Raw genomic sequence first — 112,454 nt, forward strand, 5'->3', positions numbered from 1 at the left:
GCCCGGACCGTATCGGTCCGGGCGCCCCTCTCCGCTCTCTACTCTCTCCGCGTCCTTCCCGTTCCCCCCGCTACTGCTGCCCGTCCTCGCGGACCACGCCCTCCGTTCCGCCGATGAGGCCCGGCGGGATGATGCCGCCCGGCGTCCCCGCGTCGGGCAGGGCGGCGTCGGGCTTGTTGCCGGGCTTGGTGTTGCCCGGCTTGGTGTTGCCGCCCGGCTTGTTCGTACCGGGCTTGTTCGTGCCCGGCTTGCGCGGGTTGCGGCCGGGCTTGTCGCCCTTGTTGCCCGATCCCTTGTCGGCACCGGCGACGGGGGAGCCGTCGAAGGACGGCGCCTCGTGGCCTTCGAGCGCACCCGACATGGCGTCACGCCAGATGGGTCCGGGGGTGTCGGCGCCGTAGACCTTGTCGTGGTAGACGCCGCCGATGGTGATGTTCTCCATCTCGACCTTGTCGCCGGGGCCGCCGACCCAGACCGCGCCGGCCAGGTTCGGGGTGTAGCCGACGAACCAGGCGGCACGCCGCTCGTCCGTCGTACCCGTCTTGCCCGCGCTGTCGCGGCCGCTGAGCCCGGCCTCCTTGCCCGTACCGTCCTCGACGACACCCTGCAGCAGGGCGTTGACGGTGTCGGCCGTCTGCTCGGACATCGCCCGCGAGCACTTCGTCTTCGGCACCCGCAGCGCCTTGCCGTCGGGGCCGGTCGCCGACTCGACGATCACCGGGGTGCAGTAGGTGCCGCGGTTGGCGAACGTCGCGTAGGCGGAGGCCATGGTGAGCGGGGACATGCCGTCCGAGCCGCCGAGCGTGAGCGACGGAAGCTGCTTCATCTTGCTGCCGGAGGCCGGGTCCATGCCCATCTTCTCCGCCATCTTGACCACCGGGCAGAGGCCGATGTCCTCGACGAGCTGCACGAAGTAGGTGTTGACCGACTTCGCGGTCGCCTCCCGCATCCCGTACGGGCCGACCTCGCTGCGGTTCTCGTTCTGGACGGTGTTGCCGACGCTGTTCTTCCACGGCTTGCCGCAGGTCTCCACCTCCTCCGGATACGGCATCCGGAAGGGCGAGGAGTAGCTCTTGTACGGCGAGACGCCCTGCTCCAGGGCGGCCGCCGCCACGATCGGCTTGAAGGTCGAACCGACCTGGAAGCCGTAGTTCGAGCCGCCCATCCCCTTGTCGGCGGAGAGGTTGATCTGCGTCTGGTACTGACCGAAGCCGTACGGACGGGACTGGCCCATGCCGAGGATCTTGCCGCTGCCCGGCTGGACGATCGAGATGGCGGTGGCCACCTTGTCGTCCTGGTAGACGTGGTCGCTGATGGACTTCTGGACGGACTTCTGCGTCTGCGGATCGAGGGTGGTGCGGATCGTCATGCCGCCCTCGTTCCAGCGCTTGGCCCGCGCTTCCTTCGTCTTGCCGAAGACCGGGTCGTTGAGGAAGGTCTCGCGGACGTAGTCGCAGAAGAAGCCGGCGCCGTTGACGGCCGTGATGCAGCCGCTCTTGGGCCTGCTGACGTTCAGCTTCAGCGGCTTGGCCTGCTCGGCGGCCGCCTCGGCCGGGGTGATGTGCTTCAGCTCGGCCATGCGCTGCAGCACGGTGTTGCGCCGCTTGGTGGCCTCCTTGGGCGCGTTGACCGGGTCGTAGCGGCTGGGCGACTGGACCAGGCCGGCCATCATCGCGGACTCGCCGAGGGTGAGGTCCTTGGCGTGCTTGCTGAAGTAGCGCTGGGAGGCGGCCTCGATGCCGTACGCCTGCTGCCCGAAGAAAGTGATGTTCAGATAGTTATTGAGAATCCGGTCCTTGCCGAGCTCCTTCTCGACCTGGATGGCGTACTTCAGCTCCTTGACCTTGCGGCCTATGGTCTGCTGAGTGGCCACCGCGACCTTGCCGGGGTCGTCACCCGCCTCCTCGACGAAGACGTTCTTGACGTACTGCTGGGTGAGGGTGGAGGCGCCTTCCGAGACGCCGCCGGACTGGGCGTTCTTGTTGACCGCGCGGAGCACGCCCTTGAGGTCGATCGCGCCGTGTTCGTAGTAGCGCGAGTCCTCGATGTCGACGATCGCCTGACGCATGTACGGGGAGATGTCCTTCAGCGGCACCACCGTGCGGTCGCGGGAGTAGACCTTGGCGATCTCGCCGCCCTCGGAGTCGAGGATGGTGGTGCGCTGGCTGAGCGGTGGTGTCTTGAGGTTGGCGGGGACCTCGTCGAAGCCTTCGACGGTGCCCTTGGCCACCAGGCCGAACGCGCCGATGCCCGGTAGGGCCAGACCCGCCAGGACGACTCCGGAGAGCACGCTGACGCCGAGGAACTTCGCGGCCTGCCGGGTCACGGTGGGACCCTCGCCCGAGCCTTTCATAGCCATGGAGCGAAGCCTACGTTCTCATTCGGCGGACAGACGCAGGTGTGTTCGCCTACGCTGTTTCACGCCAGTCACTGAGGTGCGGTTCCGCATCACTTCTGACTTCACTCTTGTGAGTGATGAGACGTGTCCGTATTGCCGCCTCTGTCATCGGCTGCCCGGAGCGACGCGGGCGAAACGCCCCGATGGGGTGGGGAAAGTCCGTAATGTCGTCAGCTCACTCCGTTGGGTGATCTGCCGCGTACGCATAGTCCGTTCGGGCCATTCAAGATTGGGCCCGAAGGGGGTGTTGCCCCCTGCCTGCCTTCCGTAACGTCCTCAACTGGCAACGGTGAATATGCCGCTGCCGCCGTGGGGGAGCCTCGATTCGGGAGAGGACGGCGCCAGCATGGGCTGGGTAACCGACTGGAGTGCGCAGGCCGCCTGCCGCACTACCGATCCGGATGAACTATTCGTTCAGGGCGCAGCGCAGAACAGGGCGAAGGCGGTCTGCACAGGCTGCCCGGTGCGTACCGAGTGTCTGGCCGATGCGCTGGACAACCGCGTCGAGTTCGGCGTGTGGGGCGGGATGACCGAGCGCGAGCGGCGGGCCCTGCTGCGCCGCAGGCCCACGGTCACCTCATGGCGCAGGCTCCTGGAGACGGCGCGTACGGAATACGAGCGCGGCGCCGGAATCCTGCCGCTGGGCGAGCCGGAGTACGACGACTACGCCGCGGTCGGGTAGAGCGCACCGCCGGCCGACGCCTTCGGCTCCCCGCCGGGGCCGTCCCCCGGGCCGTCTCCCTACGTTGCCGCATGCCGTTGCGAGCCGCCGCGTGCCGTCGCACGCGCCGCTGGATGCCGCCGAGGGCGCGGCTGTGACTTACGGCGCCTCGTAGCGCTCGTACTGCACGCCTTGGTGCCCGTCCTGCTGCCCGCCGTGCTGTCCGTCGTGCTTCTCGTGCCGCTCGTGCTGCCGTGGTACCTCCGCCTGCGGCCCGTCCGGGTTCGTCCGGGTGGCGAGCCGCTCGCCGATGGCCCGCAGTCCCGCCAAGTCGTGCACATCGCCGGGCAGCGCGGCCACTTCCGCCACCGGCACCTCGGGGTGCAGAGCAGTGAAGCGGTCGCGCGTGCGCTGCTCGCGCGCGAGCACCTGCATGCGCTCGGCGTGCAGTCGCAACAGCCCGGCGGCGAGCCGTTCCGGGGATTGTCCCGCCGAGGCGCCCGGGGCGTTCGCTCCTGAGGACGCGGGCTGGGGGAAGCCGCTCTCGGGAGAGGACGTGTCCGTGGGAGTGAGGGTGCCAGGGTCGTCAGCGGTACGTGAGCCAGCCTGCCCGCTGTCACGATCCACAATGCCGTCGCCGTCAAGATTTTCTGCGTATTCGGACGATCCGCCCGCGAGCGCCTCGGCGGCGGCCAGTGCCCGTTCCGCCGAGAGCCGCGCCGCCCCGCTGCCGTGCACCCGGTTCAGTACGAGCCCGGCCAGCGGCATCCGTTCCGCCGCCAGCCGTTCCACGAAGTACGCGGCCTCCCGCAGGGCGTCCCGCTCGGGCGCCGCGACGACCACGAAGGCCGTCCCCGGCGCCTGCAGCAGCCGGTAGGTCGCGTCGGCACGGGTACGGAAGCCGCCGAACATGGTGTCCATCGCGGCGACGAACGTCTGTACGTCGCGCAGGAGCTGCCCGCCCATCAGTTTGTTGAGGGGCCCGCTCATCACGGACATGCCGACGCCCAGGAACTTCATCCCGGCCCGGCCGCCGAGCTTCGCCGGCGCCATCAGCACCTTGATGAACTTTCCGTCGAGGAACGACCCCAGGCGGTTCGGCGCGTCCAGGAAGTCCAGTGCCGAACGGCTCGGCGGGGTGTCCACGACGATGAGGTCCCAGTCGTCGCGGGCGCGGAGCTGGCCGAGCTTCTCCATGGCCATGTACTCCTGCGTGCCGGCGAAACCGGCCGACAAGGACTGGTAGAAGGGGTTCTCCAGGATCGCCCGGGCGCGCTCCTTGTCGGCATGCGCCTCGACTATCTCGTCGAAGGTCCGCTTCATGTCGAGCATCATCGCGTGCAGTTCACCGCCCGCGGAGTCGTCGATGCCCGGGACCCGGCGCGGCACGTTGTCGAGCTCGTCGATCCCCATCGACTGTGCGAGCCGGCGTGCCGGGTCGATGGTCAGGACGACGACCTTCCGGCCGCGCTCGGCGGCCCGCAGGCCCAGGGCGGCCGCGGTCGTGGTCTTCCCGACGCCGCCCGAGCCGCAGCACACCACGATGCGGGTGCGCGGATCGTCCAGGACCGGGTCCATCTCCAGCCGTGCTGCCGAATCCAGGCTCACCCTGCCACTCCTTGCTTCCGCAGTTCGCGCGCCATGCGGTAGAGACCCGCCAGGTCGACGCCGTCGCCGAGCAGCTGAAGTTCGTAGGTGGGCAGGCCGAGCCGCGCCACGTCGGCGCGGCCGCGCTGCTCCAGCGCGAGCCGCTCGGTGTGCTCGCGCGCCTGCTGCAGCAGGGGCTCGACGAGCGGCTCCGCGAAGCCCGTGCGCCCCCTGCTGCCGGAGCCTGTGCGCTCCAGGGTGTGCGAGAGGGCGCGCGCGACCTCCTCGCGCCGCCCGTTCGCGGCCGCCTCCACGGCCGCGTCGTCGAGGACCGGGGGCCGCACCATGTTGATGACGACGCCGCCCACCGGCAGCCCCGCCGCGCGCAGCTCCGCGATGCCGTCGGAGGTCTCCTGGACGGGCATCTCCTCCAGCAGCGTGACGAAGTGCACTGCCGTCTCGGGCGACTTGAGCACCCGCATGACGGCCTGCGCCTGGTTGTGGATGGGCCCGATGCGGGCCAGCCCGGCCACCTCGTCGTTGACGTTGAGGAAGCGCGTGACCCGGCCCGTGGGCGGTGCGTCCATGACGACGTGGTCGTAGACGAAGCGGCCCGTGCGGTCCTTCCTGCGCACCGCCTCGCACGCCTTGCCGGTCAGCAGGACGTCCCGCAGGCCCGGCGCAATGGTCGTCGCGAAGTCGATCGCGCCGATCTTTCTCAGCGCCCGCCCGGCGCTGCCGAGCTTGTAGAACATCTGGAGGTAGTCGAGGAGTGCCTGCTCGGCGTCGATGGCGAGCGCGAACACCTCGCCACCGCCCGGCGCCACCGCGATCTTCCGCTCCTCGTAGGGCAGCGCCTCCGTCTCGAAGAGCTGCGCGATGCCCTGCCGGCCTTCGACCTCGACCAGCAGAGTGCGCTTCCCCTCTGCTGCGAGGGAAAGCGCGAGGGCCGCGGCGACCGTGGTCTTGCCAGTACCGCCCTTGCCGCTGACGACATGGAGCCTGCTCATGCAGCGGAGCCTAACCAGTCGCCGCGCGGGCTACGCACGAGGCTGTCGGTATGAGGCATTACAGTCGGGCCATGACCAAGTGGGAATACGCGACCGTGCCGCTTCTCGTGCACGCGACCAAGCAGATTCTGGACACCTGGGGCGAGGACGGCTGGGAGCTCGTCCAGGTCGTGCCGGGTCCCAACAACCCCGAGCAGCTGGTGGCCTACCTCAAGCGGGAGAAGGCGTGAGCGCGGTCGAGGCCAAGCTCGCCGAGCTGGGGCTGACCCTGCCGGAGGTCGTTCCTCCGCTGGCCGCCTACCAGCCGGCCGTGCGCACCGGCGCGTACGTCTACACCGCCGGCCAGCTGCCGATGGTCAAGGGTGCGGTTCCGGCCACCGGCAAGGTCGGTGCCGAGGTCAGTCCCGAGCAGGCCAAGGAGCTGGCGGCCGTCTGCGCCCTCAACGCCCTGGCCGCGGTGAAGTCCGTCATCGGTGACCTCGACAAGATCGTGCGGGTCGTGAAGGTCGTCGGCTTCGTGGCCTCCGCGCCGGACTTCACCGGCCATCCGGGCGTTCTGAACGGCGCGAGCGAGCTGCTGGGCGAGGTCCTGGGCGAGAAGGGCGTGCACGCCCGCTCGGCCGTGGGCGTGGCCGTGCTGCCGCTGGACGCACCGGTCGAGGTCGAGGTCCTGGTCGAGGTCCGGGACTGACGACCACGGGTCGGTGGCGGGCCTGCGCCGGGGTCTGTGACGGGGCCGGGTAGTGATTCCGGCTCGTGACGGGGCCGCACAGTGGCCGGCTCCGGTGGTTCCGGCTCGTGACGGGGCCGGGGCTCCTGGCCGGCCCGGAGGGCGGGGCTGCGAGCTGCGTCCTCTCGAACATCCGCGCGCGAGCGCATAGCATCCGGCCATGTCGACTTCGAACGGCCAGTGGTATCCGGCGGAGTGGCCGGACCGGATCAGAGCGCTCTCCCGCGGCGAGCTCCGGCCAGTGGCGCCCCGCCGCGCCGCGACCGTTCTGCTGCTGCGCGCCGGCGGCGACGGGCTCGCCGTTCACATGCTGCGCAGACGCGCCTCCATGGCTTTCGCCGGGGGCGCGTACGCGTATCCGGGCGGTTCGGTGGATCCGCGCGACGAGCGCGACGTGCCCTGGTCGGGTCCCTCGCGCGCGGACTGGGCGGCCCGTCTGGGCACCGACGCCGCCACCGCGCAGGCCATCGTCTGCGCGGCCGTCCGCGAGACCTTCGAGGAGGCGGGCGTCCTGCTGGCCGGCCGGACGCCGGACACGGTCGTCGCGGACACCACCGGGGACGAGTGGGAGGCCGACCGGGCCGCGCTCGTCAGCCGCGAGCTGTCCTTCGCGGACTTCCTCGAACGGCGCGGCCTGCTGCTGCGCAGCGACCTCCTGGGCCCGTGGGCGCGCTGGATCACGCCCGAGTTCGAGCCGCGTCGCTACGACACCTGGTTCTTCGTCGCCGCCCTGCCCGAGGGCCAGCGCACCCGCAACGCCTCCACCGAGGCGGACCGTACGGTCTGGACCGCTCCGGCCGAGGCGGCCGCCGGCTACGACCGGGGCGACCTGCTGATGATGCCGCCGACCATCTCCACACTGCGTTCGCTGCTGCCGTACGCCACTCCGGCCGACACCCTGGCGGCCTCGGGTGAGCGGGATCTCACGCCCGTACTGGCTCAGGCGCGGCTCGTCGGGGAAGAGATCGTGCTGAGCTGGCCGGGGCACGAGGAGTTCACCAAGCGCATCGACCAGCAGACCGAGCAGCAGAGCGGTCTGCAGGCCGGCCGGCAGACCGACCCACAGAACGACCCACAGACCGACCGGCACATCGTCTCCGGACGTTCCGGAACCTCAGGACCCGAGGGAGCCGACGCATGACGTACCCCACCGACCTCCCCGGACGGCCGCGGCAGGGTGCTGCCGGCGGCCCGGCGACCGCCCGGGCGACGTGCGTGCTCGCGCCCAACCCGTCCGCGATGACGCTGGAGGGCACCAACACCTGGATCCTGGCCGAGCCGGACTCCGACCTGGCCGTCGTGGTCGACCCGGGGCCGCTGGACGAGGGCCATCTGCGCGAGGTCATCGCCACGGCGGAAGCGGCGGGCAAGCGCGTCGCCCTGACCCTCCTCACCCACGGTCACGCCGACCACAGCGATGGCGCCGCGCGCTTCGCCGAGCTGACGGGTACGCACGTGCGCGCGCTGGACCCGGCGCTGCGGCTGGGCGGCGAAGGGCTCGGCGTGGGGGACGTGATCACCACCGGCGGTCTGGAGCTCCACGTGATCTCCACGCCCGGGCACACCGCCGATTCCCTCTGCTTCCACCTTCCGGCGGACGGTGCGGTGCTCAGCGGCGACACCGTGCTGGGGCGCGGCACCACGATCGTCGCGCACCCCGACGGCCGGCTCGGCGACTACCTCGACTCCCTGCGCCGGCTGCGCGCGCTGACGGTCGAAGAGGGCGTGCAGGTGGTGCTGCCCGGGCACGGGCCGGTGCTGGACGACGCCCGGGGCGCCGTCGAGTTCTACCTCGCCCACCGCGCCAAGCGCCTCGCCCAGGTCGAGACGGCCGTCGAGAACGGCCACCGCACGGCGCCCGAGGTCGTGGCGGCCGTCTACGCGGACGTCGACCGAGCCCTGTGGCCGGCGGCAGAGCTGTCGGTGCGGGCGCAGCTGGACTACCTGGAGGAGCACGGCCTGATCTGAGCCGGGGCCGGTCTCGTCGGGCGCGGGCAACGGCTGATGACCGGAGCCGGATCCGGAGCCGAGATCGGAGCCGGGGTACGGCGTCGGCCACGGTTCGGGGCGGGCATGCGAGAGCCCCGCCGCGCGGGTGCGCGGCGGGGCTCCGGACGCAGGCGGTCCAGCCGGTTCAGCGGGAGCGCTTGGCGAGCCGCTCGACGTCCAGCAGGATCACGGCGCGGGCCTCCAGGCGGAGCCAGCCGCGGCCCGCGAAGTCCGCGAGGGCCTTGTTGACGGTCTCGCGGGAGGCGCCGACCAGCTGGGCGAGCTCCTCCTGCGTGAGGTCGTGCACGACGTGGATGCCCTCTTCGGACTGGACGCCGAAGCGGCGGGACAGGTCCAGCAGGGCCTTGGCGACACGGCCGGGGACGTCGGAGAAGACGAGGTCCGACATCGAGTCGTTGGTGCGGCGCAGCCGGCGTGCGACGGCGCGCAGCAGAGCGGTGGCCACCTCCGGGCGGGCGTTGAGCCAGGGCTGGAGGTCGCCGTGACCGAGGCCGAGCAGCTTGACCTCGGTGAGCGCGGTGGCGGTCGCCGTGCGCGGTCCGGGGTCGAAGAGCGACAGCTCGCCGATGAGCTCACCGGGGCCGAGCACCGCCAGCATGTTCTCGCGGCCGTCGGGGGAGGTGCGGTGGAGCTTCACCTTGCCCTCGGTCACCACGTAGAGGCGGTCGCCCGGGTCGCCTTCGTGGAACAGGGCGTCGCCCCTCGCGAGCGTCACCTCGCCCATGGAGGCGCGCAGCTCAGCGGCCTGCTCGTCATCGAGCGCCGCGAAAAGCGGGGCGCGCCGCAGAACGTCGTCCACGAGTTCTCTCCTTGTCGACATGCACAGGGGACCGTGATCTCCATGATGCCCGTCGGTAAAACTGTGTGATCAAACACAAGTGTGGCGCATCGTCGCCCGGAGCCCTACGGCAGGGGTCCGATTGGGCTGTGGTTTTCCTGCGGCCGGGGCGGATGTCAGTGCTGGGCTTTAGTCTGGCCGGGTGTCCAATACGCCGGTGAGAGCACAGGGCAAGGGGGCCGGGAGGGTGACCGCGGCTCGTAATTCCGCTGTGGGCGAACGCCCCGCGGCGAAGAAGACAAAAGCTGTCAAGGCGAAGAAATCGCCGGAGGGTGCAGCCGTCGGTGCGGCGGAGCCGCCGGCGGGGGAGTCACGGACCGCGCTGGTGCGCCGCGCGCGCCGGATCAACCGTGAGCTCGCCGAGGTCTATCACTACGCCCACCCGGAGCTGGACTTCGAGAATCCCTTCCAGCTCCTGGTCGCCACGGTCCTCTCCGCGCAGACCACCGACCTGAGGGTCAACCAGACCACGCCCGCCGTCTTCGCCGCCTATCCCACCCCCGAGGACATGGCGGCGGCCGACCCCGAGACGCTGGAGCAGCTGATCCGGCCGACGGGTTTCTTCCGGGCCAAGGCCAAGTCCCTCATAGGTCTCTCCATCGCCCTGCGCGACCGCTTCGGCGGCGAGGTGCCCGGGCGCCTGCAGGATCTGGTCACGCTTCCCGGCGTCGGCCGCAAGACGGCCAACGTCGTCCTGGGCAATGCCTTCGGCGTCCCGGGGATCACGGTCGACACCCACTTCGGCCGCCTCGTGCGGCGCTGGAAGTGGACGGACGCGCAGGACGCGGAGAAGGTCGAGGCCGACGTCTGCGCCCTCTTCCCCAAGAGCGAGTGGACGATGCTCTCGCATCGCGTGATCTTCCACGGGCGCCGGGTCTGCCACGCGCGCAGGCCCGCCTGTGGCGCGTGCCCGATCGCTCCGCTCTGCCCGTCCTTCGGTGAGGGCGAGACGGACCCGGAGAAGGCGAAGAAGCTGCTCAAGTACGAGATGGGCGGCCGGCCGGGCCAGCGGCTCAAGCCGCCGCCGGACTACCCGGGCGAGCCCGCGCCCCCGCTGGGAGCCGAGTGACCGACCGCCAGCCCGAAGGCCGCCAGCCCGCAGGCCGTCCGCCCGTAGACCGTCTCCTCGAAGACGGTCTGCTCGACGACGGCCTTCTCGAAGAGCAACCGCCCGCAGACCGCCGCAGTGCCGCCGAAGACGACCGGGGGAAGCGTATGACCAGCACGTACGGCAAGGAGATCGCGGTCAGTACGGAGGGCCTGCCCGAGTGGCTGGAGCCGGTGGTGCGCGCTGCAGGGACGGTCGAGCCGCACCAGCTCAGCCGCTTCCTCCCGCCGGAGACCGGCGGTCGCCAGTCCGCCGTGCTCGTCCTCTTCGGCGAGGGCGAGCAGGGCCCCGAGCTCCTGCTGCTCGAACGGGCCGGCACCCTGCGCTCGCACGCGGGCCAGCCGTCCTTCCCGGGCGGCGCCCTCGATCCGGAGGACGGTGACCCGGAGGGCGACGGACCGGTGCGGGCCGCGCTGCGCGAGGCCGAGGAGGAGACCGGGCTCGACCCCTCCGGCGTCCAGGTCTTCGGCGTGCTGCCCCGGCTCTACATCCCCGTCAGCGGGTTCGTCGTGACGCCCGTGCTCGGCTGGTGGCGCAAGCCGAGCCCCGTCGCTCCCGTCTCGCTGCAGGAGACGGCCCGGGTCTTCACCGTCCCCGTCGCCGAGCTGACCGCTCCCGCCAACCGTGCCATGGCCGTACACCCCAGCGGCCACCGGGGCCCGGCCTTCCGCGTCGGGCCGGCGCTGGTGTGGGGGTTCACCGCCGGAGTGATCGACCGGATCCTGCACTACGCCGGCTGGGAGCGGCCCTGGGACCGCGAGCGTGAGGTCCCGCTGGACGGGCGACCCTGACGGGCATGAGACGGTGGCCCCCGCTGGCCACGACAACTGCAATGCGAGGCATCTTTCGGTGAACGTGCTGGACATCGTGCTGCTGATCGCCGCCGTGTGGTTCGCGGTCGTCGGCTATCGCCAGGGCTTCGTCGTCGGCGTGCTCTCGGTCATCGGCTTTCTCGGCGGCGGCCTCGCCGCGGTCTACGCGCTGCCCGTGATCTGGGACAGCGCCACCGACGACGCCGAGCCGGGCACCGTCGCGGCCATCGCGGCCGTGGCGATCATCATCCTGTGCGCCTCCGTGGGCCAGGCCGCCACCACCCACCTCGGCAACAAACTGCGCCGCCACATTACGTGGTCCCCGGCGCGCGCACTGGACGCCACCGGCGGCGCGCTCGTCAACGTCGTCGCCATGCTGCTGGTCGCCTGGCTGATCGGCTCCGCCCTCGCCGGTACGACCCTGCCGACGCTGGGCAAGGAGGTCCGCAGCTCCAAGGTGCTGCTGGGCGTCGCCCGGGTGGTCCCCTCCCAGGCCAACACCTGGTTCGCCGACTTCAGCACCGTCCTCGCGCAGAACGGCTTCCCGCAGGTCTTCGCGCCGTTCTCCAACGAGCCGATCACCTCCGTCCCCGCCCCCGACCCCGAGCTCGCGGGCAGCCCGGTCGCCGTGGCCGCCCAGCGCAGCATCGTCAAGGTCGTCGGCAACGCGCCCAGCTGCGGCAAGGTCCTGGAGGGCACCGGCTTCGTGTTCGCCCCCCACCGCGTGATGACCAACGCGCACGTAGTCGGCGGCGTGGACGAGCCCACCGTGCAGATCGGCGGCCAGGGCCGGCTCCACGACGCGAAGGTGGTGCTCTACGACTGGAAGCGCGACATCGCCGTCCTCGACGTGCCGTCGCTGGACGCGCCCGTCCTGCGGTTCGCCGGGGACGACGCGGAGAGCGGGAAGAGCGCCATCGTCGCGGGCTTCCCGGAGAACGGCTCGTACGACGTGCGGGCCGCGCGCGTCCGCAGCCGCGTCCAGGCCAACGGCCCGGACATCTACCACCGGGGCAACGTCCGCCGCGACGTCTACTCCCTCTACGCCACCGTGCGGCAGGGCAACTCGGGCGGCCCCCTGCTCACGCCGGACGGCAAGGTCTACGGAGTGGTCTTCGCCAAGTCCCTCGACGACGCGGACACCGGCTACGCCCTCACCGCGGACGAGGTCCGTGAAGACGCCACGTACGGGCGCACGGCGACGGACCGGGCCAATACCCAGGGGTGCGCACTCTGACGGGCCCCAGCGGGCACAGGAGGGCGCGCAGGGGCCTTCTCGGGGTCGTACGGACGTGCGAGCCGCGGTGGGTCAGCGGCTGCGGGGGTGCCGCAGCCGCGCCGACACCCAGCGGGCGCGGCGCCGGATGATCCGTGGAATGCCGATCCGGGGGTCGGGGCCGGCCTCCGGCCGGTGTCGTCCCGGAGCGGGTGCCTCCGTCACCGCCAGTGCGGTATCGGCCTCGGCGCTGCGCTCCGAAGTCACGTCGGTCACATCGCGGTAGTCGTGCGTCCAGCCCATACCTGAAGCTCTGCCCGGGCCCAAAGGTCGGTAATCGCCTCCGGGTCCGGCAATTGGCCTATGCGCCGGGCAATTGGCTGTTCGGTGAACGGACGTTCCCCTCCGCTGAGCGGACGCTCCCCTGCGTCGAGGGGGCGTCCTGCCTGCGCCGACAACCCGCCCTGCCGGCCCTCACCGGTCCGGTTCGGGGTCCTTCAGCCAGCCGATGAGCTCCGCCGAGAACGCGGCCGGGTCCTCCTCGTGCGGGAAGTGCCCGAGCCCGTCGAACAGCCGCCAGCGGTAAGGGGCCTCCACGTACTCGCCTGAGCCTGCGGCACTGCGCGTGCGCATCACCGGATCGAGGGAACCGTGCAGGTGGAGCGTGGGCACTCGCACCGGACGCTTCATGCGGCGGTTGAACTGGATGCCGTCCGGACGCGCCAGCGAGCGCACCATCCAGCGGTAGGGCTCGATCGAGCAGTGCGCCGTGGAGGGGATCGACATGGCCGTCCGGTAGGCGTCGACCGCCTCGTCGTCCGGCAGCCGGGGCCCGGACCAGTCGCGGATCAGCCGGCCGACCAGCGCCGCGTCGTCGGCGACCAGCCGCCGCTCGGGCAGCCACGGCCGCTGGAAGCCCCAGATGTGCGCGCTCGCGGCGCTCTGCTTGGGGTCGGCGAGCATCGCCGAGCGCCAGCGGCGCGGGTGCGGCATCGAGGACACCGCGAGCCGGCGCACCAGCTTGGGCCGCATCACGGCCGCCGTCCACGCCAAGTAGCCGCCCAGGTCGTGGCCGACCAGTGCGGCGTCCGGTTCGCCGAGGGAACGGACGACGCCGGTGATGTCGAGGGCGAGGTTCGCCGGGTCGTAACCCCGGGGTGTACGGTCGCTGCCGCCCACCCCGCGCAGGTCCATCGCCACCGCCCGGAAGCCCGCGTCCGCGAGGGCCGGCAGCTGATGCCGCCACGTCCACCAGAACTGCGGGAAGCCGTGCAACAGCAGCACCAGCGGCCCCTCGCCCATCTCGGCGATGTGGAACCGCGCCCCGTTCGCCGCGACCTCCCGGTGCGTCCACGGGCCGTCCGGCCGGACGACCGCGGCGGGCGAAGGGGCCCCCGGCCCCGGCGAGGCGCCCGCTGCCTCCGGTGGCACGGGCCGGCCGGGCTCGGGGGACGCGGGCGCTGCGGGGGTCTCGGGCACCGTCATACGGACGAGCGTGTCACAGATGCGTCCGTCGGGCCCGTGACGGTCACCGGTCGGGGGTGCGGCTTGACGGTGCCGAGCACGGCCGCCGTCTCCTTCGCCGACGCGATGGACTTCTCAGGCTTCTTGATCTTCTTGAACTTGGCGACCGCCAGCAGCAGGAGCACGGCCGCGATCAGCAGGAACGCACCCCCGGTGATGAGGAACGACCAGGCGAGGCCGAGACCGAGGTTGTGAATGCCGTACGCAGCGGCGAAGCTCAGCACCGGCAGGGAGAACAGCGCCAGGACGCCCGCGGCGGCGACGGCTCCGCCGCCGATGCCCAGCCGTCGCGCGTCCTGCCGCAGCTCGGCCTTGGCCAGTGCGATCTCGTCGTGCACCAGCGCGGACAGCTCCGTGGTGGCCGTCGCCACCAGCTGGCCGAGGCTGCGGTTCGCGCCGTCGTCGGCTGCGCTCATCGGCTGCTCCCTCATCGTCATCAGCTCAGGTGTAAAGACTCTCAGATCATGCCGGACCGTCGCTCCGGGCGGTGCGCTCCGAGGCGACTTGCGCCAATTTGCGGTGTGCGGCGGCCTTCGCTTCGTACCGGGCGGCCATGCGCAGGTGGTATTCGGGGTCGTCCTGCTCGTAGACGTCGGGGATGCCGTCCTCGTCGTCGTCGCGGTCCTCCTCCGCACAGAGCTTCTTGTACTTGTTGTCGCGCAACTTGAGGAGGATGCCGGCGAGGACCGCCGCGATCAGGGAGCCGACGAGCACGGCGGCCTTGATCTCGCCGACGAGCACCGCGTCGTCGGAGAAGGCCAGTTCGCCGATGAGCAGGGAGACCGTGAAGCCGATGCCGGCCAGTGAGGCGACGGCCAGGACGTCGGGCCACTTGAGGTCGGGGTTAAGCTCCGCCCGGGTGAAGCGGGCGGCCGCCCAGGTGCCGCCGAAGACACCGACCGCCTTGCCCACGACCAGGCCGAGCACGACGCCGAGCGTCTCGGGCCGGGTGAAGACCTCCGACAGCGCCCCGCCGGTGACGGCGACTCCGGCCGAGAACAGCGCGAACAGCGGCACCGCCAGCCCCGCCGACAGCGGGCGCACGAGGTGCTCGATGTGCTCGCCGGGCGACTGCTGCTCGTCGTCGCGGCGGGTGCAGCGCAACATCAGGCCCATGGCGACGCCGGCGATGGTGGCGTGGACGCCGCTGTTGTACATCAGCGCCCAGTTGACGACGGCGAGCGGCACGTAGACGTACCAGCCGCGCACGCCCTTGCGGAGCAGCACCCAGAAGACGGCCAGGCCCAGAACGGCGAAGCCGAGCGCGGCGAAGTTCAGCTTCGACGTGAAGAAGATCGCGATGATCAGGATCGCGAAGAGGTCGTCGACGACCGCCAGGGTCAGCAGGAACGCCCGCAGCGCGGAGGGAAGGGCCGTGCCGATGACGGCGAGGACGGCCAGCGCGAAGGCGATGTCGGTGGCGGTGGGCACGGCCCAGCCGGCGAGCGAGCCGTTGCCGCTGTTGGCGACGGTGAAGTACACGAGTGCGGGGGCAGCCATGCCGCAGATCGCGGCGACGACGGGCAGGGCCGCGGCCTTGGGGTCGCGCAGCTCGCCCGCGACGAGCTCGCGCTTGAGCTCGATGCCGGCGACGAAGAAGAAGACGGCGAGCAGGCCGTCGGCCGCCCAGTGCTGCAGGGAGAGGTTCAGGCCGAGGCTGGACGGGCCCATGTGGAAGGTGCGGACGGTCTCGTAACTCTCGCGCACGGGGGTGTTCGCCCACAGCAGCGCGGCGACGGCCGCGACGAGCAGGATCACGCCGCCGACGGTCTCGGTGCGCAGCGCGTCCGCGAGGTAGTTCCGTTCGGGAAGCGGGAGCCTGCCGAGGAAGACGGAACGGTGGTTCTTGGGCGCGGCCACGGTGGTGGACCTCCTGGGCTCGGCTGACTGTCTGCACGGTGTCCGCGTGTGCAGACACGTGTCCTGTGTGCCGACCAGACTTCCCGGCGCGCCCTTGATTCTTGTCGCGATCTTTACGCGACAAGTACTTACTTTAGCCGGAACGGGTGAAGGGCACCTGGTGGGAGACCAGGTGCCCTTCGTGTGCGACTCGTATGCGACGCGGTCGCGGGGGTGCTCGGGGGCGCTGATGGGCGCTGTGCGCCCCCCGCTCAGCTCGTGCTTGCTTCGCCCGGTCCTCTTGTTCAGTCCTCGCCGGGGGCGGCGGGGAGCTTCGCCTGGATGAGGTCCATGACCGAGGAGTCGGTCAGCGTCGTGACGTCGCCGAGGGTGCGGTTCTCGGCCACGTCGCGCAGCAGGCGGCGCATGATCTTGCCGGAGCGGGTCTTGGGCAGCTCGGCGACCGGCAGGATGCGCTTGGGCTTGGCGATCGGGCCGAGCTGCTTGGCGACATGGGCCCGCAGCTCCTCGGTAAGGCCCTCGGCATCGGCGTCCACGCCGCTGCGCAGGATGACGAACGCGCAGATCGCCTGGGTCGTCTGCGGGTCGGTCGCGCCGACGACCGCGGCCTCGGCCACCTTGGGGTGCGAGACGAGCGCGGACTCCACCTCGGTGGTCGAGATGTTGTGGCCGGAGACGAGCATGACGTCGTCGACGCGGCCCAGCAGCCAGATGTCGCCGTCGTCGTCCTTCTTGGCGCCGTCACCGGCGAAGTAGGTGTTCTCGAAGCGGGACCAGTAGGTGTCGATGTAGCGCTGGTCGTCGCCCCAGATCGTGCGGAGCATGGACGGCCACGGCTCGGTCAGGACGAGGTAGCCGCCGGAGCCGTTGGGCACCTCGTGTCCGTCGTCGTCGACGACGGTGGCGGCGATGCCCGGGAGCGGCACCTGCGCGGAACCCGGCTTGGTCTCCGTCACCCCGGGCAGCGGGCTGATCATCATGGCGCCGGTCTCGGTCTGCCACCAGGTGTCGACGACCGGAGTGGTGTCGGCGCCGATGTGCTTGCGGTACCAGACCCAGGCTTCGGGGTTGATGGGCTCGCCGACCGAGCCCAGGATCCGCAGGCTGGACAGGTCGTACTCGGCGGGGATGTCGTCGCCCCACTTCATGCAGGCGCGGATCGCGGTGGGGGCGGTGTAGAGGATCGTGACGCCGTACTTCTGGACGATCTCCCACCAGCGGCCCTGGTGGGGGCTGTCGGGGGTGCCCTCGTAGAGGACTTCGGTGGCGCCGTTGCTCAGCGGGCCGTAGACGATGTAGGAGTGGCCGGTGACCCAGCCGACGTCGGCCGTGCACCAGAAGACGTCCGTCTCGGGCTTGAGGTCGAAGACGGCGTGGTGGGTGTACGAAGCCTGGGTGAGGTAGCCGCCGGTGGTGTGCAGGATGCCCTTCGGCTTACCCGTGGTGCCCGAGGTGTAGAGGATGAACAGCGGGTGCTCGGCGTCGAACGCCTCGGGGGTGTGCTGGTCCGGCTGGCGCTCGACCAGGTCGTGCCACCACACGTCGCGGCCCTCGGTCCAGGCGACGTCCTCCTGGCCGGTGCGGCGGACGACGAGGACGCTGCGGACGTTCTCGGTGCCGGGGCGGGTGAGGGCCTCGTCGACGGCGGGCTTGAGGGCGGAGGGCTTGCCGCGCCGGTAGCCGCCGTCGGCGGTGATCACGACGCGGGCGTCTGCGTCGTTGATGCGGGTGGCGAGGGCGTCCGCGGAGAAGCCGCCGAAGACGAGGGAGTGCGGGGCGCCGATACGGGCGCAGGCCAGCATCGAGACGACCGCTTCGGGGATCATCGGCAGGTAGATGGCGACCCGGTCGCCCGCCTGGACGCCCAGCTCGGTCAGGGCGTTGGCGGCCTTGGAGACCTCGCGCTGCAGCTCGGCGTAGGTGATCGAGCGGGTGTCGCCCGGCTCGCCCTCGAAGTGCAGGGCGACCCGGTCGCCCAGGCCGTTCTCCACGTGGCGGTCGACGCAGTTGTACGCCACGTTGAGCTTGCCGTCGGCGAACCACTTGGCGAACGGCGGGTTCGACCAGTCCAGGGTTTCGGTCGGCTCGGTCTCCCAGCTCAGGCGGCGGGCCTGCGCGGCCCAGAAGCCCAGCCGGTCAGCCTTCGCCTGCTCGTACGCGTCTGCGGTGACGTTGGCCCCCGCGGCCAGGTCGGCAGGCGGTGCGAAGCGGCGCTCCTCCTTCAGAAGGTTGGCCAGGCTTTCGTTGCTCACGACATCTCCCTTTCCCAGGGGCCTCGTTGCGTCCCGGCCATAGCTCATCAGCCCGGGGCACACCCTGACAAGGGGTGTGGGTAAAAACTGGTTTAGACCTGTGGGGAAAGAGGTTGGCCGAGGTCAGAGGGGGTGGTGCGGGCACGGCGACGCGCCGGGGACCCGGCGCAGGCGGCCCGCGCGGGCGGGTTCGGCGGTTCCCGGTCAGACGGCGTCGAGGACCCCTGGGCGGACGGCGGAGAAGGTGCGCGAGCGGCGGTCGAGGACGTATGCCTGGGCCTCGGCGACGTGGAAGTACATCCCCTGGAGGTGGAGCGAGCCCTCGGCCACCCTCCGGGCGACGCAGGCGTGGGCCATCAGGTGGTCGAGCTGCTGCAGCACGTTGACGAGCGCCAGCCGCTCGACGTCGTCCGCCACGGGGCGCTCGGCCAGCGCCACTTCGCCGCGACCCAGCCGTCCGATCCGCTGCATCCGCGCCAGGCTGGGCCGGCCGTGCCGCAGCCACCGGGTGAGCGGGGTCTGGTCGTCGGGGGTGAGACCGTGCCCCGCCGGGGAGGCGGCGAGGTCCAGCAGGGCCTGCATCGCGCCGCACCCGGAATGCCCGCATACGGTGATGCTGGAGACCTTCAGCACCTCCACCGCGTACTCGACGGCGGCCCCCACCGAATCGCAGCCGCTGCCGTGGTCCGGCGGCGGCATCAGATTGCCGACGTTGCGCACGGTGAAGAGATCGCCCGGCCCGCTGGAGGTGATCATGCTGGTGACCAGGCGGGAGTCGGCGCAGGTCAGGAAGAGCTGGCTGGGCCGCTGGCCCTCGCGGGCGAGCCGCGCCAGCTCGTCGCGGACCAGCGGGGCGGTGTTGCGCTGGAACGCGCTGACCCCGCCGAGCAACTGCCGCCCACCGCCGGCGTCGGTACGGGCGTCATCGGTGACGGGCCGGGTGCAGTGGTGATTGCGCCAGGGCGTCCAGGGGCGGCACGCATGGGTGGTGACGGGCTCGGCGAGTGGGCGGCCGTAGCGGCCCCGCAGGGTGACCCAGCCGCCGCGTGCCCGGTGCGCGGCGGACCAGGAGTGCAGTGCGTCGTACGCGGCGTGGTCCATGAACGAGCCGCCCAGCTCCACCACGGCGTTCGCCTCGTCCGGCACCTGGGCGAGGGCCCGGCTGAGGCGGGGCACGGCCAGGAACGTCAGCTGCCCGTTGACCCGCACTCGGTGACAGACCTGCTCCTCGGTGACCGTGATGCGTGTGTGGGTGAGGCGGCGCAGGGAGAGGAGCGCGGCGACCGCCACTCCCACCGCGACGCCTTGCAGCACGCCGAGCAGCACCACGGAGCCCAGCGTGGCGGCGTACATCGGGAACTCCCGGTGCCGCTGGACGTGCTTGATGTGAGCGAAGCTCACCATCCGGACGCCGACCACCATCACCAGTGCCGCCAGGGCGGCCAGCGGAATCACTTCCAGCACGGCCGTGAGCAGTCCCGCGCACACCAGCACCCATACGCCGTGCAGCACGGTCGACGTACGGGATCTGGCCCCCGCCGCGATGTTGGCCGAGCTGCGGATGGCGCCGCCGGCGATCGGCAGCCCGCCCAGCAGCCCGGAGACCACGTTCGCTGCACCCTGTCCGGCCAGCTCGCGGTTCAGCCCGGTGGGGGCGGCCGGCGGCTCGTCGGTCCGCTGGGCGCGCAGCCGCTCCATGGCGACGGCGGACAGCAGCGACTCCATGCTGGCGACGAGCGTGACCGTCAGGACGGCAGCGAAGATCCCGAGCACCGGCCCGTCGGGCAGCGCGGGCAGCGCGGGCAACTCCCAGGCGGGCAAGGAGACGCGGGGCAGCGCCATGCCCAGGCTCGCGGCGGTGGAGATGGCCACCGCTGCGAGGGGCGCCGGGAGCAGCCGGGCCCACTGCCCTGCCCGTCCGGGCAGCCGGGGCCAGCCGACCAGCGCGCCGACCGTGACGGCGCCGATCAGCAGCGCGGCAGGGTGCGGATGCAGGATCTCCGACGGCAGGGCGCCGAGATTCTCCAGCGCGGAGAGGCTCGGGCTGTCACCCAGAACGACGTGCAGCTGCCCCAGCGCGATCGTGACGCCGATGCCGCCGAGCATTCCGTGCACGATCGCGGGGCTGATCGCCAGCGCGGCCCGGGCCACACGGGCGGCGCCCAGGGCGAGTTGGGCCAGGCCCGCGAGCGCGGTGATCGCGCATGTGGCCCGCCAGCCGTAGCGCTGCACCAGCTCGGCGGTCACCACCACCAGGCCGGTGGCGGCCCCGCTGACCTGGAGCGGGGCCCCACCCAGCAGGCCGGCGACGATGCCGCCGACCGCTGCCGCCACCAGACCCGCCTGCAGCGGCGCGCCGGTGGCGAGCGCGATCCCCAGGGAGAGGGGGACGGCGATCAGGAAGACGACGAAGGATGCGGAGAGATCCCGCTGCCAGCCCCGGTGCGCGCGCCCGCCCGGCTCGGGCGGGGCGTCCTTTCCGGGAGCCGTGGGTGGTGGTTCCGTCAGGGGCGGCTGAGTGTGCATGGGCGTTCCCGTCTTCGTGACTGCGACGGCGGGGGCAACGGCAGGGTGAGGCGAGGGAAGGCAGGGCTGGGGAAGGGAAGCGATCGACGGCGAATCTCAACTCTCAGTAAATGAATCGTAATGGAGAGTAAAGGGTTGGCGAAGAGCTGGCCGGGGGCTTCCTTCGATCGAGTGAATATGTATTTTCATGCGCTTGTCGTGATTTGCCCGGCGCCGACTCAGGGGTGCCCCGGGCACGCAAACGGCGGCGCGTACAGACGCGCCGCCGCAGGGCTGGGTGTGCCGGGTGGCTCCCCGGGTGTCAGGCGGGTTGCGGTGTGGCGAGGAGCTGCTCGCCGAGCACGAACGACGGGTCGACCTGGGCCGCCAGGTCGGCGCCCGTCTTCGCGTTGCCCCAGCTTTCCGCGTTCTTGAGGTGGAAGTGCACCATCTGGCGGGTGTAGCGCTGCCAGTCCCGGGCGCCGTACGCGGCGTCCGCCGTCTCGCGCAGGGTGCGCAGCGCCTGGTGGTTGGCCTCCTCCAGCAGTTCGAAGCGGGGCGGTCGGCCCTTCTCCATGGCGCGCACCCAGTCCGAGTGCCCGACCGTGGTGAGCAGGTCGTCCCCCACCTCGGCGCGCAGGAAGTCCAGGTCATCGGCGCCCTGCACCTTGTTGCCCACCACCTTCAGGCCGACGCCGAAGTCCCGGGCGTACTCCTTGTACTGGCGGTAGACGGAGACGCCCTTGCGGGTGGGTTCGGCGATCAGGAAGGTCATGTCGAAGCGGGTGAACATCCCGGAGGCGAAGGAGTCGCTGCCCGCCGTCATGTCGACCACCACGTACTCGCCGGGGCCGTCGACGAGGTGGTTCAGGCACAGCTCCACCGCGCCGACCTTGGAGTGGTAACAGGCGACGCCGAGATCGGAGTCGGTGAACGGGCCCGTCGCCATCAGTCGGATCGTCGCCTCGTCGTCCAGTCGCACGGAGCGGGCGCACGCCTCGTAGACCGGATTGTCCTCACCGATGCGCAGCAACCGGGAGCCCTCGCCCGGCGGAGTCGTCTTGATCATGGTCTCGGCGGAGGCGATGCGGGGGTTCGTCCCCCGCAGGTAGTCCTTGATCAAGGGCAGCTGTGCACCCATCGCGGGCAATCCGGCGCTCTCCGCCTCGTCGAGCCCGAGTGCCGCCCCGAGGTGCTGATTGATGTCCGCGTCCACGGCGACGACGGGAACGGGAGAGGCGGCGAGATGGCGGATGAACAGGGAGGACAGCGTCGTCTTGCCGCTGCCGCCCTTCCCTACGAAAGCGATCTTCATGTTCACCAAGAGTAGGTGCGGGGGTGCGTTGAGTGAGAGCCGTGAGTGAAGAGGACCACTCTTTCGGGGGGTGTAGAGCTGAAGTGCGTAGTGTCGTACCCATGAGTACGACAGCCGATCCGCTTGCCGTTCTGGGTTCGCTCCCGGGCGTGGCCGACTCCGTGGACTCCGTACGCAAGGCGGTGGACCGGGTGTACGGCCACCGGGTCATGCGCCGCCGCAGCAACGAGGTCACTTCCGAGGCCGCGCTGCGCGGCGCCCGCGGCTCGGCCGCGCTCTCCGGCGCCGACTGGGCGCTGGAGGAGGTGCGCCGCCGCTCCGACTTCGGCAGCGAGGGGGAGCCGCGCACGGTGGGTGCGGCGCTGCGGCTGACCGCGGAATCCGGGCAACTGCTCAGCGTGTGGCGGCAGTCGCCCCTGCGGGTGCTGGCCCGGCTGCATCTCGTCGCCGCGGGGCGGGACCGTCCCGACGAGGCGGTGGGCCGGCCGCGGCTGCCGGGCGAGCCGGTGGTGGAGCCGCTGGTCGAGCTGCCGCTTCCGGCGGCGGACGAGGTCTCGGGGCGGCTTGAGGGCCTGGCCGGGCTCCTGATCGCGGGCAGTGACGCGCCGGCTCTGGTGACGGCGGCGGTGGTGCACGGGGAGCTGCTCGCGCTGCGCCCGTTCGGGTCGTACAACGGCCTCGTCGCCCGGGCTGCCGAGCGGATCGTGCTGGTGGGCAGCGGGCTCGACCCCAAGTCGATCTGTCCGGCGGAGGTGGGGCACGCGGAGCTGGGGCGGGCTGCCTACACGGCGGCGCTTGAGGGCTACGTCTCCGGGACACCGGAAGGCGTGGCGGCATGGATCGCGCATTGCGGCCGTGCCGTTGAGCTCGGCGTGCGAGAGAGCACGGCGGTGTGCGAGGCGCTCCAGCGCGGCGCGGCCTGACGACGTCCTGGGCGCATCGGGCGGCACGCCCGAACGGCATTGCCCCGGACAAGGGTTGCGGCGGTACCCGTACTGCTCTGGTACCGCCGCTGGCACGTCCGCCGGGTTACCATGCGTGCACGATATTTGCCCATCAGGTCGGGGACTTCGCCCGTCACCTGGTGCGGCTGGCCCGTAATCGACGGGTCGGCGTCGCGTGGGTGCCCGACTTTCATGCATCGGTCCGTGGGGCCTTGGTGCGTGAAGGGCGTCCTCCCGGATGTCCCTGGTCTCGCGGGCCGTTAAGTCCTTTCTACTCCTGTCGTGGCGGAAGCGGAAGTCCAGCCCGCAGTTCTTTGCTTTTGACTGCAAACTCGGACAATGCGGGAGTGCGGCGGCGGCCGGCGAGCCACATCAAACCGGCCGTGGCCGCTGCTGCGCCGACCGCGGCGGCCACCACCAGTGCCGATCGCGACGGCATGGGCAGCGAGGAAACGCGCTGCTTGAGCCGGACGGGCCGGCTGAAGGAAAGAATCGGCCAGTCACGGGCGACCGCCTCGCGCCGCAGGCCCCGGTCGGGGTTGACGGCGTGCGGGTGGCCGACCGCCTCCAGCATCGGGATGTCGGTGACGGAGTCGCTGTAGGCGTAGCAGCGCGCCAGGTCGTAGCCCTCGGAGGCGGCGAGCTCCCGGATGGCCTCGGCCTTGGTGGGCCCGTAGGCGTAGTACTCGATCTCTCCGGTGAAGACGCCGTCCTCTACGACCATTCGGGTGGCGACGACGCGGTCGGCGCCGAGCAGCTGCCCGATCGGTTCGACGACTTCGGCGCCCGAGGTGCTGACGATCACCACGTCGCGGCCGGCGGCGTGATGCTCCTCGACGAGCGAGGCCGCCTCGTCGTAGATGATCGGGTCGATGAGCTCGTGCAGGGTTTCGGCCACGATCTCGCGGACCTGCTGGACGTTCCAGCCCCGGCAGAGCGCGGAGAGATACTGGCGCATTCGCTCCATCTGATCGTGGTCGGCGCCGCCGGCCAGGAAGACGAACTGCGCATAGGCGGTGCGCAAGACCGCACGCCTGTTGATCAAGCCGCCTTGGTAGAAGGACTTGCTGAAGGTGAGCGTGCTCGACTTCGCAATGACCGTCTTGTCCAGATCAAAGAACGCGGCTGTCCGAGGCAAGGAGTGGTTTTCCACTCCGCCGAGCATAGGGGCACTCCATTCGGCGTAAGCTGAGGCGTGTGGGTTTGCCTGAGAAGGCTCTCGGGTACACCATGGAAGTCACGGATCGTTCGCGACCGTGTCTAACCCGGCCCGACTCCTCCCCCCCCGAGTCGGCCGTGGGGACGACCCCCGCTCTCCCCCCCCGGCGGGGGTCGTCGCATGTCCGGATGCATTTCGGGCATCACCTTCGGGTCCTCCTCCCCCTCGCGCGCCCCGGGCGGGCGCTGCACCTGACCCCTTCATACCTGTTACGCAGGGTAATCAACAGGCTGCTCTCCGGAAGTCACCGGTATAGGTGAGCGGGATATTCACATCCGTTGAGTTGTCCACAGTTTTTGACCAAGATCCACACGATTTCCCAGTTCGCTGCACGGTGATTCCCCGCGAGTTCCGCGACCTTCGCGGATGCGAGAGCGCGTAGTGAGAGGGGAGGAGACCGTGACCGGATCCCGCACATCCGATTGGCCCGCTTCCGCGGACCCACGGCAGGGCGGCCCGCTGATCGTCACGGAGGACGAAGGGCTGCTCGACGATCTGTTGCGGCTGTGTGCCGCCGCCGGAGCCGTTCCCGAAGTCATCCACGGAACACCCGCCCGCAGAGGCGGCTGGGAGAGCGCCCCGCTCGTCCTGGTGGGCGACGACTGCGCCCCGCGCATGGGTGCCGCCGCCCGCCGGGAAGGGGTGGTGCTCGTCGGCAAGGACCTCGACGACCCCGGCGTCTGGAGGCGCGCCGTGGAAATCGGGGCACGGCACGTTGCCCTGCTGCCCGACGGCGAGAGCTGGCTGGTCGACCGCATCGCCGACGCCGTCGAGGGCGTCGGCCGCCCGGCCCTCACCGTCGGCGTGATCGGTGGCCGGGGCGGTGCCGGAGCGAGCACGCTGGCCTGCGCCCTGGCCGTCGGAGCCGCCCGCGCCGGACACCGCACGATGCTCATCGACGGTGACCCGCTGGGTGGCGGACTCGACGTGATGCTGGGTGGGGAACGGGCCGGAGGGCTGCGCTGGCCCGCCTTCGCCGACTCCCGGGGCCGGGTGGCCGGCCGCGCGCTGGAGGAGGCGCTGCCCGAGCTGCACTCGCTGCGCCTGCTGAGCTGGGACAGGAGCGACTGCACGGCCGTTCCGCCCGAAGCGATGCGGGCCGTGCTGGCCGCCGCCCGCAGACGCGGCGGTGTGGTGGTCGTGGACCTGCCGCGCAGGATCGACGAAACGGCCGTCGAAGCCCTCGAACAGCTTGACGCCGGTCTCCTCGTGGTGCCTGCCGAACTGCGCGCGATCGCCGCGGCGCACCGGGTCGCCTCGATGCTCGGGCTGCTGCTGGGAGACCTGCGCGCGGTGGTGCGCGGCCCGTTCGGCCCCGGCCTGGGCGGCGAGGAGATCACCCGCCTTCTGGGGCTGCCGCTGGCCGGTGAACTCCCCCTGGAGCCGGGCCTGTCGGGCGCACTGACCGCCGGCCGGCCGCCCGGATCCGACGAGCGGGGACCGCTGGCGCGCTTCAGCGCGGAGTTCTGGGGCCGGGCCCTCGCCGATGGTGGAGGTATGCCGACATGAGCGCCACCTTGCTGGACGCGGTAAGGCTGCGGCTCGCGGAGAGCGGAGCGGACCCCACCCCTGCACGGGTCGCCGAGGCCCTGCGCCTCGAAGGGCGGCTGCTCGGCGACGCCGAAGTGCTCGGTGTCGCCGCCAGGTTGCGCTCCGAGCTCGTCGGTACCGGCCCCCTGGAGCCGCTGCTGGCGGAGCCCGACGTCACCGACGTGCTGGTCACCGCACCCGATCAGGTGTGGGTGGACCGCGGTGCCGGGCTGCAGCGCACGCGGGTGTCCTTCCCCGACGCGGCGGCCGTGCGCCGGCTCGCCCAGCGGCTCGCCGCCATCGCCGGCCGCAGACTGGACGACGCCCGGCCCTGGGTCGACGCGCGGCTGCCCGACGGCACGCGCCTGCACGCCGTGCTGCCCCCGGTGGCCGTCGGCTCCACATGCCTGTCGCTGCGCGTCGTCCGGCCCCGTGCCTTCGCGCTGGAGGAGCTGGTCGCCGCCGGAACGGTCCCGCCCGGCGGCCAGCGGCTGCTGCGGGCGGTGCTCGATGCACGACTGTCGTTCCTGATCAGTGGCGGGACCGGCTCGGGCAAGACCACCTTGTTGTCGAGCCTGCTGGGTCTCGTCGCACCGGACGAACGCATCGTGCTCGCCGAGGACTCCGCCGAGCTGCGCCCCGACCACCCCCATGTGGTGCGGCTGGAGACGCGGCCCGCCAATCAGGAGGGCACCGGACTCGTCACCCTCCGGGATCTCGTGCGGCAGGCGTTGCGCATGCGCCCGGACCGGCTGGTCGTCGGCGAGGTACGCGGACCGGAGGTCACCGACCTGCTGGCCGCTCTGAACACAGGCCACGAGGGAGGCTCGGGCACTGTGCACGCCAACGCCGCCGCGGACGTGCCGGCCCGGCTGGAAGCCCTGGGTTCCTCGGCGGGTCTCGACCGGGCCGCCTTGCACAGTCAGCTGGCGGCCGCGCTGTCGGTCGTCATCCATCTGGTGCGCGACCACAGCGGACAGCGGCGCATTGCCGAAGTGCACGTCCTGGACCGGGACGCGGCCGGCTTCGTGACGACCGTACCGGCGGCCGTAGGGGGTCCGCAGGGCTTCGAGCACGGCCCTGGATGGACACGACTGGCGGCGCTGTGCGAGCGCGGCGGAGGTCTCTCATGACCGCCCGGCTGTCCGTGCCGCCCCTCCCGCCGGCCATGACCTGGGGCGTGGCCCTGCTGCTCTGTGCCGTGGCAGTGGCCGGACTGCGTGCGCGGCCGGGACCCCAGCTGCGACGGGCTCGGCTTCTGCTGGCCGACGGAGGCCCGGTGGGCCTCGGAGGGCCCGGCGGCCCCTTCCTGCCGGACTGGGCGGGGGAGTGGGCCGAGCGGCTGCGGCGGTGGGGTCGCGCACGGCGCGAACTGATCTGTCTGCCGATCGGTTGCGGGGTGGCGCTGCTCGGGCACTCCCCGGTGCCGTTGATCGGGGCAGCAGTGGCCGTGCCGCTCGTCCGCCGGTGGCTCGCCGCCCGGCGGCGGGAGCGCGACCGGGAACGCCGTGAGACCGCCGTGATCGAGATGTGCGGCAGCGTGGCGGGAGAGTTACGGGCAGGGCGCCAGCCCTGCGAGGCCGTGGCCAGCCTGACGCAGGCGGAGCTGGGCCCGGGCTGGCCGGCCGTGCCCGCTGCCGCGAGATTCGGCGGGGACGTGCCGGCAGCGCTGCGCAAGGCCGCACTCCAGCCCGGCGCCGAGGGCCTGAACGGCGTGGCGGCCTGCTGGCACGTGGCAGTCGACGGCGGGGCGGGCCTGGCCGCAGGACTGGAAAGGGTCGCCGCGGCCCTCTCAGCCGAGCGGGACCAACGCGACGAACTGCGCGCCCAGCTGGCCGGCACGAGATCCACCGCCGTCATGCTCGCCCTGTTGCCCGTACTCGCCCTGCTGATGGGCAGTGCGCTCGGCGCGGACCCCCTGCGGGTGCTGCTGCACACTCCGGCCGGGCTGGGCTGTCTGCTCCTCGGCGGACTGCTGGAGTGCGCGGGCATCGCCTGGACGCAACGGATCGTACGGGCCGCCGAAGGTGCGGGGAGGGGGCAGGCGTGAGCGGGCAACTTGTCCACAGCCTGTGGGCGGCGGGTCTGGTGGTGGCAGCGGTGGCGTGCGTGGCGGCCAGGGGAAGCCGGTCCCGCCGGGCGAGATCGACGCGGCGCCGGATGCACACCCTCGTGGGCGGCCGCACTCCGGCAGCGAACGGCCAGGGGCTGCCGGTACGGCTACGGCGGATGGTGGCTGCCCGCGGTGGTCGCACCACGGTGGCCGTGGCGATCGGCGGCTTGCTGCTCGTCGGGATCGTCGGCGGAGCCATGGGATGCGTCGTGGGCCTCGTTGCCGCGGCTGGCGTGTGGCGATGGCGGCGGAAGGCGGAACCCGCGGGGGAGGGGGTTTCGGCGGAGGAAGTCGGCTGCCGGCTCCCGCTCGCTGCGGATCTGCTGGCTGCCTGTCTGGCTGCCGGCGCGGGCCCGCGCGAGGCGGCGGAAGCCGTCGGTGGCTCGCTCGGAGGGCCGGTGGGCGAGCGGCTGGCCCAGGCCGCGGCGGAGGTACGGCTCGGAGGCGAGCCGGCCGCGGCGTGGGGCCGGCTGGGGGCCCTCCCCGGGGCCGCCGGGACGGCTCGCTGCCTGGAGAGGGCACAGACGACCGGAGTTCCGGCGGTGGAGCCCATGACGCGGCTGGCGGCGCAGTTGCGCGCCGCGCAGGCCAGGGCGGCAGGCATACGGGCCCGGCGCGCGGGCGTCCTGGCGACGGCACCTCTCGGGCTGTGCTTCCTGCCCGCGTTCCTGACGGTGGGAGTGGCGCCGGTGGTGGTCGGCCTCGCGAGCGTTCTCCTACAGGGCAATTGACGACCGGTGCGACGACGCGCGCCCAGCGAAATCGACACAACGAGCACTGACACGGGAATGGAATGGAGGAGCAGTCATGGCAATGACGGCGTGCGCGAGGGCAACGAGGATCTGGGCCCCGGGAGGTCAGAGAGGAACAGCAGAGGCCACCTCGTGGTGGTCACGAGGACGGTCCCGCCGACGACGGGCGCACCGGTGGCCGGGCCTCAGGCATGCGGCAGCAGGCGGCGGCGATGCCGGTATGACCACGGCCGAGTACGCGGTGGGGACACTGGCGGCGTGTGCTCTGGCGGCGGTCCTCTACAAGGTCGTCACCAGCGGGGCGGTCAGCGGCGCACTGCAGCAGCTGATCGTGAGGGCCCTCCATGCGACGTTCTGACGGGGGGTTCGTGACGGCCGAGGCCGCGGTCGTCCTGCCGGTCATGGCGCTGACCAGCATGGCGCTGCTCTGGACGCTGATGGCCGGTGCCGCCCAGATCCAGTGTGTGGACGCGGCCCGGGCGGGGGCGCGCGCGGCCGCCCGGTCGGATCCGCCGGCGGCGGCCGTCGCGGCGGCCAGGTCGGCGGCCCCGCCCGGCGCCCGGGTCGGGGTGGCGCGGGAAGGGGACAGGGTCCGCGTACGCGTCGAGGCACGGGCGGCGGGCCCGGGGGCGTTGGCGGTGCGCCTGAGGGGAGAGGCGGTGGCCCTTGCGGAGGAGACGGTGGGGTGAGGCGGGCTCCGCCACGGTGTGGACGGCGGTGGCGGTCACGGCCTTCTGCGCGGTGCTCGCCGCCGTGCTGGCCATGACCCAGGCGGTGATGGCACGTCACCAAGCCGGTGGCGCGGCCGATCTGGCCGCACTGGCCGCCGCAGATCATGCCCTGCAGGGCGAGGGGCCGGCCTGTGGCCTCGGACGGAAAGTCGCCGAGGCCCAGGGAGCACACGTGGTGGGGTGCGTGGTGCAGGGGGAGATCGCGGAAGTGACAGCGGAAGCGAGGGCGGGACCGTACGCGGTCCGCGTGCGCTCCCGCGCGGGCCCCGCCGCCTACGCCCCGCCCGGCTAGGCCCCGTGCCTCGACCGCCTGCACCTCGCCCGCCCAGGCACCTACGCCCCGCCCGGCTCCCTGCCCGGTGACCCGCCCGGAGGCTCACCCGGCTCGTTGCCCGGTGACCCGCCTGGCTCCCCACCCGGTGCGCCTCCGGGCCCCCTGCCCGGGGGCTCCTCGGGCGGGGCTCCGGTGAGGAGGTGGGTGAGGAGCCGGATGGCGCCTCGCTTGTCCAGGGGGTCGTTGCCGTTGCCGCACTTGGGGGACTGGATGCAGGAAGGGCAGCCCGTGTCGCACTCGCAGGAGGCGATGGCCTCGCGGGTGGCGCCGAGCCAGCGGGCGGCGGTGTTGAAGGCCCGCTCGGCGAAGCCGGCGCCTCCGGGGTGGCCGTCGTAGACGAAGACGGTCGGCAGGAGCGTGTCGGGGTGGAGGGGGACGGAGACGCCTCCGATGTCCCAGCGGTCGCAGGTGGCGAAGAGAGGGAGCATGCCGATGGAGGCGTGTTCGGCGGCGTGCAGGGCGCCGCCGAGGGTGTCGGGATCGATGCGGGCGGCGTCGAGCTGGTCCTCGGTGACGGTCCACCACACGGCCCGGGTGCGCAGGGTGCGGGGCGGCAGCTCCAGTTTGGACTCGCCGAGCACTTCGCCGGTGATGAGTTTGCGACGGAGGAAGGAGACGACCTGGTTGGTGACCTCGACGGAGCCGAAGCACAGGCGTGCGTCCCCCCAGGGGACCTCGGTGGTGGTCTCCAGGATGGAGATCGCGGTGGTGTCCCGGGCCGTCGTGGAGTAGGGCGGATCGGCCTGTTCGACGAGCGCGACGGAGTCCTCCAGGTCGAGGTGGCGCACGAGGTAGCTGCGGCCCTGGTGGAGGTGGACGGCGCCCTCGTGGACGGTGGTGTGGGCGGCGGCCGCGTCCACGGTGCCCAGCAGCCGGCCCGTTCCCTCCTCGACGATCTGGACGGGGCGGCCGCCCCCGCCGCGGATGTCGGTGAGGTCGGCGGCGCGTTCGCGGCGGGTCCAGTGCCAGGCGGAGGCCCGGCGGCGGAGCAGCTTGCGGGCTTCGAGCTGGGAGATCACGCCCCTGGCCTCGGGGCCGAACAGCGACAGGTCGGCCTCGGTGAGCGGTAGTTCCTCGGCGGCGGCGCACAGATGGGGGGCGAGCACGTAGGGGTTGTCGGGATCGAGGACGGTGGATTCCACGGGCTGCCGGAAGAGGGCCTCGGGGTGGTGGACGAGGTAGGTGTCCAGCGGGTCGTCGCGGGCGACGAGCACGGCCAGGGCGCCCCGTCCCGTACGGCCGGCGCGGCCGGCCTGTTGCCAGAGGGAGGCGCGGGTGCCGGGGTAGCCGGAGAGGAGGACGGCGTCGAGGCCGGCGACGTCGACGCCCAGTTCGAGGGCGGAGGTGGCGGAGAGGCCCAGGAGTTCGCCGGTGTGCAGGGAGCGTTCGATGGCGCGGCGCTCCTCGGGGAGGTAGCCGCCGCGGTAGGCGGCGACGCGGGAGGGGAGGGAGCGGTCGACGGCGGCGAGGCGTTCCTGGGCGATCAGGGCGACCAGCTCGGCGCCGCGCCGGGAGCGGACGAACGCGACGGTGCGGACGCCCTGGACGGCGAGGTCGGTGAGGAGGTCGGCGGTCTCGGCGGTGGCGGTGCGGCGGACGGGCGCGCCCCGCTCGCCGTGGAGCTCGGTGAGCGGGGGTTCCCAGAGGGCGAAGACGACGTCGCCGCGCGGTGAGGCGTCCTCGGTGACCTCCGCGACCGGGACGCCCGTGAGGCGGCAGGCGGCGGTGGCCGGGTCGGAGGCGGTGGCGGAGGCGAGGAGGAAGACGGGGTCGGAGCCGTAGCGGGCGCAGACGCGCCGAAGGCGGCGCAGGACCTGGGCGACGTGGGAGCCGAAGACGCCGCGGTAGGTGTGGCACTCGTCGATGACGACGTAGCGCAGGGCGCGCAGGAAGGAGGCCCACTTGGGGTGGCCGGGCAGGATCGACAGGTGAAGCATGTCGGGGTTGGTCAGCGCGTAATTGGCGTACTGGCGCACCCACTCCCGTTCCTCCATCGGGGTGTCCCCGTCGTAGACGGCCGGGCGGATGCCCTTGCCCAGGGGCTCGGCCAGGGCGCGTACGGCGCGGCGCTGGTCGGCGGCCAGTGCCTTGGTGGGGGCGAGGTAGAGGGCGGTGGCGCCGCGGCCGTTGGGGGCCTCGGAGCCGTCCAGCAGGGTGCTCAGGACGGGGGCGAGGTAGGCGAGGGACTTGCCGGAGGCGGTGCCGGTGGCCACCACGGCCGACTCGCCGCGCAGTGCGTGTTCGGCCGTGCGCGCCTGGTGGGCCCAGGGGCGCTCGATTCCGGCGGCCCGGATGGCGTCGATCACCTCCGGGCGGATCTTCTCCGGCCAGGGGGCATGACGTCCGGGACGAGGGGGCAAGTGCTCCGTATGAGTGATGCGTGCAGCCCGGCCCGGCCCGGCGGCGAGTCGGTCGAGGATCGTCCGGGGAGAGGGGTGCACGCCCGCCTCCGGCGGGAGTTGATCGTTGGCCATCGACACCGAGTGTGTCACTGGCGTGACGGACAATGGCGCCAAGGCGTCGTGCGCGCCTGCCGGTAAGTGATTGAATGCCATCGCGGCTGCCGATCCATGGGGGGCGACCGCTCGATGCAAGGTGCTGGAGGATCCGTGGACCTGTCCCTGTCGACCGAGACCGTAGGCGACCGTACGGTTGTCCGGGTCGGTGGCGAGATTGATGTGTACACCGCGCCCAAGCTGCGTGAGCAGCTGGTCGAGCTTGTCAACGACGGCAATTACCACCTCGTCGTGGACATGGAGGGCGTCGACTTCCTCGACTCCACCGGGCTCGGCGTCCTGGTCGGCGGCCTGAAGCGTGTGCGTGCCCACGAGGGCTCGCTGCGGCTGGTCTGCAACCAGGAGCGCATTCTCAAGATTTTCCGTATCACCGGCCTGACCAAGGTGTTCCCGATCCACACCTCGGTCGAGGACGCGGTACAGGCGACCGACTGAGACGGCCGGGCGGCGGCCCGGCGGCCGGACGGAGGTCCGGGCGGCGGCCGCGGCCCGAACGGCACAGCCGGACAGCCGCACAGCCACGCCGGGGGGCCACGGGCTCCAGGGTCCGTCCCCTCTGCGAGTTCGTCCTGTTCCCGATGAGGGAAGGGGGCAGGCAGGTACCACCGAGGGGGATGGCATGGCCACCGTCGAACTGCTCTTCAGTGCCCTTCCCGAGCATGTCCGCACGGCCAGGCTCGTCGCGGCCGCGGTGGCGCGCCGGGCCGGGGTCGACGAGGCAGTGCTCGACGAGGTCCGGCTCGCCGTCGGCGAGGCGTGCTCGCGCGCGGTGGGCCTGCACAACACCCAGGGGATCTCCAGCCCGGTGCGAGTCGTGCTGATCGAGGACGAGAAGAAGTTCTCCATCGAGGTCGCCGACGACGCGCCGCGCCCCGCCGCCGTTGCCGCCGCGCTGGCGAGAGCCGCGTCGGGCGCCGCCAAGCCGTCCGGCCCCGGTGCGGTCGCGGAGGACATCGGCGTCGACAGTGACGACGACATGGGCCTCGCCGTGATCAGCGGGCTCGTCGACGACGTCGAGGTGACGGCCGACGAGAGCGGGGGGCTGATCCGCATGAGCTGGCCTACGGCGTCCACGACCGCCCTGCCGTAGGGCGACCGCCCCCGTCCGCCGTAGTCGGCCGCGCCGCGTGCGCCGTAATCCCGGTGGGCGGGCCGTGGAGGGCCGCGCCGATGCGGTCTGCATCCCTTCCGCCGGAGCCCCGCCAGAGCCCCGTGGGGGCCGTGTGGACGGCGGAATTGTGGTTGATGCTTCCACAAAACCGCCGAATGGCTCATCGATCTTCACTCATCGATCAATTCCCCCGCCGCGCCTCCATGGCTCGCACACGGATCACATTTCCGATCTTCACTTGCGCAGTCTCATTCCGGTTCCCGCGCTCTGTTTTGATCTCGTCATGCTCCCTACAATCCGTGCATCTTGAGCTCAGGACGCCTGAGCGTGGCGGCCGTTCCTGCGGTGGTGCCTCATGTCGCGGGTCCCGGCTACGCGCCCATGTGCCAAACGTCAGGGAGGACGAATGGCGGGGCCCTTTACCCCTCAACAGGTGGACTTCACTCAGAATCTCGCGGTCGAGCTGACCGAGGGCAATCGCACCCTGGTGCTGGTGATCGCGGCCGTGGCAGTCGCCGCACTCGCGGTGGCCGTGGTGCTGGTGCGTCAGGTGCTCGCGGCGAGCGAGGGCACCGACAGCATGAAGAGAATCGCCGCGGCGGTGCAGGAAGGCGCGAACGCCTATCTCGCGCGGCAGTTGCGCACCCTCGGCGTCTTCGCCGTGATCGTGTTCTTCCTGCTCATGCTGCTGCCCGCCGACAACGGGTCGCAGCGCATGGGCCGTTCGCTGTTCTTCCTGGTCGGTGCGCTGTTCTCCGCGGCCACCGGCTATATCGGCATGTGGCTCGCGGTGCGCAGCAATGTGCGCGTGGCGGCCGCGGCGCGTGAGGCGACACCTGCCGAGGGGGAGCCGGAAAAGGATCTGACGGCGGTATCGCACCGGGCCATGAAAATCGCGTTCCGCACGGGCGGCGTCGTCGGCATGTTCACCGTGGGCCTCGGACTGCTGGGCGCCTCCTGCGTCGTGCTGGTCTACGCGGCCGATGCGCCCAAGGTGCTGGAGGGATTCGGCTTCGGTGCGGCGCTGCTGGCGATGTTCATGCGCGTGGGCGGCGGCATCTTCACCAAGGCCGCCGACGTCGGTGCCGACCTGGTCGGAAAGGTCGAGCAGGGCATCCCCGAGGACGACCCGCGCAACGCGGCCACCATCGCCGACAACGTGGGTGACAACGTCGGGGACTGCGCGGGCATGGCGGCCGACCTCTTCGAGTCGTACGCCGTCACGCTCGTCGCCGCACTCATCCTCGGCAAGGCCGCCTTCGGCGACGCCGGACTCGCCTTCCCGCTGCTCGTGCCCGCCATCGGCGTGCTCACGGCCATGATCGGCGTCTTCGCGGTGGCACCGCGCCGCAGCGACCGCAGCGGGATGACCGCCATCAATCGCGGTTTCTTCATCTCCGCCGTCATCTCCCTCGTGCTGGTGGCGGTGGCCGTGTTCGTCTATCTGCCGTCCAGCTACGCCGACTTGAAGGGCATCGGCGACGCGGCCATCAGCTCCCACGACGGCAATCCGCGCGTGCTCGCGCTCGTGGCCGTCGCCATCGGCATCGTCCTCGCCGCGCTCATCCAGCAGCTGACCGGCTACTTCACCGAGACCAGCCGGCGGCCCGTGCGGGACATCGGCAAGACCTCCCTGACCGGCCCCGCGACCGTCATCCTGTCCGGCATCTCCATCGGCCTGGAGTCCGCGGTCTACTCGGCGGTGCTGATCGCGCTCGGCGTGTACGGGGCGTTCCTGCTGGGCGGCACCTCGATCATGCTGGCGCTGTTCGCCGTCGCCCTCGCGGGCACGGGTCTGCTCACGACGGTCGGTGTCATCGTCGCCATGGACACCTTCGGGCCGGTCTCCGACAACGCGCAGGGCATCGCGGAGATGTCCGGCGACGTCGAGGGCGCGGGCGCGCAGGTGCTCACCGACCTCGACGCCGTGGGCAACACCACCAAGGCGATCACCAAGGGCATCGCCATCGCCACGGCCGTCCTGGCGGCGTCGGCGCTGTTCGGTTCGTACCGCGACGCGATCGCGACGGCCGTGGCGGACGTGCGCGCGGACGCCGGGGAGCTCGGACTCAGCCTGGACATCTCGCAGCCCAACAACCTGGTGGGCCTGGTCCTCGGCGCGGCCGTCGTCTTCCTCTTCTCCGGCCTGGCCGTCAACGCGGTGTCGCGGTCGGCGGGCGCGGTGGTCTACGAGGTGCGGCGGCAGTTCCGCGAGCACCCGGGGATCATGGACTACAGCGAGAAGCCGGAGTACGGGCGCGTGGTGGACATCTGCACCAAGGACGCGCTGCGCGAACTGGCCACGCCCGGTCTGCTCGCCGTCATGGCGCCCATCGCCGTCGGCTTCTCGCTCGGCGTCGGCGCGCTCGGTTCGTACCTGGCCGGCGCCATCGGCACCGGCACCCTGATGGCGGTGTTCCTGGCCAACTCCGGTGGTGCCTGGGACAACGCCAAGAAGCTCGTCGAGGACGGCCACCACGGTGGCAAGGGCAGCGAGGCGCACGCGGCGACGGTCATCGGGGACACGGTCGGCGATCCGTTCAAGGACACCGCCGGCCCCGCGATCAACCCGCTGCTGAAGGTGATGAACCTGGTGGCGCTGCTCATCGCCCCGGCCGTCGTGAAGTTCTCGTACGGAGCCGACGCCAACAGGGGCCTGCGGATCGGCGTCGCGGTCCTGGCCATCGTCGTCATCGTGGGTGCGGTCTACGCCTCCAAGCGGCGCGGGATCGCCGTGGACGGCGACGACGGCAACGCCGAGCGGGCGGCCAAGCCCGTGGACCCGGCGGTGGTCTCCTGACGGCATCTCAGCCGTCCGCCGTGGACCACGGCGGGCACCGTATGCCTCCGGCACTCCCGGAGCCCGCGTCAGGTGCGGCGAACGCCACGCCAAGCTTGGTGCAAACGGCTCTAAACGGGGGCATACGGTGTGCTCGGCTCCTGTCCCGTGTCCTCTGGACGTGTAAGTTCCGGGGCCGAGAGCCATTGAAGGGACCGATCCGGTGAACAAGAAGCTTGTGGCTGCACTGTCCGGCGGGGCGGCACTTGTCCTGGCCCTGACGGGCTGCGGCGGGGGCGGCGACGACCAGTCCAAGAAACTCGACGAGTGGGCCAAGAGCGTCTGCGACCAGATGCAGCCTCAGGTCAAGAAGATCACGGACGCCAACTCCGCGATCGTGGGCCTCACGAACGAGGAGGACCCCAAGAAGATCCAGCAGACCGACTCGGCGGCCTTCCAGGCCAGCGCCGACGCCTACAAGGCCCTCGCCACCTCCGTCGACCGGGCGGGTGCCCCGCCGGTCAAGGACGGCGAAACCAGCCAGAAGAACGCCGTCAAGGCGCTCAACGACCTCTCCGGGGCGTACGGGGGTCTGAAGAAGCGCATCGACGAGCTGGACACCGGTGACCAGGCGAAGTTCGGCGAGGGCCTCAAGGGCATCGCCGCCGACATCAGCAAGCTCACCAGCCGCAGCGACGAGGCGCTCAAGAAGCTGCAGTCCGGCGACGTCGGCAAGGCCATGGCCAAGCAGCCGGGTTGCAAGCGGACGTCGGTCTCCCCGTCGGCGACCAAGCAGTAGCCAAGCAGTAGCCGAGCAGTAAGCCGAGCAGCAACGACGACCGGAACCGGGTCGGCCCCGCCCGGCGCCGCGCCGCAGCGGCGGCGCCGGGCTTTCGCCGTTTGCGCGGGGCGCCCCCGACAATGGTTCCGTGAGTACGACGCACCTTCCCACCGCCGACCCGGCGCGCACCGCCCGCCTGCGCGACGCCCTGCTGGCGGCCGCCTTCACGGCCGACGGTCTCCTCGACCTGCTCGGCGCCTCCGCCTACGCCGCGCTCGCCCGCAGCGAGACCGTCCCCGCCCTGCGCGCCACCCGCGGCGACGGCCCCCTGGAGACGCTGGTCCGGCTCTTCCTGCTGCAGCGCCCCATCCCTTATGCGCGGGCCGCCGTGGTCCTGCCCGTCGAGGACTGCCTCGAAGACGGCTGGCTGGTGCGCGACGCCGCGGACGGCGGGCTCGTACGGGCGAGCGTGGACGTCCGCCCGTACGGCGGTCCCGAGGGGCAGGACTGGTGGATCGTCTCCGACCTGGGCTGCGCCGTCGGCGGCGCGGGCGGCATCGCCGGGGGCGGCGCCGGCCCCTCGGGCGTGGACCGTTCGGAGCTCGTCCTCGGGGTGGGCGGCGCGTCCACCACCCTGGCCGGGATCACCGTCCGCACGCCCGTCGCCGACGCCCTCGACCTCGGCACCGGCTCCGGCATTCAGGCGCTGCACGCCGCCCAGCACGCCACCCGGGTCACCGCCACCGACCTCAACCCGCGTGCGCTGCACATCACACGGCTCACGCTCGCACTCTCCGGCGCGCCCGAGGCCGACCTGCGCCAGGGCTCCCTCTTCGAGCCGGTCGCCGACCGGACGTACGACCTGATCGTGTCGAACCCGCCGTTCGTCATCTCGCCCGGCGCGCGGCTGACCTACCGCGACGGCGGCATGGGCGGTGACGACCTGTGCCGCACGCTGGTGCAGCAGTCGGCCGACCGGCTCAACGACGGCGGCTACTGCCAGCTCCTCGCCAACTGGCAGCACGTCGGGGGCGAGGACTGGCGCGAGCGGATCTCGTCGTGGGTGCCGCGCGGCTGCGACGCCTGGATCGTCCAGCGCGAGGTGCAGGACATCGCGCAGTACGCCGAGCTGTGGCTGCGTGACGGCGGCGACCACCGTGCCGGTCCGCAGGAGTACGCGGCCCGCTACGACGCATGGCTGGACGAGTTCGAGGCCCGGGGGACCAAGGGCGTCGGATTTGGCTGGATCACGTTGCGCAAATCCGGCTCGGATACGCCCTCCGTGATCGCCGAGGAGTGGCCGCACCCCGTCGAGCAGCCGCTGGGCGCGACCGTACGGGAGCACTTCGAGCGCCAGGACTTCCTGCGCCGGCACGACGACGCGGCGCTGCTCGCGACGCGTTTCCGGCTGGCCGACCAGGTCGTGCAGGAGCAGGTCGGGCTGCCGGGCGCCGAGGACCCCGAGCACGTCGTGCTGCGGCAGAACCGCGGCATGCGCCGTGCCACCAAGGTGGACACGGTCGGTGCGGGCTTCGCCGGCGTGTGCGACGGCTCACTGCCCGCGGGCCGCATCCTCGACGCCATCGCCCAGCTCGTCGGCGAGGACGCGGTGAGCCTGCGGGACCGCACGCCGGAGGCGATCCGGATGCTCGTCGAGCAGGGCTTCCTCCTGCCGGTGGCCGGCTGACGCGTGACGAGGAGGAATATGGAAGGGGGTCGTCAGACCCACGAGAAGGGAAAAAGGAGGGGTCGTGTTCGCGTCACGTTCCCTCGTCCCCGGGCGTTCTGGGCGTGACCGCACGTGTCAGGGCCGTCACACTCACGGTGTGACGGTCCGGGCGGCAGACAGGACGCTTGTCGGGTTACCGTTCGAGTGGCGTTGCGGGCTTTTTCCGTTTGACACGGGGGCGGGATGTACCGTCACACTCCGCAGCGTCACCAACGCCCAGACCGAAACGCCCACACCGAGTGTCGACCGGAAGAAGAGCGAAGTTGTCCCCGACCAGCGAGACCGCACAGGGCGGCCGCCGACTCGTCATCGTCGAGTCGCCTGCCAAGGCGAAGACGATCAAGGGCTACCTCGGCCCCGGATACGTCGTCGAGGCGAGCGTCGGGCACATCCGTGACCTGCCGAACGGGGCCGCCGAGGTCCCGGCGAAGTACAAGGGCGAGCCCTGGGCCCGGCTCGGCGTGAACGTCGACGCCGACTTCCAGCCGATCTACGTCGTCAACACCGACAAGAAGGATCAGGTCAAGAAGCTCAAGGAGCTGCTGGCCGAATCCGACGAGCTCTTCCTCGCCACCGATGAGGACCGCGAGGGCGAGGCCATCGCCTGGCACCTGCAGGAAGTCCTCAAGCCCAAGGTCCCGGTCCGCCGGATGGTCTTCCACGAGATCACCAAGGACGCGATCCAGGCCGCCGTGGCCAACCCGCGCGAGCTGAACAAGAAGCTCGTCGACGCCCAGGAGACCCGCCGCATCCTCGACCGCCTCTACGGCTACGAGGTCTCGCCGGTCCTGTGGAAGAAGGTCATGCCCCGGCTGTCCGCCGGCCGCGTGCAGTCCGTCGCCACCCGCCTCGTCGTCGAGCGCGAGCGCGAGCGCATCGCCTTCCGCTCCGCCGAGTACTGGGACCTGACCGGCACCTTCGCCACGGGCCGGGCCGGCGACGCCGGCGACCCGGGCAGCTTCACCGCCCGCCTGAGCGCCGTCGACGGCCGCAGGGTGGCCCAGGGCCGTGACTTCGGCTCCACCGGACAGCTCAAGGACGGCGCGCAGGTCCTGCACCTGGACGAGGCCAACGCCCGCGCGCTGGCCGCGGCCCTGGAGCAGTCGTCCTTCTCCGTGCGGTCCGTCGAGTCCAAGCCGTACCGCCGCTCCCCGTACGCGCCGTTCCGCACCACCACGCTGCAGCAGGAAGCCTCGCGCAAGCTGGGCTTCGGTGCGAAGGCGACCATGCAGGTGGCCCAGAAGCTGTACGAGAACGGCTTCATCACCTATATGCGTACGGACTCCACCACCCTGTCCGAAACGGCGGTCGGTGCCGCCCGCGCACAGGTCACGCAGCTGTACGGCGCCGACTACCTGCCGGACAAGCCGCGCACGTATGCCGGGAAGGTCAAGAACGCGCAGGAGGCGCACGAGGCGATCCGTCCTTCGGGTGATCGTTTCCGCACCCCCGCGGAGACCGGTCTGACCGGCGACCAGTTCCGCCTCTACGAGCTCATCTGGAAGCGCACCGTCGCCTCCCAGATGAAGGACGCGACCGGCAACTCCGTCACCGTGAAGATCGCCGGCCGGGCGAGCGACGGCCGGGACGCCGAGTTCAGCGCCTCCGGCAAGACCATCACCTTCCACGGCTTCATGAAGGCGTACGTCGAGGGCGCCGACGACCCCAACGCCGAGCTCGACGACCGCGAGCGCCGGCTGCCGCAGGTCTCCGAGGGCGACGCGCTGACGGCCGACGAGATCACCGCCGACGGCCACGCCACCAAGCCCCCGGCCCGCTACACCGAGGCGTCGCTGGTCAAGGAGCTGGAGGAGCGGGAGATCGGCCGCCCGTCGACGTACGCGTCGATCATCGGCACGATCCTCGACCGCGGCTACGTCTTCAAGAAGGGCACGGCGCTCGTGCCGTCCTTCCTGAGCTTCGCCGTCGTCAACCTGCTGGAGAAGCACTTCGGCCGACTGGTCGACTACGACTTCACCGCCTCCATGGAGGAGGACCTCGACCGCATCGCCCGCGGCGAGGCCCAGGCCGTGCCGTGGCTGCGCCGCTTCTACTTCGGCGAGGGCCCGGAGGGCGGCGCCGCCGACGCCGGCAACGGCGACGGCGACCACCTCGGCGGTCTCAAGGAGCTCGTCACCGACCTGGGCGCGATCGACGCCCGCGAGGTGTCCTCCTTCCCCGTCGGCAACGACATCGTGCTGCGCGTCGGCCGCTACGGCCCGTACGTGGAGCGCGGCGAGAAGGACGCCGAGGGCCACCAGCGCGCCGACGTGCCGGGCGACCTCGCCCCCGACGAGCTGTCCGTGGAGTACGCCGAGGAGCTGCTGGCCAAGCCCAGCGGTGACTTCGAGCTGGGCGCCGACCCGGCCACCGGCCACCAGATCGTCGCCCGCGACGGCCGCTACGGCCCGTACGTCACGGAGGTCCTCCCGGAGGGCACCCCGAAGACGGGCAAGAACGCCGTCAAGCCGCGCACGGCCTCGCTCTTCAAGTCCATGGCCCTCGACACGGTGACGCTGGAGGACGCGCTCAGGCTGATGTCCCTGCCGCGCGTCGTCGGCAAGGACGCCGAGGGCGTGGAGATCACCGCGCAGAACGGCCGCTACGGTCCCTACCTGAAGAAGGGCACGGACTCGCGCTCGCTGGAGAGCGAGGACCAGATCTTCGGCATCACGCTGGAGGAGGCCCTCGCCATCTACGCGCAGCCCAAGCAGCGCGGGCGGGCCGCAGCCAAGCCGCCGCTGAAGGAGCTGGGCACCGACCCGGTCAGCGAGCGTCCGGTCGTGGTCAAGGACGGCCGCTTCGGCCCGTACGTCACCGACGGCGAGACGAACGCGACGCTGCGCCGGGACGACGACGTCGAGACGATCACGCCGGAGCGCGGCTACGAGCTGCTGGCGGAGAAGCGCGCCAAGGGCCCGGCGAAGAAGACCGCGAAGAAGGCGCCGGCGAAGAAGGCGGCGGCCAAGAAGGCGCCGGCGAAGAAGACCGCCGCCAAGAAGACGGCGGCGAAGAAGACGACGGCGACGAAGAAGACCGCCGCGGCGAAGAAGACGACCGCCAAGAAGACGACGGCGAAGACCGCCGCCGCGGCGAAGGCTTCGGCTGCTGCGGACGCCGAGTAGGCGCAGACAGGCCGTCCCGCTTCGCGCTCCCCGTGGCGCGCGAGGTCGGTGTGAGCCCGGTGCTTGAGGTTGACGTACGGAGGGCGGTGGGCCGGATTTCCGGTCCGCCGCCCTCCGGCGTTCCCCGGACTGTCCGCCGCTCGTTCAACCCGCTTCAGTTCGTTCACACGTTCGCGTGAGCGGTCCGGGGAGGCATCACGTATCGGGGCACTCCGGATAGGCTGGCAGGATGACGCGAGCCGAGCAGCCACCAGTGGACACCCCCACATCCGGAGCACTCGCCGCGGACTCCCGCGAGCGTGCCGTACGAGCCCTGCTGCGCTTCCGTCCGCTCAGGCGGTTGTGGAGCGCCCAGTTCGCCGGCGGCGTCGGTGACGCCCTCGCCCTTCTCGTGCTCCTGCTGCTGGCGCTGCAGGCGGCGGTCGCGGAGGGCTCCCTCGGGGGTGGTTACCGGGGCGCGGCCCTCGCGGTCGCCGCCGTCATCGGCGCGCGGCTGCTCGCGACGCTGCTCCTCGGCGCGGTCCTGCTCGGCCCGCTCTCCACGCTCTTCGCCCCCGCCGGTCCGCTCGACCGCCGCTGGACCATGATCGGCGCGGACGGGGTGCGGCTCGCGCTGCTCGCCGTCGCGCCCACGTGGCTCGACTGGACCGGCGACAAGGCGCTCGTGTGGCTGCTGGTCACGGCCTTCGTCGTCGGCGGCGCCGAGCGCGTGTGGACGGTGGCCAAGGACGGGGCCGTGCCCGGGCTGCTGCCCGCGCCGCCGCCGGAGGGCGCCGCCGTGCGGCCGCTGCCGGACCACCACGAGGCGCTGCGGCGGCTGTCGCTCCGCACGACCTTCGTCGCGCTGCCCGTCGCGGCGGCCGGGCTCGTGGCCGTCACGCTCGTCAGCAATCTGTTCGGCTCCGGGATCGGCTGGTTCCACGAGCACCAGGCGGCGCTCGCCTCGTACCTCGCCGCCGGGCTCTTCGCGACCTCGGCCGCGTTCCTGTACGTCCTCCGGCTGCCTGTCCTCCCCGAGGGCGTGCAGGCCCCGCGCGTCCGCTCTCCGCTGGAGGGGATGCGCCGTCCGAAGACCGCCCAGGGCCTGCCCGACAAGGGCCGTACGGGCGCGATCCCGGTGCTCGTCCTGGCCTGCGCGGCCGTCGCGGGTGCGGTCGCCGCGGCCGTCGGCGTCGCCGCGCTCCAGGCCATGGACCTCGGCGGCGGCCCGGTCGCCTTCGGGCTGCTCGTCCTCGCGCTCTCCGGCGGCCCGGTCGCCGGCATCCGCGGTGCCCGCCGGGTGCTGCCCGGCTTCTCGCGGCGCCGTCTGCTCGCGCTGGCCCTCGCCCTGACCGGCCTGGCCCTGCTGGCCGCCGGCCTGGTGCCCGACGCCACGACCGTCCTGCTGCTCGTCGTGCTGGCGGGCGTCGGCGCCGGTGTCGTCGCCAACACCGGCCACACCCTGCTCGACCAGGAGACGGAGGAGTCCCGGCGGGCCCGCACGACCGAGCACCTGCACGCCGTCGTCCGCGTCACCGTCGCACTGGGCGCGATCGCGGCACCGGTGCTGGCCGCGGCCATCGGGCCGTACCGGATCGAGCAGGGCAGCTTCGTCTTCTCGCACGGCGGGGCGGCGTTCACGCTCATGCTCGTCGGCGCGCTGCTGCTGCCCGTCGGCGCACTGGTCCTGGGCCGGACGGACGACCGGCACGGCGTGCCCTTCCACAAGGACTTGCTGGACTCGCTGCGCGGTGGTGACCCGTCCGAGGGAGCCAGCAGCAGCGGTTTCTTCATCGCCTTCGAGGGTGGTGACGGCGCCGGCAAGTCCACGCAGGTGCAGGCGATCGCCGACTGGATCCGGGCCAAGGGCCACGAGGTCGTCGTCACGCGGGAGCCCGGCGCCACGGCGATCGGCAAGCGGCTGCGCGCCATCCTGCTGGACGTCTCGTCCGCCGGCCTGTCCGACCGCGCGGAGGCACTGCTGTACGCCGCCGACCGCGCCGAGCACGTCGACTCCGTCGTACGTCCCGCCCTGGAGCGCGGCGCGGTCGTCATCACCGACCGCTACATCGACTCGTCCGTCGCCTACCAGGGCGCAGGTCGCGACCTCTCCCCGACCGAGATCGCCCGCATCTCGCGCTGGGCGACGGACGGGCTCGTCCCGCACCTGACGGTGCTGCTGGACGTCTCGCCGGAGACCGCACGCGAACGCTTCACGGAGGCGCCGGACCGGCTGGAGTCCGAGCCGGCGGAGTTCCATCAGCGGGTGCGGACGGGCTTCCTGACCCTGGCCGCCGCCGACCCCGCCCGCTACGTGGTGGTGGACGCCGGGCAGGAGCCGGAGGCCGTCACCACGGTCGTCCGTCACCGCCTCGACCAGATGCTGCCGCTGTCCGCGGCGGAGATCGAGGCCCGGGAGGCGGCCCGCAAGGCGGCCGAGGAGGAAGCGCGGCGCAAGGCCGAGGCGGAAGCCGCCCGCCGGGCCGAGGAGGCGCTCCGCGAGCGCGAGCGCCAGGAGCAGCTCGCCCGGCTGCGCGCGGAGGAAGAGGAGCGCAAGCGGCGCGAGGCCGAGGAGGCCGAGCGACGCGAAGCCGAACGTCAGGCGGAGGAGGCCCGCCGCCGCGCCGAGGAGGCCCGCAAGGCGGCCGAGGAGGAGCGCCTGCGCAAGCAGGCGGAGGAGGAGGCCCGCTTGCGGGCCGAGGCCGAGGAACGCCGCCTGGAGAAGCAGCGCAGGGCCGAGGAGGCCCTGCTGCGCGCGGAGCGCGCGCGGGTGGCCGCGGAAGCGGCGGCTGCAGCGGCCGTGGCGGCGGAGGCACCGGCCGGCACGCCGGGTGACGCTCCGACGGTGGAGACGCCGTTGCCGCCGCGGGCTCCGGCCGGAGCGACCGGGGACGGGGAAGCGCCCACGGTGGAGAGGCCCACGGTGGAGCGGTCGTCGCTGCGGTCGCTGCGCAAGACCGACGACGCGCGGGGCACGGACGGCACGCAGGGCGGCGGGCGTGACGGCACGCAGGACGGCATGCAGGACGGCATGCACGATGCCGGGGCGCGTGGTGCCGCCGACGCGGACGCACTGACCGTAGAGACGCCGGCGCCGAGGACGAGCGACGACGTGCGGGACGCGCGCGTGCGGCCCGCCGGCACGCCCGCGCCGCGGGCTGCCGGTGCCGATGCCGACGCCGCGGGGCGAGCCCCCGTCGTCGGGACCGCTTCGCTCCGCAAGGCGGCCGCGCCTGCGGCCGAGGCACCCGTTCCGCGGGTCACCGACCAGCGGAACGCCGGAACGGGCCGGCGCGCCGAGTCGCGCCCGTCCGCCGCCGCTGCGGACGACGCGCCGACCGTGGAGACGCCGGCGCCGCGCAGGCCCGAGGAGGGCGGCGGCGCCGACGAGACGCAGACCCTGCAGTCGCCGGTCGTGCACCGGCCCGATCCGCGGGAAGCGGTGCTGAGGCCCGTGGACCCGGGCACGGACGACGAGACGGCGGTACTCCCGCCCGTACCGGTCCTCGGCGGGCCGGCACAGCGCGTCACCTGGGGCGTCGAGCCCAAGGCGACCGACGGCGGCGCAGGCCAGGACGAGACGGCCGTACTGCCGAAGACGCCGGCCCGGCCGGAGCCTTCGGCCCGGCCGGAGAACCCGGCCGACCGGGTGCCGGACTGGCTGTTCCGCCCCGATGACGCGGCACCGGCCGAAGCGGAGCCGGAGCGGACGCGCGAGCTGCCGCCCGTCACCGGCGACGGTACGTACGAGCAGGGCCCCGCCCGTCGGCGCCGCCGCCCGGAATGGGCAGAGGACGACGCCCCCACCCTCGCGGACGACCTCCTCGGCCGCCGCGACGACGGCTCGACGGACGACGAGGGACGTCGGGGCCGGTAGGCCCGCGAGGCCGCCCGCCTGGTGCTGCGTTCTGCGCTGCACCGGGCGCGGCTGCCGGGCGGAAGTCGCTTCAAGAGTGCCGGGCCATCCACACCGGGGTGCTCGCTCGTCGCCGCCGTCGTCTGGTTCGGGGTGTCAGTGGGGTGGCCCACAATGGAAAGCCGCAAGACGGACGGCAGTGGGTAGTAGCGGCGGCGCGTGGAGGACAGCCATGGCGGTGTGGGACGACCTGGTCGGCCAGGACCGGGTGATCGAGCAGCTCGCCGCTGCCGCGCGTGACGCGGACGCCCTGGTCACCGCCGAGGCGGCGGGGTCGGCTCCGCCGTCGGAGGCGTCGGAGGCGTCGGAGGCGTCGGCACCGGCGTCCAGGATGACGCACGCGTGGCTGTTCACCGGGCCCCCCGGTTCCGGCCGGGCCACCGCCGCCCGGGCCTTCGCCGCCGCCCTGCAGTGCGTCAGCCCGGACCGGGCCTTCGGCGGCGCCCCGGGCTGCGGTTTCTGCGAGGGCTGCCACACCACCCTGGTCGGTACGCACGCCGACGTCGAGATCGTCCGCACGGACGTCCTGTCCATCGGCGTCAAGGACACGCGTGAGCTCGTCCGTCGCGCCCAGCTGTCGCCCGCCGGCGGCCGCTGGCAGGTCATCGTCATGGAGGACGCGGACCGGCTGACCGAGGGCGCCGGCAACGTCCTCCTCAAGGCGGTCGAGGAGCCCGCTCCGCGCACGGTGTGGCTGCTGTGCGCGCCGTCGCTGGAAGACGTGCTGCCGACGATCCGGTCCCGTTGCCGGTCGCTGACCCTGCGCACCCCGCCCGTGGCCGCGGTCGCGGACATCCTCGTCCGCCGGGACGGCATCGAGCCGGCGCTCGCAGCACAGGCCGCACAGGCCACGCAGGGGCACATCGGCCGCGCCCGCCGCCTTGCCACCGACGAGCGCGCCCGGGCCCGCCGTGCGGCCGTCCTGAAGATGCCGCTGCGCGTGGCGGACATGGGCGGTTGCCTCAAGGCGGCCCAGGAGCTCATCGACGCCGCCGCCGAGGACGCCAAGCAGGTCGCCGAGGAAGTCGACACCAAGGAGACCGAGGAGCTGCGGGCGGCGCTCGGCGCCGCGGCCGGCACCGGCGGCCGTCTGCCGCGCGGCACCGCGGGTGCGATGAAGGAGCTCCAGGACCGGCAGAAGCGTCGCGCGACCCGCACCCAGCGCGACAGCCTCGACCTCGCCCTGTCCGACCTCACCGGGTTCTACCGCGACGTGCTGGCGATCCAGCTCGGCTCGCGCGTCGCCCTCGCCAACGCGGACGCCCGTGACACCCTGGAGCGGGTCGCCTCGGCCTCCCGGCCGGAGGGAACGCTGCGCCGCATCGAAGCGATCAGCGCCTGCAGACAGGCGCTCGACCGCAACGTCGCCCCGCTGCTCGCGGTCGAGGCGATGGCAGTGGCCCTGCGCGCGGGCTGACGCGGAGGAACGGGCGGACAAGCGGATCAGCGGACTAGTACGGCCGAGGCGGGGCACACCGCAGGTTGGGTGATTCCTCACTCGTACGAGGCGTAGTCGCCCGTAAGGCTGGCCAACCGGGGTATCGGTCCGGATACGCTCCGTATTGCCCGTGTAGGTCCTACGCATTTACGTATGTACGACATGTGACGTATGTCGTCGGTACGTCGGCATGCCGGCCCGCTCGCTCGTCCCGGTCGGCATGTCCGCACGGCACCGCACCACGCCGCGTCTCCCCGTGCGTCCGTCCCGTGCCGCAGGTCCTGCCCTGCCACCTGTCTCCCACACAGAGGGACCAGCCGATGGACACCAGCCGCCTGCTCCGCGTCTCCGGCACACTGGCCGCGACCGCGGCCCTGCTCGTCTCCGCCGCCGTCTCGGGAGGTGCGGCGCCGAGCGCGGCGGCATCGGGCAGAGCACACGAGGAAGTGCCCACCGCCTTGCGCCCGTACTACGAACAGAAACTCAGCTGGCACGCCTGCCCCGGCAAGCGCAGGGACTTCGAGTGCGCGACGCTGCGGGCGCCGCTGGACTACGCCGCGCCCTCCACCGGCAGCGACCTCAAGCTCGCCGTCTCCCGCAAGAAGGCGACCCGCCCCGGCAAGCGCCTGGGCTCGCTCATGGTCAACCCCGGCGGCCCGGGCGGCTCCGCGATCGGCTTCCTCCAGGGGTACGCGGCCTCCTCGTACCCCGCCTCCGTCCGCGCCCGCTACGACATGGTGGCCATGGACCCGCGCGGCGTGGCGGCCAGCGAGCCCGTCACCTGCCTCTCCGATGCCGACATGGACGCCTTCACCCAGGTCGACGCCACCCCGGACGACGCCGCCGAGGTCCGCGAACTCACCGCGGCGTACCGGGGCTTCGCGGAAGCCTGCGCCGAGCACTCGGGCAAGCTGCTCCGCCACGTCTCCACCGTCGAGGCCGCCCGCGACATGGACGTCTTCCGTGCCGTCCTCGGCGACGACAAGCTGCACTACGTCGGCGCCTCCTACGGCACGTTCCTCGGCGCCACCTACGCCGGCCTCTTCCCGTCCCGCGTCGGCAGGCTCGTCCTCGACGGGGCGCTGGACCCGTCCCTCAGCGCCGAGCAGGTCAACCGCGAGCAGACGGCAGGCTTCCAGACCGCCTTCGCCTCCTTCGCCGAGGACTGCGCCCAGCACGACGACTGCCCGCTCGAAGCCGGCGGCCGGACCGAGATCGCGAGCAGCCGCCTCAAGATGTTCTTCGACGAGGTCGACCGGCGCCCGCTTCGTACCGGTACGTCCCGGCAGCTGACCGAGAGCCTCGCCACCACCGGTGTGATCTCCGCCATGTACGACGAGGCGACCTGGCCCATCCTCCGCAAGGCCCTGCGCTCCGCCCAACGCGGGGACGGCGCCCTGCTGCTCCGGCTCTCCGACGCCTACTACGAGCGCAACGAGCACGGCGCCTACGCCAACCTCATGCCCGCCAACTCGGCCGTGAACTGCCTCGACCTGCCGCCCGCCTTCCAGACCCCAGGCGCCGTCCGCCGCTCCCTCGCCGACTTCGAGAAGGCGTCCCCCGCCCTCGGCACGAGCTTCGCCTGGGCCGCGCTGAGCTGCGCGTACTGGCCCGTCCCAGCCGTCGGCACCCCTCACCGCATCACGGCCCCGGGCGCCGCTCCCATCCTCGTCGTCGGCACCACCCGCGACCCCGCCACCCCCTACCCCTGGGCCCGCGCCCTCGCCTCCCAGCTCTCCTCGGGCCGCCTCCTCACCTACGACGGCGACGGCCACACCGCCTACACCCGCGGCAGCTCCTGCGTCGACTCCGCGATCAACGACTACCTGCTCACCACCACCCCGCCCCCCACGTCCCGCAAGTGCTCCTGACCCACCCCCTGACCTGCCCGGACCCCTCCCGGACCACCGTGTGCGGAGCACCTCGGAAAACTGTGTAAACTTGGGCCCGCTGCTGATGCCGACCCCGGCTTTCCGCAGCGGTGCCGCCTTAGCTCAGTTGGCCAGAGCAACGCACTCGTAATGCGTAGGTCTCGGGTTCGAATCCCGAAGGCGGCTCCATCATCGGAAAGGCCACCCTGAACGTTCAGGGTGGCCTTTCCGCGTTCCGCGTTACGTGTTCCGTAGGTGCCGGCGCAGGCCGACGCCCCGGCGGTGTGCGCCGGGGCGGTGGCGGGCGGTGGCGGGGGGATCCGGGGCCGTGGCGCCCGGCCCGGGCCGTTCGGGCAGCTCGGGCCGTTCGGGTCGGTCAGGCGTGGCTTGCCGACTCCGCGGCTGCTGCCCGGAGGCGGAGGGGGCGCTCGGGAGAGACGTCGAGGCGGGCCAGGACCGTGGGCACGGCGATGTTCGGCAGCAGGAGCTGGAAGAGCAGCGAGATCTCACGGACCAGCTCCGTGGGCTCCGCCACGGCCTCCGAGATCAGCTGAACGCCCGTCCAGGCGCCGACCAGCAGTCGCGAGGTCTCCACCGGGTCGATGTGCGGCAGCGTCTCGCCGCGGGCCTTCGCGTCCGCGAGGAGCTCGGCGCCGACGGTGATCCAGTCCGGCCAGCTGGTGCCGAACAGCGCGCGGGCCCGCATGTCGACCGACAGCCGGATCGAGGCGCGCAGCATCGGCTCACGGGGCAGCCGGTAGGCGAGCAGCAGCGAAGTGTCCAGCAACTCCTGCAACTTGAACTGCTGCGGTACCACGCCCTCCGTCGTCACAGCCTCGCCGAGAACGCCACGAGCAAGATCTTCTTTTGAGCTGAAATGGAAGTACAGGGCACCCCGCGTCACATCGGCGCGGGCAAGGATCTGGGAAATCGTGGCCGCTTCGTAACCGCACTCGTCGAAGACTCTCCCGGCAGCTTCCAGAATCACCTGCCGGGTCCGGATTGCGCGCTCCTGCTGCGCCACGGAAACCCCTCCTTCTCTTCAACGGCCCCCATTGGAATGTACCAATAGGTAGGTATCTTAGGCGGCCAGTCTCTTCGTGCTCAGTCCTACGTCTTGGCGCCCCAGGGGGGATCATGTCCGTAACTCTGCAGCAATCCTGCACGCTGGTGCCCGGAATTCCGAAATCGGCAACCGGTTCCGGTGGGCTGACACTCCCGGCCCATGCGGAGAACTCCGGACGGGCCGCCGCAGAAGTACCCGGAACGTCCCATTCCGCCGCCTCCCACCTGGGCGAGGGCCGGATCGCCAAGGAACTCGTCCACTTCCACGACGAGGAATCCGTCCTCGTCTACGGCTGGGCCCGTCGCGGCCCCCGGGAATTCACGCTCGCCGTCGAGTGGCCCGGCAGCACATCGGGCCGCCGGCCCGATCCCGTGCTCGCCGCACAGACGGTGCGTCAGTGCGGACTCGCCATTTCCCATGCCGAGTTCGGCGTCCCTCTTGATCATCAATCGCTGCTGTGGGACCTGAACTACAGCATTGCCCCGACACTGCCCGCGGAGGGGAATGGATCACTGCGTCTCACCGTGGACCTGAGGTGTTCTCCGGCGAAAAACGGGCGAGGTGGCAGCCTCATCGGTGGCGAAACGATGGATTTCACCGTCCGGCAGGGCAGCCATGCGGTGATACGAGCCCACTCCCGTTCCGCCTGGATTTCCCCCGACGTCTATCGCCGGCTCCGCGGCCCGTACCTGTCGCCGGGGGGCGGCGGCTGGGGCGCGTGGGAGGTGCCGCCGCCGGTGCCCGCGGCGAGCGTGGGCTGCGGCTCGGCCGCGGAGGTCGTCCTGGCGGCCACCGACCGGCCGGGGACCTGGCTGCTGCGCAACGACGTCGCCAACAAGACCATGTTCGACCACCCCGTCGACCATGTACCCGGGCTGTCCCTCCTCGGAGCGGCCGCCCAGGCCGCCCAGGCGGCCGTCTCGCCGGCCGTCCTCGTGCCGGCGGACGTGACCACGTCCTTCAGCCGGTACGTCGAGTTCGACGCCCCTTGCCGGCTGAGCGCTGTGGTGCGGCCCGCCGGTGCCGTCAGTACGGGCGACGTCGCCGGTGGTGCCGGTGCTTCCGGTGCTTCTGGCTCGACGCTCGTCGAGGTCGTCGGCGAGCAGAACGGTGAGGCCGCCTTCCGGATCGGGCTGTGGGGGCCGCTGAACTGAGCGGGCGGCCCCCGCCGCTGTCCGTCCTCGCGCCCGGAGCCGCCGTCCCCCGGCCCGGGCGCAGTCACCGGTTCACCGGTTCACTGGTTGACGAAGCCGCCGTCCACCGGCATCACCACGCCCGTGAGGAACGGCGAGCGGTCGCTCAGCAGCCAGGCCACCGCCTCGGCGATCTCCTCGGGGTCGGCCGTCCGGGCCTGCGGCGTCATCGCGTTGACCATGTCCTCCAGGCCCGGGTTGCGGTCGAACCAGTCCGCCGTGATCTCGCTGCGCGTGGTCCCCGGCGCAACGGCGTTGACCCGGATGCCCTGTTTGGCGTACTCGTCGGCCGCGGCCCGGGTCAGTCCGACCACGGCGTGCTTCGACGCGATGTAGGGCGCGGCGGCGGGGATGGCGACCAGGCCGCCGACGCTGCTGTTGTTGACGATGGCGCCGCCCCCGTTCGCCAGCATCGCCGCCAGCTGGTGGCGCATGCAGTTCCACGTGCCGCGGACGTTGGTTTCCATGATCGCGTCATAGACGTCGGCGCCCATGAGGTGCATGGGGGTGCGGTCACCGCCGATGCCGGCGTTGTTGAAGGCCGCGTCCAGCCGCCCGTACCGCTCGACCGCGAACTCCACGGCGCGCCGCGCGTCCTCGTCCCGGGTGACGTCGGCGACGACGTACGCGGCCTCGGCGCCCTGGCTTCCCAGCTCCTCGACGAGGGCGGCCAGCCGTTCCTCGCGGCGGGCGGCCAGGACGACCGTCGCGCCCTCGCGCGCGAACACGCGGGCCGCCGCAGCGCCTATGCCGCTGCTCGCCCCGCTGATAAAGATCACTTTGCCGGAAAGGAGATGATTTCTCGTGCTGGTCATGGGTGTGCAGTGTGCCAGGGCGGACGACGGTTCCGGAGGGCGGCCCGGTGTGGCCCGGAGGGGGCTGGGGTCGGGGCCTGGCCGGGGCCGGAACGGGGCGGGTGAGGGGGCCGGGGCGGCCGGGTGAGTGGTGGGCGGCGGTCCTGGAGACGCGTGCGTGCGGTATCAGCTGTATTGATCGTATGTATGCCGTTTCTCCGTCAATTCTGTGGGAAAGCTGTGCCTTCCCCGTGGACTTCCCATGGCGTTCGACGGACGCCAGTTCACTTTGTGCTGATAAGTCCGCTCTTCGGGTGAACTTTCCGAGCATAGGTGTGGCGCGCTTCCCTGTGCGGCATGCACTGCACATAAGCTGGCACGCCTTTTCGGCGGCCCTGGGCATCGAGAACCGACGCGACTGGGAGGCCGTTATGGCGACACTTTGCAGACCGGCGATCGCCGTCCCCGAGCACGTGATCACGAGGGAGGAGACCCTCCACCTCGCGCGCACCCTCCACGGCGATCACCCGCAGCTGGAGCTCGCACTCCGGCTGATCGGCAACACGGGCGTGCAGAAACGACACCTCGTTCAACCGATCGAGGACACGCTCAAGCACCCCGGTTTCACCGTGCGGAACGCCCGCTACGAACGCGAGGCCAAGGCCCGTGTTCCCGACGTCGTCCGCCGGGCGCTCGACCACGCCGAGCTGACGACACGTGACATCGACCTGATCGTGTACGTCTCGTGCACCGGTTTCATGATGCCGTCGATGACCGCATGGCTGATCAACACCATGGATTTCCGAAACGAGACCCGGCAGTTGCCCATCGCGCAGCTGGGCTGTGCCGCGGGTGGCGCGGCCATCAACCGGGCGCACGACTTCTGTCAGGCGTATCCGCAGGCCAATGTGCTGATCGTTGCGTGCGAGTTCTGTTCACTGCTCTACCAGCCCACCGACCTGGGCGTCGGGAACCTCCTCTCCAACGGCCTCTTCGGCGACGCCCTGGCCGCGGCCGTCGTGCGCGGCGAGGGCGGTTCGGGCGTACGGATCGAGCGCAACGGCTCGCATCTCGTGCCCGACACCGAGGAGTGGATCTCCTACGGGGTCCGGGACACCGGCTTCCACTTCATCCTGGACAAGCGCGTGCCCGGGACGATGGCCATGCTCGCACCCGCCATGCGCGACATGGCGGAACCCCACCAGTGGGACGTCTCCAAGCTCGACTTCTACATCGTGCACGCCGGCGGCCCGCGCATCCTGGACGACCTCAGTCAGTACCTCGGCCTGGCGCCCGAAACGTTCCGCTACAGCCGGGAGACGCTCACCGAGCGCGGCAACATCGCCAGCGCGGTGATCTTCGACGCCCTGGAACGGCTCTTCGTCGACGGCGGCGCCCCGGCCGATGCCCGCGGCATCATCGCCGGCTTCGGGCCGGGCATCACCGCCGAGATCGCACTCGGCACGTGGACCGGCCCCAACCCCGGCCCCGGCGAGGACGAGCGGGACGCCATGGCGTCGGTGACGGTTTGAGGGAGGGCCTCGGCGAGTCCCTGGTGGCGGTGGGCCGATGCCGCCGGGGCGGCCGGCCGCGGCACGGTTGCCGGGCGCGTTGTCCCGCAGGGCCGGCGGCCTGCCGAGCCACGGGCCCGGCGCGGCTGGCCCCGGAGTCGATACCTGCCGGTGACGCCCGTTGGGCCCTGCCACCGGGCACCGTCGTCGGCCCGTCCGGCACGTCGCCGGACGGCGTGGCCTCGTGGCGGTGGCCGCCACGTGCGACGGGCTTTGACCTCGGCCCGGGCCGTCGCCCGTGACCGGCTTTGGCCTAGGCCCCGGCCTCCACGAGCAACCGCCCCCCAGGCCAACCCGATTGAGGCCGTCTACGGGCTGTCCGTGACGACCAGCCCGACGACCTTGTCGTCCGCGTACCAGACCCGCACGCTCCCGGTGCTCCCGGCGCGGCCGCTCGCGAACGCCGTGTGCACTGCCTGCCGTACCGCCGGATCCGGGCTGTCGAGCCCGCGCCACGCCCCGGCCACGTACAGCCGCAGCTGCGGTGGGCGCTCCGGAGGGTACGGAATGAGCTCGTCCCACAGGCGTTCGGCGGTGCCGGAGGCGACGCGCGAGGGCAGTAGCCGGCCGACGGCCGCGCGGATGTCCGGGCGGCTGCCGATCCGTTGCGACGCGGGCCGGCCCGGCGCGTCCTGCTGCCGCGAGCCCGTCGTCCGCAGCAACTGACGTGCCCGCGTCGGCGACAACGGTTCACGGCCCGCCGCCGCGAGCACCCCTTGGACCGTGGCCAACGCGCCCGCCACCATCGCCGAGGCGGCCGACGTGCCGCAGAAGACATCCGTGTACCAGACGTCCTCCTGCGCACCGCCCTGCAGATCGCCCGCGCCGTCGCCGTACCCGCCCGCGGTGGTCACCTCCAGGCCCCAGCCCTGGGCGTCCAGGCGCCCACCGTGGTTGGAGAACGCCAGCCGTGAGCGGTCCGGGCCGTGGTCCCGGCCGTGCGTGCCCGGGGGTGGCGCGCCCGCGCCGACGAGCACCGCGCCCGAGGAGGGGCCTGCGGCCCCGATCGGGTTGCGCCACCAGGACGGGAAGCCGTCCGGACGCGCCTCGTACAGCGGGTCGTCCAGGCACTCGCCGCCGTTCCCGCCGGCCGCCACGACCAGCACGCCACGGGCCGCGGCATAGCGGACGGCGGCGAAGTCGTCGGGCCACCACTCCAGTGGGATGCAGCCGCGCTGGTCGTCGCGGTGGCGGTAGCCGAACCGCGGGCCCGGCCGGTGCAGCGCCACCAGCACCAGTCCGCCCGGCGGCAGCCGGTCGGCCGCCGCGCACACCGCCCGGGCCGAACCGATGCCGGGGAAGGAGGCGGCGGCGGTGAGCGTGCCGGGGGCGATGCCGGTGATGCCGCGGCCCGTGCGGTCGCCGCCGACCACGCCGAGGGTGCTGGTGCCGTGGTTGCACCACGCCGGGTCCTCCAGGGGCGTACCGGCGACGATACCGGCGAGCTTGCGCCCCAGATCCGCGTGGCCGAGCCGCCAGGCGCCCTCCACGGCGACGACGCCCACGCCCTCGCCCGTACCGCCGGGCTGCGTCCACGCCCAGCGCGCGTCGACGCCGCCGGGGGCGGGACCGAGGTAGCCCTGGCGGGCGGTGAAGTCGGGGGTGGCGGTGGCCAGGGCCGTGTCACCCTCGCCGTGGGGGCCGTACGCGGGCAGGGCACCCGGTTTGACGTACGCCCCGTCGACCCCCGGCAGTACGGCCAGTCGGGCGGCCAGCTCGTGGTGATGGCGCTCGGTGCCGCGCACGCGGTGGAAGAGCGCCGGCAGCTCGTCGTCGTGCGCCGGCTCCCTGGAGCGATCCCCGGAGCGGCCCCCGGGACGGTCGTCGGAGCGGTCCCCGGGACGGTCGTCGGAGCGTCCGTATCCGAAGAGTGGTTCGAGGGTGAGCTGCTCGTCGGTCAGGAACCGGTTCAGCGCGGTCACGTCGGCGCCGGAATCGGAACGTATGCCTCCGGGGTGCGCGCGCAGGGCGGCGGCAGGGTCGGCGACCACGATCAGCTCGTGGTCGGCGGGGAGGTAGGTGAAGGCGCCGGGGTGGCCGGCGCGAGGGCCGTGGGCGGGGCCGCCGCTGGGACTGCCGTTGGGGCTGCCATAGGGGCCGCTCGTGCCGGGGCGGTGCTCTTGCCCGTCCGTCATGGGCCCACAATCTGCTGCGAGATCGCCGGGCGTGGCAAGGCGGTCGCGTCGGACAGCGCGGGAGACGGTCCGCCGGGGGAGTGCAGGCGGTACGAGCGCAGGTCACCCGGGGGGTGAACCGCGCCGCACCGCCCGAGGGCGGGGCGATTATGCGCCGTTGTCGGCAACAGGTGCGCTGCCGGACGCTCGCACGCCTTCCGGCCCGCCCGGCCCTCCCCGCCTTCCTGGCCCTCCCTGTTCTCGCAGGTGTCAGAGGTCGAACTCGGCCGGGTTGATGCCGAGCGCGAAGCACACCTCGCGGACAACGGCCTGTTCCGTCTTGTCGAAGTCGCCGTCGGCGCCGCCGATGACAATGCCGATCTGGATGACGGCGCGTGCCTCGGTCGGCTTCTTCTGGACCTTGCCGATGGTCTGCATGACGCTGACCTTGCCGAAGTCGAAATCGGCCGTCAGCTTCTGGCAATAGTCGTTGAAACGCGCCTGGAGGTCGTCCGCCGGGAAGTTCTGCAGAACGTCATTGGTGGCGATCAGCGAAGCGACGCGCTGCCGCTCGGAGGCATCGATCGAACCGTCAGCAGCCGCCACCAGGGCGCACATTGCCATGCTCGCGTCACGGAATGCGCCACTCTTGAGCTCGTTCTTCTTCGCCAGCAGCTGGCCCTGCATCGTCGTGGCCGAATCCTTGAGCCGGTCCCAGAGCGCCATGGTGCGTGTTTCTCCTTGTGAAATAGGGGTGCACCTGCAGAACTGTTCCGGGGGGTAAAGAAGTTCCCAAGGGGGCGGAGATGAGCCAAATCGAGCTTGGAGTGGGCTGGAAATGGGGGGCGGGGGCGTTGGCCTTCAGTTCGCGTCCCGCGTCCTTCAGCTCGTCATGGGGTCCAGATGAAGTGGCTTGATCTTTCCTTCGATCATGGCGCCCAGTCCGACCACGGAACAGACGTCGGGCTGGTCCGCGATACGGACGAACATGCCGGTCGCCTCTTCGATCATTGTGTCCAGCCCCGGCAGCATCGCACTGCCGCCCGCCAGCATGACGCCGCGTTCCGCGAGGTCGGCGACCAGGTCGGGCGGGCATTCGCGCAGCACCCGCCCGATGGCGTCGATCACGGCGGTGAGCGGCTTCTGGATGGCCTCGCGGACGTGCGCGGTGTTCACGAGGACCGTACGGGACAGGCCCGTGGCCACGTCCCGGCCGCGGACCTCCGTCTCGGCGCTGGCCGCGTAACGGTCGAAGAGGGCGAGGTGCAGCGGGTGCAGGCCCTGGGAGGGCAGCATCAGCTCGTGTTCGCTGCGCAGGTGCTGGATGACGGCGTAGTCGATCGCGTCGCCGCCGACCTGCACCTTCTCGGCCGCGACGATCGATCCGAGGGAGAGGACGGCGACCTGCGTGGACGCCGCCCCGCAGACGACGATCATCGATGCTTCCGGCTGTTCGACCGGCAGTCCGCAGCCGACTGCGGCGGCGATGAGCGTGTCGACGAGCTCGACGCGGCGCGCCCCGAGTGCGTTGAGCACCTCGACGGCGGCCCGCTGTGCGATCGGTTCGGCGTCGTGCGGGAGGCAGACGGCTGCGCGCAGCAGGGGTTTGCGCCGCCAGGCGCGGCGGATCTTGTCGTCGACGAGGAAGCGCAGCATGCGCTGGGCCATGTCGATGTCGACGACCGTGCCGCCGGAGATGGGGCGTACGACGCGGATGTGGCCGGGGGTGCGGCCGGCCATGCCGCCGGCGAGCGTGCCGACCGCGATCAGCGAGCCCGTTCGGGTGTTGATCGCGGCCAGGCTCGGTTCGTCCACGACCAGGCCGGTGTCCTTGAGGTAGACGCGGGTCCTGGCCGCCCCGAGGTCGACGGCTACGGTGCAGCGGCTCAGCTGGTCGAGGCTGAGGGTCATGGCGGGGTACCTGCCTGGGGTGCGACGGATCGGGGCCGTCCGATGGCGGCCCCTTCGGCCATGGTGCAAGGAGGCGCGCCGCACTGCCCGCTGGAATGCGCCGCCCGGGGGAGCGGCGATGACGGGCTGTCAGGGTGGTGTGGGGGTGGAGGGGTGCGGGGTGCGGGGGTGCGGGATTGCGAAGTGGGGTCACGGGGCTGGGGGGCTCCCCCTCCCCCCAGCCCCCGCCCTCCCCCCAGCTCCCCCCGACCTTCCGTGCCTCCCCCCGTTGGCGGCACGGCCGGTCTGTGGGCCGGGAGCGGAGACGAACACCCCCGTCGCCCGTCTCCGTTCCCCGGCTCACGGAAGTGAGTTTGCCAGCAGGGTCTGACAATCGCGCTGACCTCGGGTTTCGCCACGCATGGGGGTGGCTCCCGTCGCGCGGAGGGGCGCGTGCGGGCCTACGCTCGGAGACATGAGCGAGCCAATGGCATGGCAGGTCGCCGCCGATGTCGAGGGCCGTCCCACCGGTCGTGAGTGCACACACCTGGACGAGGCCCGGGAGGTGTTGGCGAGCACGACGGAGGGCTGCGAGGAGTGCCTGCGCATCGGGTCCACCTGGGTGCACCTGCGCGAGTGCCTCGTCTGCGGGCATGTGGGCTGCTGCGACAGCTCCCCGAAGCGGCACGCGAGCGCCCACGCGCACAATGTGCCCGGACACGACCTCGCACGGTCCTACGAACCGGGCGAGGACTGGGCCTGGTGTTACGCGGACGAGCTGCTCCTCGTCCCGACGTCCGCCACCGGTACGGACGGATAGGCCGGGCGGGCGCCGGCCGCCCACCGCCGACCGCCCACCCGGTACCTACGGCCGCCGCACGCGCCGGCCGTAGGCCGCCTCTGCCCGGGCACCTGCCGTAGCGGCCGTCGACGGCGGCCCGCCCCTGCGGGTCGTGGGTACGATCCCGGCTGCCTGGGCCTGGGTGCCCCGGTCCGGCTCGGCCGCCCAGGCCCAGGCCCGCCCGAGCCCAGCCGCCGCCCCCCGAGCCCCTACCAGCTCGACTTCCGCACCCCCGGCAAGTACCCCGCATGCGCCTGCTCGCGGAGGTTGATGCGGGAGAGGCCGAAGGCGCGGAAGTAGCCGCGGGGGCGGCCGTCGGCTGCGTCGCGGTTGCGGACGCGCGTGGCGCTCGCGTCGCGCGGCTGGCGGCTCAGTTCGCGCTGGGCGGCCTCGCGCTCGCCGGTCGGCGTCTGCGGGTTGCGGATGACCGCCTTCAGGAGTGCGCGGCGGGCGGCGTACCGCGCGACGATCAGCCGCCGCGCCTCGTTCTTCGCGATCTTGCTCTTCTTCGCCATCAGACGTTCCCTCCTCGTGCGCGGATGCGGGCCACCGCGGCCTCGATGCCGATCCGGTCCACCGTCTTGATCCCCTTCGCGCTCAGCGTCAGCCGGACGTGGCGCCCCTCGCTCGCGAGCCAGTAGCGCTTGCGCTGGACGTTCGGGTCGAAGCGGCGGCTCGTGCGCCGGTGGGAGTGGGAGACGGAGTTGCCGAATCCGGGCTGCCGTCCGGTCAGTTGGCAGTGGGCGGACATGACGCACACCTCCTAATGAAAATGGAAACCATTTCTGTATAGTAGCCCGTATGGCCCGCAACGAACTACGACCCGTCATCAAGCTCCGGTCCACCGCCGGCACCGGCTACACCTACGTGACCCGCAAGAACCGCCGTAACGACCCCGACCGCCTGGAACTGCGCAAGTACGACCCGGTCGCCGGCCGTCACGTGGCCTTCCGAGAGGAGCGCTGAGCGCCATGAAGCCCGGAATCCACCCGCCCTACGGGCCCGTCGTCTTCCGCGACCGCGCCGCCGGCTTCGCCTTCCTCACCCGCTCCACCGCCACCAGCGACAAGACGGTCGAGTGGGAGGACGGCAACACCTACCCCGTCATCGACGTCGAGATCTCTTCGGCGAGCCACCCCTTCTACACGGGCACCGCGCGCGTCATGGACACCGCCGGCCGCGTGGAGCGCTTCGAGCGCCGTTACGGCAGGCGCGAGGGCGGCCGCTGATGGCCGCCGAAGGGCCGGTTCCGCCCCTGCCCCCGCCCGCGTCCTCTCCCGTGCCCCTGCCCGTCGTCCTGGTCGGGGGCCTGCACGCCGACGCCCGCAGAGCCACCGTCGAACGGCTGCTGCACACCCTCCCGGGCAGCGTCGCCCTGCACCACGACCTCGCGACCGCCGCCGGCGGCACCGTCCGCCGGACCGTGCGCGACCGCACCGGCCTCCTCCACGAGGGCGAGACGCCCCTGGTCAACGACTGCGCCTGCTGCGCCCTGCGCGAGGACCTCGTGCCCGAACTGGAGCGGCTCGCCGGCTCCGGCCTGTGCCGGCTCGCCGTCGTCGAGCTGTGGGACTCCGTCGAGCCCAAGGCCATGGCCGAGGTCGTCGCCGCCCACTGCGGCGACGACGCCCGCCTCACCGGGGTGTTCACGGCCGTGGACCCGGCCCTGGTCCTGCCCACGCTCGCCAACGGCGACGACCTCGCCGAGGCCGGACTCGCCGCCGCACCGACCGACGAACGCACGGTCGGCGACACCTTCGCCCGGCAACTGGAGTACGTCTCCGTGCTGACCGTGGCGGAGGGCACCACAGCCGGCACCGGAGAGGGTGAAGACGAAGGTGAAGAAGCCGGCGCAGGCGACTACGCCCTGCTCGCACAGCTCGCTCCCGCCGCCCGGCAGATCCCCGTCGACTCCGCCGGGCTGGCGGCCGCCGCCGTGGCCGGCTTCGACGTCCAGGCCGCCGCCGCCCGCCAGCACCCGGCCTGCGCGCTGCTGCCGCAGGAGGCCGACGCGCACGGCGTCGCCACGCTCGTATGGCGCGCCGACCGGCCGTTCCACCCCGGGCGGCTGTACGAGGCGCTGGAGGACCTGACCTGCGCCGCCGCGCGCAGCAGGGGACGGTTCTGGCTGGCCGACCGGCCCGACACGCTGCTGTCGTGGGACGCGGCCGGCGGTGCCCTGTGCGTGGAGAACGCCGGGCCCTGGCTCGCGGCGCTGCCGGACGCCGCCTGGGAGATGGTGCCCGCGGAGCGCCGCGTGGCGGCCTCGCTGGACTGGCATCCGGAGCACGGCGACCGCGGCCAGTACCTCACCTTCACCTCGCCCGGGCTGGACGGTGCCGGGCTGCGCTCGCTCCTGGAATCGTGCCTGCTCACCGACGCCGAATACGCGGGCGGGCCGGACGCCTGGCGCAGCCTGTCACGCGCCTTCGATCAACTGCTCGATCCGGTGTCCTGATCTCCGACGTCCTGATCTCCGGTCGGTTCCCCCACGACCCGCCGCCCCCGTACGACTCGCCCCGCCACCACCTGCCGAAAGGAACTCCGTTCATGGCCCGCCGCCCTGATCAGCGCAAGCACCTCAAACCTCGCCCCAATCCTCTGGACGCGGCCGGAATCACCTACGTCGACTACAAGGACACCGACCTGCTGCGAAAGTTCATTTCGGACCGCGGAAAGATCCGCAGCCGCCGCGTGACCCGTGTCACCGTGCAGCAGCAGCGACAGCTGTCACGGGCGATCAAGAATGCGCGCGAGATGGCGTTGCTGCCCTATTCCGGAGGCGGTTCTGCTGGAGGTTCATCTTCCGGGAAGAAGTCGTGAAGTAGTGGCGGGAACACCCTGAGTGCACGTGCATCGGCTCATGCAGAGGCACATGAACGCGGCTATGATCCGGAGCAGTTGCCATCCTCGAAACCGTGTTCTGGGTGAGGGTGCCCCCTGCAATGATCCGGGAGAGTCCAGTGCCCCAGGCATACAACGGCATGGCCGCCTCGGACATCGATGATGTCGTCTGGCGAAAGAGCCGGCACTCCAACTCCCAGGGCTCCTGCGTGGAGTTCGCGAAGCTGCCGGGAGGCGGGATCGCCGTGCGCAACTCCCGCCATCCGGACGGTCCGGCGCTCGTGTACACACCCGCCGAGATCGAGGCGATGCTGCTGGGGGTCAAGGACGGCGAATTCGACTATCTGATCGCTGACTGATCGCTGACGGATCGCCGAATAATCGATCACCCGTTGCGGCCGCCCCCCGCCCCGGCGGTCGCCCCCGCTCCCACCGCCGCGTCCCCCCGTTCCCCCGCGGCCGCCAGAGCCCCCCACCCCCGTAGCGGTTGCCCCCCACCCCCGCTACAGCGGCCTCCCCCACCCGTTCCGCGGCGGTCACCCCCGTCACCGCCGCGGTGGCCGCCCCCGCCCCCGCTCGTTTCCCCGCCTGCCGTCCCTCCCGGAGTGCTGCCCGGTCCGTCAGCCGTGCTGGGGCAGACGGAACAGCGCCCAGACGACCTTGCCCTGCAGCGCACCCGCGAGGGGGTGCCAGCCCCACGCGTCGCTGAACGACTCCACGAGCGTGAGCCCGCGCCCGCATTCGGCCCCGGCGTCCGCCTCGCCCACGACCGGGCTCGCCTCGCTCGGGTCACGCACCGCGCACACCAGCCGCGACGTCCAGCGCATCAAGTGCAGCCGTACGGACGGCTCGTACTCGCCGATGCCGATGCCGACGCCCCCTCCGCCTCCGCCGCCCGGTCCGCCGCCGCCGCTCATGCGGTCCGCCTGAACCCCGTACCGCATGGAGTTGGTCACCAGCTCCGAGACCACGAGGGCGACATCGTCGAAGAGCCCGCTCAGGTCCCACTGACTGAGCGTGGCTCTGGTGAACTTCCGAGCGTTCCTGACCGCTTCGAAGCGGGGAGGCAGCGCACAGGATGCCGAGTTGGAGACGGCGGATGAGTCGATCGCGGGCAACCCTCTCCATAAGGGAGAGAGCACAGTCGATCCTTCGGTACCCATCCGAGGCACTCCTGGCAATCGAGGACGTGACGTGCACGTGTGCGAGCTCCATGGTTGCCAATGCGCGGGGCGGATGCAAGGGCAGATGCACGTGCACGGGGTGGATTTGGGGGCGCACAAGGGGGTTGGGGAGCAAATCTCCCTACGCCCGCTGCGGTAGCGCTCCGCTGGGTGGCTTGTCTGCGTAACCGGACATGCACTCAACGGAGCCCGAAGATGGCAGACTTCGGCGCCGGGGGTAGCGGGGGTCGCCCTCAGAAGGGTGCGGAACGGACAAGGCCGGAACAGGACCGGAAGAGGAAGGGTCGCAGAGATGGCCACGAGCGAGTCGAGCGGTTCCGTGGTGCGACGCATACTCCTGGGCTCGCAGCTCAGGCGGCTGCGCGAGTCGCGTGGCATCACGCGTGAGGCAGCGGGGTACTCGATCCGTGCGTCCGAATCGAAGATCAGCCGTATGGAGTTGGGCCGGGTGAGCTTCAAGGCGCGTGATGTGGAGGATCTGCTCACGCTCTACGGGGTCACCGACGGCGCCGAGCGCGAGGCGCTGCTCGGGCTGGCCCGCGAGGCCAACGTCGCGGGCTGGTGGCACAGCTACGGCGACGTGCTGCCCAGCTGGTTCCAGACGTACGTGGGCCTGGAAGGCGCCGCCTCGCACATCTCGATCTACGAGGTGCAGTTCGTGCACGGCCTGCTGCAGACCGAGGGCTACGCCCACGCCGTGGTCGTGCGCGGGCAGCCCAAGGCCGACGAGGCCGAGATCGAGCGCCGCGTCTCACTGCGCATGGAGCGGCAGAAGCTGCTGTTCTCCGAGCGGGCGCCCCGCTTCCACGCCGTCCTGGACGAGGCGGCGCTGCACCGCCCCTACGGTGGCGAAACGGTCATGCGCAACCAGCTCCAGCACCTCGCCGACATCTCCGAGCAGCCGAACGTGACGCTGCAGGTGATGCCCTTCGCGCACGGCGGGCACGCGGGGGAGAGCGGCGCCTTCACGATGCTGCGCTTCCCGGAGTCGGACCTGTCCGACGTGGTCTACCTGGAGCAGCTCACGAGCGCGCTCTACCTGGACAAGTCCGAGGACGTCGCGCAGTACGAGCGGGTGATGGAGCGGCTGCACGCCGACAGCCTCTCGCCGGCCGCGAGCCGCGATCTGATCGGACGCCTACTTCAACTGTACTGACACATCAGTACGATGACGTCCCATCAGGAGCACGCACATCGTTTACGGGCGTCACGAGAGCCCCGGTTTTCGCAGACAGGATGGCGCATGTCCTACAGCACCTACTTCGACGCATTGGCCTACCAGTACATCGACGGGGAATGGCGGGCCGGCAGCGGCTCCTGGGACATCGTGGACTTCAACCCCTACGACGGGGAGAAGCTCGCCTCCATCACCGCTGCCAGCGTCACCGAGATCGACCAGGCGTACCGTGCCGCCGAGCGCGCCCAGCCCGCGTGGGCGGCCACCAACCCGTACACCCGCCGGCTCGTCTTCGAGCGGGCCGTGCGCATCATCGAGGACCGCGAGGAGGAGCTGACCGCGGCCATCACGGCCGAGTGCGGCGGAACGGCCGTGAAGGCCGCGTTCGAGCTGAACCTGGCCCGAGAGTTCCTGCGGGAGGCGATCCACCTCGCGCTGCGCGCGGAGGGGCGCATCCTGCCCTCCCCGGACGACACCAAGGAGAACCGCCTCTACCGGGTGCCGGTCGGCGTCGTCGGGGTGATCAGCCCGTTCAACTTCCCCTTCCTCCTGTCGATCAAGTCCGTCGCTCCGGCGCTCGCGCTGGGCAACGCCGTCGTCCTCAAGCCCCACCAGAACACGCCGGTCTGCGGCGGCGGGCTGGTCGCGAAGGTCCTGGAGGAGGCGGGGCTGCCCGGCGGGCTGCTGAACGTCGTCGTCACCGACATCGCCGAGATAGGCGACGCGCTCATCGAACACCCCGTGCCCAAGGTCATCTCCTTCACCGGTTCCGACAAGGTGGGCCGCCACGTCGCCACCGTCGCCGCCTCCCACTTCAAGCGCACCATCCTGGAGCTCGGCGGGAACAGCGCGCTGATCGTCCTCGACGACGCCGACGTCGACTACGCCGTGGACGCCGCTGTTTTCAGCCGTTTCATCCACCAGGGACAGGTCTGCATGGCGGCCAACCGGGTGCTGGTCGACCGGGCGGTGGAGCGTGAATTCACGGAGAAGTTCGTCGCCAAGGTGCGGACCCTGCGGGTCGGCGACCCAGGTGATCCGGCTACGCACATCGGCCCCCTCATCAACTCCGGGCAGGCGGAGGCGATCACTACGCTCGTGGAGCAGGCCGTGGCGGACGGCGCCACCGCGCTCGTACGCGGGGAGACGGACGGCACGCTGGTCGGTCCGTCCGTGCTGACGGGCCTCGCGGACGACGCGTCGATCCTCGGGCAGGAGATCTTCGGTCCGGTCGCGCTGATCCTCCCCTTCGACGGCGAGGACGAGGCCGTCCGCATGGCCAACGCCACGCCGTACGGGCTCAGCGGTGCGGTCCACACGGGCGATGTGGAACGGGGCGTGCGGATCGCCAAACGCATCGAGACGGGCATGATCCACGTCAACGACGGGACCGTGCACGACGAGGCGATCGTGCCGTTCGGGGGCGAGAAGCACTCGGGTGTGGGGCGGCTGAACGGCGACTCGATGGTGGAGGCGTTCACGACGACCAAGTGGATATCGATCCAGCACGGCAGGTCGAGATTCCCGTTCTGATCCGTGCCGTGTGCGCATGTAGGACGGAACCTGACCTCATTCGGTCCTAGTGTGAACGCGTCGCAAGGGAACGGACGGACGAGAGAAACCAGGGGGATCCCATGCCCACTCACGTGATCGAGAAGAACGTCTCCGACGAGCGCGGCACGCTGCTCGACTTCCTCGAAGCCCAGCGCGGCGGCATGCGCCGCTCGGTCCTGGGGCTGACGGCAGAGCAGGCCGCGGCCGTGCCGAGCGCCAGCGAGCTCTCGCTGCACGCGCTGCTCAAGCACACCATCCAGGCCGAGAGCAACTGGATCGAGCGGGCGCGCGGCGCCCAGGCCACCCAGAGCTTCGAGGAGGCCATGGAGGGCTGGCAGGCCGGCTGGAAGCCGACCGAGGAGGAGACCGTCGCGGTGCTCCTCGCCCGCTGGGCCGAGGTCGCGGCGGAGACCGAGCGCTTCATCCGCTCGGTCCCGCTGGAGGACACGTTCGCGCTGCCGGAGGCGCCGTGGTTCCCGAAGGGGAACGTCTCCATGCGCTGGGTGATGCTCCACCTCATCGAGGAGGTGGCCCGTCACGCGGGGCACGCCGACGTCATCCGCGAGTCGATCGACGGGAAGACCGCCTTCGAGCTGGTGGACGAGGAGGGCCGCGCGGGGGCGTAGGGTCCCGGCGCTCCGGGCTCCGCCGCCGGTCCGGCCCCGGTCCCGCCCGGGCCCAGGCCGGGTCCAGGCCGGGTCCAGGCCGGGGGTTGCGGGGGCTCGTCGTCCCCGGCCCTCACTCGGCGCCGAGGCGCCCGCTCAGCCATCGCAGGGACGGCGGGATCTCCCGCCGCCAGGTGTTGAAGTTGTGCCCGCCGCGGTCGAGGGTGATCGACGAGACGCGCGCGGGACTCTTCACCTTCTTGATGAACTGCTGGGTCGCCTTGTAGTTCGACTCACCCTGCAGCGAGGTCGTGACCAGGAACGAGGAGGCGCCCTGCGGCCGGTGGTCCAGGTGCCACAGCAGGTCGGATCGTTTCTCCTCGTTCTTGTTCCCGTGGAAGAGGTCACCGGAGTCCTTGTCGATCTCCGGCTTGTAGTCCGCCGACAGGCCCACGCCGGCCGCATAGGTCTCCGGGTGCTGCAGCGCCATCTTCAACGCGCAGTATCCGCCGGTGGAATCGCCGACGATGCCCCAGTTCCGCGGCGAGGTGCCGACGCGGTAGAAGCTCGAAATCGCCTTGGTGACGTCCGCGCCGAAGAACGCCTCGCTCTGCGGGCCGCCCGGGACGTCGATGCACTGGGTGTTGGCCGTCGCGATGGTGGGCCGCATCATCACCAGGATCATCGGCTGCATCTTCTTCTGCTTGACCTGCGTCCACGCCGTCTTCGGGTACCGCAGCCCCTTGACCAGGTTCTCCGCAGCGCCCGGGTAGCCCGTCAGCACGACGGCGGCGGGGAACTTCCGCCGTTCGGCGCCCTTCTGGAAGTACTCCGGCGGCAGGTACACGTACGCCTGGGCGGCGGTGCGGGAGCGCTCGCCGTGCACGACGACCTTCTCGACGACGCCGCCGGAGCGCGGGTTGCTGCCGCCGGGCACCTCGGGGGCCTGCCGCCCGAGGACCTGTACGGCCGCCCCGCCGGGCGCCGCGGCCGGCGGGCGCTTGGTGCCGGCGAGGTCCGCCCACGAGTTGTAGAGCAGGAAGCTGCGGTTCGCCGCGAGCGCGACGGACGCGAACAGGAGCAGCTGCACGAAGACGATCAGCCCTGCCCGCCCCAGCATCCAGTTCCAGCCGCTCCGGGCCAGGCGCGGCCACAGCCACACCGAGAGCGCGAACACCACCACCGTGCCCAGCACGACACCCACCAGGAGCGTGCCACTCGTCAGACCCATGGATCAGCAAACCCTCTGAGACGTCTCGGCCTGGACGCACCGGTCCAGAGCGCCGCCAACCGGTGCGCACCTGGCTAGAGCGCTGCACGGGGCAAAACGTTCCACTGTGCACGGATCCTGACCGGTCCTGCACGGTGGGCGGCGGGTCGGACGGCGGCGGGGGCGCCTAGGCTGGGCACATCCGCGACGGCACGGCAAGTACGGCAACAAGAGGAGGCTGGGGCGAGATGTCGGCCATCCGCTTGCTGGTGCTGGGCGCCGTCCGTCAGCACGGCCGGGCGCACGGCTACCAGGTCCGTGGCGACCTGGAGTTCTGGGGCGCGCACGAGTGGTCCAACGCCAAGCCCGGGTCGATCTACCACGCGCTGAAGTCCATGGCGCGGCAAGGGCTGCTGTTCGCGCACGACGTGGCGCCGAGCGAGGCGGGCGGCCCGCCCCGCACGGAGTACGAGCTGACCGAGACCGGCGAGCGGGAGTACTTCGCGCTGCTGCGCGAGGCGCTCCGTTCCGTCGACGAGAAGTCCGACGTGCTGACCGCGGGCATCGGGTTCGTCGTCGACCTGTCGCGCGCCGAGGCGATCGCCCTGCTGAAGCAGCGGCTCGCCGGGCTGGAGGAGCGGCGCGACGAGATCCGCCGGCGCTGGACCCCGGCGGAGGGCGAGGACTGGGGCCACATCGGCGAGATCATGGCGATGTGGGCGCACACCGCGGACAGCGGTGCGGAGTGGACGCGCGGCCTGATCGAGCGGCTCGAAGGCGGGGCGTACGTCATGGCGGGCGAGGGCGATCAGTGGGAGGGGATCGTCACGGACGCGGACGTGTACGAGAAGTACCGCCGGGACGCGGGGCCGGAGGCCGACTCGGACGCGGACGCGGACCAGGGCCCTGGTTCCGGCCCGGACGCCGGCCCCGGCGCGGCGAACCGCTGAGGCGGCGCCGCTACTGGACGGTGACCGTGCCCGTCATCGACGGGTGGAACTCGCAGTGGTAGGCGAAGGTCCCCCCTGCCGGGAACGGCCGGGTGAAGCTCTGGCCGGGGTCGAGTACGGCGTCCCACAGGCCCGAGTCGGACGTCGTGGTGTGGGTGTCGTTGTCGTTGTTGAGCCAGCGGACCGAGTCGCCGGGGTGGATGCTGACGGCCTGCGGGACGAAGGCGGCCGGTTGGCCCTCGATCACCACCGTGACCGTGACGGCCGCGCCCCGCGGCTCCGCGGCCACGGGGCCCGCCGGCAGGACGACCGCCGCCAGCAGCGCCGGCAGTACGGCGAGGGCGCGGGGGAGGGTACGGGGGAGGGTGCGCAGGACGGTTCGGTGCGGTGAGCGTGACATGAGCGGGACCTCCTTGGCCCGGACGCAGCCCGAGCCCTGACCGGGGCTCGGACGCGCGGACGAGTGCCGTGAGATTTCCCTGCGCACACCGCGACAACCGCTCTTCATCCGACCGGGCTACGGACCGGCGACGCCGGTGACGTACCGGGGCGCCGGTGGGTGAACGAGGCCCGGCGGGGGCGAACTCCGGCGTCAGGCGAGGCCGGCGGCGGTCAGCGCGAGGCCGGCTGCGCCGAACACGACCACGTGGCGGGCGTTCTGCAGGATCCACACCCAGCGGGGGAAGCCCGCCTCGGCGGCCTTGAGCAGGGCGGCGACGTCGATGCGGGCCAGGTCCGGGTCGCCCTTGCGGGAGAAGGCGGCCTGGACGGACGTCGTGGCCGTCAGGTTGCTGTGGAGGATCACGCAGTTGATGGCCAGGACGAGCCCGAGAACGATCCAGTTCAACGCCCCGGCCCAGGAGATTCCGGCGAGGTTGAGCGCGGCGGTGGCCGCGAGGACGGTGGCGATGCCCACCGGCGCCCAGGTCTCGTGGCCGCCGGCGTCGAAGCGCATCCCGTTCTCCTCCAGGACGGTGGTGCGCACCCCCTGGCGGCGCAGCTCGGCGTGGGCGGAGGCGGTGGCGGTGGTCCCGAAGCGGGCCCGGACCACGGGGATGCTCACGAAAGCGGCGGCGACGGACAGCTGCATGGCGGCGATGAAGGCGTTCACGTTCGGATTCCCCCGGGTCGGCTTCGTTCGGCTTGAACTAAGTACAAGAGGAAGGTAGCCCGACTCTTGAACTAAGTGCAAGAGCAGTCCTGAACTTCGTACAAGTTGGCCGTCGGCGACCTATCGTGAGCGCATGCCACGCGACACGCTCACCCGCGACCAGATCGTTACCACCGCCGTACAGCTCCTCGACGACGAGGGCCTGGAGGGCCTCAACATGCGCAGCCTGGGCAAGCGGCTCGGCGCCGCCCCCACGGCCGTCTACTGGCACGTCAAGAACAAGGACGACCTCGTCGTGCTCGTCGGTGACCACGTGTGGCAGGAGGTCGAACTCCCCGGGATCGACCCGGCCGACTGGCGCACGGCGGCCGTCGCGATGGCCGACGGCCTCCACGCCATGCTCTGCCGGCACCCCTGGCTGGTGCAGGCCCTCGGCTCCCACCTCTTCTACGGCCCCGGCAAGGCCCGCTACGACGACCACAGCCTCGCCGTCTACGAGGCCGCCGGTTTCACGGGCGCCGAGGCCGACCGGGCGGCGGCCGCCGTCTTCACCTACGTGCTCGGCAACGCCGTCGGCGCGTCCGCCCAGGCATCGCTGACCCGCCGGCTGGGCCGCGACGGCGGCGACCCGGAGCAGCTGTTCCAGGAGACGCTCGCCAAGGCGACCGAAGTGGCCGAGCGGTTCCCGCGCCTGCGCGCCCGCCTCGGCAGCGCCGCCGCCGACTACAACGCCGCCCCCGACGACACCTACGCAACCGGCCTCCACGCCCTCCTCGACGGACTCACCGCCGCCATGTGAGAGCAGCGGGATGTCCGCGTTTCCGGCTCGCGTCCGCCCGGCGCCCCTACGCTGTACCTACGGTTGCCTGCGCCGCTGCGCGGCTTGGAGCGCGGAGGGGAGGACTGCGCCCTGGGGGGCGTCCGCTGCGCGGTCGTGTGGTGGCCCGGCCGTGAATCGGCTCCGCATCGGCCAGAGGGCGTCAGCCCGCCTCGTACGCCGTTCTGGCCTCGACGATCTGCGGTACGTGCGTGCGCGCCCAGTCGCAGGCGGTGTTCAGGGGGTCCAGCAGCGAGCGGCCGAGCGTGGTCAGCTCGTACTCCACGCGCGGCGGGTTCTCGTTGTGGACGGTCCGGGTCACGAAGCCGTTGCGCTCCATCGAGCGGAGGGTCTCGGTGAGCACCTTGGGGGTGATCCAGTGCAGCGGGACACGGAGTTCGGAAAACCGGCGCGGGCCCGCCTCCAGACAGCGCAGCACCATCGCGGTCCACTTGTCGCCGACACGGAACGGCTGCGCCCGGTCGGAGCACACGGGGTCGTCGAACATGTCTGCGTCCAGGGGCTTGATCACCTGCCCGACGTTAGCCCAGTACCTTTGCAGTAACCAGGCACTTCCGTCCTACGGTCCCTGCCATGAGCAACGACATCATCATTTTCGGAGCAGGTGGACGGGTCGGCCGGGCGGCCGTGGCGGAGGCGGTATCCCGCGGCCACCGGGTGACAGCGGTGGTCCGAGACCCCGCGAAGCATCAGGACCTGAGCGGAGCTCAGGTCACCGTCGTCCAGGGCGATGTGACCGATCCGCAGTCGGTGGCGGCACTGGCCGCAGGCCATGGCGCGGCCCTCAACGCCTCGGTCCGCCTCGACGTCGGCTCGGAGGAGTTCTTCACCGCTGCGGCGAGCGCGCTGATCCAGGGCTTGGCCGCGGCGGGGGTGCGGCGGCTGGTGACGTTGGGCATCGCGACGACGCTGGAGACGTCCCCGGGCGTGCGGATCATGGACGGGCCCGAGTTCCCGGAGGCGTGGCGGGCCTTCGCGCAGGGGCATGTCGCGGAGTACGAGCTTCTCTCCGCGGCCGGGCCGGGGCTCGACTGGCTGATGATCGTGCCGCCGCTGGATCTGAACGCGGACGCCGAGTCCACGGGCGGCTACCGGATGGCGATCGGAACGGTACTGGACGGTCCGGGCCGCATCTCCCACCCAGATCTTGCGATCGCCGTGCTGGACGAGATCGAGACAGCGCGCCACAGTCGCGTGCAGCTGGCGGTAACGGCGGCCAGCAGCCAGAGGCCCTGACCCGGAGGGTGCCCAGCGGGCCGGCCGACAGCGGCGTGGTAGCCGTGGAGGCCGGCCCACCGTTTACGGGCTGACAGCCCTCACTCTTCGTTGATCGGGCTGACGAACTCCAGGGTGAAGGTCTCCTGGAACTCGGGCTTGGGCGGCACCAGCACGATCTGTGCGCCACGGTGCCCGGAGCGCAGGGCGAGGCCCTTGTCCGACAGAACCTTGACGCCGCCGATGACCCTCTCGAACGTGAACTTCGCCAGTTCGGCTCGCGGCACGCTGTTGACATAGAGCTTGTCTTCTTGGATCACCAGGCCCGCCTGCTCGTGGTGGGCGAGGCGGATCACATACGGCGCTCCCGGGACGGGCTCGGCGGGCTCGATGATCCAATCCTGCTCGATCGGGAGCGGGTTCAGCCGGTCGGTGATGACGGGGGCGCCGTGCTTGGTGGCGTGCTCGGTGGCCGTCAGCAGGGCGGACGGGCCGATGATGTGGGCGTGGATCTTGTAGATGCCAGGTTTTACCGGGATCGGAGGCATGCGCGTGACGTCCTCTCTCACGGTCCACATCCACCGGCGGCAGGAGCGCCACCGGGGGCGCGTTCCACCATTCCGGTCGGCCCGGCCGATGCCCAGGGCCAGTTACGGCCAAGCCGATTACGGCGCAGTCCGATCGATCACAGTTGCGAACGTGGGCGTCGTTCGCCTCAGAGCCTCGTATTCCGCTGACGCTATGGCCAGTTCGGGGTGCTCCGGCATGTACCGGCGTCACACCAGTGCCGCGCCGCCGTCTATCGCGAGCGTGGTGCCGGTGACGTAGGCGTTGGACAGGACGAAGAGATAGGCCGCCGCGGCTTCCTCGGCAGTGCCGACGCGCCGCGTGAGCAGTTCGGACCCGGCGCCCTGGAGGAATGCCTCCGGGTCCGGGACACTGCCGTCCCACAGCTCGGTGCGGATCACACCGGGCTGGATCACGTTGACGCGCAGAGGGGCGAGTTCGACGGCGAGTGCCCGGGACAGGGCCTCGATGCCGCCGGTGATACCTGCCGTGAGCGCGGTTCCGGACAGGGGGCGGATCGCGAGGACGCCGGAGCTGAAAGTGATCGAGCCGCCGTCGCGCAGTCGCGGTGCAGCGTACTTGGCGGAGAGGAACGCGCCCCAGAACCGGCGCTCGAAGACGTCCCTGGCCTCCTGCGGGGTGGTGTCGGCCAACGGCTTGATCAGCAGAGATTCGCCCGCGGTGTAGACGAGGTGGTCGAACTGCCCGACCTGCTCGAAGAACGCGGCGATGGCGTTGCCGTCGGCGACGTCCAGGCGGCGGCCTTCGGCCCGCTCGCCCAACCGCTTCGTCGCGGCGTCCACGCGGTCCTGATTGCTGGAGGCGACCACGACGTCCGCGCCGGCCGCCGCGGCCTGTCGGGCTACCTCGAAGCCGATGCCGGAGGTTCCACCGATGATCACGATCTTCTTGCCGGCCAGAGACATGGGATCCATTCCTTCGTCGATGCAGTGCGGGGTTCGGCAACCGCCGTGGCAAGAACGTACGCCTCCACATCGAGACGGTGAATGACTTGAAGTCTCGATTCCTTGTCATATCGTCTCGCTGTGCCGGCACTAGGGTGGCGCTATGGACATCCTGAGCGACACCCTCGAAGTGCTGCGTACGGGACGCCCGATGGTGACTCGCACCGACGCGCACGCCCCGTGGGCCCTGAAGTTCCAACCCATCTCGGGAGCCGGATTCCACGTGGTCGTGGAAGGGCACTGCCACCTGCTGCCACCGCACGGCCAACCGCTCGCGCTCGGACCCGGCGACATCGTGTTCCTGCAGCGCGGCGGCGGACACACCCTGTGCGACGTGCCGGACCGCGATCCGGTGGACTTCGTACCGGAGCGCGTGGACCGTTCCTCGCCGATCGGCCAGGTCACCGTGGACGGACCGGGGCCGCACACGGTGCTGGTGTGCGGCGCGTACGCGATCGACGTCGATCGCCCGCATCCGCTCTTCAGTGATCTACCGGAGGTCATCCACCTCCCCGCGCTTCCCGGCCGCCACCCGGTGCTGCGCTCGGCGGTCGATCAGCTGTGCGCGGAGTTCCACGCGCCCCAGCCGGGCTCGGACGCGGTCGTCACGGCGCTCATCGATCTGCTGCTGCTGTACATCCTCCGGTCGTGGTACGCCGAACTGCCGAAGGAGCGGACCCGGGGCTGGGTGGCCGCGCTGACCGACCCGGCAGTCGCCCCGGCCCTGAAGGCGATCCACGACGATCCCGGCCATCCCTGGACCGTTGAGTCTCTGGGCGCCCGCGCCGGGCTGTCCCGCGCGGCCTTCGCCCGCCGCTTCGCCTCGGTGGTCGGCGAGCCGCCGCTGACCTACCTGACCAACTGGCGGATGGCCACCGCAGCGCGGCTGCTGCACCAATCGCCGACCCCGCTGAGCACCATCGCGCAGCGCACGGGGTACACGTCGGAGTTCGCCTTCGCCAAAGCTTTCAAACGACACTTCGGATCGCCGCCGGGGGCCTACCGCAAGCAGGTCAAGACGGCAGGCGACGACGTAGACCGCGAAGTCGCACTGGCGTACTAGGCGAACCTTTCCGGCATGGTGGGGGCGGCGCGAGCCCGGCAGGGACAAGGGTCAGTCCGTCCCTCTGACGGCACCTGCCCGGTGCCGGGCGCCCCGACGGCCGCGCAGCGGACGGCCCCCGGGGCGCAGCCTGCCCCCCTCCGTGCCGCCCCAAGCCGCGCAGCGGCGCAGTCGCACTTCGTGCGCGGTACCTGCACTCCGGGAGAAGCCCCGCCGACTGGTCGCAAACCTGCTCAAGCATGTCGCTGTCACGGCAACGTGACATGGAACGGACGACTCCGGCAAAGGCGATCATTAGTTTTGCCGGTGCAGCCCGCCGCACCTCACGGCCCCACACGAGAGAGGAGACGGCATGCGCGTCCGTTCTGCTTCCCGACTGGCCAAAGGAATCGCCCCGTGTCGCCCCTGAACCTCCGCCGCCGCACCGCCGTCCGTGCCGCCGCCACTGCCGCTCTGGCCGCCACGCTCCTCGTCCCGGCCGCGAACGTCGTCGCCGCAAGCCCGGCCAAGGCGTCGTCCACCGCGCCCACCGCCGCCACGTCCGAGGTCCGCACCCAGAAGCTGGCCGACGGCGCCAGCACCGCGCGCATCACCAAGCTCGGCGACCACCACTACAAGTTGGAGATCCTCTACCAGGGCCACGTGACCGCGAAGATCGAAGCCGACCGGCGTGACGCGGGCGTCAACGCCAACGGCATGTTCGTCGTGCTCACCTTCGACGGCAAGGCCGTCTCGTGGCTGGGCGGCGCGCAGCACGGTGAAGGATCGTTCCCGCTGCCCGACGGCAGCACGGCCAAGGTGACGAAGGTGAGCCAGGGCCACTGGACCCTGCAGGTCATCAACCGCTGGGGCGATGTCACGGCCACCCTCGACGCGGATCACAGGAACGCGGCCGTCAACGCCAACGCCATGTACATCGTCCTGGAGCAGGGCGGCACCTTCAGCGCCTGGATCGGCTGAGCCTGCCCCTGCCCGCGGGGACCCTGGCGCCCGTCCGACCCGTCGGGCGCCACCAACCCTCGGTCGGGTGGTTTTGAGTCTGCCCTTCGTCTGAACGTCGAACTCGCCGGAACGATAGGTCCGTTGCAGTCGTCGGAAGGGGCATTCGAGTGGGAATGAAGTGCTGGTCTGCCGCTCCATGGGGCATGGGCCTGGCCTTGGTGACCGTCGTGGCGTCCGCGGCAGCGCCGGCAGTGCCGGCGGTCGCTCAGAGCCCCGCATCGCACCGGTTGGCCCAGCGCCATGTGCTCACGAACTCCGACAAAGGCCGGTCCGTGCCCGCGAGCCTGGGTGACGACATCGAAGTCCGCCTCACCGGCTACCGCGAAGACGGGCTCCGCTACACCTGGAGCACCCCGCAGTCGAGTAACACCGAGGTGCTCCGGCGTACCGCCGGCGGTACGGCGCCGAACGGCAGCGCATCAGCCGTCTTTCGCCAGGAACAGGCCGGCTCCGCCACCATCACCGCGCAACGCCACTGCCGCCCCGACCCCGGCCACGCCTGTCCCTTGGTCGTCTCGTCCTGGCGGGTCAAGGTGACGGGAAAGTAGCCACCCGACGGTCGCCTACGGACGGTAGAGGGCCTGCGCACGGGCCACGTCGAGAGGCACGTCCTCGCCGTCCTGCCCGAGACGCAGGAAGTGCTTCACCTGCCACGCCTGGGTGCTGCCCGCCTGACGACTGGTCGTCGTCACCCACGGCGGGTAGACACGGAAGCCCCGCTTCCCGCCGGTGCCGTTCCGGGACACGACGCCCCGCTCGCACAGCACCTCCCGCGGGAACACGAACTGCCCGAACTGCCCGCTGTCACGGCTGCTGATGACGAAGAGGTCCACCCCGTCCCCGGCGTCGAACGGCCGGATCGGACCCTCCGCGGACCGCTGCCACACGGTGACGAACTGGCCGGCCTTCGCCGGGGTCGTCTTGGCCACGCGGAACCTGACCGTCAGCCCGTCCAGCGTGAACCCGTGAGCCGCGTACTCGGCGCTCTCCGGTTCCGGCACCGGCTGCGAGCAGGCAAAACCACTCGGGTCGTACACCAGCGTCTTCGCGGCCAGCAGGTCATCGTGAAGCCCTGCCCACGGTTGGTTCGTCGCCATCCGTGCATCCTGTCATTGGGCCCCGCGCCGGCACCGCTATGCCGGTTCGGTGGGGACGTGGGTGATCAGGTCGCCGGGCTGGCACCGCAGGACGTCGCAGATCCTCGACAGGGTCGAGAAGCGGATGGCCTTGGCCCGGCCGTTCTTGAGCACGGACAGGTTGACGACGGTGATACCCACCTGCGCGGACAGCTCGGTCAGCGTCATGCCGCGCTCGGCGAGGACCCGGTCGAGGTGGATGCGGATCGAGTGCAGTTCCTCTTCGGGCATCAGATGGTCCCTTCGAGGTCCTCTCGCATCCGCACGCCCTCCCGCATGATCCTCCCCATGATCACTGCGGCGAGGCCGGCGAGGACGAGCACCTGCGGCCCGGAGACCGTCGGCCCGGAACCCACGATGGGCGCCATGCTCCCGACGAGCCAGGACTGTGACCAGCCGGCGACGAGCCCGGCCAGCGGCGTGCCCACGGCGACGAACCAGCCGAGCACGGAGAGCCGGCGCGACGCCGCGTCGGTGAACGGGCCCTGCCGCAGGACGGTCTTCAGCAGCCGGGAGAAGAGCAGCAGCGCGAGGGAGCCGAACAGCAGCCAGGGCAGTTCACCCCCGAGGTCGGCGGCGCGCTGACCCGCCGAGGGGCTGTTCTGGCAGAGGCGCGTGGCGCTGCTGGACGCCTCCACCCCCTTGCCGATCGGCAGGCTGTCCGGCGCCAGGGAAGCGTTGTGCCAGAAGTCCGTCTGCACGCAGACCGCCCCGTCGTCGAGCATGTGCGTGACCCCCGTGCCGACGAAGGCGAGCCCGCAGAGCACCGCCAGCGCAAAGCTGACCGAGGCCAGGGTCCTCGTGAGTCGCGTGTCCACCGCACCCCATCCCTATCGACTTTCGATATGGCGGAGGCTAGCGCGGCATATCGATAATCGACAAGTCCATGGCCGGAGGCCGCCCCGACGAGGCCGGGTGGCACCTGTCCGGCGGATGACGGGCGTCTCCGCCGCGCGGCGGAGACGCCCGCGCCCCGGGAACGATGTGGTGCCCGTGAGCCCGCCCCTAGCGTCGAGTCATGGACAACCACGACCAGTCCCGGAACCCCACGCGCCGCCGCGTCGCCGGCGCGCTCGGCCTCGCCCTGCTGGCTCCCGCCGTGGGAGCCACCACCGCACGGGCGGCGACCGCACCAAGAGTTCCGTGGCGAGGCCGCGAGCCCCTCACCCCGGCCCTGCCGGCGCCCACCGGCCCGTACCGCGTCGGTACGACGTCGATGCACCTGGTGGACGGGGCGCGCCGCGACCCCTGGGTGCCTTCGCGGCGCCGGCGGGAGCTGATGGTCAGCCTCTGGTACCCGGCCCGGCCCGGGCGGGGGACGGGCGTGGCACCGCAGTTGCCCGCCCGGACGGCGGCGCGGTTCGGGGCGCTGGCGGAGACGGAGCAGGGGTTCTCCGTCGGCGCGGGCGCCGTCGACTGGGCGGCCACCCGTACGCACAGCGCCGTCGGCGCACCGGTGCTGCGGCAGCGCGGCGGTCTGCCCGTGGTGTTGTACTCGCCGGGCAAGGACATGCCGCGCGGCTTCGGCACGGTCCTGGCGGAGGACCTCGCGAGCCGGGGCTACGCCGTGGTGGCCGTGGACCACACCTACGAGTCGCTCGCGGTGGAGTTCCCGGGCGGCCGGCTGGAGGAGAAGCAGCCCGCGACGGAGACGCGGGTGCTGCGCGCGCTGGTGGACGTCCGCGTGGCCGACGTGCGGTTCGTCCTCGACTGCCTGGAGGTGCTGAACGCGGGCGGCACCCCGGACGCGTCCCGGCGGCCGCTGCCTGCGGGGCTGGCCCGTGGCCTGGACCTGTCCGCGATCGGCATGTTCGGCCACTCGCTCGGCGGGGCCACCACCGCGCAGGTGATGCACGACGACCACCGCGTCGTCGCCGGAGCGAACCTCGACGGGGGGACGGGTGCGGGCGCCGAGTCCGTGGGTACCGTCGTGGACGAGGGCCTCGACCGCCCGTTCCTGCTGGTGAGCAGCGTTCTGGGGAACAGCCGTCACCCCGCCCACGCCACGTTCTGGCAGCACCTGCGCGGCTGGCACCGCAACATCCAGATGCTCTCGGCCAGCCACTACTCCTTCACGGACCTGCAGGCCCAGCTCCCCCGGATCGCGCAGGCAGGCGCAATGCCGAGGGGCAGGCTCGTCGACGCCGTCGGCACGGTGGCCCCTGCCCGCAGCCTGCACGTCCAGCGCACCTACCTCGGCGCCTTCCTCGACGCGCACCTGCTGCACCGGCCGGACCACGGCCTCTTCGACGGCCCCTCCCCGGCCTTCCCGGAGGTGCAGTTCGTCGACTAGGCGGTGTCCGGTCCGAGCGGGGGGAGGACGTCGACCTGCTGGAGGAAGGACAGAAGGTCCTTGTCCGACCACTTCTCCGCGAGCTTGCCGTTCTCGATGCGGTGGATCACCGTCGCCGTCATCGTCAGCTGGTGTCCCGTGGCGGGAATGCCGGGCAGGTCGCCCTCGTGGACGCCGCGGCAGATCAGCCTCGTGACCACCTTGTCGCCTTCCGCGACCTGGTCCTGGATCTCGTGCGTGCCGGGTGTCGCCTCCCAGAAGAGCCGGAATGCCTGCCGGAGGCCCTCCAGGCCGGGCGCGAAGCCCGGGAACGGCGGCGGCGAGTGGTCGAGGTAGTCCTCGGCCACGAGTTCGTCCAGAGCGGCCACGTTGCCCTTGTCGATCTCATCATAGAAGCGGCGGACCAGCTTCTTGTTCTCCTCGATGGACATGGGCAGGACACCGACCCTTCTCCGCACTCCAACGACGCGCCCGGACGATGCGAAGTCTGCCGGGCGGGAAGACCGGCGGGCGGCGACGCGCGTGGGCGGCCGGCGAGATCACTCGCCCGGCGCGACCGGCCGGACGAACGACCCCGCCGCGGGCGACGGCCCCGCCCGTCAGCGCTTCCTGCCCCTGAGGAACTTGTCCCTGCCCGCCCGGCTGCCGCTCTCACCGCCGCGGCCCGGTCCCGCACGTCGACCTGCGGCAACCCGGACGCCGCCTCATGGTCCCCGTGACACGCCCGGCACAGGCCACCCGAGAGGGCCTCCGGCCGCCCCGGCACACGACAGGACGTGCACTCCATCAAGCGGCTGCCCGTCGGCATCACCCGTTCCGGTGGCATCTTCACCATCAACCGCGTGCGCGTGAGCGCCGCCGGTGAGTGGACGTCCGGCGGCAACCCCGCCGTGAGCGTGCGGATCAGCTCCGCTCTGGACGCGCCCCGGCTCAGCCACTCCGCCGCCAGCGGCTCCAACTCCGCACAGTCCGCCGCCGACAGCGCCAGGCGGGCATCCGCCCGGCCCAGCGCCGCCAGTGCGTCGTACGCCTCCGAGCGGGCGGGGGACGGCGCTGCCGCCGCCTCCTGCTCCGGCGTGATGTCGCCGGTCAGGAAGCGCGACCACCACGCGTCGTCGCGCGCCGTCCGTGAGAAGTACGTGCGGAACACCCACTGCGTACGGTCCTCACTGACCGGTTCGCGCACGCGCCGCAGGTGGCCCGCCTGCGACAGGGCGTTCAGGGCCGTCCGGAGGGCCTGCTGGCCGTACGGCAGCTCCTTGGCCAGCGTCTTCACGTCCATTGCCGCGCCCTCGGGGAGACGGTCGAGGTACGAGGCGATGTACGCCTCGCGGGCAGGCAGATGTGCGAACGTTCCGGGCCTGCGCGGCGCCTGGCCGGGTGCGGTTCGTTTTCCGTAGCCCGGTGCGGCCATGGGCGGGGCAGAGCTAATGTTGGCGTCAGCCACGGGATCGTCCTAACGGGATCGGCGATCTTGGTGGTCAGACCCCCGTTTCGGTGTTGGCGCACCGGCGGGGGTTGATTTGTTGCTGCGCACGCTAGCGCGTCATCGCGTGCCGTGGCGACTCGGTTGCGGAAAGTCATCCGCGTGTGCTTACGGGCGAGTTGGGAGGGTGGGTGGGTTCAGACCCACCACCCATTCCTTACAGAGGTCGCTCGACCCCCGACCCCCGAAGCTCGGCAGTGAAGGCCGCCCAGCTGGCGGGCGAGATGGTTATTCGGGGATGGTCGTCCGCCGACCCGAGCTTCGAGTCCCGGATGTGGACCATTGCTTGAGGGGTGGCGACTTCGACGCAGTCCCCGATGGAGCTGTCGCTGTAGCTGGACTTGAACCATGTCGGCTCGTAGCTCATAGCCATGCCCTTACCTTGTCAATGAAACGTGCCGATTCCTCAGAGTTCAGGGCCTGCCTGCTGATCATTCCGTAGGTCTTGACGAGGTCGCTGACGGTCTCCGCGTCTGTGTGCAGTACGTGAGTGCTATGGCCCTCCACGTACGCATAGTGCTCGTGCCGGGCTGTCTCCAACAGCAGGAGCGACCCGTTGAGGTGGGCGCGGGCGCACCGATCGGCAGGGAGGACGTGAAGGGAGACGTTGCGTAGCTTCCCCGCGTCGAGCAAGTGTCCCAACTGGCGCTGCATAACATCTGATCCGCCGACACTGGAACGTAGTGCGGCCTCGTACAGCATGCATGTGAGCAGCGTGGCTGGCCTGCTGGTCAGCTTCTCCTGTCGACTCATTCGGGCTGCCACCCGTTCTTCAAGTGTTTCTTCATCGACGGGCGGCCAGTGGTTGCTCATCAGGGCTCTTGCATACTCCTCGGTCTGCAGCAGACCGGGAATGAGGAGGGGGCTGTACGCGGACAAGGCGATGGCCTCGGCCTCGATGTCCAAGAACTCCCGCACATGCGAAGGCACCCGCTCCGGCTGCAGATAGTCCCGCGCTGCCAGCAGCAACCCGTTGGCGCCGCACATCTCGTCCGCGACCTGCAGCAGCCGCAGGCTGGGCCGTCGCCGACCCTGCTCCATGGACTTGAGGCTCTCGTATCCGTAATTGGCCTCTTGCGCCAACTGCTCCCGACTCACGCACGCCTGCGTGCGCCAGAGCTTGATCTGGTTGCCGCAATAGCGCCAGGCCATCGGCGGTTGTGAGCTCTCGGTCGACACCGCGCTGCCCCTTCCCGAGCCCATGCCAGGGACGGCAGGGCCCCGTACCCAGGTCGATACTGCCGATTCTGCTCCCGCAACAGCACTCTTTGAGCCTTGAACGCCGAAAACTCCCCGCTCCCGAGCGACGCCCGTGCCCCAAGGACACCGATGACTGCCGTGCGACTCGACACCCTGCCCTCGTACGTCTGGTGGCGCTTCACCCGCCACCCCCGCAACGTGGCGCTCTCCCGCCGACTGCTGCGCGAACAGGCGCGCGCATGGGAGGCGGTCGACGGCGAGACCGTCGAGACCGCCGTGCTGCTCCTCAGCGAGCTGATGACGAACGCGAGCAAGCACGCGCGCGTGTCACCCGGCCGTGAGATCCACGCCCTGTGCGTCGTGACCGACGGAACGCTCCGCATCGAGGTCTCGGACGCGGGCGACGGCATCCCTCGCCGCTGTCGGCCGTCGGCCTACGACGAGGCCGGCCGCGGTCTGAGGCTCGTGGCCGCTCTCGCGGACAGATGGGGCTTCTGCCCCCGCCCGCACGGCATCGGGAAAACGGTCTGGTGCGAGTTGGCGCTCCCGGCGAGCCGCTGAGCACTGGCCATCCGCGTACGCGGCCCGCAGGCAGTCCCCGGGCCGCTCGCGGCGGCCCAGGGACGGTATCGTCCCGGGCCGGACGGCTTCCGGCCGACGGGCCCGGTCGTGCGACATTCCCTCACGGGACCGCCCGAACGCGCGAGGGCGGTGTCACTCCAGCTCTTCGCATGCCTGCGGCTGTGTCTTGGCGTAGCCGGTCCGGAAGGCCGCACAGAGCAGCTTCGCGAGCTCACTGTCCGCGTGGGCCGGAGTGGCGACGGCCACGCTCCCGATGGACAGCAGAATGCCGGTGACGGCTGCGGCGACGGTACGTCGGATGCGGTTGATGGCGGACCTCCCGGAGTGATGGCGGCACATGCCGTGAAACACACAGGGAGGGTCTCCTTCCGCATTGGCGTGAAAACGCCCGTCGAGGGTTGCACAGATGCCTGGAGGGGAGCGTGGCACGGGCCACGATCCCCTTGGACAGGCCCTAGACCTCGATCAGACTCCCGAGATCGATCTCGACGGGGAAAGGCACGTCGGTCTTGAGGATCCCGACGTGGGTGGGGCGGTCGGGGCTCGGGGCGTAGACGCCTGCCTCCGGGTGCAGCCAGAACTCGTGCACCACCGGAATGTCGTCGTCGCCTCGTTCGACACGCCAGAAGTAGCTGATGCCCGCGTCGGCGTACATCCCCGGCTTGCGGAATCGGTCGTCGGTGCGCGACCCCTTGGACACGACCTCGACAGCGAGGATCACGCGTTCGACGGGGACGCATTCCATGCTCCGCCGGTCGAGATCACGGGTGTCGAAGACGATGACGTCGGGCTTCGCCGGGTTGGCCTCGTCGACGAGGACGCAGCGTTCCGAGTTGACGCGGTAGGGGGGCCGGTTGGCCAGTCGCAGGGCGACCAGCAGCCCGTCGCGCACGTCGTCGTGCCACTGATTCGCCATGCCGCGTACCACGATCGCCCCATCCACCAGTTCCCAGTCGAACGGCAGGACCAGTTCCTTCACCTGGTCGTACGTCCAGCCGTCGGCCGGCGGGTACATCCAGTTCTCCGGCGTGGCCCGCTGCGGTTGCTGATACCTGGCTTCTGCGGCCATCACTGCTCCCATGGACCGGATCGTGGGCGAGGTCGTGGACGGGTTTCTCGCACTCGACCGTAGCGCCACCCGGCCGGGTGAGGGCGGACCGTTTTTCCGGTGCGCCCCGGACTTGCACCTCACGCCGCGTGAGCCCCCACCGTGGAGCGTGCACACAGAAGGGAGCGGAGACGTGAGTCACTCCGTGGGACAGGTGGCGGCGGTCGCCGGGGTCACCGTGCGGACGCTGCACCATTACGACGAGATCGGTCTGCTCGTGCCGTCCGGGCGCAGCCATGCCGGGCACCGGCGGTACGAGGACGTGGACCTCGACCGGCTGCAGCAGGTCCTGTTCTACCGGGAGCTCGGGTTTCCGCTCGACGAGGTGGCGGTCCTGCTGGACGATCCCGGCGCCGATCCGATGGCGCACCTGCTGCGGCAGCACGAGCTGCTGGCGGAACGGATCGGACGGCTCCAGCGCATGGCCGCCGCCGTCGAGCACGCCATGGAGGCACGCAAGATGGGCATTTCTCTCACGCCCGAGGAGAAGTTCGAGGTCTTCGGGGACTTCGACCCCGACGCGCACGCGGCGGAGGCCGAGCAGCGGTGGGGCGGCACCGACGCCTACGCGGAGTCGAAGCGCCGTACGTCCTCGTACACCAAGGAGGACTGGCTGCGGATCAAGGAGCGGGCCGACGGGCTGAACGCGCGGATCGCCGCGCTGATGGAGTCGGGGGCGGCGCCGGAGTCCGAGGAGGCCATGGATCTCGCCGAGGAGCACCGTCGGCAGATCGGGGAGCACTACTACGCCTGCTCGTACGAGATGCACACCGGGCTGGGCGAGATGTACGTGGCGGACGAGCGCTTCACCGCCACGTACGAGGCCATCCGGCCCGGCATGGCCTCGTACCTGCGGGACGCGATCCTCGCGAACGCCGTCCGCAACAGCTGACCGGGGCGGCCGGGGCGACCGCGTGGTGGTCGCCCCGGCGGTGGCGTCACGCCTGCGGGGTGATCACCACTGCCGTGCCGTACGCGCAGACCTCGGTGCCGACGTCGGCGGCCTCCGTGACGTCGAAGCGGAACATGAGGACGGCGTTGGCGCCGCGCGCCTTGGCCTGCTGGATGAGGCGCTCCATGGCCTGGTTGCGGGTCTCGACCAGCGTCTTGGTCAGGCCCTTGAGCTCGCCGCCGACCAGGGACTTCAGGCCCGCGCCGATCTGGCTGCCGATGTGGCGCGAGCGGACGGTGAGGCCGAAGACCTCGCCGATCACGCGCTCCACGCGGTATCCGGGAACATCGTTGGTCGTGACCACGAGCACATCGGACTTTTCGTGCTGACCGCCGCCGAACTCCTCGATGCCCATCGCATCCACCTCCGTCTGTGCAGTTTTGCCGGTTGTTGTCCGTGACGCACCCCAGGGCGGTGGGGTTGCGCCGTCCGGGTACATGATCATCTGCGGTCCGTGGGGACGGCGGGTGCCCGCATGGAACCCGGGGGGCCGCGGTGGCGTTGATAGCTTGGGGCGGCGCATCACCTCCTCCCGCCTGTGCCCGGGCCTCGCAACGAGCCGGCGCCCTCGACCCAGGAGCCTGTCACCCGTGACCCCGACCACCCTCGCGCTCGGCCCCCAGTGGCTGAACTCGGACTACCTGATCGGCCAGTTCGGCCTGTGGGGTGTCCTGGCCATCGTCTTCGCCGAGTCGGGCCTGCTCATCGGCTTCTTCCTGCCGGGCGACTCGCTGCTGTTCACGACCGGTCTGCTGGTCACCACCGGCAGCCTGGACTACCCGCTGTGGGCGGTGTGCGGACTGGTGATCCTCGCGGCGGTCCTTGGTGACCAGGCCGGTTACCTCTTCGGGCGGAAGGTGGGTCCCGCGCTCTTCCGGCGTCCGGACTCCCGGCTGTTCAAGCAGGAGAACGTCGAGAAGGCGCACGAGTTCTTCGAGAAGTACGGTCCGAAATCGCTGGTCCTGGCCCGTTTCGTGCCGGTGATCCGTACGTTCACGCCGATCATCGCCGGCGTGAGCGGGATGAACTACCGCTCGTTCCTCACCTTCAACATCATCGGCGGCGCCCTGTGGGGCGGCGGCGTGACGCTGCTGGGCGCGTCGCTCGGCAAGGTCGAGTTCGTCCACAAGAACATCGAGGCGATGCTCGTCGCGATCGTGCTGATCTCGGTCGTGCCGATCGCCATCGAGTTCCTGCGGGCCCGTTCCAAGGCCAAGAAGGCCGGCCTGCAGGCCGAGGCCGAGGTCGAGGACGAGGCCGACGAGGCCCGTCCGGCGGCCCCGCAGGCCCCCTTCACCCCGCACGCCCCGTACACCCCGCAGGCCCCGTCCGCTCCGCGTCCCGGTGGCCAGAACGGCTACGGCCAGGGCCAGGGTGGCGGTCAGGGCGGTTACGGCCAGGACCAGGGCGGCCACGGGGGCTATGGCCACCAGGGCGGCTACGGCAACCAGGGTGGGTACGCGGGCCAGGGCGGCTACGCGGGCCAGGGTGGTGGCTACGCGGGCCAGGGCGGCCAGGCCGGCTACGGCGGCGGCCACCAGGGTGGCTACGGCCAGCAGGGCGGCTACGGCCAGCAGCAGGGCGGCTACGCGGCCCAGGGCGGCTACGCGGCCCAGGGCGGCGGCCAGGCCGGTTACGGCGGCGGCTACGGCCAGCAGCAGGGCCAGTACCAGGGTCACCACTACCAGGAGCAGGGCCAGCAACAGGGTCAGTACCAAGGCCAGTACCAGGGTCAGGGTCAGTACCAGGGGCAGCAGCAAGGCCAGTACCAGGCTCAGGGCCAGTACCAGGCCCAGGGCGGCTACGACGATGCCTACGGCCAGAGTGGCTACGACGAGGGCGGCTACGGCGACGGCGGCTACGGCCACCGCGGCCACCACGGCTACGACGACGGGCAGCCCGGCCAGGGCGGCCACGCACCGCGGCGCTGACGCCCACTGTCGCTGGCACCGCCACCCCACCGCATTCGCGGCATTGACGGCCTTAACGGCACACGGGAGAGCCGTTAAGGAGCCTGTCGCTCCGTATTTCCCGCCCCCAGTGCGCGGGCCCCTCGCCCGGCAGGCATCCTGGCCGTAACAGGAGGGCGCACCGAGGAGTACGTGGTGGTGGAACGGCAGCGGGGCAGCGGAACGGCGAGTCCGGGCGGCGACCCGGATCCCGACCCGCCCGCCGAGGACCGCAAGCCGCACTCCGACGAGGCGCACAGCGCCTTCACCCCGCCCCTGGGCGTGCCCCTGCCGCCGGCGCCCGAGGAAGAGCACCCCACCTCCGAGTTCGCCCTGCCCAGCGGCGTGACGGCCGAGGCGGGGGAAGCGCCCGAGGGGTCGGCCTTCGCGCCGCCCGGCGGCGCCTCGTACCCCGCCTTCACCCCGCCGTACGGCATACCCAAGGTCAGCCTCGTCAAGGAGGCCGCTCCCTGGCAGGACCGCATGCGCACCATGCTGCGCATGCCGGTCGGCGAGCGGCCGGTGCCCGAGCGCCTGGAGAAGCAGGAGGAGGAGGCCGGGCCGGCCGTACCGCGCGTCCTGGACCTGACGCTGCGCATCGGCGAGCTGCTGCTCGCGGGCGGAGAGGGGGCCGAGGACGTCGAGGCGGCCATGTTCGGCGTCGCGCACGCCTACGGGCTCGCCCGCTGCGAGCCGACCGTCACGTTCACTCTGCTGACCGTCAGCTACCAGCCGTCCCTCGTCGACGACCCGGTCACCGCCCACCGCACCGTGCGGCGGCGCGGCACCGACTACACCCGGCTCAACGCCGTCTACCGGCTCGTCCACGACATCGCCACGCAGGGCCTGACCCTGGAGGAGGCGTACCGCCGGCTGGCCGAGATACGGCGCAACCGCCACCCCTACCCCGGCTGGGGCCTCACGGCGGCGTCCGGGCTGCTCGCCGGCGCGGCCAGCATGCTCGTGGGCGGTGGTCTCGTCGTCTTCCTCGCGGCGGCCGTCGGGGCGATGCTCGGCGACCGGCTGGCGTGGCTGGCGGCGGGGCGCGGGCTGCCGGAGTTCTACCAGTTCGTGGCCGCGGCCCTGCCGCCCGCGGCGATGGGCGTGGCGCTGAGCGCCACCCCCGCGCACGTCCAGGCGTCGGCGGTGATCACCGGTGGGCTCTTCGCGCTGATCCCCGGGCGGGCCCTGGTGGCGGGCGTGCAGGACGGCCTGACCGGCTTCTACATCACGGCGGCGGCCCGGCTGCTGGAGGTCGGCTACCTCATCGTCGGGATCGTGTGCGGCGTGCTCGTCGTCCTCTACGGCGGCGTCCACATCGGCGGCAGGACGCTCAATCCGGAGGCGGCGCTGCAGCACCGGGAGCGGCCCGTCATCCAGATCGTGGCGGCCATGCTGCTGGCCTTCGCCTTCGCGGTGCTGCTGCAGCAGGAACGTCACACCGTGTGGGTGGCCACGCTCAACGGAGGGGTCGCCTGGGTGATCTACGGGGCGTTCGCCGACACGATGAAGGTCGACCCGGTACCGGCCACGGCCGTCGCCGCGGGGGTCGTGGGCCTCTTCGGGCAGCTGCTCGCGCGGTATCACCACACCTCGGCGCTGCCGTACGTCACGGCGGCGATCGGGCCGCTGCTGCCCGGTAGTGCGGTCTACTTCGCGCTGCTGAACTTCGCCAAGAACGAGCTGAACACCGGCATCTCCAGCCTCACCAAGGCGGCGGCCCTGGCCCTGGCGATCGCCATCGGAGTGAATCTCGGGTCCGAGATGTCCCGGATGTTCCTCACGGTGCCCGGCGCGGCGGCGCGCCGGGCAGCGAAGCGGACGCGCGGCTTCTAGTCGTAGAGGGGTTCAGCTCGTACGACGACCGCGCGTCCGGGTGAGCGGCAGGGCTCAGTGGTGCGAGCCGCCCGCGGCCTCCAGGCGCTTGTACGACGCCTCGATCTCGGCCTCGGCCTCGGCGCGGCCGACCCAGTCGGCACCCTCGACGGACTTGCCCGGCTCCAGGTCCTTGTAGACCTCGAAGAAGTGCTGGATCTCCAGGCGGTCGAACTCCGACACGTGGTGGATGTCGCGCAGGTGCTCCACGCGGGGGTCGTTCGCCGGGACGCACAGCAGCTTGTCGTCGCCGCCGGCCTCGTCCGTCATGCGGAACATGCCGATGGCGCGGCACTTGATGAGGCAGCCGGGGAAGGTCGGCTCGTCCAGAATGACCATGGCGTCCAGCGGGTCACCGTCCTCGCCGAGGGTGTTCTCGACGAAGCCGTAGTCGGCCGGGTAGCTGGTCGAGGTGAAGAGACGGCGGTCCAGACGGATGCGACCGGTCTCGTGGTCCACCTCGTACTTGTTCCGCGAACCCTTCGGGATCTCGATGGTGACGTCGAACTCCACGGGTGGCTCCTTCATGATCAACACATACGTCTGGTGATTAAGTGTCCCCCACGCAGGTGTGTGGTGGCGAAAGGGGCTGGTCCGTGGTGCCGGAGTCCGGACGCTGGCAGGTCAGGCGGTGGCAGGACGTTCCCCCCGCGCAGCGGCGGACCATGCGGTTCGCCGCCGCGTCCGCCGTGGCCGGTGTCGTGGTCGCGACCGGAGCCGTGACGGCCGCCGGCCCCTGGGACGGAGGTCAGCGTAAGGCCGAACGGGCCGTCGCCGCTGCCGCGGCCCGAGCCGGTGACCAGGGTCGTCCCGGCGCCGCCGGCCGGGCGCCGGCCGCCGCCCCGCCGGTGCTGGGCGCGCTGCGCGCCGGCCGGCCCGGTACCCGCGAGGGCCTCACCGCGGCGCTGGAGCCGCTCCTGCAGGACCCTGCGCTCGGGCCGGACCGTTCGGCGTCCGTCGTCGACGTGGCCACGGGAGAGCCGCTCTACGGCGCCGCGCAGGACGCCCCGTACACCCCCGCCTCCACCATCAAGGCGGCCACGGCCGCCGCGGCCCTGGCCGCGCTGGGGCCCGAGCACCGCATCGAGACGACGGTGGTCCGGTCGGGCGACGGCATCGTGCTGGTCGGCGGCGGCGACCCGACGCTCACCGCCCGCCCGGCGGCCGGCGGCGGACCGCGCTTCGCGAGCCTCACGGAGCTGGCGGACGCCACCGCGCGCGCCCTGAAGGCGGCCGGGGGCCGGCGGACCCGGCTCGCCTACGACGCCTCGCGCTACACCGGCCCCGCACAGCACGTGATCGGGCCGAACGAGAACATCGCGCCCGTCAGCGCCCTCATGGTCGACGAGGGGCGGCTGGACGACTCCGACCGCGGGCCCGCGGACCGCAGCGCCGAGCCGGCCGCCGACGCGGCGCGCCGGTTCGCCGCGCTGCTGCAGGAGCGCGGCGTGGAGGTCGAGGGCGAGCCGGCCGAGGGCCGGGCGGCCCCCGGCGCCGCCCGCCTCGCCGCGGTCTCCTCCGCACCGCTGGCCGACCTCGTCGAGCGCGCGCTCACCAACAGCGACAACGACATCGCGGAGGCGCTGGCGCGGCAGACGGCCCTCGCGTCCGGGCAGCCGGCGAGCTTCGAGGGCGCCGGGAAGGCCGTGACGGACCGGCTGGCGGCGCTGGGGCTGCCGATGGCCGGGGTGCGCATCGCCGACGGCAGCGGCCTGGACCGCGCCGACCAGGCGACCGCGGAATTCCTCGCCCGGCTGCTGGCCCGCACGGCCGACCCGGCCGCCCCGCGGCTGCGCCCGGTGCTGACCGGGCTGCCGGTGGCCGGCTTCACCGGCACGCTGCGCCAGCGCTACCCGCGCGAGACGGTGGGCCGGGCGACGGTCCGCGCCAAGACGGGCACGCTGACCGGCGTGAACACCCTCGCCGGGACGGCCGTGACGCCGTCCGGACGGCTGCTGGCGTTCGCGTTCCTGGCGTCGGGCACCTCCTCGCCGGACGGTGCCCAGCAGGCCCTGGACCGCCTCGCCTCGGCGGTCGCGGCGACCACCGACTGAGCCCCGCCGGGCCCGCTCCCGGGCCCGGCAACCCCTCTCCCCAACCGCCGCGCAGCACGTACGGTGAAGTCATGACGAGCGTCGGTGGTGCGGAGATGGTCGACTGGAAGCTCGCGGTGGCGACCGCGACCCGGCTCGTACGGCCGGGCCCGGAGGTCAGCCGGGACGAGGCGCGCGAGGTGGTCGCCGAACTGCGGCGGCACGCGCGCTCGTCGGAGGAGCACGTACGGGCGTTCACGCGGATGGCGCCGCCGGCCGGGGACCCGGCCGCCGACACGCCCGTACTGGTCGTGGACCGTGCGGGCTGGATCAAGGCGAACGTGGCGGGCTTCCGGGCGCTGCTCGGCCCGCTGCTGGCGAAGATGCAGGACCGGCGGGGGAACGCGCCCGGCGGCGCGGTGCTGGGCGCCGTGGGCGGCAAGGTGACCGGCGTCGAGCTCGGCATGCTCCTGTCGTTCCTGGCCTCCCGCGTGCTCGGGCAGTACGAGACGTTCGCGCCCGTGACCCGCGATCTGCCGGGGGCCGCCGCGGGCGGGCGGCTGCTGCTCGTCGCCCCCAACATCGTCCACGTGGAGCGGGAGCTGGAGGTCGACCCGCACGACTTCCGGATGTGGGTGTGCCTGCACGAGGAGACGCACCGCACCCAGTTCACGGCGGTCCCCTGGCTGCGCGACCACGTCGAGGGCGAGATCCAGACCTTCCTCAGCGAGACGGAGGTCGACCCCGCCACCCTGCTGGAGCGGGTGCGGGAGGCAGCCCAGGCGCTGGCCGGCGGCAGGCCGCCGGAGGGGGAGGGCCGCAGCATCGTCGACCTGGTGCAGACGCCCGCCCAGCGCGAGGTCCTCGGGCGCCTGACGGCCGTGATGTCCCTGCTGGAGGGCCATGCGGACTACGTGATGGACGGGGTCGGTCCGCAGGTCGTGCCGAGCGTGGCCGAGATCCGGGAGAAGTTCCAGAAGCGGCGGGCCAGCGGTGCCGGACGGCTGGACGCGGCCCTGCGCAAGCTGCTGGGCCTGGACGCCAAGCTGCGGCAGTACCGTGATGGCGAGCGGTTCGTACGGGCGGTCGTCGACGAGGTCGGCATGGAGGGCTTCAACCGGGTCTGGACGTCGCCGAACACGCTCCCCACCAAGGCCGAGATCGCCAAACCGGCGGACTGGGTCGCCCGGGTGCACGGGCGGACCGGTGGGTGAGCCCGTCACTCCCCGTACCGGAAGAACGCTCCCGTAATCACCCGTCCGAGGGACCGTTTGCCAAGGGTGGGCGTGCGATGCTCGGGTAATGGCTCGTCTCTGTCACCATCGACGCACACAGCGTGACTGAGGCTCGAAGTCGCACGGCTACGGCCCTCTCCCAAACAGCCCTCCGACTGGAACGATTGGACACACGGACATGGGTCCACACCCCGCGGTCGCGGCGATACGCCTGGCGGTCCGCCGCGTACTCCACGACGTCCTCACCCTGCACCCCCCCGTCTCCCCGGCGTCCGTCGCCGTGCCCGGTGCGGCGTCCTCCTCCGCGCCCGGCCGGGCGCCGCTCGTCCTCGTCGCCTGCTCCGGCGGCGCCGACTCCATGGCGCTGGCCTCCGCCCTCGCCTTCGAGGCCCCCCGGCTCGGCATCCGCGCCGGCGGCGTCACCGTCGACCACGGCCTGCAGCCGGGCTCCGACCTCCGGGCCGCCGAGGTCGTCAGCCGCCTCACCGCCTTCGACCTGGACCCCGTCGAGGCCGTCCGCGTCGACGTCGGCCGGGAGGGCGGTCCCGAAGCCGCCGCCCGCGACGCCCGCTACGCCGCGCTGGACGCCGTCGCCGAGCGCCACGGCGCCGTCGCCATCCTGCTCGGCCACACCCGCGACGACCAGGCGGAGACGGTTCTGCTGGGTCTCGCCCGCGGCTCCGGCATCCGCTCGCTCTCCGGGATGGCCACCGCCTCCGGCGTCGGCGGCCGCTACCGCCGGCCCTTCCTCGGCCTGGACCGGCAGACCGCCCGCAAGGCGTGCATGGTCCAGTCGCTGCCCGTCTGGGACGACCCGCACAACGCCGACCCGGCCTACACCCGCTCCCGGGTCCGCCACGAGGCCCTCCCCGTCCTGGAGAAGGCCCTCGGCAAGGGCGTCGTCGAGGCCCTCGCCCGCACGGCCCAGCTCTCCCGCGACGACGCCGACGCGCTCGACTCCTGGGCCGCCGCCGTCGAGACGTCCGTCCGCGACGACTCCGGCGACCTCGAAGTCGCGAAGCTCTACGCCCTGCCGCCCGCCGTCCGCCGCCGCGTGCTGCGCCGCGCGGCCATCGCGGCGGGCTGCCCGGCCGGTTCGCTCTTCGCCCGGCACCTCGAAGAAGTCGACCGGCTGATCACCGGCTGGCGGGGTCAGGGCGCCATCAACCTCCCCGGGCGCGTCGCGGTTCGCAGGCAGGGTGGCAGACTGGTTCTCCGGCAGGGCTGATTCGAACGGGGCGAGCGCGCCCCGTAGGCCGGACGAGTCTTGAACGAGCGAGAGTGGCGCGGGTGGACGAGAAGGACATGGGCACCGACCTGAAGTCGGTGCTCATCACCAAGGAAGAGATCGACGCGAAGCTGGCCGAGCTGGCCGCGAAGATCGACGCGGAGTACGCGGGCAAGGACCTGCTCATCGTCGGTGTCCTCAAGGGCGCCGTGATGGTGATGGCGGACCTGGCGCGCGCGCTGTCCACCCCCGTCACCATGGACTGGATGGCCGTGTCCTCCTACGGCGCGGGCACCCAGTCCTCCGGTGTGGTGCGAATCCTCAAGGACCTCGACACCGACATCAAGGGCAAGCACGTCCTGATCGTCGAGGACATCATCGACTCCGGCCTCACCCTGTCGTGGCTGCTGTCGAACCTCGGCTCCCGCGAGCCGGCGTCGCTCAATGTCGTGACGCTGCTGCGCAAGCCGGAGGCGGCGAAGGTCGCGATCGACGTGAAGTGGGTCGGTTTCGACATTCCCAACGAGTTCGTCGTCGGTTATGGTCTCGATTTTGCGGAGAAGTACCGCAATCTGCCCTTCGTGGGCACGCTCGCCCCGCACGTCTACGGCGGCTGAGCCCCGGCCCGGTCCCCGGACCGGGTCCCCGCGGGACACTCCGGCGCGCGGGAACCACACCCGGTTTCCCGCCGTTGGAGCAGGAGAGGGCGGGTTTATTGACCGTCCGCGGCGGCGTCGGGTGACAATGCTGGGGTACCGTCCGAAGGTCAGTCTTTTCAAGCTTTCAACTCAAGCTTTCAAGGTCGAGCAGGACACCGCACGCACAGGCACCTCATTCCGGGGTGACCGTGCCTCACTGTGGCAGGAGGGACGGGGCGCTCGCGCCCCGTATGGATGGACGTGAAGCGCTACTTCCGTGGGCCGGTCATGTGGATCGTGCTGGCCGTCCTCGCCGTGGTCGTGTTGATGCAGGTCGTCGGCTCGTCCGGCGGCTACAAGTCGGTGGACACCAGTCAGGTCGTGCATGCGATCGACAAGAACCTGGTGAAGTCGGCCGAGCTGACGACCGGCGACGAGAACAAGATCAAGGTCGAGCTGATCAACGGCCAGAAGATCAAGGGCTCCAGCAAGGTCCAGGCCAACTACATCGGCGACCAGGGCGTGGAGATCTCCAAGGATCTGCAGGCCAAGGCCGATGACGACGACCCCAAGACGCTGCCCGAGGGCTACAACGTCTCGACGTCGAAGCAGAACCCCCTGGTCGGGGTCCTGCTCTCGCTGCTGCCCTTCGTACTGATCGTCGTGGTCTTCCTGTTCCTGATGAACCAGATGCAGGGCGGCGGCTCCCGGGTCATGAACTTCGGGAAGTCCAAGGCCAAGCTGATCACCAAGGACACCCCGAAGACGACCTTCGCCGACGTGGCCGGCTCCGACGAGGCCGTCGAGGAGCTCCACGAGATCAAGGAGTTCCTCCAGGAGCCCGCGAAGTTCCAGGCCGTCGGCGCCAAGATCCCCAAGGGCGTGCTGCTCTACGGCCCGCCCGGTACGGGCAAGACGCTGCTCGCGCGCGCCGTCGCCGGCGAGGCGGGCGTGCCGTTCTACTCGATCTCCGGCTCCGACTTCGTCGAGATGTTCGTCGGTGTGGGTGCCTCCCGGGTCCGTGACCTGTTCGAGCAGGCCAAGGCCAACGCCCCTGCCATCGTCTTCGTCGACGAGATCGACGCCGTCGGCCGGCACCGCGGTGCGGGCCTCGGCGGTGGCCACGACGAGCGCGAGCAGACGCTCAACCAGCTGCTCGTCGAGATGGACGGCTTCGACGTCAAGGGCGGCGTCATCCTGATCGCCGCCACCAACCGCCCGGACATCCTCGACCCGGCGCTGCTGCGCCCGGGCCGCTTCGACCGGCAGATCGCCGTCGACCGTCCGGACATGCAGGGCCGTCTGGAGATCCTCAAGGTCCACCAGAAGGGCAAGCCGGTCGCCCCGGACGTCGACCTCGCGGCCGTCGCCCGCCGGACCCCCGGCTTCACCGGTGCCGATCTGTCGAACGTCCTGAACGAGGCCGCCCTGCTGACGGCCCGCAGCGACCGCAAGCTGATCGACAACCACATGCTGGACGAGGCGATCGACCGCGTCGTGGCCGGCCCGCAGAAGCGGACCCGGATCATGAGCGACAAGGAGAAGAAGATCACCGCGTACCACGAGGGCGGACACGCCCTGGTCGCGGCGGCCTCCCCGAACTCCGACCCGGTCCACAAGATCACGATCCTGTCCCGGGGCCGCGCGCTCGGCTACACCATGGTCCTTCCCGACGAGGACAAGTACTCCACCACCCGCAACGAGATGCTCGACCAGCTGGCCTACATGCTGGGCGGACGCGCGGCGGAGGAGCTCGTCTTCCACGACCCGACCACGGGTGCCGCGAACGACATCGAGAAGGCCACCGCCACGGCCCGCGCGATGGTCACGCAGTACGGCATGACCGAGCGCCTCGGCGCGATCAAGTTCGGCTCCGACAACTCCGAGCCCTTCCTGGGCCGCGAGATGGCGCACCAGCGGGACTACTCCGAAGAGGTCGCCGCGCTGGTCGACGAAGAGGTCAAGAAGCTCATCGAGACCGCGCACAACGAGGCGTGGGAGATCCTCGTCGAGAACCGCGACGTGCTCGACAACCTGGTTCTGGCGCTCCTGGAGAAGGAGACGCTGAACAAGGAGGAGATCGCCGAGATCTTCAAGCACATCGTGAAGCGCCCGGCCCGCCCGGCGTGGACCGGTTCCTCGCGCCGCACCCCCTCCACCCGCCCGCCGGTGCTCTCCCCCAAGGAGCTCGCCCCGGCCGGCAACAACGGCGTGAACACGGTCGACAACGTCGACCTCCCGAAGGACAGCTCCGGTACGCCGGAGAGCTGATCCCTTCACCGTGCGATCCGGTCCCGGACCGGGCCCGGAATGGATGCCGCGTTCCCCAGGTTTTAGCCTTGGGGGCGCGGCATCGCGCATATGCGCGCCCCCGACGGCCGCACTGGCGCGCACGTACCAGAGAACCGAGAGAACGAGGCAAGCCCATGACCGACCCGGTGACGCTGGACGCCGAGGGCACCATCGGCGAGTTCGACGAGAAGCGGGCCGAGAACGCCGTACGGGAACTTCTGATCGCGGTGGGCGAGGACCCGGACCGGGAGGGCCTCCGGGAGACCCCCGCCCGGGTGGCGCGGGCGTACAAGGAGATATTCGCCGGTCTCCGTCAGGAGCCGGTGGACGTCCTGACCACCACCTTCGACCTCGGGCACGACGAGATGGTGCTGGTCCGGGACATCGAGGTGTACAGCACCTGCGAGCACCACCTCGTGCCCTTCCACGGTGTGGCGCACGTCGGCTACATCCCCGCCACCACCGGCAAGATCACGGGCCTGTCGAAGCTGGCCCGTCTGGTGGACGTCTACGCCCGCCGGCCGCAGGTCCAGGAGCGGCTCACCACGCAGATAGCGGATTCCCTCATGGAGATCCTGGAGCCGCGCGGTGTCGTCGTCGTGATCGAGTGCGAGCACATGTGCATGTCCATGCGCGGCATCCGCAAGCCCGGCGCGAAGACGCTCACCTCGGCGGTCCGCGGCCAGCTGCGCGACCCCGCGACGCGCGCCGAGGCCATGAGCCTGATCATGGCCGCCCGCTAGCCGGGAGCGCACGGAGGAACGGAAAAGGGCCCGCTCATGGCGGGCCCTCGGTTCTGCCGCTGCGGCGCGGTCACGCGCTGAGGCGGCTGCCCATCCACTTCAGGGTGGGGTTCAGCTCGCGGCGCCAGGTGTTGAAGTTGTGGCCGCCGCTCTCCAGGATGATCGAGGAGACCCGGGTCGGGGACTTCGACGCCATGTCGATGAACTTCAGGGTGTCCTTGTAGTTGTGCTCGCCCTTCTTGCTGGTGGTCACCAGCAGGGAGACCGGCGGGAGGTCCTTGTTCTTCAGGCGCCACAGCAGGTCGTTGTCCTGCTCCAGCTTCTTGCTGCCGCCGAAGAGGGAACCGGTGGTCGCGTCCTGCGGGGCCTTGTAGTAGCCGGACAGGGAGGCGGCGGCGGAGTACGAGTCCGGGTGGCGCATGGCGAACTTCAGGGCGCAGTAGCCGCCGGTGGAGTCGCCGATGATGCCCCAGTTCGCGGCCTTGGTGCCGACGCGGTAGTGCTCCGAGATGGCCTTGCGCAGGTCCTTGGTGAAGAAGGTCTCGGTCTGGGGGCCGTTGGGTATGTCGATGCACTCGGTGTCGCGCGGCGGGGCGACGGTGGGCCGCATCATCACGAGGATGGTGGGCTGCATCTTCTTTTCCTTGGCCAGCTTGTGCGCGCGGACCGGGTAGTCCAGGCCCTTGATCAGGGCCTCGGCGGTGCCCGGGTAGCCGGTCAGGGCGACGGAGGCCGGAAAGGTCTTGTTCGCGTACTGCGGCTGGAAGTACTCCGGCGGCAGGTAGACGTACGCCGGGCTGCTGATCTTCGACTCGACGCCGACGATGTTGATCTTTTCTATCTTGCCGCCGACGCGCGGCACGTCACCGCGGGGGACCTTGACCGCCTGGGCGCTCATGACCTGCACCCGCTTGGCGCCCGCACTGTGGTCGACGACGACGCCCTCGTTCTTCACCTGGCCGAAGAGGTCGGCCCAGGAACCGTAGAAGCCGAAGGACTGGTTCGCCCACAGGCCGATGGCGGCGAACAGCGACAGCTGCGTGGCCAGCATCATCCCGACCCGGGCAAGGACCGAGCCGATGCCCTTCTTGCCCAGGCGAGGCCAGAGCCAGATCGTCAATGCGAAGAGCACTACCGCAGCCACGATGGCAATCAGCAGTACTGCCATGCTGGTGAGACCCATGAGGTGCTTTCTGCCGAGCGACCCGGCGCCGAGTCGCGGAATGGTTACTTCTTTCCGGGCTCGGCCCCCCGCGGAACCTCAACCCCGAAACCGTCGTCCTACAGGGCGCACATTGCACGGGTGCTGCTGCCAAATGGCGCAGGCCCACTCGACAGGACGACGGGAAGAGATGTCTGTCAGGGTAGATGGCAAAAAGTCCGACGAGGTTCCTCAGAGGCCGAAGTGGCTGTCGGTACTTGCACGTATCGCGAAGGGCCCCAAGCCCGAGCGCGTGCCTGCCGTCGTCGGCACGGTCGGGGCCCTCATCGGTCTCGCGGACATCGCGGCCGGGGTCATCCCCCGTTACCGCTGGAGCAAGGTCCACGCCCTCACCGAGGTGTTGCCCGGCACGGTGACGCAGCTGGCCGCGGCCGGCTCCATCATCATCGGCATCCTGCTGCTGATGCTGTCCCACGGACTCAAGCGCGCCAAGCGGCGGGCCTGGCTGGCCGCCGTGGTCCTGCTCCCGCTCGGCGCCGCGGCACAGCTGATCTACCAGCACTCCCGCGTCGGCACCGTGCTCTCGCTGCTGCTCTTCGCCTACCTGCTCAAGCACAAGAGCGCCTTCGCCGCCCTGCCCGACCCGCGCAGCCGCTGGAAGGCGGTGGCCAACTTCATCCTGCTGGGCGGCGTCAGCTTCGCCCTCGGCTGGGTGATCGTCGGCTCGCACCCCAAGCAGATGGTCGGCGACCCGCCGGTGCTGGAGCAGATCGAGCACGTCCTCTGGGGCCTCTTCGGCTTCGAGGGATCGATCCGCTACACCGGCGGCGTCGACTACACCGTCGGCTACTCCCTGGGTGCCCTCGGTCTGCTGACCGTCGCCACCACCGCCTACCTGGCCTTCCGCCCCGAGCACCCGGCCGCCGTCCTCACCGAGGAGGACGAGGACCGGCTGCGCGAGCTGCTCGCCAAGCACGGTGCCCGCGACTCCCTCGGTCACTTCGCGCTGCGCCGCGACAAGAGCGTCGTCTTCTCGCCCTCCGGCAAGGCGGCCGTCACCTACCGCGTGGTCTCCGGCGTGATGCTCGCCAGCGGTGACCCCATCGGCGACGTCGAGGCGTGGCCCGGCGCCATCGAGAAGTTCATGGAGCTCGCCAAGCGCCACTCCTGGACCCCGGCCGTCAACGGCTGCAGCGAGACCGGCGGCGAGGTCTGGACCCGCGAGACCGGGCTCGACGCGCTGGAGATGGGCGACGAGGCCATCGTCGACGTGGCCGACTTCACCCTCACCGGTCGTTCCATGCGCAACGTCCGCCAGATGGTCAAGCGCATCGAGCGCAACGGCTACACCACCCAGGTGCGCCGCGTCGGCGACCTGAGCCCCGAGGAGCTCGCCGTCGTCCAGGAGGCGGCCAACGCCTGGCGCGACACCGAGACCGAGCGCGGCTTCTCCATGGCGCTGGGCCGCATCGGCGACCCCAAGGACCTCGACGCCGTCATCGCCACCGCCCACAAGGCCCCCGAGGAGGGGGAGGAAGCCGGCCCGTTCGGCGACCTCAAGGCCATGCAGCACTTCGTGCCGTGGGGCAAGGACGGCATGTCGCTGGAGCTGATGCGCCGCGACCGCAGCGCCGACCCGGGCATGAACGAGCTGCTCATCGTCGCCTCCCTGCAGGCCGCGCCCGACCTGAAGATCAAGCACGTCTCGCTGAACTTCGCGATGTTCCGCTCGGCCCTGGAGCGCGGCGAGCGCCTGGGCGCCGGCCCGGTGCTGCGCGGCTGGCGCGGACTGCTGCTCTTCCTCTCGCGCTGGTTCCAGATCGAGTCGCTGTACAAGTTCAACGAGAAGTTCCGGCCGCGCTGGGAGCCGCGCTTCATCGTCTTCCCGACCAGCCGCGACCTGCCCCGCATCGGCTTCGCGATGATGCAGGCGGAGGGCTTCCTGGAGCTGCCGCGCCTGCTGCGCCGCCGCCCGGCCGAGCCCAAGCCGTGCCCGCACGACGAGGACGACGCGCCCGCGCAGAGCGAGGTCACCCGCGCGGCCTGACGCGCGCGGCACGCGCCGCACGCCCGCCCCTTGCGAAGCCCTCCCCGGACACCGTCCGGGGAGGGCTTCGGCCTTCGCGGCCCCCGTGCGGTGCGGTGCCCGGTCGGCCGTACGCCCTAGGCTGGACCGTATGAGTACGTCGCGCGGCCGTGTGGGGCCGGTCGGACTGCCCGAGTGGGGCCGCTGTGCGGTGATGGGCGTGGTCAACGTCACCCCCGATTCGTTCTCGGACGGCGGGCACTGGTTCGATACCGCCCTGGCCGTCAAGCGGGGCCTGGAGCTCGTCGCCGCCGGGGCCGACCTGGTCGACGTGGGCGGGGAGTCCACCCGTCCGGGCGCCTCCCGGGTCGACGAGGACGAGGAGCTGCGCCGGGTGGTGCCGGTGGTCCGCGAGCTGGCGGGCGAGGGCGTGGTGGTGTCGGTGGACACCATGCGCGCCTCGGTCGCCGAGGCCGCCGTCGAGGCGGGTGCGGCGCTGGTCAACGACGTGAGCGGCGGGCTCGCCGACCCGGCGATGGTGCCGGTGGTGGCGGCGGCCGGGGTGCCGTTCGTGGTGATGCACTGGCGCGGCTTCAGCGCCGACATGAACAGCCGGGCGGTCTACGGGCCCGATGTGACCGGCGAGGTGCTCGCCGAGCTGCGGCAGCGGGTGGACGCGGTGGTCGACGGCGGCATCGACCCGGACCGGCTCGTGGTCGACCCCGGCCTGGGCTTCGCCAAGAACGCCGAGCACGACCTGGCCCTGGTGGCCGGGCTGGGCCGCTTCCGCCGGGAGCTGGACCTGCCGCTGCTGGTGGCCGCCTCCCGCAAGCGGTTCCTGGGCCGGGTCCTGGCGGGACCCGAGGGCGACCCGCCGCCGGCCCGTGAGCGGGACGCGGCGACGGCCGCGGTATCGACGCTGGCAGCACGGGAGGGAGCGTGGGCGGTGCGGGTGCACGAGGTGCGGGCGAGCGCGGACGCGGTCCGGGTCGTACGGGCGGTGGGCGATGCGGCGAGCGCGGCCGGTGCGGAGGGGGCGGTGTGAGCGGCGCCCGTACGGACAGCGAGCGGGTGGAGCTGGCGAACACCGCCCTGTACGAGGCGGTCGAGCGCGGCGACACGGCGGCCATGGACCGGCTCTGGCTGAACGCGCCGGACACCGAGGTCTCCTGCGTCCACCCCGGATGGCCGGTGCTGCGGGGGCGCAGCGAGGTCCTGCGCTCGTACGCGCTGATCATGGCGAGCACGGACTACATCCAGTTCTTCCTCACCGACGTGGAGGTGTCGGTCGCGGGGGACACGGCGATGGTGACCTGCACGGAGAACATCCTCAGCGGGGCCCCGGCCGAGAACGAGGGCGAGCTGGGGCCGCTGGTGGGCCAGCTGGTCGTGGCCACCAACGTCTTCCGGCGGGCGGGCGACGAGTGGAAGGTGTGGTCGCACCACGGCTCCCCGGTGCTCGCCGGCCGGGACGAGGAGGACGAGGACGACTCGGCCGAGCCGACGGCGTGACGGTCGTCACGTCGCCGCAGGGCAGGTGCCCCGCGTCAGTGTGGGGGCAAGTGGCCACTCGTTCGAGCTGCTTGCCGTTCGGGTAGGGGTGGGGGACGGGATCTTCGGGTAAGCGCGGCGGGGGCCGCCGGGCACCCGCGGACGGGCGCTGTCGGTGCCCGCAGGTAGATTCGAAGGTGGGCTACCCGGCCGAAGGCAGGGACGGGTGCGGAGCCGGCGGTGGCCGGTGCGCTCCCACACCGGCCCTTACCGACGACCAGCAGGAGTGATTCGGGTGGATCGTGTCGCGCTGCGCGGCTTGAAGGCTCGCGGGCACCACGGGGTGTTTCCCCGGGAGCGCGAGGAGGGGCAGACCTTCGTCGTGGACCTGGTGCTGAGCCTGGACACCCGGCCTGCCGCGGCCGATGACGACCTCGCGAAGACCGTGCACTACGGCATCGTGGCGGAGGAGGTCGTCGGCATCGTCCAGGGCGAGCCGGTCGACCTCATCGAGACGCTGGCCGAGCGGATCGCCCAGCAGTGCCTCAAGCACGAGCCGGTGCGGGAGGTGGAGGTCGTCGTGCACAAGCCGGACGCCCCGATCACCGTTCCCTTCGACGACGTGACGATCACTATTACCCGGAGCCGAGTATGAGCAGCAGCGACCCGACCGTGCAGCCGGTGCCCGCCTCCGTGGTGGAGCGGGTGGACGCCGCCGATGTGACGTTGAGCAATCCCAAGCGCGCCGTGATCTCGATCGGCAGCAACCTGGGCAACCGCCTGGAGATCCTGCAGGGTGCGATCGACGCGCTGGAGGACACGCCCGGCCTGCGGGTCAAGGCCGTGTCGCCGGTGTACGAGACCGAGCCGTGGGGCGTCGAGCCGGGCAGCCAGCCGTCGTACTTCAACGCGGTGGTGCTGGTGAAGACGACGCTGCCGCCGGATTCGCTCCTGGAGCGCGGGCACGCCATCGAGGAGGCGTTCGAGCGGGTGCGCGAGGAGCGCTGGGGTGCGCGCACCCTGGACGTCGACATCGTCACGTACCAGGACGTCGTCTCCGACGATCCCGGGCTGACGCTGCCGCACCCGCGTGCCCATGAGCGCGCCTTCGTGCTCGTGCCGTGGTACGACGTGGAGCCGGAGGCCGTTGTCCCGGGGCGCGGCGCGGTGGCCGAGCTGCTGGCCGGGATGAGCCGTGCCGGCGTCGACCGGCGACCCGACCTGGAACTGCGACTGCCCGAGTAGGCGTTGGCTCTACGCAGATCTACCGAACGACGACGAGGGGCGACAGCTCGGTGAAGCAACTTCGGATCGGGGTGCTGGTCGGCCTGTTCGCCGTGGCCGGAGTGCTCTCGTGGGGCGCCGCCCGGCTGTGGGACTCCTTCGGCACGCTGCCGCGCGTGCCGGTGGCGGCACCCATCGTGCTGGCGGTCATCGCCGTGGTCCTCGCCGCGACGGCGCTGTCGTTGCGGGCCCGGCTGCGGGCGCAGCGCGAGCGGCGGCCCGGAGCGAAGGGCGTCGATCCGCTGCTGGCGGCCCGGGCGGTGGTCTTCGGCCAGGCCAGTGCGCTGGTCGCGGCGCTGGTCGCGGGGATGTACGGCGGCGTGGGCGTCTTCCTCCTGATCGAGGGCCTGGACGTGGAGGTCCGCCGGGACCAGGCGATCTACGCGGGCGCGTCGGTGCTGGCCGGTGCCTGCGTCGTAGCGGCCGCCTTCTTCATGGAGCGGGTCTGCAAGCTGCCGGAGGACGACGACGAGGACGGCCCCGGCGGCACCGGCACCAGCCGCGCCTAGGCCGTGTCCGCAAAGTAGCGCCGTACGCCGCGGGCCACGCGCTTCGGGCGTACGACGCCGGGGCGTGTCCCGGCGCTCCGGCGTCGTGCGGGCCGGTGGCCGTGCCGCCGGTGCTCTCCTAGACGCCCGGCACGGTCTCCAGTTCCACTTCGCTGCGTGAGCCGCCCCGGGCATCGGCCTCGATCGAGCGCCGCAGGGCCTCGTGCAGCCGCGCGGGTGTCAGGACGCCGAGGAAGTGGTCGGCGCGCTCGCCGTCCAGCACCGCGATCCAGCCGGCGTCGTGCTGCAGCATCGTGCTGAACGCCCGCTTGAGGGAGGCGCCCAGCGGCAGCCACGCGTCCATCCGCCGCGCCCGTTCCCGCACCAGGCCCTCGCCCGAGGCCGCGGCCTCCGCCGAGATCCAGCCGTGCAGCCGGTCCGAGTCGTCCAGGACGACCGCCCAGCGTGCGTCCTTGCGGGCGAGGAGCCCGGCCGCTTCCGACAGCCGGTCGTCGAGGTGGACCACCGGCGGCTGCTCCAGGTCACCGGCCTCGATCGGGGTCACCGACAGTCGCTTGAGGCCCCGGTCGGCGCCGACGAAGTCGGCGACGTACGGCGTGGCGGGGGCGCCAAGGACCGCGGCCGGGGCGTCGAACTGTTCGATGCGGCCGTTGCCGTACACCGCGATCCGGTCGCCGAGCCGGACGGCCTCCTCGATGTCGTGCGTCACGAAGAGCACCGTCTTGCGGACCTGGGACTGCAGGCGCAGGAACTCGCTCTGCAGCCGCTCCCGCACGACCGGGTCGACGGCGCCGAAGGGCTCGTCCATCAGGAGGACGGGCGGGTCGGCGGCCAGGGCCCGCGCGACCCCGACCCGCTGGCGCTGCCCGCCCGAGAGCTGGTCGGGGTAGCGGTCCCCGTAGACGGTGGGGTCGAGCCCGACGAGGTCCAGCAGTTCGGCGGCCCGGGCGCGGGCGCGCTTGCGCTGCCAGCCCAGCAGGTGCGGCACAGTGGCGGTGTTGTCCAGCACGGTCTTGTGGGGGAAGAGCCCCACCTGCTGGATGACGTAGCCGATGCGGCGGCGCAACTCGACGGGGTCGACGGTGGAGATGTCCTCGCCGTTGACGAGGATCCGGCCCGAGGTCGGCTCGATGAGCCGGTTGACCATCTTCATCGTGGTGGTCTTGCCGCAGCCGGACGGGCCCACGAGGGTGACCAACTCGCCCTCCGCCACCTCGAAGGACAGGTCGTCCACGGCGGTCGTACCGTCGGCGTAGCTCTTGGTGACGTGCTCGAAGCGGATCATGGCTCCCCATTGTGGCCGTACCTGTCTCGAACAATGTTGCAGGCGGATGTCCGTCGGAGGCGAATGTCAGTGCCCCGGGTTAGGGTCGCCAGTGACCGACCGTGAAGGCCGAGGGGGAGGTGAGGGCGCGGATGGCGGACGACAACTGCTTGATCTCCAACGACTGGGTCTGCGGTGAGTACGTGCGCACACGCACCCAGGAGCTGACGGACGCCACGCTCCAGCACGTCGGCATCACCCTGGCCTCGGTGGCCATAGGGCTGCTCGTGGCCTTCCCGCTGGCCCTGCTCGCCCGCAGATGGCGGGCCGTTGCGGGGCCGGTCCTCGGGATGACCACGATCCTCTACACCATCCCCTCGCTGGCGATGTTCTCGCTGCTGGTACCGGTGTTCGGGCTGTCGGCGGCGGTCGTGGTGACGGGCCTGGTGCTCTATTCGCTGACGATCCTCGTGCGCAACATCCTCACCGGCCTGGCCTCGGTGCCGCAGGAGGCGCGCGAGGCGGCCCGCGGCATGGGCTACGGCCCGCTGCGGCTGCTGTTCGCCGTCGAACTGCCGCTTGCCGTACCGGCCCTGATGGCCGGTCTGCGGATCGCCACGGTCTCCACGGTGTCGCTGACGACCGTCGGAGCCATCATCGGCTACGGCGGGCTGGGCAACCTCATCTACGAGGGCATGCGCAGCTACTTCAAGGCGCAGGTCCTCACGGCCTCCGTGCTGTGCGTGGTGCTGGCGGTCACGGCCGACCTGGCGCTGCTGCTCGTCCAGCGGCTGCTCACGCCGTGGGCGCGGCCGAAGCGCCGGGCGAAGGCCGCGCCGAAGGTGCGCAGGACCGAGAAGGCGGTGGCCTGATGGGAGTCGTCGAGCGCACCTGGGAGTGGCTGACCACCACCGCCCACTGGTCCGGCACGGACGGTGTCTGGCACCGGCTGGGGGAGCACCTCTTCCTCACCGTCGTCTGCCTGTTGATCTCCTGTGCGATCGCGCTGCCGGTCGCCGTGCTGCTCGGCCACGTGGGCAAGGGCGGTGCGCTGGCGGTCAACATCTCCAACGTGGGCCGGGCGGTGCCGACGTTCGCGGTGCTGGTGCTGTTGCTGCTCAGCCCGCTGGGTACGCACGGGTCGTGGCCGACCGTCATCGCGCTGGTGCTGTTCGCGATACCCCCGCTGCTGACCAACGCCTATGTGGGCATGCGCGAGGTCGACCGGGACATGGTCGAGGCGGCGCGGGGCATGGGGATGACGGGAGGTCAGATCATCGCCCGGGTCGAACTGCCGCTGGCCTTCCCGCTGATCCTCACCGGGGTGCGGTCCGCCGCGGTGCAGGTCGTGGCCACGACCACGCTGGCCGCCCTGCCCGGTGGCGGCGGCCTGGGCCGGATCATCACGGCCGGCTTCCGGCTCACCGACACCGCCCAGGTGGTGGCGGGGGCGCTGCTGGTGGCCGTGCTGGCGCTGCTGGTCGAGGGCGCCTTCGTACTGCTGCAGCGGCTGCTGGACCCGATGCGCGGACACGCGGCGACGGTCCCGGCATGACCTTTCACGCCGGCCTTCACTCCTGACGGCCGGCCTGACGACTGGATGGAGTTCCCGATGACCAGGACACCGCGTCGAGCGCGGCTCGCCCGCGCCCTCCCGGTGGTGGCCGGCGCCGCAGCCTTGACGGTGGGGCTCACCGCCTGCGGCGGCGACAGCCTGGAGAAATCCGGTAGCGGGAGTTCCGCCGAGTCCGGCCGGGAATCTCTGGTGATCGGCTCGGCCTCCTTCACCGAGTCGAAGGTGCTGGCGGAGATATACGCGGGCCTGCTCAAGGATGCCGGATATTCGACGTCGATCAAGACCGTCGACGCGCGCGAGCTCTATGAGCCGGCCCTGGAGAAGGGCGAGATCGACGTGGTGCCCGAGTACGCCGCGACGCTCGCCGAATTCCTGAACAAGAAGCAGAACGGGAAGGACGCCCCGCAGGTCGCGTCCGCCGATGCCGCCGCCACCGTGAAGGCACTGCGGAAACTCGCCGAGCCGCGCGGTCTCACCGTCCTCGACGCCGGCCCGGCCGTCGACCAGAACGCCTTCGCGGTCACGGCCGACTTTGCGGGAAAACACCAGCTCAAGACGCTTTCCGATCTGGGGAGGTCCAAGGAGCGGGTACGCCTCGCGGCGGGCGACGAGTGCTCCCAGCGGCCCTTCTGCCAGCCGGGCCTGGAGAAGACCTACGGCATAGAGGTCGCCGGCATCGACCCGCTGGAGGTCGGCAGCACCCAGGCCAAGCAGGCCGTCAAGGAGGGCAAGGACCAGCTGCTGCTGACCACCACCACGGACGCCACACTCGAACAGTTCGGTCTTGTACTTCTTGAGGACGACAAGAAGCTGCAGAACTCCGACAACGTCCTGCCGGTGGTGAATGCGAAGAAGGCGGGTTCGCAGAAGATCGCCGAGGCGCTCGGCAAGCTCAACCGGGTGCTGACCACGGCGGATCTCACCGAACTCAACAAGAAGGTCGACGCACAGCGGCTCAAGCCCGCCGATGTTGCGGCGCGGTACCTCAAGGACAAGAAGCTCCTCTCGAAGTGACAACCGAAGTGACACAAGGTGAGGGAGCGGTGGAGAAGTAAGATCAAGCGAAGAGTTTGGCGGTGCGGTCACACTCCCGTGGCGACGCACGGTAAGTTTCAGGCCATGCCACGAGGACGCCACCGCCATTCCGCACCCCTGCACCGGCTTCTTCCACCGTTGACGGTCGCGGCGACATCAGTCGTCTGCGCCGCCGGTGCCCTGGCGGTGGACGAAACCGTCGTCGTCCAGGGCCTCGCCGTCGCCGCCTCCGCGGCCGCCGTGGTCGGCTCCGTGCTGATGCGCCGCTGGGACCGCGCGGCCGGCAAGCGCGTCGCCCAGCTCACCACCGCCCGCACGCGCGACGAGTGGAAGACCGAGGAGCGCATAGCCGAGCTGGAGACGGACCTCGAAGAGACCCGTCTGCTGCGCACCAAGCTGGAGGCGAAGCTGCGCGCCAAGCGCAGCGAGCTCGCCCGCCTGCGGACCGAGCACGCCGACCTGCTGCGCCGGTACGCCACCGCGGAGACGGGCCGGGCCAGCGCCATGGAGGGCCGCCGCCTGCTGGCGAAGGGCGCCGCTTCCGGTGCCAAGGCCCTGGAGGCCGGGGGCCCGGAGCGTACGGCCACGTCCGGCCTCGACGAGGCCGCGTACCGTCAGGCCGCCGACGCCCTGCGCGACCTGCAGCGCAACGCCGCCGCGCAGCGGCGGGGCGGGGCGCAGGGCCCGAAGGCCCTGACCCAGGCTCCGGCGCCCGTGGCGCCCACGGCCCCGGCCCCGACGGCACCCGCCGCCCGGACCCCGGAGGCTCCCAAGCCCGCACCGGCCCCGAAGGCCCCGGCCCCGGCGGCACCCGCCGCCAAGGCCCCCGCGGCGAAGGCCGAGGTCGTGCCTGCCGCGCGTCGGCCCGCCTCCCGGGCGCAGGGCGGGTTCGACTTCTTCGGCAACGGCGGCGACAAGGCCAAGAAGAAGCCGGTCGAGGAGCAGGACCTCGCGGACGTCGTCGGCGACGAGGCGCTCGCGGAGGCCGCCGAGGCGGCCGGCAAGGACGGGAAGGTCATCGACCTGACCGCTCACGACGAGACGGAGCAGATCGACGTCGCGGAGTTGCGCACCGCGATCTCGTAGGGGCTGCCGCCCTTGCGTTCCAGGGCCGGCGCCCGCGCCGGCCCTGGACTACTTGTCGATGTCGCCCACGACGAAGAACAGTGAGCCCAGGATCGCCACCATGTCGGCGACCAGCGTGCCCGGCAGGAGCTCGGTCAGCGCCTGGATGTTGTTGAAGGACGCCGAGCGCAGCTTCAGCCGGTAGGGCGTCTTGTCGCCCTTGGAGACGAGGTAGTAGCCGTTGAGGCCCAGCGGGTTCTCGGTCCAGACGTAGGTCGAGCCCTCCGGGGCCTTGAGCACCTTCGGCAGCCGCTGGTTGATCGGGCCGGGCGCGAGCTCGTCCAGCCGGTCCAGGCACGCCTCGGCCAGTTCCAGTGCGTTGTGCGTCTGGTCCAGCAGGCACTCGAAGCGCGCCAGGCAGTCGCCCTCCTCGCGGGTGACGACCTTCAGGACGTCCGCCAGCTCGCCGTAGGCGAGGTACGGCTCGTCGCGCCGCAGGTCGAAGTCCACGCCGGAGGCGCGCGCGATCGGCCCGCTCACGCCGTAGGCGTGCACGGTCTCCTGCGACAGGACGCCCACGCCGCGCGTACGGCCGCGGAAGATCTCGTTGCCGAGCACCAGGCGGTCGTACACGTCCATGCGCGAGCGGACCTGGGCCACCGCGTGCCGGGCCCGGCCGAGCCAGCCCGCGGGCAGGTCCTCCTTGAGGCCGCCGACGCGGTTGAACATGTAGTGCATCCGGCCGCCGGAGACCTCCTCCATGACCGTCTGCAGTTCCTCGCGCTCGTGGAAGGCGTGGAAGACGGGCGTGATGCCGCCGAGCTCCAGCGGGTAGGAGCCGAGGAACATCAGGTGGTTGAGCACCCGGTTCAGCTCGGCCAGCAGCGTGCGCGTCCACACGGCCCGCTCGGGGACCTCCATGCCGAGCATGCGCTCGACGGCGATGACGACGCCGAGCTCGTTGGAGAAGGCCGACAGCCAGTCGTGGCGGTTGGCGAGCATGATGATCTGCCGGTAGTCGCGCGCCTCGAACAGCTTCTCCGCGCCCCGGTGCATGTAGCCGATGACCGGCTCGGCGTGCCGGACGCGCTCGCCGTCCAGGACGAGCCGCAGCCGCAGCACACCGTGGGTGGACGGGTGCTGAGGCCCGATGTTGAGCACCATGTCGGTGCTCTCCGCCGCGCCGCCGATGCCGACTGTCGTCTCCGTCATGGGGCTAGTTTCTCCCCTGACCCACCCCTGGCCGAAACCGGGGGAATCCCTAGAGTGCCCGCAGAGCCCCCTCAGGGGAGCGGAGGGGCAGGGGCCAGCAGGCCCTCGCACGCCGCGCCCACCGGCTGGACCAGCCAGCCGAACGCGCCCAGCCCCGCCGGCGACGTCAGTTCCGCCGCCTCGCCGGCCGCGCCGAGCGCGCGCACGTAAGCGGCCGGGTCGGACGAGGCGAGCGCCAGCGAGGGGCGCGTGCCGTCCACGCCGAGGGTGCGCAGCGCGTCCCGCTGAGTGAGCAGCAGCCCACCCGGCAGGGCGGCCGCGTCCAGCGCCACGTGCGCCGTGATGTCGCACGAGCCGTCCGGCACCGGCCGGACCTCGCGTCCGTCGCGGAAGCCGGTCAGGGTGCCGAACGGCGGGCGCGCGGCGAGGTCGTGGGCGTAGTCCACCGCCACCGCCAGACCGGACCGCAGCGTGGCCACCGCCGCGGCCCAGGCGGCGTCGCGCGGGTGGCCGATCTCGGCGCGGGAGCCGGGAGGGGCCCCTTCGAGCGGCCACCAGCGGGCCAGCCAGTCCGCGTCGCGGCCGGTCACCGGGTCGCCGAGCAGCTCCTCGCCGTCCGGCCGGACGAGCACCCGGCGCGGGGTGCCGGCGCCGTCGGCCTCGGCGACGTCCAGCGGCACGTTGTCCAGCCACTCGTTGGCGAACAGCAGGCCGTGGACGCCGTCCGGGGGAGCGTCCGTCCACTCCACGCGCGGATCGAGGCCCGCCGGCCGGTCGGCGAGCTCCACCGCGTACGGGCGCAGCCGCCCGGCCAGCTCCGGCGGGCACTGCGCGAGCACCCCGGCCACCAGCTCGCCGCGGCCCGCCCCGACGTCCGTGAACGTCAGCTCGCCGGGGTGCCCGAGGGCGGCGTCGACGCGGCGCAGCAGCTCCACGACGGCCCCGGCGTAGAGCGGGGAGGCGTGAACGGAGGTGCGGAAGTGGCCTGCAGGGCCCTCGGGGCGGCGGTAGAAGCCGCCGGGGCCGTACAGGGCGGCCTCGGTGGCCTCCCGCCAGGTTCTCGTTCCGTTCGTTCCGCTCGCCATACGCACACGGTAAGCGGGGACGGCGGGCCCGGGGCCTCCACCTTGGGGAGTAGACGGGATGCGGCCGGATCGACCGCCGGGCTGACCCCGGCACCGGTTCGGGGTGCCTACGCTGGGTGACGTGCACCGCCTCTACGACTTTCTCCGCAGGCACCCCACAGGGGTGGACAGCTTCTGGGCTCTCCTCCTGCTGGGGCTCAGCGGCCTGTCCGTGATCGAGGGGAGCGGTCAGGGGCACGGGTCGAAGATCGTGGCGGCGTGCACGGCCGTGGCCCTGTGCGTGGTGATCGCCCTGCGGCGGCGCGCCCCCGAGCGGATGCTGCTGCTGGCGACCGCGGCCGGGGTCGCGCAGCTGGTGTTCGACGTGGGCCCGAACGTGTGGGACTTCGCCATGCTGGTGATCATCTACACGGTGGCGTCCGGCAACACCCGCTGGGCCTCCCGCTACGCGCTGATCGGCGGTGTCCTCGCGCCCGTCCTGACCTCCCTCCGCTGGCCGGATCCGCCCGAGTACTCCTCGACGGGCAAGAGCATCGCGGGGATCGTCTTCCTCACCGTGCCCTTCATCCTGGCCTGGGTCCTCGGCGACTCGGTGCGCACCCGCCGCGCCTACTGGGCGCAGCTGGAGGAGCGCGCCACACGCCTGGAGAAGGAGCGCGAGCAGCAGGCGCAGATCGCCGTCACCGCCGAGCGCGCCCGCATCGCCCGCGAGCTGCACGACGTCGTCGCACACAACGTCTCCGTGATGGTCGTGCAGGCCGACGGTGCCGCCTACGTCCTGGACGGCTCGCCCGAGCAGGCCAAACAGGCCCTGGAGACGATCTCCAGCACCGGCCGCCAGGCCCTCGCCGAGATGCGCCGCCTGCTGGGCGTGCTGCGCACCGACGACAGCGGCGAGGGCGGCGAGTACGTCCCGCAGCCCGACGTCGAGCAGATCGGGGACCTGGTCGAGCAGGTGCGGGGCGCGGGCCTGCCGGTGGACTTCAAGGTCGAGGGCGCGCCGCGGCCGCTGCCGAGCGGCGTGGAGCTGACCGCGTACCGGATCGTGCAGGAGGCGCTGACGAACACGCGCAAGCACGGCGGCCCCGACGTGGGCGCCAGCGTCCGGCTCACCTATTTCGACGACGGGCTGGGGCTGCTCGTCGAGGACGACGGCCGCGGCGCGCAGCACGAGCTGTACGAAGCGGGCGGCGCCGACGGCATGGGGCATGGTCTGATCGGAATGCGCGAGCGCGTCGGCATGGTCGGCGGCACGCTGGACGCGGGGCCGCGGCCGGGCGGCGGCTTCCGTATCAGCGTGCTGCTGCCGATCCGGTCGGGCCGCTGACCGCCCCCGCACACCGACTCAACCCATCCACCTCCGAAGGGGACTCCGCATGTCCATCCGAGTCATGCTCGTCGACGACCAGGTGCTCCTGCGCACCGGCTTCCGCATGGTGCTGGCCGCACAGCCGGACATGGAGGTCGTCGCCGAGGCCGGGGACGGCCAGGAGGCGCTGGAGGTGCTGGCCGGCACGGCGGTGGACGTCGTCCTGATGGACGTCCGCATGCCGCGCCTGGACGGGGTGGAGGCGACCCGTCGCATCTGCGCCCAGGACGATCCGCCCAAGGTGCTGATCCTGACCACCTTCGACCTCGACGAGTACGCCTTCTCGGCGCTCAAGGTCGGCGCGAGCGGCTTCATGCTCAAGGACGTGCCGCCGGCGGAGCTGCTGGGCGCGATCCGCGCCGTGCACAGCGGCGACGCGGTGGTGGCGCCCAGCACCACCCGCCGGCTGCTGGACCGCTTCACCCCGATGCTGCCGAGCGCCGGCAACGAACCGACCGGCACCGAGCTGGGCCGGCTCACCGACCGCGAGCGCGAGGTCATGCTGCTGGTGGCCCAGGGGCTCTCCAACGGCGAGATCGCCGCGCGGCTGGTGCTCTCGGAGGCGACGGTCAAGACGCACGTGGGACGGATCCTCACCAAGCTGGGCCTGCGGGACCGCGTGCAGGTGGTCGTGATGGCCTACGAGAGCGGCCTCGTACGGGCCGGTGGCGGCGGCCCGGCGACCCGCTAGGTCCTGGCCCGCGAGGATCCACCGCGGCCCCGTGGCCGGCCCCCGCGGAGCCCGTCCCGGGGTGCCGCGCGCCTCACCGCAGCACCCCTTCGACGAAGTCGCTGCCGAGCCGGGCCACCACGGTCAGGTCCAGCTGGTGCAGGACGTACCGGCCGCGCCGCCGCGTCGTGACGAGCCCGGCCTTCTTCAGCACCGCGATGTGCCGGGAGACCTCCGGCGGGGTGATGTCGACGCCGCTCGCCAGCTCGCCCGTGGTGTAGCTGGCCCGCGCCAGGAAGCGGCACATGCGCATCCGCAAGGGGTGGGACAGGGCCTCCAGGCGCAGCTTGAGCAGGTCCAGCGAGGCGGGGCCGGGCAGCTCGGGCGCGGCCACCGGGTAGTGCACCATCGGGCGCCAGCCCGGGGCGTGCAGCACCCACACGTGGGGCCAGCCGAACGAGGACGGGACGAACGTGACGCCCGGGCCGATCGCCGGGTCGAGCGCGGTCGTACGGCCGCTGCCGAGCTTGTCGACGACGATCCGGGACCCGTCCTCCGACAGGGACACCGCGGCCGACACCTGGCCCAGCGCCTCGGCCAGGCCCTTGTGGCGCAGCACCTCGGTCTTGTGCCGGGCGTCGGCGGCGAGCTGGACGCGCACCCGCTGCCAGACGTCGTTGAAGAACGCCTCCGCGCAGTCCTCGAAGAGGCGCCGCAGCCAGGCCCGTACGGCCGGCGGGTCGTCCAGCAGCCGCTTGGCGAACTCCAGCTGCCGTGGCCCGCGGGCCGTGGCCCGCTCCAGGGCGTGCTCCCGCGCCCCGGCGTCGACCAGCGGTGACGGGCCGGGGGAGGAGTAGAGGCTGGAGCACGAGATCTCCATCGCCGCGTTGACGAAGACCTCGTCGTCGAGCCGGTCCAGCATGTCCAGGTCCTCGGCGAGGGTGCTGCCGGGAATGCCCTGGGTGTCGGGCAGGGCCGCGAACGGCATGTTGACGTCCGAGAACGTGGAGGTCCACAGGAAGTCCGCCTCGCACAGCCGGTCCGCGAGGTCCGGCTTGAGGGCGGAATTGGTCGCGGTCGTCCAGCCGTGCAGCCCGGGGTGGTGCCCCGGCTCGGCCAGGGCGTGCAGCGCGGCGCACAGCTCCGCCAGCGGGGAGGGGCGGAACAGGATGCGCTCGGGCGGCAGGCCCGCGATGTCGATCATCACGCTCATGTGCCCATCGTGCCCTCCTTTTCGCAGGTCGGACGGTCGATTGACGGCTCTCGTCAATCCATGCGCACCGTGGGCGGCCGGCGGCGCACCGTGGAGGACATGAACGCCAGCCAGCAGCACATGCTCGACCTCTACCGTTTCGCCCAGCACCAGGAGAGCGCCCCGCCCGCACCGGGCAGCGGCGACGTGCGGGCCGTCCGCGAACTCCGCACGTGGCTCCGCTTCCAGGCCGTCGTCGGCGGGCGCACCACGACCCGCCGCCGGCGGTGGGCGGCGGCCCTGCGGGGCCAGCGCC

At 71.6% G+C, this 112,454-nt stretch carries 109 protein-coding genes and 1 tRNA gene (1 of these 110 running past the window's edge); 68 read left to right on the forward strand and 42 right to left on the reverse strand.

All coding sequences use genetic code 11. From position 1 onward, the window contains the following. Window positions 1–70: 70 nt before the first annotated feature. Window positions 71–2,359 (reverse strand): transglycosylase domain-containing protein, encoded by a 2,289-nt coding sequence (locus LE181_RS08615; protein WP_225660607.1) that lies wholly within the window; start codon window positions 2,357–2,359, stop codon window positions 71–73. A gap of 385 nt (window positions 2,360–2,744) precedes the next feature. On the opposite strand from LE181_RS08615, the gene LE181_RS08620 reads away from it, so the two are divergent. Then, window positions 2,745–3,080: a WhiB family transcriptional regulator gene (locus tag LE181_RS08620; RefSeq protein WP_225660718.1), complete on the forward strand. Its 336-nt coding sequence runs from the start codon at window positions 2,745–2,747 to the stop codon at window positions 3,078–3,080. Window positions 3,081–3,218: 138 nt separating this feature from the next. Here LE181_RS08620 and bagB read toward each other — a convergent pair whose 3' ends face one another. Then, a complete protein-coding gene (gene bagB, locus LE181_RS08625; protein WP_225660719.1) occupies window positions 3,219–4,637 on the reverse strand; it encodes an ATPase BagB in 1,419 nt (472 codons plus the stop codon). Between the two features lie 26 nt (window positions 4,638–4,663). Next, window positions 4,664–5,656, reverse strand: coding sequence for an ATPase BagA (gene bagA / locus LE181_RS08630; RefSeq protein WP_225660608.1), 993 nt, complete (start codon window positions 5,654–5,656; stop codon window positions 4,664–4,666). Between the two features lie 71 nt (window positions 5,657–5,727). On the opposite strand from bagA, the gene sp36 reads away from it, so the two are divergent. From sp36 to LE181_RS08650, 4 genes are all read left to right on the forward strand, one after another. Next, window positions 5,728–5,886: a Sp36 family protein gene (sp36, locus tag LE181_RS08635; RefSeq protein WP_003967454.1), complete on the forward strand. Its 159-nt coding sequence runs from the start codon at window positions 5,728–5,730 to the stop codon at window positions 5,884–5,886. Then, entirely contained in the window at window positions 5,883–6,347 is a 465-nt protein-coding gene (locus LE181_RS08640) for a RidA family protein (protein WP_225660609.1), read from the forward strand. Before sp36 ends, LE181_RS08640 begins: the two co-directional genes overlap by 4 nt. 199 nt (window positions 6,348–6,546) lie before the next feature. Continuing rightward, window positions 6,547–7,527 (forward strand): NUDIX hydrolase, encoded by a 981-nt coding sequence (locus tag LE181_RS08645; protein ID WP_225660610.1) that lies wholly within the window; start codon window positions 6,547–6,549, stop codon window positions 7,525–7,527. Then, window positions 7,524–8,354 (forward strand): MBL fold metallo-hydrolase, encoded by an 831-nt coding sequence (locus LE181_RS08650; RefSeq protein WP_225660611.1) that lies wholly within the window; start codon window positions 7,524–7,526, stop codon window positions 8,352–8,354. Before LE181_RS08645 ends, LE181_RS08650 begins: the two co-directional genes overlap by 4 nt. A 166-nt stretch (window positions 8,355–8,520) precedes the next feature. On the opposite strand, the gene LE181_RS08655 is transcribed toward LE181_RS08650, so the two are convergent. Beyond that, the gene (locus LE181_RS08655; RefSeq protein WP_004939715.1) at window positions 8,521–9,195 is read right to left on the reverse strand and encodes a Crp/Fnr family transcriptional regulator; all 675 of its coding nucleotides are present in this window, start codon (window positions 9,193–9,195) and stop codon (window positions 8,521–8,523) included. Window positions 9,196–9,445: 250 nt separating this feature from the next. Between LE181_RS08655 and nth the strand changes: the two genes are divergently transcribed. From nth to LE181_RS08670, 3 genes are all read left to right on the forward strand, one after another. Then, complete coding sequence (gene nth, locus LE181_RS08660; protein WP_372458289.1) at window positions 9,446–10,303, forward strand: endonuclease III; 858 nt, start codon at window positions 9,446–9,448, stop codon at window positions 10,301–10,303. A 146-nt stretch (window positions 10,304–10,449) separates the two neighbouring features. Continuing rightward, window positions 10,450–11,133 (forward strand): NUDIX hydrolase, encoded by a 684-nt coding sequence (locus LE181_RS08665; RefSeq protein ID WP_225660612.1) that lies wholly within the window; start codon window positions 10,450–10,452, stop codon window positions 11,131–11,133. Between the two features lie 58 nt (window positions 11,134–11,191). After that, window positions 11,192–12,391, forward strand: a complete 1,200-nt coding sequence (locus LE181_RS08670) for a MarP family serine protease (RefSeq protein ID WP_190108018.1) — start codon at window positions 11,192–11,194, stop codon at window positions 12,389–12,391. A gap of 72 nt (window positions 12,392–12,463) precedes the next feature. Here LE181_RS08670 and LE181_RS08675 read toward each other — a convergent pair whose 3' ends face one another. The 7 genes from LE181_RS08675 to LE181_RS08705 all read right to left on the reverse strand — a co-directional run bounded on the left by LE181_RS08675 (window position 12,464) and on the right by LE181_RS08705 (window position 21,826). Then, on the reverse strand, window positions 12,464–12,673 hold the full coding sequence (locus LE181_RS08675; RefSeq protein WP_225660613.1) for a hypothetical protein: 210 nt from the start codon (window positions 12,671–12,673) through the stop codon (window positions 12,464–12,466). Window positions 12,674–12,844: 171 nt separating this feature from the next. Beyond that, window positions 12,845–13,855 carry an alpha/beta fold hydrolase gene (locus LE181_RS08680; RefSeq protein ID WP_225660614.1) on the reverse strand — a complete coding sequence of 337 codons (1,011 nt, stop codon included), beginning with the start codon at window positions 13,853–13,855 and terminating at the stop codon, window positions 12,845–12,847. Beyond that, window positions 13,852–14,310, reverse strand: coding sequence for a phage holin family protein (locus LE181_RS08685; protein ID WP_225660615.1), 459 nt, complete (start codon window positions 14,308–14,310; stop codon window positions 13,852–13,854). Before LE181_RS08685 ends, LE181_RS08680 begins: the two co-directional genes overlap by 4 nt. Window positions 14,311–14,356: 46 nt before the next feature. Further along, the gene (gene nhaA / locus LE181_RS08690) at window positions 14,357–15,754 is read right to left on the reverse strand and encodes a Na+/H+ antiporter NhaA (RefSeq protein ID WP_225660616.1); all 1,398 of its coding nucleotides are present in this window, start codon (window positions 15,752–15,754) and stop codon (window positions 14,357–14,359) included. Window positions 15,755–16,038: 284 nt separating this feature from the next. Further along, the gene (gene acs / locus LE181_RS08695; protein ID WP_225660617.1) at window positions 16,039–18,006 is read right to left on the reverse strand and encodes an acetate--CoA ligase; all 1,968 of its coding nucleotides are present in this window, start codon (window positions 18,004–18,006) and stop codon (window positions 16,039–16,041) included. A 204-nt stretch (window positions 18,007–18,210) separates the two neighbouring features. Continuing rightward, window positions 18,211–20,532: a SulP family inorganic anion transporter gene (locus tag LE181_RS08700; protein ID WP_225660618.1), complete on the reverse strand. Its 2,322-nt coding sequence runs from the start codon at window positions 20,530–20,532 to the stop codon at window positions 18,211–18,213. 301 nt (window positions 20,533–20,833) lie between these two features. Beyond that, on the reverse strand, window positions 20,834–21,826 hold the full coding sequence (locus LE181_RS08705) for an ATP-binding protein (RefSeq protein ID WP_225660619.1): 993 nt from the start codon (window positions 21,824–21,826) through the stop codon (window positions 20,834–20,836). 101 nt (window positions 21,827–21,927) lie between these two features. Between LE181_RS08705 and LE181_RS08710 the strand changes: the two genes are divergently transcribed. Beyond that, on the forward strand, window positions 21,928–22,749 hold the full coding sequence (locus LE181_RS08710; RefSeq protein WP_225660620.1) for a Fic family protein: 822 nt from the start codon (window positions 21,928–21,930) through the stop codon (window positions 22,747–22,749). A gap of 292 nt (window positions 22,750–23,041) precedes the next feature. Here LE181_RS08710 and LE181_RS08715 read toward each other — a convergent pair whose 3' ends face one another. Next, the gene (locus LE181_RS08715; protein ID WP_225660621.1) at window positions 23,042–23,935 is read right to left on the reverse strand and encodes an HAD family hydrolase; all 894 of its coding nucleotides are present in this window, start codon (window positions 23,933–23,935) and stop codon (window positions 23,042–23,044) included. 453 nt (window positions 23,936–24,388) lie between these two features. Between LE181_RS08715 and ssd the strand changes: the two genes are divergently transcribed. From ssd to LE181_RS08750, 7 genes are all read left to right on the forward strand, one after another. Beyond that, complete coding sequence (gene ssd, locus LE181_RS08720; protein WP_225660622.1) at window positions 24,389–25,498, forward strand: septum site-determining protein Ssd; 1,110 nt, start codon at window positions 24,389–24,391, stop codon at window positions 25,496–25,498. Next, entirely contained in the window at window positions 25,495–26,652 is a 1,158-nt protein-coding gene (locus LE181_RS08725) for a TadA family conjugal transfer-associated ATPase (protein WP_225660623.1), read from the forward strand. Before ssd ends, LE181_RS08725 begins: the two co-directional genes overlap by 4 nt. Beyond that, the gene (locus tag LE181_RS08730) at window positions 26,649–27,569 is read left to right on the forward strand and encodes a type II secretion system F family protein (RefSeq protein WP_225660624.1); all 921 of its coding nucleotides are present in this window, start codon (window positions 26,649–26,651) and stop codon (window positions 27,567–27,569) included. The genes LE181_RS08725 and LE181_RS08730 overlap by 4 nt, the downstream gene beginning before the upstream one ends. Next, window positions 27,566–28,363 carry a type II secretion system F family protein gene (locus tag LE181_RS08735; protein WP_225660625.1) on the forward strand — a complete coding sequence of 266 codons (798 nt, stop codon included), beginning with the start codon at window positions 27,566–27,568 and terminating at the stop codon, window positions 28,361–28,363. Before LE181_RS08730 ends, LE181_RS08735 begins: the two co-directional genes overlap by 4 nt. Before the next feature lie 109 nt (window positions 28,364–28,472). Further along, the gene (locus LE181_RS32620; RefSeq protein WP_372458294.1) at window positions 28,473–28,742 is read left to right on the forward strand and encodes a DUF4244 domain-containing protein; all 270 of its coding nucleotides are present in this window, start codon (window positions 28,473–28,475) and stop codon (window positions 28,740–28,742) included. Next, entirely contained in the window at window positions 28,729–29,073 is a 345-nt protein-coding gene (locus LE181_RS08745) for a TadE family type IV pilus minor pilin (protein WP_225660627.1), read from the forward strand. Before LE181_RS32620 ends, LE181_RS08745 begins: the two co-directional genes overlap by 14 nt. A 28-nt stretch (window positions 29,074–29,101) precedes the next feature. Then, on the forward strand, window positions 29,102–29,407 hold the full coding sequence (locus tag LE181_RS08750; protein ID WP_372458291.1) for an Rv3654c family TadE-like protein: 306 nt from the start codon (window positions 29,102–29,104) through the stop codon (window positions 29,405–29,407). A gap of 41 nt (window positions 29,408–29,448) precedes the next feature. Here LE181_RS08750 and sftH read toward each other — a convergent pair whose 3' ends face one another. Then, a complete protein-coding gene (gene sftH, locus LE181_RS08755) occupies window positions 29,449–32,004 on the reverse strand; it encodes a DEAD/DEAH box helicase (RefSeq protein ID WP_225660629.1) in 2,556 nt (851 codons plus the stop codon). Window positions 32,005–32,058: 54 nt separating this feature from the next. On the opposite strand from sftH, the gene bldG reads away from it, so the two are divergent. The 10 genes from bldG to LE181_RS08805 all read left to right on the forward strand — a co-directional run bounded on the left by bldG (window position 32,059) and on the right by LE181_RS08805 (window position 48,883). Continuing rightward, window positions 32,059–32,400 carry an anti-sigma factor antagonist BldG gene (gene bldG, locus LE181_RS08760; protein WP_086565946.1) on the forward strand — a complete coding sequence of 114 codons (342 nt, stop codon included), beginning with the start codon at window positions 32,059–32,061 and terminating at the stop codon, window positions 32,398–32,400. A 184-nt stretch (window positions 32,401–32,584) separates the two neighbouring features. Further along, the gene (locus LE181_RS08765; protein ID WP_225660630.1) at window positions 32,585–33,055 is read left to right on the forward strand and encodes an ATP-binding protein; all 471 of its coding nucleotides are present in this window, start codon (window positions 32,585–32,587) and stop codon (window positions 33,053–33,055) included. 427 nt (window positions 33,056–33,482) lie between these two features. Continuing rightward, window positions 33,483–35,876, forward strand: a complete 2,394-nt coding sequence (locus tag LE181_RS08770) for a sodium-translocating pyrophosphatase (RefSeq protein WP_225660631.1) — start codon at window positions 33,483–33,485, stop codon at window positions 35,874–35,876. Window positions 35,877–36,078: 202 nt separating this feature from the next. Next, window positions 36,079–36,654 carry a small secreted protein gene (locus LE181_RS08775; protein WP_225660632.1) on the forward strand — a complete coding sequence of 192 codons (576 nt, stop codon included), beginning with the start codon at window positions 36,079–36,081 and terminating at the stop codon, window positions 36,652–36,654. 130 nt (window positions 36,655–36,784) lie between these two features. Then, complete coding sequence (locus tag LE181_RS08780; protein ID WP_225660633.1) at window positions 36,785–38,323, forward strand: DUF7059 domain-containing protein; 1,539 nt, start codon at window positions 36,785–36,787, stop codon at window positions 38,321–38,323. Between the two features lie 305 nt (window positions 38,324–38,628). Beyond that, window positions 38,629–41,490 (forward strand): type I DNA topoisomerase, encoded by a 2,862-nt coding sequence (gene topA / locus LE181_RS08785; protein ID WP_225660634.1) that lies wholly within the window; start codon window positions 38,629–38,631, stop codon window positions 41,488–41,490. A gap of 229 nt (window positions 41,491–41,719) precedes the next feature. Beyond that, window positions 41,720–45,346, forward strand: a complete 3,627-nt coding sequence (gene tmk, locus LE181_RS08790; protein WP_225660635.1) for a dTMP kinase — start codon at window positions 41,720–41,722, stop codon at window positions 45,344–45,346. Between the two features lie 211 nt (window positions 45,347–45,557). After that, window positions 45,558–46,802 (forward strand): DNA polymerase III subunit delta', encoded by a 1,245-nt coding sequence (locus tag LE181_RS08795; RefSeq protein ID WP_225660636.1) that lies wholly within the window; start codon window positions 45,558–45,560, stop codon window positions 46,800–46,802. Window positions 46,803–47,143: 341 nt separating this feature from the next. Next, entirely contained in the window at window positions 47,144–48,694 is a 1,551-nt protein-coding gene (locus LE181_RS08800; RefSeq protein WP_225660637.1) for an alpha/beta hydrolase, read from the forward strand. A gap of 112 nt (window positions 48,695–48,806) precedes the next feature. Continuing rightward, window positions 48,807–48,883, forward strand: a tRNA-Thr gene (locus LE181_RS08805). A gap of 187 nt (window positions 48,884–49,070) precedes the next feature. On the opposite strand, the gene LE181_RS08810 is transcribed toward LE181_RS08805, so the two are convergent. Continuing rightward, window positions 49,071–49,718, reverse strand: a complete 648-nt coding sequence (locus LE181_RS08810; protein WP_225660638.1) for a ScbR family autoregulator-binding transcription factor — start codon at window positions 49,716–49,718, stop codon at window positions 49,071–49,073. 113 nt (window positions 49,719–49,831) lie between these two features. Here LE181_RS08810 and LE181_RS08815 point away from each other — a divergent pair, with 113 nt between their 5' ends. Beyond that, window positions 49,832–50,914 (forward strand): ScbA/BarX family gamma-butyrolactone biosynthesis protein, encoded by a 1,083-nt coding sequence (locus LE181_RS08815; protein WP_225660639.1) that lies wholly within the window; start codon window positions 49,832–49,834, stop codon window positions 50,912–50,914. An 80-nt stretch (window positions 50,915–50,994) separates the two neighbouring features. On the opposite strand, the gene LE181_RS08820 is transcribed toward LE181_RS08815, so the two are convergent. Further along, the gene (locus LE181_RS08820; protein ID WP_225660640.1) at window positions 50,995–51,768 is read right to left on the reverse strand and encodes an SDR family NAD(P)-dependent oxidoreductase; all 774 of its coding nucleotides are present in this window, start codon (window positions 51,766–51,768) and stop codon (window positions 50,995–50,997) included. Between the two features lie 410 nt (window positions 51,769–52,178). Here LE181_RS08820 and LE181_RS08825 point away from each other — a divergent pair, with 410 nt between their 5' ends. Beyond that, on the forward strand, window positions 52,179–53,279 hold the full coding sequence (locus tag LE181_RS08825) for a type III polyketide synthase (protein WP_225660641.1): 1,101 nt from the start codon (window positions 52,179–52,181) through the stop codon (window positions 53,277–53,279). A 347-nt stretch (window positions 53,280–53,626) separates the two neighbouring features. Here the strand turns inward: LE181_RS08825 and LE181_RS08830 are convergent, their stop codons facing one another. From LE181_RS08830 to LE181_RS08840, 3 genes are all read right to left on the reverse strand, one after another. Then, window positions 53,627–55,453, reverse strand: a complete 1,827-nt coding sequence (locus tag LE181_RS08830; RefSeq protein ID WP_225660642.1) for a S8 family serine peptidase — start codon at window positions 55,451–55,453, stop codon at window positions 53,627–53,629. Window positions 55,454–55,702: 249 nt separating this feature from the next. Beyond that, entirely contained in the window at window positions 55,703–56,158 is a 456-nt protein-coding gene (locus LE181_RS08835) for a tellurite resistance TerB family protein (protein WP_225660643.1), read from the reverse strand. 156 nt (window positions 56,159–56,314) lie between these two features. Continuing rightward, window positions 56,315–57,343, reverse strand: a complete 1,029-nt coding sequence (locus LE181_RS08840) for a rod shape-determining protein (RefSeq protein ID WP_225660644.1) — start codon at window positions 57,341–57,343, stop codon at window positions 56,315–56,317. A 466-nt stretch (window positions 57,344–57,809) separates the two neighbouring features. On the opposite strand from LE181_RS08840, the gene LE181_RS08845 reads away from it, so the two are divergent. After that, entirely contained in the window at window positions 57,810–58,142 is a 333-nt protein-coding gene (locus tag LE181_RS08845; RefSeq protein ID WP_372458295.1) for a UBP-type zinc finger domain-containing protein, read from the forward strand. Window positions 58,143–58,372: 230 nt separating this feature from the next. Here LE181_RS08845 and rpsN read toward each other — a convergent pair whose 3' ends face one another. Together rpsN and rpmB are read right to left on the reverse strand one after the other, a co-directional pair. Continuing rightward, a complete protein-coding gene (rpsN, locus tag LE181_RS08850) occupies window positions 58,373–58,678 on the reverse strand; it encodes a 30S ribosomal protein S14 (RefSeq protein WP_225660646.1) in 306 nt (101 codons plus the stop codon). Continuing rightward, window positions 58,678–58,914: a 50S ribosomal protein L28 gene (rpmB, locus tag LE181_RS08855; RefSeq protein WP_225660647.1), complete on the reverse strand. Its 237-nt coding sequence runs from the start codon at window positions 58,912–58,914 to the stop codon at window positions 58,678–58,680. The genes rpsN and rpmB overlap by 1 nt, the downstream gene beginning before the upstream one ends. A 50-nt stretch (window positions 58,915–58,964) precedes the next feature. On the opposite strand from rpmB, the gene rpmG reads away from it, so the two are divergent. The 5 genes from rpmG (at window position 58,965) to LE181_RS08880 (ending at window position 61,366) form a co-directional block, all read left to right on the forward strand. Next, window positions 58,965–59,129 carry a 50S ribosomal protein L33 gene (gene rpmG, locus LE181_RS08860; protein WP_225660648.1) on the forward strand — a complete coding sequence of 55 codons (165 nt, stop codon included), beginning with the start codon at window positions 58,965–58,967 and terminating at the stop codon, window positions 59,127–59,129. Between the two features lie 5 nt (window positions 59,130–59,134). Then, window positions 59,135–59,392 carry a type B 50S ribosomal protein L31 gene (locus LE181_RS08865; RefSeq protein ID WP_225660649.1) on the forward strand — a complete coding sequence of 86 codons (258 nt, stop codon included), beginning with the start codon at window positions 59,135–59,137 and terminating at the stop codon, window positions 59,390–59,392. Continuing rightward, complete coding sequence (locus tag LE181_RS08870; protein ID WP_225660650.1) at window positions 59,392–60,621, forward strand: GTP-binding protein; 1,230 nt, start codon at window positions 59,392–59,394, stop codon at window positions 60,619–60,621. The genes LE181_RS08865 and LE181_RS08870 overlap by 1 nt, the downstream gene beginning before the upstream one ends. 92 nt (window positions 60,622–60,713) lie before the next feature. Continuing rightward, entirely contained in the window at window positions 60,714–60,986 is a 273-nt protein-coding gene (rpsR, locus tag LE181_RS08875; RefSeq protein ID WP_225660651.1) for a 30S ribosomal protein S18, read from the forward strand. Between the two features lie 140 nt (window positions 60,987–61,126). Further along, on the forward strand, window positions 61,127–61,366 hold the full coding sequence (locus tag LE181_RS08880) for a DUF397 domain-containing protein (protein ID WP_225660652.1): 240 nt from the start codon (window positions 61,127–61,129) through the stop codon (window positions 61,364–61,366). A gap of 261 nt (window positions 61,367–61,627) precedes the next feature. Here LE181_RS08880 and LE181_RS08885 read toward each other — a convergent pair whose 3' ends face one another. Next, window positions 61,628–62,170, reverse strand: coding sequence for an ATP-binding protein (locus LE181_RS08885; RefSeq protein ID WP_225660653.1), 543 nt, complete (start codon window positions 62,168–62,170; stop codon window positions 61,628–61,630). A gap of 313 nt (window positions 62,171–62,483) precedes the next feature. Between LE181_RS08885 and LE181_RS08890 the strand changes: the two genes are divergently transcribed. From LE181_RS08890 to LE181_RS08900, 3 genes are all read left to right on the forward strand, one after another. Then, window positions 62,484–63,347 carry a Sco1979 family transcriptional regulator gene (locus tag LE181_RS08890; protein ID WP_225660654.1) on the forward strand — a complete coding sequence of 288 codons (864 nt, stop codon included), beginning with the start codon at window positions 62,484–62,486 and terminating at the stop codon, window positions 63,345–63,347. A gap of 87 nt (window positions 63,348–63,434) precedes the next feature. Beyond that, complete coding sequence (locus tag LE181_RS08895) at window positions 63,435–64,901, forward strand: aldehyde dehydrogenase family protein (protein ID WP_225660655.1); 1,467 nt, start codon at window positions 63,435–63,437, stop codon at window positions 64,899–64,901. Window positions 64,902–65,002: 101 nt separating this feature from the next. Continuing rightward, window positions 65,003–65,548, forward strand: a complete 546-nt coding sequence (locus LE181_RS08900) for a DinB family protein (protein ID WP_225660656.1) — start codon at window positions 65,003–65,005, stop codon at window positions 65,546–65,548. Window positions 65,549–65,660: 112 nt separating this feature from the next. Here the strand turns inward: LE181_RS08900 and LE181_RS08905 are convergent, their stop codons facing one another. Continuing rightward, complete coding sequence (locus tag LE181_RS08905) at window positions 65,661–66,758, reverse strand: alpha/beta hydrolase (RefSeq protein ID WP_225660657.1); 1,098 nt, start codon at window positions 66,756–66,758, stop codon at window positions 65,661–65,663. 227 nt (window positions 66,759–66,985) lie between these two features. Between LE181_RS08905 and LE181_RS08910 the strand changes: the two genes are divergently transcribed. Further along, window positions 66,986–67,687, forward strand: coding sequence for a PadR family transcriptional regulator (locus LE181_RS08910; protein ID WP_225660658.1), 702 nt, complete (start codon window positions 66,986–66,988; stop codon window positions 67,685–67,687). Between the two features lie 10 nt (window positions 67,688–67,697). Here the strand turns inward: LE181_RS08910 and LE181_RS08915 are convergent, their stop codons facing one another. Continuing rightward, window positions 67,698–68,087: a cupredoxin domain-containing protein gene (locus LE181_RS08915; RefSeq protein ID WP_225660659.1), complete on the reverse strand. Its 390-nt coding sequence runs from the start codon at window positions 68,085–68,087 to the stop codon at window positions 67,698–67,700. Between the two features lie 192 nt (window positions 68,088–68,279). Then, window positions 68,280–68,798 carry a hypothetical protein gene (locus tag LE181_RS08920; protein ID WP_225660660.1) on the reverse strand — a complete coding sequence of 173 codons (519 nt, stop codon included), beginning with the start codon at window positions 68,796–68,798 and terminating at the stop codon, window positions 68,280–68,282. Between the two features lie 133 nt (window positions 68,799–68,931). Between LE181_RS08920 and LE181_RS08925 the strand changes: the two genes are divergently transcribed. Continuing rightward, window positions 68,932–69,597 (forward strand): TetR/AcrR family transcriptional regulator, encoded by a 666-nt coding sequence (locus tag LE181_RS08925; protein ID WP_225660661.1) that lies wholly within the window; start codon window positions 68,932–68,934, stop codon window positions 69,595–69,597. Window positions 69,598–69,778: 181 nt separating this feature from the next. Here LE181_RS08925 and LE181_RS08930 read toward each other — a convergent pair whose 3' ends face one another. Continuing rightward, window positions 69,779–70,147, reverse strand: a complete 369-nt coding sequence (locus LE181_RS08930; RefSeq protein ID WP_225660662.1) for a winged helix-turn-helix transcriptional regulator — start codon at window positions 70,145–70,147, stop codon at window positions 69,779–69,781. 62 nt (window positions 70,148–70,209) lie between these two features. On the opposite strand from LE181_RS08930, the gene LE181_RS08935 reads away from it, so the two are divergent. After that, a complete protein-coding gene (locus LE181_RS08935; RefSeq protein ID WP_225660663.1) occupies window positions 70,210–70,872 on the forward strand; it encodes an NAD(P)-dependent oxidoreductase in 663 nt (220 codons plus the stop codon). A gap of 80 nt (window positions 70,873–70,952) precedes the next feature. On the opposite strand, the gene LE181_RS08940 is transcribed toward LE181_RS08935, so the two are convergent. Further along, window positions 70,953–71,399, reverse strand: coding sequence for a hypothetical protein (locus LE181_RS08940; protein WP_225660664.1), 447 nt, complete (start codon window positions 71,397–71,399; stop codon window positions 70,953–70,955). A gap of 228 nt (window positions 71,400–71,627) precedes the next feature. Continuing rightward, window positions 71,628–72,344: an SDR family oxidoreductase gene (locus tag LE181_RS08945; RefSeq protein ID WP_225660665.1), complete on the reverse strand. Its 717-nt coding sequence runs from the start codon at window positions 72,342–72,344 to the stop codon at window positions 71,628–71,630. A gap of 142 nt (window positions 72,345–72,486) precedes the next feature. Here LE181_RS08945 and LE181_RS08950 point away from each other — a divergent pair, with 142 nt between their 5' ends. From LE181_RS08950 to LE181_RS08960, 3 genes are all read left to right on the forward strand, one after another. Further along, complete coding sequence (locus tag LE181_RS08950; RefSeq protein ID WP_225660666.1) at window positions 72,487–73,446, forward strand: AraC family transcriptional regulator; 960 nt, start codon at window positions 72,487–72,489, stop codon at window positions 73,444–73,446. Between the two features lie 396 nt (window positions 73,447–73,842). Beyond that, window positions 73,843–74,406, forward strand: coding sequence for a hypothetical protein (locus LE181_RS08955; protein ID WP_225660667.1), 564 nt, complete (start codon window positions 73,843–73,845; stop codon window positions 74,404–74,406). 314 nt (window positions 74,407–74,720) lie between these two features. Next, window positions 74,721–74,996, forward strand: a complete 276-nt coding sequence (locus LE181_RS08960) for a hypothetical protein (RefSeq protein WP_225660668.1) — start codon at window positions 74,721–74,723, stop codon at window positions 74,994–74,996. 15 nt (window positions 74,997–75,011) lie between these two features. Here the strand turns inward: LE181_RS08960 and LE181_RS08965 are convergent, their stop codons facing one another. From LE181_RS08965 to LE181_RS08975, 3 genes are read right to left on the reverse strand one after another with little or no spacing between them, the layout of a single operon-like run. Further along, window positions 75,012–75,545, reverse strand: coding sequence for a MepB family protein (locus LE181_RS08965; RefSeq protein WP_225660669.1), 534 nt, complete (start codon window positions 75,543–75,545; stop codon window positions 75,012–75,014). A gap of 36 nt (window positions 75,546–75,581) precedes the next feature. Continuing rightward, window positions 75,582–75,815, reverse strand: a complete 234-nt coding sequence (locus LE181_RS08970; protein WP_225660670.1) for a helix-turn-helix domain-containing protein — start codon at window positions 75,813–75,815, stop codon at window positions 75,582–75,584. Then, window positions 75,815–76,402: a DUF2975 domain-containing protein gene (locus LE181_RS08975; protein WP_225660671.1), complete on the reverse strand. Its 588-nt coding sequence runs from the start codon at window positions 76,400–76,402 to the stop codon at window positions 75,815–75,817. Before LE181_RS08975 ends, LE181_RS08970 begins: the two co-directional genes overlap by 1 nt. A gap of 200 nt (window positions 76,403–76,602) precedes the next feature. On the opposite strand from LE181_RS08975, the gene LE181_RS08980 reads away from it, so the two are divergent. Continuing rightward, entirely contained in the window at window positions 76,603–77,877 is a 1,275-nt protein-coding gene (locus LE181_RS08980; protein WP_225660672.1) for an alpha/beta hydrolase family protein, read from the forward strand. Here LE181_RS08980 and LE181_RS08985 read toward each other — a convergent pair. Next, complete coding sequence (locus LE181_RS08985; protein ID WP_225660673.1) at window positions 77,874–78,308, reverse strand: ester cyclase; 435 nt, start codon at window positions 78,306–78,308, stop codon at window positions 77,874–77,876. The genes LE181_RS08980 and LE181_RS08985 overlap by 4 nt on opposite strands. A gap of 345 nt (window positions 78,309–78,653) precedes the next feature. Between LE181_RS08985 and LE181_RS08990 the strand changes: the two genes are divergently transcribed. Further along, entirely contained in the window at window positions 78,654–79,277 is a 624-nt protein-coding gene (locus LE181_RS08990) for a hypothetical protein (protein ID WP_225660674.1), read from the forward strand. Between the two features lie 243 nt (window positions 79,278–79,520). Here LE181_RS08990 and LE181_RS08995 read toward each other — a convergent pair whose 3' ends face one another. Together LE181_RS08995 and LE181_RS09000 are read right to left on the reverse strand one after the other, a co-directional pair. After that, complete coding sequence (locus LE181_RS08995; protein WP_225660675.1) at window positions 79,521–79,736, reverse strand: DUF397 domain-containing protein; 216 nt, start codon at window positions 79,734–79,736, stop codon at window positions 79,521–79,523. Then, on the reverse strand, window positions 79,727–80,542 hold the full coding sequence (locus tag LE181_RS09000) for a helix-turn-helix domain-containing protein (RefSeq protein ID WP_225660676.1): 816 nt from the start codon (window positions 80,540–80,542) through the stop codon (window positions 79,727–79,729). Before LE181_RS09000 ends, LE181_RS08995 begins: the two co-directional genes overlap by 10 nt. Window positions 80,543–80,692: 150 nt before the next feature. Here LE181_RS09000 and LE181_RS09005 point away from each other — a divergent pair, with 150 nt between their 5' ends. Continuing rightward, the gene (locus LE181_RS09005) at window positions 80,693–81,124 is read left to right on the forward strand and encodes an ATP-binding protein (RefSeq protein WP_225660677.1); all 432 of its coding nucleotides are present in this window, start codon (window positions 80,693–80,695) and stop codon (window positions 81,122–81,124) included. Between the two features lie 153 nt (window positions 81,125–81,277). On the opposite strand, the gene LE181_RS09010 is transcribed toward LE181_RS09005, so the two are convergent. Continuing rightward, on the reverse strand, window positions 81,278–81,484 hold the full coding sequence (locus LE181_RS09010; RefSeq protein WP_225660678.1) for a hypothetical protein: 207 nt from the start codon (window positions 81,482–81,484) through the stop codon (window positions 81,278–81,280). A gap of 115 nt (window positions 81,485–81,599) precedes the next feature. Next, window positions 81,600–82,226, reverse strand: a complete 627-nt coding sequence (locus LE181_RS09015) for a Uma2 family endonuclease (RefSeq protein WP_225660679.1) — start codon at window positions 82,224–82,226, stop codon at window positions 81,600–81,602. A 160-nt stretch (window positions 82,227–82,386) separates the two neighbouring features. Here LE181_RS09015 and LE181_RS09020 point away from each other — a divergent pair, with 160 nt between their 5' ends. Then, entirely contained in the window at window positions 82,387–83,145 is a 759-nt protein-coding gene (locus tag LE181_RS09020) for a MerR family transcriptional regulator (RefSeq protein ID WP_225660680.1), read from the forward strand. Window positions 83,146–83,191: 46 nt separating this feature from the next. On the opposite strand, the gene LE181_RS09025 is transcribed toward LE181_RS09020, so the two are convergent. Next, window positions 83,192–83,560: a YbjQ family protein gene (locus tag LE181_RS09025; RefSeq protein ID WP_225660681.1), complete on the reverse strand. Its 369-nt coding sequence runs from the start codon at window positions 83,558–83,560 to the stop codon at window positions 83,192–83,194. 235 nt (window positions 83,561–83,795) lie between these two features. On the opposite strand from LE181_RS09025, the gene LE181_RS09030 reads away from it, so the two are divergent. Next, window positions 83,796–85,136 (forward strand): DedA family protein, encoded by a 1,341-nt coding sequence (locus LE181_RS09030; protein WP_225660682.1) that lies wholly within the window; start codon window positions 83,796–83,798, stop codon window positions 85,134–85,136. Window positions 85,137–85,310: 174 nt separating this feature from the next. Continuing rightward, entirely contained in the window at window positions 85,311–86,990 is a 1,680-nt protein-coding gene (locus LE181_RS09035; protein WP_372458292.1) for a threonine/serine exporter family protein, read from the forward strand. Window positions 86,991–87,044: 54 nt separating this feature from the next. Here the strand turns inward: LE181_RS09035 and LE181_RS09040 are convergent, their stop codons facing one another. Beyond that, entirely contained in the window at window positions 87,045–87,542 is a 498-nt protein-coding gene (locus LE181_RS09040) for an inorganic diphosphatase (protein WP_071962293.1), read from the reverse strand. Between the two features lie 83 nt (window positions 87,543–87,625). Between LE181_RS09040 and dacB the strand changes: the two genes are divergently transcribed. From dacB to folE, 6 genes are all read left to right on the forward strand, one after another. Further along, window positions 87,626–89,083 (forward strand): D-alanyl-D-alanine carboxypeptidase/D-alanyl-D-alanine endopeptidase, encoded by a 1,458-nt coding sequence (gene dacB, locus LE181_RS09045; protein WP_372458293.1) that lies wholly within the window; start codon window positions 87,626–87,628, stop codon window positions 89,081–89,083. Between the two features lie 71 nt (window positions 89,084–89,154). Further along, the gene (locus tag LE181_RS09050; protein WP_225660684.1) at window positions 89,155–90,276 is read left to right on the forward strand and encodes an Rv3626c family coenzyme F420 biosynthesis-associated protein; all 1,122 of its coding nucleotides are present in this window, start codon (window positions 89,155–89,157) and stop codon (window positions 90,274–90,276) included. Window positions 90,277–90,475: 199 nt separating this feature from the next. Further along, on the forward strand, window positions 90,476–91,525 hold the full coding sequence (gene tilS / locus LE181_RS09055) for a tRNA lysidine(34) synthetase TilS (protein ID WP_225660685.1): 1,050 nt from the start codon (window positions 90,476–90,478) through the stop codon (window positions 91,523–91,525). A gap of 77 nt (window positions 91,526–91,602) precedes the next feature. Continuing rightward, on the forward strand, window positions 91,603–92,142 hold the full coding sequence (gene hpt / locus LE181_RS09060) for a hypoxanthine phosphoribosyltransferase (RefSeq protein WP_185942466.1): 540 nt from the start codon (window positions 91,603–91,605) through the stop codon (window positions 92,140–92,142). Between the two features lie 276 nt (window positions 92,143–92,418). Next, window positions 92,419–94,434, forward strand: coding sequence for an ATP-dependent zinc metalloprotease FtsH (gene ftsH / locus LE181_RS09065; RefSeq protein WP_225660686.1), 2,016 nt, complete (start codon window positions 92,419–92,421; stop codon window positions 94,432–94,434). A 155-nt stretch (window positions 94,435–94,589) separates the two neighbouring features. After that, window positions 94,590–95,198, forward strand: a complete 609-nt coding sequence (gene folE / locus LE181_RS09070) for a GTP cyclohydrolase I FolE (RefSeq protein WP_225660687.1) — start codon at window positions 94,590–94,592, stop codon at window positions 95,196–95,198. 70 nt (window positions 95,199–95,268) lie between these two features. Here the strand turns inward: folE and LE181_RS09075 are convergent, their stop codons facing one another. Further along, complete coding sequence (locus LE181_RS09075; RefSeq protein ID WP_225660688.1) at window positions 95,269–96,381, reverse strand: alpha/beta hydrolase; 1,113 nt, start codon at window positions 96,379–96,381, stop codon at window positions 95,269–95,271. A 169-nt stretch (window positions 96,382–96,550) separates the two neighbouring features. Here LE181_RS09075 and LE181_RS09080 point away from each other — a divergent pair, with 169 nt between their 5' ends. The 6 genes from LE181_RS09080 to LE181_RS09105 all read left to right on the forward strand — a co-directional run bounded on the left by LE181_RS09080 (window position 96,551) and on the right by LE181_RS09105 (window position 101,670). Next, window positions 96,551–98,407 (forward strand): phosphatidylglycerol lysyltransferase domain-containing protein, encoded by a 1,857-nt coding sequence (locus LE181_RS09080; protein WP_225660689.1) that lies wholly within the window; start codon window positions 96,551–96,553, stop codon window positions 98,405–98,407. 130 nt (window positions 98,408–98,537) lie between these two features. Continuing rightward, on the forward strand, window positions 98,538–99,431 hold the full coding sequence (folP, locus tag LE181_RS09085) for a dihydropteroate synthase (protein WP_225660690.1): 894 nt from the start codon (window positions 98,538–98,540) through the stop codon (window positions 99,429–99,431). Next, window positions 99,428–99,898: a nuclear transport factor 2 family protein gene (locus tag LE181_RS09090; RefSeq protein ID WP_225660691.1), complete on the forward strand. Its 471-nt coding sequence runs from the start codon at window positions 99,428–99,430 to the stop codon at window positions 99,896–99,898. Before folP ends, LE181_RS09090 begins: the two co-directional genes overlap by 4 nt. A gap of 274 nt (window positions 99,899–100,172) precedes the next feature. After that, window positions 100,173–100,532 (forward strand): dihydroneopterin aldolase, encoded by a 360-nt coding sequence (folB, locus tag LE181_RS09095; protein WP_225660692.1) that lies wholly within the window; start codon window positions 100,173–100,175, stop codon window positions 100,530–100,532. After that, complete coding sequence (gene folK / locus LE181_RS09100; RefSeq protein ID WP_225660693.1) at window positions 100,529–101,122, forward strand: 2-amino-4-hydroxy-6-hydroxymethyldihydropteridine diphosphokinase; 594 nt, start codon at window positions 100,529–100,531, stop codon at window positions 101,120–101,122. The genes folB and folK overlap by 4 nt, the downstream gene beginning before the upstream one ends. Before the next feature lie 50 nt (window positions 101,123–101,172). Continuing rightward, entirely contained in the window at window positions 101,173–101,670 is a 498-nt protein-coding gene (locus LE181_RS09105) for a DUF3180 domain-containing protein (protein ID WP_225660694.1), read from the forward strand. Between the two features lie 118 nt (window positions 101,671–101,788). Here LE181_RS09105 and LE181_RS09110 read toward each other — a convergent pair whose 3' ends face one another. Next, window positions 101,789–102,955, reverse strand: coding sequence for an ABC transporter ATP-binding protein (locus LE181_RS09110; protein ID WP_225660695.1), 1,167 nt, complete (start codon window positions 102,953–102,955; stop codon window positions 101,789–101,791). A 131-nt stretch (window positions 102,956–103,086) separates the two neighbouring features. On the opposite strand from LE181_RS09110, the gene LE181_RS09115 reads away from it, so the two are divergent. From LE181_RS09115 to LE181_RS09130, 4 genes are all read left to right on the forward strand, one after another. Further along, window positions 103,087–103,806 (forward strand): ABC transporter permease, encoded by a 720-nt coding sequence (locus tag LE181_RS09115; protein ID WP_225660696.1) that lies wholly within the window; start codon window positions 103,087–103,089, stop codon window positions 103,804–103,806. After that, entirely contained in the window at window positions 103,806–104,489 is a 684-nt protein-coding gene (locus LE181_RS09120; protein WP_225660697.1) for an ABC transporter permease, read from the forward strand. Before LE181_RS09115 ends, LE181_RS09120 begins: the two co-directional genes overlap by 1 nt. A 57-nt stretch (window positions 104,490–104,546) precedes the next feature. Next, complete coding sequence (locus LE181_RS09125; RefSeq protein ID WP_225660698.1) at window positions 104,547–105,524, forward strand: ABC transporter substrate-binding protein; 978 nt, start codon at window positions 104,547–104,549, stop codon at window positions 105,522–105,524. Window positions 105,525–105,731: 207 nt separating this feature from the next. Next, complete coding sequence (locus LE181_RS09130) at window positions 105,732–106,631, forward strand: hypothetical protein (RefSeq protein WP_308103109.1); 900 nt, start codon at window positions 105,732–105,734, stop codon at window positions 106,629–106,631. 48 nt (window positions 106,632–106,679) lie between these two features. Here the strand turns inward: LE181_RS09130 and LE181_RS09135 are convergent, their stop codons facing one another. Then, window positions 106,680–107,822, reverse strand: a complete 1,143-nt coding sequence (locus LE181_RS09135) for an NADH-quinone oxidoreductase subunit D (RefSeq protein WP_225660700.1) — start codon at window positions 107,820–107,822, stop codon at window positions 106,680–106,682. A gap of 71 nt (window positions 107,823–107,893) precedes the next feature. After that, entirely contained in the window at window positions 107,894–108,907 is a 1,014-nt protein-coding gene (locus LE181_RS09140; RefSeq protein ID WP_225660701.1) for an SAM-dependent methyltransferase, read from the reverse strand. Between the two features lie 121 nt (window positions 108,908–109,028). Between LE181_RS09140 and LE181_RS09145 the strand changes: the two genes are divergently transcribed. Both LE181_RS09145 and LE181_RS09150 read left to right on the forward strand, forming a co-directional pair. After that, complete coding sequence (locus LE181_RS09145) at window positions 109,029–110,234, forward strand: sensor histidine kinase (protein WP_225660702.1); 1,206 nt, start codon at window positions 109,029–109,031, stop codon at window positions 110,232–110,234. A gap of 49 nt (window positions 110,235–110,283) precedes the next feature. Further along, window positions 110,284–110,967 carry a response regulator transcription factor gene (locus tag LE181_RS09150; protein WP_225660703.1) on the forward strand — a complete coding sequence of 228 codons (684 nt, stop codon included), beginning with the start codon at window positions 110,284–110,286 and terminating at the stop codon, window positions 110,965–110,967. A 73-nt stretch (window positions 110,968–111,040) separates the two neighbouring features. On the opposite strand, the gene LE181_RS09155 is transcribed toward LE181_RS09150, so the two are convergent. Then, window positions 111,041–112,159: a DUF5937 family protein gene (locus tag LE181_RS09155; RefSeq protein ID WP_225660704.1), complete on the reverse strand. Its 1,119-nt coding sequence runs from the start codon at window positions 112,157–112,159 to the stop codon at window positions 111,041–111,043. Window positions 112,160–112,219: 60 nt separating this feature from the next. Here LE181_RS09155 and LE181_RS09160 point away from each other — a divergent pair, with 60 nt between their 5' ends. Continuing rightward, window positions 112,220–112,454, forward strand: partial view of a hypothetical protein gene (locus LE181_RS09160; RefSeq protein WP_225660705.1) — the 5' portion only. 23 nt of this gene lie beyond the right edge of the window; 235 of the gene's 258 nt are visible here — the first part of the coding sequence; the start codon lies at window positions 112,220–112,222; its stop codon lies off the right edge, out of view.

The sequence above is a fragment of the Streptomyces sichuanensis genome, assembly GCF_020328095.1.
GTDB lineage: Bacteria > Actinomycetota > Actinomycetes > Streptomycetales > Streptomycetaceae > Streptomyces > Streptomyces cinnamoneus.

Excerpts from the sequence above, each read along its gene's own strand:
- LE181_RS08665 (WP_225660612.1), top strand. The coding sequence starts at position 10,450 with ATGACCAGCACGTACGGCAAGGAGATCGCGGTCAGTACGGAGGGCCTG.
- LE181_RS09015 (WP_225660679.1), bottom strand. The coding sequence starts at position 82,226 with ATGGGAGCAGTGATGGCCGCAGAAGCCAGGTATCAGCAACCGCAGCGG.
- LE181_RS08685 (WP_225660615.1), bottom strand. The coding sequence starts at position 14,310 with ATGAGCGCAGCCGACGACGGCGCGAACCGCAGCCTCGGCCAGCTGGTG.
- LE181_RS08835 (WP_225660643.1), bottom strand. The coding sequence starts at position 56,158 with ATGGCGCTCTGGGACCGGCTCAAGGATTCGGCCACGACGATGCAGGGC.
- LE181_RS08845 (WP_372458295.1), top strand. The coding sequence starts at position 57,810 with ATGGCATGGCAGGTCGCCGCCGATGTCGAGGGCCGTCCCACCGGTCGT.
- tmk (WP_225660635.1), top strand. The coding sequence starts at position 41,720 with ATGACGCGAGCCGAGCAGCCACCAGTGGACACCCCCACATCCGGAGCA.
- LE181_RS09115 (WP_225660696.1), top strand. The coding sequence starts at position 103,087 with ATGGCGGACGACAACTGCTTGATCTCCAACGACTGGGTCTGCGGTGAG.
- LE181_RS08890 (WP_225660654.1), top strand. The coding sequence starts at position 62,484 with ATGGCCACGAGCGAGTCGAGCGGTTCCGTGGTGCGACGCATACTCCTG.
- LE181_RS08710 (WP_225660620.1), top strand. The coding sequence starts at position 21,928 with ATGAGTACGACAGCCGATCCGCTTGCCGTTCTGGGTTCGCTCCCGGGC.
- LE181_RS08675 (WP_225660613.1), bottom strand. The coding sequence starts at position 12,673 with ATGGGCTGGACGCACGACTACCGCGATGTGACCGACGTGACTTCGGAG.
- LE181_RS08965 (WP_225660669.1), bottom strand. The coding sequence starts at position 75,545 with ATGGCGACGAACCAACCGTGGGCAGGGCTTCACGATGACCTGCTGGCC.
- LE181_RS08985 (WP_225660673.1), bottom strand. The coding sequence starts at position 78,308 with ATGTCCATCGAGGAGAACAAGAAGCTGGTCCGCCGCTTCTATGATGAG.
- LE181_RS09120 (WP_225660697.1), top strand. The coding sequence starts at position 103,806 with ATGGGAGTCGTCGAGCGCACCTGGGAGTGGCTGACCACCACCGCCCAC.
- LE181_RS08650 (WP_225660611.1), top strand. The coding sequence starts at position 7,524 with ATGACGTACCCCACCGACCTCCCCGGACGGCCGCGGCAGGGTGCTGCC.
- LE181_RS08830 (WP_225660642.1), bottom strand. The coding sequence starts at position 55,453 with ATGACGGACGGGCAAGAGCACCGCCCCGGCACGAGCGGCCCCTATGGC.
- LE181_RS09005 (WP_225660677.1), top strand. The coding sequence starts at position 80,693 with ATGACTGCCGTGCGACTCGACACCCTGCCCTCGTACGTCTGGTGGCGC.
- LE181_RS08945 (WP_225660665.1), bottom strand. The coding sequence starts at position 72,344 with ATGTCTCTGGCCGGCAAGAAGATCGTGATCATCGGTGGAACCTCCGGC.
- LE181_RS08885 (WP_225660653.1), bottom strand. The coding sequence starts at position 62,170 with ATGGGTACCGAAGGATCGACTGTGCTCTCTCCCTTATGGAGAGGGTTG.
- LE181_RS08620 (WP_225660718.1), top strand. The coding sequence starts at position 2,745 with ATGGGCTGGGTAACCGACTGGAGTGCGCAGGCCGCCTGCCGCACTACC.
- LE181_RS09025 (WP_225660681.1), bottom strand. The coding sequence starts at position 83,560 with ATGGGCATCGAGGAGTTCGGCGGCGGTCAGCACGAAAAGTCCGATGTG.
- LE181_RS08865 (WP_225660649.1), top strand. The coding sequence starts at position 59,135 with ATGAAGCCCGGAATCCACCCGCCCTACGGGCCCGTCGTCTTCCGCGAC.
- LE181_RS08840 (WP_225660644.1), bottom strand. The coding sequence starts at position 57,343 with ATGACCCTCAGCCTCGACCAGCTGAGCCGCTGCACCGTAGCCGTCGAC.
- rpmG (WP_225660648.1), top strand. The coding sequence starts at position 58,965 with ATGGCCCGCAACGAACTACGACCCGTCATCAAGCTCCGGTCCACCGCC.
- LE181_RS09010 (WP_225660678.1), bottom strand. The coding sequence starts at position 81,484 with ATGTGCCGCCATCACTCCGGGAGGTCCGCCATCAACCGCATCCGACGT.
- LE181_RS09075 (WP_225660688.1), bottom strand. The coding sequence starts at position 96,381 with ATGGGTCTCACCAGCATGGCAGTACTGCTGATTGCCATCGTGGCTGCG.
- LE181_RS08765 (WP_225660630.1), top strand. The coding sequence starts at position 32,585 with ATGGCCACCGTCGAACTGCTCTTCAGTGCCCTTCCCGAGCATGTCCGC.
- LE181_RS08645 (WP_225660610.1), top strand. The coding sequence starts at position 6,547 with ATGTCGACTTCGAACGGCCAGTGGTATCCGGCGGAGTGGCCGGACCGG.
- LE181_RS08870 (WP_225660650.1), top strand. The coding sequence starts at position 59,392 with ATGGCCGCCGAAGGGCCGGTTCCGCCCCTGCCCCCGCCCGCGTCCTCT.
- LE181_RS08730 (WP_225660624.1), top strand. The coding sequence starts at position 26,649 with ATGACCGCCCGGCTGTCCGTGCCGCCCCTCCCGCCGGCCATGACCTGG.
- LE181_RS08895 (WP_225660655.1), top strand. The coding sequence starts at position 63,435 with ATGTCCTACAGCACCTACTTCGACGCATTGGCCTACCAGTACATCGAC.
- bagB (WP_225660719.1), bottom strand. The coding sequence starts at position 4,637 with ATGGACCCGGTCCTGGACGATCCGCGCACCCGCATCGTGGTGTGCTGC.
- LE181_RS09140 (WP_225660701.1), bottom strand. The coding sequence starts at position 108,907 with ATGGCGAGCGGAACGAACGGAACGAGAACCTGGCGGGAGGCCACCGAG.
- LE181_RS08910 (WP_225660658.1), top strand. The coding sequence starts at position 66,986 with ATGTCGGCCATCCGCTTGCTGGTGCTGGGCGCCGTCCGTCAGCACGGC.
- LE181_RS08950 (WP_225660666.1), top strand. The coding sequence starts at position 72,487 with ATGGACATCCTGAGCGACACCCTCGAAGTGCTGCGTACGGGACGCCCG.
- LE181_RS09050 (WP_225660684.1), top strand. The coding sequence starts at position 89,155 with ATGACGAGCGTCGGTGGTGCGGAGATGGTCGACTGGAAGCTCGCGGTG.
- LE181_RS09150 (WP_225660703.1), top strand. The coding sequence starts at position 110,284 with ATGTCCATCCGAGTCATGCTCGTCGACGACCAGGTGCTCCTGCGCACC.
- rpsR (WP_225660651.1), top strand. The coding sequence starts at position 60,714 with ATGGCCCGCCGCCCTGATCAGCGCAAGCACCTCAAACCTCGCCCCAAT.
- LE181_RS09110 (WP_225660695.1), bottom strand. The coding sequence starts at position 102,955 with ATGATCCGCTTCGAGCACGTCACCAAGAGCTACGCCGACGGTACGACC.
- ftsH (WP_225660686.1), top strand. The coding sequence starts at position 92,419 with ATGGACGTGAAGCGCTACTTCCGTGGGCCGGTCATGTGGATCGTGCTG.
- LE181_RS08925 (WP_225660661.1), top strand. The coding sequence starts at position 68,932 with ATGCCACGCGACACGCTCACCCGCGACCAGATCGTTACCACCGCCGTA.
- LE181_RS08825 (WP_225660641.1), top strand. The coding sequence starts at position 52,179 with ATGGCGACACTTTGCAGACCGGCGATCGCCGTCCCCGAGCACGTGATC.
- hpt (WP_185942466.1), top strand. The coding sequence starts at position 91,603 with ATGGGCACCGACCTGAAGTCGGTGCTCATCACCAAGGAAGAGATCGAC.
- LE181_RS08980 (WP_225660672.1), top strand. The coding sequence starts at position 76,603 with ATGGACAACCACGACCAGTCCCGGAACCCCACGCGCCGCCGCGTCGCC.
- LE181_RS08615 (WP_225660607.1), bottom strand. The coding sequence starts at position 2,359 with ATGGCTATGAAAGGCTCGGGCGAGGGTCCCACCGTGACCCGGCAGGCC.
- LE181_RS08680 (WP_225660614.1), bottom strand. The coding sequence starts at position 13,855 with ATGACGGTGCCCGAGACCCCCGCAGCGCCCGCGTCCCCCGAGCCCGGC.
- LE181_RS08900 (WP_225660656.1), top strand. The coding sequence starts at position 65,003 with ATGCCCACTCACGTGATCGAGAAGAACGTCTCCGACGAGCGCGGCACG.
- LE181_RS08745 (WP_225660627.1), top strand. The coding sequence starts at position 28,729 with ATGCGACGTTCTGACGGGGGGTTCGTGACGGCCGAGGCCGCGGTCGTC.
- LE181_RS08705 (WP_225660619.1), bottom strand. The coding sequence starts at position 21,826 with ATGAAGATCGCTTTCGTAGGGAAGGGCGGCAGCGGCAAGACGACGCTG.
- folK (WP_225660693.1), top strand. The coding sequence starts at position 100,529 with ATGAGCAGCAGCGACCCGACCGTGCAGCCGGTGCCCGCCTCCGTGGTG.
- bagA (WP_225660608.1), bottom strand. The coding sequence starts at position 5,656 with ATGAGCAGGCTCCATGTCGTCAGCGGCAAGGGCGGTACTGGCAAGACC.
- LE181_RS08820 (WP_225660640.1), bottom strand. The coding sequence starts at position 51,768 with ATGACCAGCACGAGAAATCATCTCCTTTCCGGCAAAGTGATCTTTATC.
- LE181_RS08795 (WP_225660636.1), top strand. The coding sequence starts at position 45,558 with ATGGCGGTGTGGGACGACCTGGTCGGCCAGGACCGGGTGATCGAGCAG.
- sp36 (WP_003967454.1), top strand. The coding sequence starts at position 5,728 with ATGACCAAGTGGGAATACGCGACCGTGCCGCTTCTCGTGCACGCGACC.
- LE181_RS08700 (WP_225660618.1), bottom strand. The coding sequence starts at position 20,532 with ATGCACACTCAGCCGCCCCTGACGGAACCACCACCCACGGCTCCCGGA.
- LE181_RS09125 (WP_225660698.1), top strand. The coding sequence starts at position 104,547 with ATGACCAGGACACCGCGTCGAGCGCGGCTCGCCCGCGCCCTCCCGGTG.
- LE181_RS08770 (WP_225660631.1), top strand. The coding sequence starts at position 33,483 with ATGGCGGGGCCCTTTACCCCTCAACAGGTGGACTTCACTCAGAATCTC.
- folP (WP_225660690.1), top strand. The coding sequence starts at position 98,538 with ATGAGTACGTCGCGCGGCCGTGTGGGGCCGGTCGGACTGCCCGAGTGG.
- LE181_RS08995 (WP_225660675.1), bottom strand. The coding sequence starts at position 79,736 with ATGGCTATGAGCTACGAGCCGACATGGTTCAAGTCCAGCTACAGCGAC.
- LE181_RS09135 (WP_225660700.1), bottom strand. The coding sequence starts at position 107,822 with ATGACGGAGACGACAGTCGGCATCGGCGGCGCGGCGGAGAGCACCGAC.
- LE181_RS08915 (WP_225660659.1), bottom strand. The coding sequence starts at position 68,087 with ATGTCACGCTCACCGCACCGAACCGTCCTGCGCACCCTCCCCCGTACC.
- LE181_RS08715 (WP_225660621.1), bottom strand. The coding sequence starts at position 23,935 with ATGCTCGGCGGAGTGGAAAACCACTCCTTGCCTCGGACAGCCGCGTTC.
- LE181_RS08815 (WP_225660639.1), top strand. The coding sequence starts at position 49,832 with ATGTCCGTAACTCTGCAGCAATCCTGCACGCTGGTGCCCGGAATTCCG.
- LE181_RS08905 (WP_225660657.1), bottom strand. The coding sequence starts at position 66,758 with ATGGGTCTGACGAGTGGCACGCTCCTGGTGGGTGTCGTGCTGGGCACG.
- LE181_RS08940 (WP_225660664.1), bottom strand. The coding sequence starts at position 71,399 with ATGCCTCCGATCCCGGTAAAACCTGGCATCTACAAGATCCACGCCCAC.
- LE181_RS08800 (WP_225660637.1), top strand. The coding sequence starts at position 47,144 with ATGGACACCAGCCGCCTGCTCCGCGTCTCCGGCACACTGGCCGCGACC.
- LE181_RS08935 (WP_225660663.1), top strand. The coding sequence starts at position 70,210 with ATGAGCAACGACATCATCATTTTCGGAGCAGGTGGACGGGTCGGCCGG.
- folE (WP_225660687.1), top strand. The coding sequence starts at position 94,590 with ATGACCGACCCGGTGACGCTGGACGCCGAGGGCACCATCGGCGAGTTC.
- LE181_RS09155 (WP_225660704.1), bottom strand. The coding sequence starts at position 112,159 with ATGAGCGTGATGATCGACATCGCGGGCCTGCCGCCCGAGCGCATCCTG.
- LE181_RS09080 (WP_225660689.1), top strand. The coding sequence starts at position 96,551 with ATGTCTGTCAGGGTAGATGGCAAAAAGTCCGACGAGGTTCCTCAGAGG.
- LE181_RS08725 (WP_225660623.1), top strand. The coding sequence starts at position 25,495 with ATGAGCGCCACCTTGCTGGACGCGGTAAGGCTGCGGCTCGCGGAGAGC.
- tilS (WP_225660685.1), top strand. The coding sequence starts at position 90,476 with ATGGGTCCACACCCCGCGGTCGCGGCGATACGCCTGGCGGTCCGCCGC.
- rpmB (WP_225660647.1), bottom strand. The coding sequence starts at position 58,914 with ATGTCCGCCCACTGCCAACTGACCGGACGGCAGCCCGGATTCGGCAAC.
- LE181_RS08970 (WP_225660670.1), bottom strand. The coding sequence starts at position 75,815 with ATGCCCGAAGAGGAACTGCACTCGATCCGCATCCACCTCGACCGGGTC.
- sftH (WP_225660629.1), bottom strand. The coding sequence starts at position 32,004 with ATGGCATTCAATCACTTACCGGCAGGCGCGCACGACGCCTTGGCGCCA.
- rpsN (WP_225660646.1), bottom strand. The coding sequence starts at position 58,678 with ATGGCGAAGAAGAGCAAGATCGCGAAGAACGAGGCGCGGCGGCTGATC.